The following is a 104,602-nucleotide window of genomic DNA, read 5'->3' as shown; positions in this document are numbered from 1 at the left end:
GAGGGGGCGTCCGTTCCGATCTCACGACGCCATCGCCCTTGCCAGGATCGCTTCCTCGCTGACGCCGGCGCCGCTGAGCTCGCCGGTGATGCGCCCCGCCCGCAGCACCAGCACGCGCTCGGCATTCATGATCAGCTCGGGGATCTCCGACGAGATCATGACCACGGCGACGCCCTCCTCGGCAATGCCGCGCAGGATCGAATAGATCTCGGCCTTGGCGCCGACGTCGATGCCGCGCGTCGGCTCGTGCAGGACGAGCACGCGCGGGTTGGTGACCAGGCTGCGGCCGAGGATGATCTTCTGCTGGTTGCCGCCGGATAGTGTGCCCAGCCGCTGGCCGAGATGCGAGATGCGGGCGTCGAGCCGCGCCACCTGGGCGCGCGCCTCGCGGCGGATGGCGCCGCGGCGCAGGAAGCCGGCCATGGAGAAGCGCGGCAGCGAGGCGGAGACGACATTGTCGGCGACGCTCATGGACAGCAGCCCGCCGGCGCCGCGCCGGTCGGCCGGCACGAGCGACATGCCGTCGCGGATTGCCGCCAGCGGATCGCCCGGCCGCAGCTCCCGGCCGTCGATCGTCACCCGGCCGCTGCGTTCGACCAGGCCGAACAGCGCCTCGCCGAGCCCGTCCTTGCCGGAATCGGGCAGGCCGCCGATGCCGAGAATCTCGCCGGCGCGCACGCTGAAGCTGACGTCGCTAAGGCCGGGCGCCGTCAGGTTTTCGACCGACAGCGCGACGGCGGCGCCGGCGGAGCGGCCTTCGGCCTGCAGCGACCATTGCGTGGCGGCATCGAGGTCGCGCCCGACCATGGCGCGGATCAGCCGGTCCTCGGACACGCCGTCATTGGCGATCGTCTCGATGGTGCGGCCATCGCGCATCACCGTGATGCGGTCGGCGAGCGCCAGCACCTCGGCCAGATGGTGCGAGACGTAGATGACGGTGACGCCCTCGGCGCGCAGCTGCCGCACCACCTCGAACAGGCGTTCGCTCTCGCGCTTGGACAGCGCCGAATTGGGCTCGTCGAGCACCAGCAGGCGGGCGTTCTGGCGGATGGCGCGGGCGATCTCGACGAGCTGCATCTCGGCGACCGACAGGCGGCCCACCCTGGTGTCGGGATCGAGCCGCGCCATGCCGAGCCGGGCCAGCGCGGCGCGCGCTTCCGCGCGCATGGTGTCGCGCGGCACGATCGACACCGCGGAGCGCGCCGCCATGTCGGACATCATGATGTTTTCGGCCACGCTCATCGTCGGGCAGAGCGCCAGCTCCTGGTAGACGACGGTGATGCCCGCAGCACGGCTGACCAGCGGCGTCGCGATGGCGGTTGGCTTGCCGTCGACGAAAATCTCGCCGCCGTCCGGCTGCAGGTCGCCGGCCAGGATGTTCATCAGCGTCGATTTGCCGGCGCCGTTCTCGCCGATGACGGCATGCACCTCGCCGGGACGGAAGTCGATGGAGATGCGGTCGAGCGCAAGCACTCCGGGGAACCGCTTGGTCACCCCGGAGATTTTGACGATCGCGTCCTGGGAGGATGGATGGGTCATGGCGTGATCACATGTTTCGGCGCCCCCTCCACCACGCTTCGCGTGGTCCCCCTCCCCCGCTCCGCAGGGGAGGATCCAGCATCGCGGCCGGCCGCGACATTGATCCTCCCCCGTTTACGGGGGAGGGGGACCGCCGGAGGCGGTGGAGGGGGCGCAAGGCCGGCGCTACTTCTTCGCCACCTCCGCGATGTTCTCCTTGGTGTAGATGCCGACGCCAGTGTCGACGTCGGCGATCGGCTCGCCCTTGACGAATTTTGCCAGCAGGTCGACGGCGGCGAAACCCTGCTTTTCCGGCGCCTGGTCGATGGTCGCCTGGATGTCGCCGCTCTCGACGAGGCCGACGGTCTGGTCGAGCAGGTCGAAGCCGACCACCTTGACCTTGTCGGCGGCCTTGTTGCGCTCGACCCAGGTGCCGGCGGCCGGCGTCGAGCAGCATTCCAGCGACAGCACGCCGGTCAGGTCGGGATTGGCGAGCATGGCGTTCTCGATCGCCGAATAGATCTTCTGCGGGTCGGTGCCGGTGTTGAGCGTCTGGATCACCTCGATGCCGGGCTCGGCCTTGAGCGCCTCGCGCGCGCCGGTCTCGCGGTCGATCGACCACTGCGCGGCGGCGTCGATGGTGGTGATCATCACCTTGCCCTTGCCGCCCAGCACCTTGGCCATCAGCTTGCCGGCCTCGCGGCCCGACTGCACCAGGTCCTGGCCGGCGAAGGCGAGGCGCTTGGAATCCGGATTGTCGGTGTTGAAGGTGACGACCGGGATGCCGGCGGCGAGCACGCGGTCGATCAGCGGCGCCAGCGCGTCGGTGGAGACCGAGGAGATGGCGAGCCCGTCCATCTTGCCCATCAGCGTCTCGATCTCGCTGATCTGGCCGTCGGCATCGGCGCCGACCGGGCCGATGAAGCTGGCGTTGACCTTCTCCTCCGCGGCGGCGCGCGCCACGCCGGCCTTCATGAAGGGCGCGAACTCGTTGGAGACGTCGTGGTAGGAGACGTAGATGTCGAGCGGCTGGCCGGCATCGACCTTGGCCTTGATGCGCTCGGCGAGCGGGAAGTCGGCGAGTTTCGATTCGGCGCTCGCCTGCAGGGGCAGCAGGCCGAGCGCCGCTGCCAGGATGACGTGTCTGAGTTTCATGGATAGTCCTCCCTTTTTTGATTGCGCCCTGGCTTCATGCCCTTCGGCGCATCGTCCACTTGTCGATTCCGACTGCGATGATGATGACCAGGCCGATCATCAGTTCCTGCACGAAGGGCGACACCCCCATCAGCACCAGGCCGTTGCGCATGACGCCGATAATGAGCACGCCGAGGATGGTGCCGAGGATGGTGCCCTCGCCGCCCGACAGCGAGGCGCCGCCGACGATGGTGGCGGCGATCACGTCGAGCTCCAGCCCGAGGCCGGTGCGTCCGGCCTGGCCGCTCGGCAGGAAGGCGAGGCTGAGGATGCCGGCGAAGGCGGCGAGCAGGCCCATCAGCACGAAGGCGCAGATCTTGACCGTGTTGACGGAAATGCCCGACACTCGCGCCGCCTTGGCGCTGCCGCCGACGGCGAACACCTTGAAGCCGAAATTGGTGTAGGACAGCACAACCCAGGCGAGCGCGGCCACGATGATGAAGAAAACGAGCTGCATCGGGATCACCCCGAACAGGTAGCCCTGGCCCATGAAGGCGAAGGTCTCGAGCACGCCCGCGTCGGCGCCGTTGCGCACGTTGACGGTGACCGGCTGGCCGTTGGTCAGGATGAGCGCGGCGCCGCGCACCATCGACAGCATGCCGAGCGTGGCGATGAGCGAGGGCAGCCGGCCATAGGTCGACAGCACGCCGTTGATCAGGCCGATCGCCATGCCGGTGAGCAGGCCGACGATCAGCGCCGGCGCCAGCGGCCAGCCGGCGATGATCAGCATGCCGGCGGCCAGGCCGGAAAAGGCGTAGGTGGACCCGACGGACAGGTCCACCTCGCCGGAGATGAGCACGAAGGTCATGCCGACGGCCATGATGCCGAGCAGCGAGATCTGGCGGCCGATGTTGAGCAGGTTCACCGAGGTCAGGAAGCCGTCCGTGGCGAAGGCCAGGAACAGGCACAGCGCGACCAGCGCGACGAACACGCCCGTCTCGCGTGCGCGCAGAAGCCTCGACATCGAAAAGCGGTCCATGGCGGGCGCACGCGCGCCGGTCCCGACCGTATCGGCCATTCCGTCCTCCCGTTGGGTCCGGCGGACACCTGCCGGCGCCGCCGTGCCTTGCGGCGGCGGCTCCAGGATGCCGTCGCCAAATCCTTCCCTGGCGATCCGGCCGAAACACCGCCGGACCGGTTACGCGCGTGTCTTCAGGCGGCCTTGTCGGCGGCCATGAGGAACGTGCCCGCCGGCACCTTCTTCATCTCGTCGTAGTTGCCGTAGTCGCGCACCTTCTTGAACGGCGCGTTCTCGACGGCGTTGTAGGAGCAGATATAGCCCCAGCGATATGTGTCGGAGCGGTTGGCGTCGGAGCGGTGCAGCAAATTGCCGTCGAACACCAGCACGTCGCCCGCCTCCATCTCCACATAGACATGCTCGAAGCGCTTCAGCGCGGCCTCCAGATGCTCCTGCTCGACATTGGTCTGGTCGTTCTCGCGGATGTGGTTAAGGCGGCCGAGCTTGTGCGTACCCTTCAGCACCTGCAGGCAGCCGTTCTCCTTCGTCGCCTTGTCGAGCGCCACGTAGATGCTCATCATCTCGGGGGCCAGGCAGCCGTAATTGTACCAGTAGCCGAAGTCCTGGTGCCATTCCCAGGCGCCGCCCTCGTTGGGCTGCTTCATGGTCATCTTGTGGCTGTAGAGATAGATCGGCTTGCCGATGGCGTCCTCGGCGAGGTCGACCATGCGCTCGTCGCGGGCGAGAAAGCCGTACTGGTCGTCTTCCGCCGTGTTCCACATCTTCAGGAGGGTGGTCTTGCCCTCCTTGTCGCCCTTCGCCATCACGGCGCCGGCCTTGCTCTCGGCCTCGAGCTGGGCGCGGGCCCGGTCGCGGAAGATCTGCACCTCCTCGGCGGACAGCAGCCCCTTGCGAATGATGTATCCGTCGCGAGCGTATAGCTCGGCTTCCTGCTTGCTCATCGCGAGCATCGGTCTCTCCCTGGCATGCACGTCCGGCTGGGTCCGAAAGACACCCGCCAGCCATGGCCGCGGGCGCCGGAATTCCCGGATTTCGACGCCGAACCGTCGAGGTCCTCAAACTCTCGAAGATGACATTAGACGCGGCCCGCGCATGGGGAAATGGACAAACGGGACAGCGTCTTTGTATAAAACGCGCATGCTGGAAAAGACCACTTTCCTGGAAAGCCTGCACTATGTTCCGGAGCCCGGCTGGACGCGCACCGCCTTCAGCGTGCTGCGCGCCGGCAAGGTCGCGGCCGCGCCCGACTACCGGGTCGCGCGCGCCGTCCATCCCGGCCAGGACGTCATCTACTGCCTGTCCGGCGGCGGCACGGTGGAGACGCTCGGGCAGCGCCTGGAGGTGCGCCCGGGTCAGCTCGCCTGGATCGCCAACGAGGCGCCGCATGCGCATATGGCCGATCCGGCGGACCCGTGGACCGTGCTGTGGTTCCGGCTCGACGGCCCCGACCCGGCTGCGCTGCGTGCAAAGCTGTTCGGCGACGGACCGCCCCGCGTCGCCTTTGCAGAAAGCGCCAATCCGGCAGCGTGGTTCGACCGGCTGTTCGTGGCGATGCGCGGCCGCGATGCCCGCCTCGACCTGCGGCTGAACCAGTTCGTCGCAGAGTTCCTGACCATGGTCGACCATGCGCTCGCCGGCACCGCCGCGCAGAACGTTCCGGCGCCGCTGGCGGCCGCGCTCGGCGCCATGCGCGCCGATCTCGGCCTACCCTGGAGCGCGTCCGACCTGTCGGCGGTGACCGGCCTCGGCCATTCGCAGACGCGGCGGCTGTTCAGGAAGCACCTGCGCACCGGCCCGCGCCAGTGGCTCATCCGGGAACGGCTCATGCACGCGCAGGCGCTGCTGGTCGAAAGCGACGCCCCCCTGGCCGAGATCGCCGAGCAATGCGGCTTCTGCGACGTCTATCACTTCGGCCGCGAGTTCAAGCGCTCGGTCGGCATCGCGCCGGCCGCCTGGCGGCGCAGCGAACTGGGGGCGCGGCCTAAAGCATAGCCGGCGCAGAACGGCTACGGCAGGTCGTCGCCCTTGATGTCGGGGAACACGTAGGGCGTGTCGGTGTTCGAGTTGCACCGCCGGCGGTCCGCCTCGCCGTCGCTGGCACCCTTGTAGGCCCAGGCCCTGATGGCGAAATCGGGTGGAAAAGGGCGGTTCTGGGTGAGCGCCATCGACTTCAGGTCCTTGTCGCCCCGCATGATCGCCAGGCGCTTCTTCGAATCGTAGCCGTCGATGAAGGTGCGCATCTGCGAAACGGTCGCCTTGCCGGCGCAGACGTGGAAGCGCGACAGCATATAGTGCGCCGCGGCGGCGAGGTTGGAGTTCAGCGACGCGCCGGGAACGCGCCGCTGGTCCACCAGGATCGGCTTCCAGGCGACGAAATAGGCGCCGCAGCAGGAATTGGCCTCGCCCGCCAGCGCCGCCCATTCGGTGCCCTTTTCACCGCCGCGTATCGCGGCCGGCGCCTTGTTGATCGCGTCGTTTATGGCGTTCTGCACCCCGGTATCGTCCAGCCGGGTGCAGCCGAGAAACTCGCGGCCGTCATTGACCTGATCCGGCAGCAGGCCGAGATCGTAGATCTCCCGGTTGTCGATGACGCCGGCGGCAAACTCGATGCGCTGGAAGGACATGGTGTTGCCGAAGATCGCCAGCGCGTTGCGCAGCAGCAGCTCGCGATCGCTCTCGCTGAGCGCCGCCAGCGCCTTCAGCATGTCCGGCATGGCCAGCCGGCTGACGGCATGGACGACCGGCTTCCAGTCCTCGAAGACCAGCGCGGACTTGGCCTTGGCGACCGCGTCCCTGACGGCCTGCAGATCCTGCTCGCCCATGGTAGCCTCGATCGTTTCCAGGCTTCGACCGGCATGCGCGGGATGAACTATGAACCTGTCGCCGCCTGCCGGCAAGGGCGGAACGCCGTCGCCCGGCAGGGGTTATGCTTTCGACATGAAACTGTCATCCAACTGTTACATAGGCTCGTTATGGCCTCTCCACGACGCTGCTGAACAAGGCGTCTTAGCGAATTTTCGACAGGAGCAGGCCCAATGAAGAAAGCTATCCTCACAGCGTCGGCTGCGGTCCTGGCGCTTGCCGCCTCGGCCGGTTACGCCGCCGCCCGCGACCAGGTCCAGATCGCCGGTTCGTCGACCGTTCTGCCCTACGCCAAGATCGTCGCCGAGTCCTTCGGCGAGACCTTCACCGAGTTCAAGACCCCCGTCGTCGAGTCCGGCGGCTCGGGCGCCGGCATCAAGGAATTCTGCAAGGGCGTCGGCGAGAACACCATCGATATCGCCAACTCCTCGCGCAAGATGAAGGAGGACGAGCTGAAGTCCTGCGTCGACGCCGGCGTCAAGGAAGTCCAGGAAGTCAAGATCGGCTATGACGGCATCGTCTTCGCCACCGACATCAAGGGTCCGGACTGGGCGCTGACCCCGGCCGACCTCTACAAGGCGCTCGCCGCCCAGCTGGTCGTCGACGGCAAGCTCGTCGCCAACCCGAACACCAAGTGGAACCAGGTCAATCCGGCGCTGCCGGACTGGGACATCGCCGCCTACATCCCCGGCGAGAAGCACGGCACCCGCGAAGTCTTCGAGGAGAAGCTGATGGCGGCCGGCTGCGACAAGGAGGCCGTCAAGGCCGCCGGCGTCGGCGAGAAGGAAGTGACCAAGGCCTGCGTCGCGGTCCGCAAGGACGGCAAGGCGGTCGATATCGACGGCGACTACACCGAGACGCTCGCCCGCATCGACTCGAACAAGACCGGCGTCGGCGTGTTCGGCCTGTCCTTCTACGAGAACAACGCCGACAAGCTGAAGGTCGCGACGGTCTCCGGCGTGACGCCTTCGACCGAAACCATCGCCTCGGGCGAGTATCCGGTGTCGCGTCCGCTGTTCTTCTATGTGAAGAAGGCGCATCTCGGCGTCGTGCCGGGCCTGAAGGAATATGTCGAGTTCTTCCTCGACGACCAGATGGTCGGCCCGGAAGGCCCTCTCGCCGAATACGGCCTCGTCGCCGCTCCGGACGGCGAGCGCCAGGAACAGCGCGACGCCTTCACCGCCGGCAAGTCCATGTAATATCCGATGTCGCCGCGCGGCCCGACCGCGCGGCGACACTCTTTTTCAGGTTCGAGATCGTAAGCGCCCGGGGTTTCCGCTGATGCCGATGATCTATTTTCTCGCCATCGTCCTTGCGATCGGCGTGGCCGCCTACATCATCGGCCGAGGGCGCGCCGCCGCGCAGACCGGCGGGGCCCAGAAGCAGCATTCCCGGCCGCACTATCACGGCTGGTGGGCATTCATGCTCGCCGCCCTGCCGGCGCTGCTGCTGATCATCGTGTGGAGCGTCGGCTCCTCGCTCTATATGGAGCGCCACGTCGAAGCGCAGCTGCCCGAACAGACCGCCGACAGCCCGATCGCCAGCCGCTCGCTGGCGCTGGGCATGGTCAAGAGCCTCGCCAACGCATTGCGTCGACTCGACGCCCAGGCGCTCGACAACCTGCCTGCGACCTTTGCCGAACTGCAGCCGGCGCTCGCCGCCAAGGGCGCGGCGCTCGCACCCGACACGCAGGACTACATGATCCCGATCGCCACCGAGGCGAACAGCACCAGCGACACGCTGCGGCTGACCGGCGGCGTCCTGGCGTTGGCGCTGGCGCTCGGCGGCGCCGCCCTCGGCATCCGCTCGATCCAGCCGCGGGCCAGGGCGCGCAACAATGTCGAGCGCGTCGTGCTGTGGGGCCTGCTCGGCTCGTCGATGATCGCCATCCTGACCACCGTCGGCATCGTGCTGTCGATGTTGTTCGAGACCTTCCATTTCTTCTCCGTCGTGCCGCCCGCAGGCTTCTTCTTCGGCACGGTGTGGGACCCGCGCTTCGCTGCCGCCGGCGCCACCGACTCGGCCGGCCAGTTCGGCCTGATCCCGCTGCTCGCCGGCACGCTCTACATCGCGCTCGTGGCGCTGCTGGTCGCCGTTCCGGTCGGCCTGATGTCGGCCGTCTACATGGCCGAATACGCCTCGCGCAGCGTGCGTTCCGTGGTCAAGCCGGCGCTCGAACTGCTCGCCGGCATCCCGACCATCGTCTACGGCATCTTCGCGCTGGTGACGCTCGGGCCATTCCTGCGCGACCTCAGCGCGGCACTCGCCGGCGGCTCGCCCTTCATCCAGGCGCAGTCGATCTTCACCGCCGGCTTCGTTATGGGCATCATGTTGATCCCGGTCGTGTCGTCGCTCTCCGACGACATCATCACCGCGGTGCCGCGCGCCATGCGCGACGGCTCGCTCGGGCTCGGCGCGACGCGCTCCGAGACGATCAAGCGGGTCATCCTGCCGGCGGCGCTGCCCGGCATCGTCGGCGCCATCCTGCTCACCGCCTCGCGCGCCATCGGCGAGACGATGATCGTGGTGCTGGCGGCGGGCGTTGCCGCCAACCTGACCCTCAATCCGTTCGAGGCGATGACGACGATCACGGTCAAGATCGTCAACCAGCTCACCGGCGACCTCGAATTCAACTCGCCGCAGACGCTGGTCGCCTTCGCGCTCGGCATCACGCTGTTCGCCGTCACGCTCGTCATGAACATCGTCGCGCTCTACATCGTGCGCAAATACCGGGAGCAGTACGAATGACCGACGCAGCGATCGGCAGCCTCCCCATCGCCTCGGCGCCGCCGCGCCGCGACATCGGGCTCAGGCGGCGCTATGCCGCCGAGCGGCGCTTCCGCTGGTACGGCCTGGCGGCGATCTCGGTCGGCCTGATCTTCCTGGTGGTGATGCTCGCCTCGATCATCGGCAAGGGCTACACCTCCTTCCTCCAGACCTCGATCCTGCTGCCGATCACCTTCGACGCGCAGGTCATCGACCCGCAGGACAGGCGCGACACCGACCCGAGCGTGCTGGTGAAGGCCAACTATCCGCAGCTTGCCCGCGACGCGCTGGCCCAGAAGCTGGGAATCGCACTCGACGACAAGCCGCAGATCGCGGCCTTGCGGGGGTTCGTTTCCGACGGCGTGCGCACGCAGCTTCGCGACATGGTCGTCGCCGATCCGTCCCTCATCGGCACGACGCGCGACGTCTGGGTGCTCGCCGGCGCCAATCTCGACTCCGCCTTCAAGGGCCAGATCGACCTCGAAGTCGCCGAGGGCAACCGCAAGGTCTCCGACCGGCAGATCGGCTGGATGGACCAGCTGCGCGCCGAAGGGGCGATGGCCGGCAAGTTCAACACCGGCCTGTTCACCTACGGCGCCTCGAGCCGGCCCGAGACCTCCGGCATGGGCGTCGCGATCATCGGCTCGCTCTACATGATGGCGATCGTGCTGCTGCTGGCGCTGCCGATCGGCGTCGCCGCCTCGATCTACCTCGAGGAATTCGCCAAGAAGACGCGGCTCACCGACATCATCGAGGTCAACATCAACAACCTGGCCGCCGTCCCGTCGATCGTGTTCGGCCTGCTCGGCCTCGCCGTCTTCATCAACTTCCTCGGCCTGCCGCGCTCGGCGGCCCTGGTCGGCGGCCTGGTGCTGACGCTGATGACGCTGCCCACCATCATCATCGCGACGCGCGCCGCGCTGGCCGCGGTGCCGCCGTCGATCCGCTCGGCCGCGCTCGGGCTCGGCGCCTCCAAGACGCAGACCGTGTTCCAGCACGTGCTGCCGCTGGCCACGCCCGGCATCCTGACGGGCACGATCATCGGGCTCGCCCGCGCGCTCGGCGAGACCGCGCCGCTGCTGCTGATCGGCATGGTGGCCTTCGTAGCCGACTATCCGAAGACGCCGCTCGATCCGGCGACGGCGCTGCCGGTGCAGATCTACATGTGGGCGAACGAGGCCGAGCGCGCCTTCGTCGAGCGCATGTCCGGCGCCATCATCATCCTGCTGGTGTTCCTCATGGCGATGAACATCACCGCAATCGTGCTGCGCCGGCGATTCGAAAGACGCTGGTAGACGGGGGCAGATATCATGAACATCATGAGCCAAGAGAAACTCGAAGAGGCGGTGAGCGGCGGTATGACTGCGAAGCCCAACGAAGTGATCAAGATGCAGGGCCGCAAGGTCGGCGTCTTCTACGGCGACAAGCAGGCGCTGTTCGACGTCGACCTCGACGTCCGGCAGAACCAGGTGACGGCGCTGATCGGCCCGTCGGGCTGCGGCAAGTCGACCTTCCTGCGCTGCCTCAACCGCATGAACGACACCATCGACTCGGCCCGCGTGACCGGCAAGATCACGCTTGACGGCGAGGACGTCTACGACCCGAAGATCGACGTGGTCGAGCTGCGCGCCCGCGTCGGCATGGTGTTCCAGAAGCCCAACCCGTTCCCCAAGTCGATCTACGAGAACGTCGCCTACGGACCGAAGATCCACGGGCTCGCCAAGAACAAGGCCGAACTGGACCAGATCGTCGAGTCGAGCCTCAAGAAGGCGGCGCTGTGGAACGAGGCCAAGGACCGGTTGAACGAGCCCGGCACCGGGCTTTCCGGCGGCCAGCAGCAGCGCCTGTGCATCGCCCGCGCCATCGCCGTGTCGCCGGAAGTGATCCTGATGGACGAGCCGTGCTCGGCGCTCGACCCGATCGCCACGGCCAAGGTCGAGGAGCTCATCGACGAGCTCAAGCAGAACTACACCATCGTCATCGTGACCCATTCCATGCAGCAGGCGGCGCGCGTGTCGCAGCGCACCGCCATGTTCCATCTGGGCTACCTCGTCGAGGAGGGTGCCACCGACAAGATGTTCACCAATCCCGACGACAAGCGCACGCAGGACTACATCACCGGCCGCTTCGGCTGAGTGGGTATTGAGGAAAGCCGCAATGGGCGAACATACCGTCTCCTCCTTCGACCAGGATCTCGAGCACATCGACAAGCTGATCCGCGAGATGTCGGACCTGGCGGCCTCGATGGTCCGCGATGCGATCCGCGCGCTGCTCCATACCGACGCGGCGGCGGCGCAGCGCATCATCTCGGAAGACGCCGTGATGGACGCCAAGCAGCGCGAGATCGACGACAGCGCCATCACGCTGATCGCCAAGCGCCAGCCGATGGCGCAGGACCTGCGCGCCGTGCTCGGCGCCATCCGCATGGCCGGCGACCTGGAGCGCATCGGCGACCTCGCCAAGAACGTCGCCAAGCGCGTCGGCGCGGTCGGCGAGGGCTCGACGCCGCGCGGCCTGTCGCACGGCATCGACGACATGGCGACGCTGGTGCTGGCGCAGATCAAGGGCGTGATCGCCGCCTATGCGGCGCGCAAGCCCGAGGACCTGCGGACGCTTCGCGTCGACGACGAGAAGATCGACCTCAAATACACCTCGGTGTTCCGCGAGCTCCTCACTTACATGATGGAGGATCCGCGCAACATCACCGCCTGCACGCATCTCCTGTTCTGCGCCAAGAATCTCGAGCGCATCGGCGACCATATGACCAACATCGCCGAGAACGCCTATTATGTGCTGACCGGCTCGCAGCTTCCGGCCAACCGGCCGAAGCAGGACGAGACGGCGACGACCGTGCTGGCCGAGTAGAAGCGAGGCGCGATGATCGCTCCAAAAATCATGGTGGTTGAGGACGAGGAGCCGCTGGGCGTGCTCCTGCGCTACAACCTGGAGACCGAAGGCTACCAGGTCGAGGTCGTCGCGCGCGGGGACGAGGCCGAGATCCGGCTGCAGGAGAACGTGCCGGACCTGCTGGTGCTCGACTGGATGCTGCCGGCGCTCTCCGGCATCGAGCTGTGCCGGCGGCTGAGGATGCGGCCGGAGACCGAGCGGCTGCCGATCATCATGCTGACGGCGCGCGGCGAGGAGAGCGACCGGGTCCGCGGCCTGGCCACCGGCGCCGACGATTACCTGGTAAAACCGTTCTCGACGCCGGAATTCGTGGCGCGGGTGAAGGCGCTGCTGCGGCGCGCCAAGCCGGAGGTGCTGTCCTCCGTGCTCAAGGTCGGCGACATCGTGCTCGACCGCGAATCGCATCGCGTCTACCGCAAGAAAAGCGAGATCAGGCTCGGCCCGACCGAGTTCCGCCTGCTCGAATTCATGATGCGGCATCCCGGCCGGGTGTTTTCGCGCGGACAGCTCCTCGACAACGTCTGGGGCGAGACGATCTATATCGACGAGCGCACGGTCGACGTGCATGTCGGACGGCTGCGCAAGGCGGTGAACAACGGACGGATGCCGGACGTCATCCGCACCGTGCGCGGCGCCGGCTACGCCATCAGCGACGAATAGCCCCCCAACGAACCGCTCGCGCAATCGTTAGTATTTTGTTATCCACGATTCGCTAAACTTGTGCGTGTGATGTGGGGGCACACATGCAGACACTTTCAAAGCACCGGAACATTGCCGAGATGGACGCCTTCATCGAGGCGCAGGGCGGCATCAAGACCAAGCTCGTCGACCGGCGGGCGATCTACGAATCGGTCTCCTATCTGAGGAGCCACGGCTTCGACGCCGAAGAGGTCCAGCTCTGCCTGGTGCGCTATTTCTACGTCGATCTCGACCTGCTCAACGAGGCGCTTACCGAGCATTGAGGCTCGCGGTCAGCCGACCTCCGGTTTTCCGAACACCGTTTCGAGAAATTCCGCCAGCCAGCGCTTGAGGTGCATGTCCCAGACCATGCGGCCGCCGAGATGGTCGCGGCCGGGCTGCGCGCCCGGCAGCTCGAAGCGGTGCGCGCCGCGCACCACCCAGCGGTGCATCATCACCCGCGTCAGCTCGGCATGGAACTGGATGCCCCAGGCGTTGTCGCCGTAGCGGAAGGCCTGGTTGGGATAGTGCTCGGCGGTGGCCAGCAGCGAGGCGCCGGAAGGCAGCGAAAAGCCCTCGCGGTGGAACTGGTAGACCATCTCCGGCCAGTGCATCAGTTTCCTGCCGTCGTCGGTGGCCTTGAGCGGATACCAGCCGATCTCGACCAGCCCGTCGCGGTGGCCTTCGACCTTGCCGCCGAGATGGTTGACCAGCATCTGCGCGCCGAGGCAGATGCCGAGAAAGGGACGGTTCTCCTTCAGCGGCACGGCCAGCCAGTCGGTCTCGCGCCTGACGAAATCCTCGGGATCGTTGGCACTCATCGGCCCGCCGAAGACAACGGCGCCGGCATGGTGGACAAGCGTCTCCGGCAGCGCGTCGCCGAGCGGCGGCCGCCGGACGTCGAGTTCGAACCCCGCCTCGATCAGCATGTGGCCGACCCGCCCGGGGCTGGATGTTTCCTGATGCAGCACGACGAGGACGCGCGGTCGACCGGCGTCCGCCCCCAGCCTACTCATTCGATGGCGTGCCCTTGGCTCCTGGAACCTTGCGTGCCGCGTCCTGCCGCGCCAGGACGCGGTCGCGGCCGTCGACGCCGAGCAGTTCCGCCACCCGCCACAGCGTGTTGTCCTCGAGCTCGTGCAGCACGCCGTCGGCATAAACGACGTCCCACATCAGCCGAATGAAGGTGATGCGGCCCTCGTCGTCGAGATGCCGGTTAAGCACGCTGGTGAAGGCGTAGAGGTCGATCGCCTCGTGCTCGGCGCTCTCGCCGGCATTGACGAGATCGTCGAGCTCGCGCCCGCCGATGTGGTAGGTTTCGCCGAGCAGCTGCTTGATGCGGTCCCATTCGGCGTCCTGGCGCACGCCGTCGGCATCCATCACGTGATACATCAGCGCCGCCGCGGCGACGCGCGGATCGTCGCCGCGCGCGGCGGTGCCGCCGTTGCGCGGCAGCTCCTTGAGGAAGGAGATCATGCGTTCGAGCATCGAGGGGTCACTCATCAGAACAGGCTGAAGCGCCGCCGGGGCTTGGCGGCCTCGTCGGGGTCGACGCCGGGATCGTCCGGCAAGGGCGGCTGCGTCGGTTCGCTTTCATCATCGACAAATGTGGTGTCTGCAAACGCCGGTGCAACCACGCCGGCGACGGCAGCCGGCTTCGCAGGCTGCGGCTCGGCCGGCTTGCGGTCGTTGGCCGGTTCCGGGGCGGGCGGCGGCACCGATTTCGGCGGCGCCGGCTCGGCCTGGACCTCGACCACCGGCCCGGGCGCGGGAACCGGACTGGGCGCCTCCAGCACCGGCGGCTCGACCGGAGCGACCGGCGCCTTCTCTTCCTCGATCAGCGTGCCCAGCCGCTCGACCGGCACCCGCCACTCGAAGGCGTCGAGCCGTCCGCTGACCGGCGAGAACGGCGCCCATTTATCGGTCTCGAAGCCGTCGGCCACCCAGGCAGGATCGCGCGGCGCGCGCACCGCCCTGGCGAGCAGCTGGCGCACCTTGCCGACGTCGCCGGTCTCGGCTTCCTCGATATCGGCGAGCAGCAGCCACGCACCCTCGCGCGGCTGCATGCGGATCGCCGCCTCGGCTTCCTTGCGCGCCAGCCGGTAGTCGGCCGCGTCGAGGGCGGCGCGGGCGACGGCGAGCGAGGATTCGGGATGGTTCTGCCTGAGCGACTGCAGCCGCCTGGCGCGCGTCAGACGGTCGGCGACGGCGTCGCCGTGGCGGGCATGCACGTAGAGATCGGCGACGTCCGGATGCGGCTCGGCCTTCCAGGCAGCCTCGAGGATCTTCGCACCTTTGCGCGTGTCGTCACCGCGAAACAGCGCCCGCGCCGCGACGAGCGCCGCCGGCACGAAATCCGGCCGCAGCCGGTTGGCCTCCAGCGCCGCCGTCTTGGCATGCGGGAATTCGACGTCGAACAGCGCCGTCGCCTTGGCGGTGAGCAGCACGGAGCGGCGGCGGTTGGCGGCGTCGCGCTCGATCTGGTGCGTCGCCTTCTGCGCGTCGACGATCTTCAGCGCGCCGTCCCAGTCGCCGCTGACGATCTTCTCCTCGATCGTCGAATCCGCCGCCCAGCCGAGCTGCGGCGCGATATCGGCGGCGCGGCCGGCATAGTGGCGCGCCGCGGCGCGGTCGCCCAGCCGTTCAGCCTCCAGATAGAGCCCGCGCAGGCCGAGCAACCGCATCTCCGGATCGTCCAGCATCGCCTCGAACTTGTCGCGGGCGCCGTCATGGTCGCCCTCCAGCAGCGCCGCCTGCGCGTCGAGAAGCCGGATCAGCGGCTCCTGGTCGGAGCGGATCAGCTTGGCGGCTTCCTTGTTCTTCTTGCGGGCGAGCGCGGCGTCGCCCGCGCCGGCGGCGATCATGCCGGTCGACAATGCCTGATAACCGCGGTCGCGGCGGCGCACGCGAAAATAGCGGGCGACGGTGTAAGGGCTGTTCCAGATCGACTTCACCAGCCACCAGGCGATCATCACGGCGGCGACGATCGCCACCACGCCGACCGCGGCCGCCATCAGGCTGACCGTGTAGCGGTAGCCTTGGAAGGTGACGACCATGTCGCCCGGCCGGTCGGCCAGCCAGGCGAAGCCGAGGCCGAGCAGGAAGACGACGAGGAGGAAGAACAGGATGCGGATCATGCCGTCCTCACGCCTTCATCGCGCCGGCGATGGCCTGATCGACGAGCTTCTCGACGTCGCGCCGCGCCTTGAGCTTGTCGCCGAACCCGCCGGCCGCCGCCTTGGCGGCGTCGGGCAGCGAATCGTATTCGGCGATCGCCTTGTCGAGATCGCCCGCCGTCAGCGCCGCTTCCATGCGCGCCACGATCTCCGGCACGCCCGCGCCCTCGACCGCGCCGACCGGCCGCACGGTGACCAGCGATTCGGCGCTCTGCATCAGGCGGTCGACGATGCCGGCGTCGGGATCGACGGGTTTCGCGGCGGCGATCATGGCTGTGGCGGCCGGCTCGAGCTCGGCCAGCAGCGCCTCGCGGGTCGACACGCCTTTCTCGGCATGCGCGCGCAGCGCCGCCAGCTCCGGCGCGGTCGGAAAGATCGCCGCGAACGTCTCCAGTTCGGCCGCGAAGGGCGCACCACGGTCCACCGCCGCCTTCAGGGCGGCAGTGGCGATGGCGAGCGCGATCTTCGGCTGCTGCGCCTGCGCATCCACCCGTCCGGCCAGGCTGCCGACCGTCTGCTCGAGCGCGGCAAGCCGGTCGCCGGCCTCCGCGGCCGAGTCGTTCTCGGTTCTCGCCAGCGCCTCGACGGCGGCAACCCGCTCGCCGAGCGCGGTCAGGTCGGCCGCATCCGGCGCCTGGCCGAGCGCAGCGATGGTGCTCTCGACCTGCTTGATGCGGTCGTCCAGCGCCTGGAGCGCCGCGGCATCGCCGGAACCGCCGCCGGGCGGCGCCTCGCGCAACGCCGCGACATCCGCCTTGAGCGCGTCGAGCGCCGAAGACAGGCCGTCGACGCGGGCACCGAGATCATCGGTTCCGGCATCGCTGCGGACGGCCGCGACCTCCTGCCGCAGGCTTTCGATCTCGGCAGCCGCCTGCGGATTGCCGCCCGAGGTGTGCGGTGCGCCGAGCAGTCCCGCATATTGCAGACCTCCGGCGGCGGCGAGCGCCACGACCGCGCCGATCACGCCCGCGGCAATGCGCGAAAAGCCGTCGCCACGCGGCGGCGCCGGCGACGGCGTTGCCGTGTCGTCCCGCGATGCAGACGATTCGGTCCGGCCCGATTCCGGCTGCCGCGCTTCCGTTTCGTCGAACCGGTAGCCCGCCGGCTCCCGCGCCGGTTCGGCAGGCTGGTATTCCTGGTCCGGCTGCGCCGCCGTGCCGGTTTCGGTCGCCGGTTCCGGTTCGGTCGACAAGCGATCGTTCGGCACGTCGTGCGGCCCGGCTTCGGTCTCGGCGGCTGAAATCTCTTCGGTACCCGGAGCGGTCGCGCCGGCGGAACCTTCGGCGTCCGCCCCCGCCTGCGAGGGTGACTCCGGGTCGCCGGAAACCGAATCGGCCGCGGCCGGCGACACGGTCTCCGTCTCGGACACACGCGAGACATCGGCCGGATCGAGCTCGATGGTCAGCGGCTCGCGCTGCGTCTTCGAGTGCCGGGTCCTCGGCGTCTTGACCATGCCTGGCCTCCGTTTCGTTCGTCCTGGCACCGGCGCGCCGGCCACCTTCTGGATACCTACCACACCAGCCTGCCCTGAAAAGAGGCGCGGGCAAGACGGGGCGATCGGCCTCAGACGGCAGGCGGCCCGAGCAGCCGCAACAGCGCCGCCTCGCTGGGTTCCGCCGCGATACGGATGCGGATGGCGGAGACGTCCGCGAGCCGTTCTGCGACCCGCTGCGACAGGCATAAAAATTCCGCCGCCGCGAGCATCCGCACCGCTTCCGGCGGCCAGGAGAGTTCGAGAAAGCGGCCGGCAGCCTTGGCGGAATAAAGCAGCACGACGTCGATCGGTTCCGCGCCGACGGCCGGGGCGAGCTGGTCGCGCTCGTAGCCGATCGTGCGCGTGTCGTAGGTTTCCAGCGGATGAACGGCGATGCCGGCCTCCGCAAGCCGCGCCTCGAAACCTCTCATGCGCACCCGCCCGCACAGATAGACCAGGCGGGCGCCGTGCCGGACGCGGCGCGTCACCAGCCCCGCCAGCGCGTCGGCATCGCCGTCCCCCGTCTCCACGGCGGCGAAGCCGAGCGCCCGCGCCTGCTCCGCCGTCCGCTCGCCGACGGCGAAGCACTTTTTTTCTTTGAGGGCTTCGATCAACCCCGCGGGCGCATGCCGCAGCGCGTTGGCGCTGGTGACGGCGACGGCGTCGATATCCCCCGGCGGGGATTGCAGCTCGACTGGAAGCGCGACGGTTTCGGTCAGCGGCAGCCGCACCGGGACGAATCCGCGTTCGGCCAGCCGCGCGGCAGTGCGCGTAGCGCCCGGCTCGGGCCGCGTCACCAGGACGCGCGCGGCCATTCAGCTCCAGCCTTCGAAGAAGCGGGGGCCGGCCTTGGCGCGCACCGTTTCGCCGGCGCTGCGGCCGAGCGATGCCGCGTCGCCGGCGCGTCCCTCGATCGTCACGTCATGGGCGTTCTGCCCGTCCGGCGACAGAATCAGGCCGCCGAACCGCAGGCGGCTGCCGTCCACGACCGCATGGCCGGCGATCGGTGTGCGGCAGGAGCCGTCGAGCGCCGCCAGGAAGGCGCGCTCGCAGGCCAGCGCCAGTGCCGTGTCGCGGTGGTCGAGCGGTTCCAGCAGCCTTGCGATTCGCTCGTCGCCGATGCGGCTCTCGATGCAGATCGCTCCCTGGCCGGGCGCCGGCGGGAAGATGTCGAGCGGCATCAGGTCGGTGACGACGTCGGCCATGCCCAGCCGTTTGAGCCCGGCGCAAGCGAGCATCGTGCCGGCGACCTGGCCCTCCTCCAGCTTGCGCAGCCTGGTCTGCACATTGCCGCGGAAGGTGACCACGGAAATGTCCGGCCGCATGCGCCGGATCAGCGCCTGACGCCGCAGCGAGGACGACCCCACCGTCGCGCCGTGCGGCAATCCTCGGATCGTCGGGGCCGCCCTGCCGATGAAGGCGTCGCGGACGTCCTCGCGCGGCAGGAAGGCCGAGAGCTCAAGCCCGTCGGGCAGTTGCGTCGGCATGTCCTTGGAGGAATGCACGGCGATATCGATGCGGCGGTCGAGCAGCGCTTCCTCGATCTCCTTGGTGAACAGGCCCTTGCCGCCGGCCTCCGACAGCGGCCGGTCCTGGATGCGGTCGCCGCTGGTGGAGATCACCTCGATGGCGAAGGCTTCCTCCGGCAGGCCATGGGCGGCCATCAGCCGGGCGCGCGCCTCGTGCGCCTGGGCGAGCGCCAGCGGGCTTCCGCGGGTTCCGATGGTGAGGGTCGCTGTTTGCATCCTGCCCGGTCCGTGATAGGCAGCCCGGCGGAGATGCCCGGCCGGGCCCCTCCTAACGGGGAAATCCCCGATGGACAATCTTGGACCATCTTAAGGCATGATCCGCGTCCTGGGCATAGAGACCAGTTGCGACGAAACAGCCGCGAGCGTCGTAGCGCTCGCCGATGACGGCCGGCCGCAGATCCTGTCGAATGCCGTGCTCAGCCAGATCGAGGAGCATGCCGCGTTCGGCGGGGTGGTGCCGGAGATCGCAGCGCGAGCGCACGTGGAAGCCCTCGACGGGCTGATCGAGGCCGCGCTCACTGACGCCGGAACGACGCTTGCCGATGTCGACGCGGTGGCGGCGACCGCCGGGCCGGGGCTGGTCGGCGGGCTGATCGTCGGGCTGATGACGGCCAAGGCGATCGCCGCCGCGGCGGGCAAGCCGCTGCTCGCCGTCAACCATCTCGAGGGCCATGCGCTGACGCCGCGGCTGACCGACGGCCTGTCCTTCCCCTACCTGCTGCTGCTCGTCTCCGGCGGCCATACGCAGATCGTGCTGGTGCGCGGCGTCGGCGACTACCAGCGCTGGGCGACCACCATCGACGACGCGCTCGGAGAAGCCTTCGACAAGACGGCGAAGATGCTCGGCCTACCCTATCCCGGCGGCCCGAACGTCGAGAAGGCGGCGAGGGCCGGGGATGCCGCCCGCTTCGCCTTCCCGCGTCCGATGAAGGGCGAGGCGCGGCCGGATTTTTCCTTCTCCGGTCTCAAGACCGCCGTCCGGCAGGCGGCGACCGCCATCGCGCCGCTCAGCGAGCAGGACGTTGCCGACATATGCGCGTCGTTCCAGGCGGCCGTCACCGACGCGCTCGCCGACCGGGTGTCGCGGGCGCTGGAGCGGTTCCGCGCCGAATACCCGGACGCGGCGGGGCCGGCGCTGGTGGTGGCGGGCGGCGTGGCGGCCAACCGGCTGGTGCGCTCGACCCTGGAAAAGCTCTGCGCCGACAACGGCTTCGGTTTCGTCGCGCCGCCCTTGGCGCTGTGCACCGACAATGCGGCGATGATCGCCTGGGCGGGCATCGAGCGGCTGCGCGCCGGGCTCACGCAAGCCGACGGCATAGATTTTTCGCCGCGCTCGCGCTGGCCGCTCGACAGCGTGTCGGCACCGGTCGTCGGCTCCGGCCGCCGGGGCGCCAAGGCATGAGCCGCGTTTGCGTGCTCGGCGGCGGTGCCTGGGGCACGGCGCTTGCTCTTACGGCACTACGTGCCGGCCGTCAGGTTTCGCTGTGGGCGCGCGAACCGCAGGCTGCCGAGGCGATCGCCATGGGCAGCAATCCGCGCTACCTGCCGGACGTTGCCTTCGAGACCGGGATAAAGGCCACGACCGACATCGCATCCGCCCTCGCCGAGGCAGAAGCAGTGCTCGTCGTCGTGCCGGCGCAGGCATTGCGCGACACCCTGGCGTCGGCCGGGCCGCATCTTCCCGCCGGCGCGCCGCTGGTGCTTTGCGCCAAAGGCATAGAGAGCGGAACCGGCAGGCTGCTGTCCGAGATCGCCGCGGAAGCCTGCCCGGGCAGCAGCACCGCGACCCTGTCCGGCCCGAGCTTCGCGACCGACGTGGCGCGCGCCATGCCGACCGCCGTCGTCGTCGCGGCGAAGGACGAGGCGCTGGCTGCCGACCTCGCCGCGCTGCTGTCGACGCCTACCTTCCGCTGCTATTCGACCGGCGACCAGACCGGTGTCGAGATCGGCGGCGCGCTGAAGAACGTGCTGGCGATCGCAGCCGGCGCGGCGCAGGGCGCCGGGCTCGGCGCCAGCGCGCAGGCCGCTCTGGTGACGCGGGGCTTCGTCGAGCTGCGGCGCATCGGCGTCGCCTTCGGTGCGCAGCCCGAGACGCTGATGGGCCTGTCGGGACTGGGTGACCTGGTGCTGACCTGCGCGTCGGCGCAATCGCGCAACTTCGCTTACGGGTTGGCACTGGGACGCGGCGAGCCGCTGGCTGGCCGGCCGCTCGCCGAAGGCGTGGCGACGGCGGGCATCGCGGTGCGCATCGCCGCCGAGAAGGGCGTCGACGCGCCGATCATCGCCGCGACGGCAAGAATCCTGGCGGGAAAACTGACGATTTCGCAGGCGGTCGAAAGCCTGATGTCGCGGCCGCTGAAGGCGGAGGCCGACTGAAATGAACTCCGTGGCCTTTCCCGCCGACCGCGCCTTGCATTAGAAAGCATCGAACGAGGAGCAATCCATGATTTTCGTCTTCACCTGCAAGGACAAGCCCGGCCACCTCCAGACGCGGATGGACAACCGCCCGCCCCATGTCGAATACCTCAACAAGCTCAATGCCGAGGGCACGCTGAAGTTCGCCGGCCCTTTCCTCGACGGCGACGGCAAGCCATGCGGCAGCCTGGTCGCCGTCGAGGCGGCGGACCTTGCCGCGGCGGAGGCGATCGCCGCGGGCGATCCCTACGCCAAAGCCGGCCTGTTCGAATCCGTCGACATCCGGCCGTGGAACTGGGTGTTCAACAATCCGGCCGCCTGAGCGCCGCGGATCTGAGACGAGGGGAAGCACCGTGCAGTACTGGCTCTTCAAATCCGAACCGAGCGCCTTTTCGTGGGACATGCTCAAGTCCAAGGGCAAGGCCGGCCAGGAATGGGACGGCGTGCGCAATTACCAGGCGCGCAACAACATGCGCGCCATGCAGATCGGCGACCTCGGCTTCTTCTATCACTCGAACGAGGGCCTCGCGGTGGTCGGCATCGCCGAGGTGTGCAAGCTGGCGCATCCTGACTCGACCACCGACGACCCGCGCTGGGAATGCGTCGACATCCGCGCCGTCAGGGACGTGCCGAAGCCGGTGACGCTGGACGACTGCAAGGCCAATCCGAAGCTCGCCAAGATGGTGCTGGTCAACAATTCGCGGCTGTCGGTGCAGCCGGTGCAGCCCGACGAATGGCGCGAGATCTGCCGCGTCGGCGAGGTCGACCCGGCGCCGTGACCGGGTCGCCGGCGGCACGTCCGCGCGTCGGCGACAGGACGCCGTTCATCCGCGCCAACACGGCGCTGATGGCGCCGCCGCATGTGCCGGAGATCCGGCTCCATCTCGCCGACGAGGCGCACGACCTCTGGCACCGCACCGAGGACGAGCTGCAGCAGATCGGCCTGCAGCCGCCCTTCTGGGCGTTCGCCTGGGCCGGCGGGCAGGGCCTCGCCCGCCATGTGCTCGATCATCCGGAAATCGTGCGCAGCCTCTCCGTCCTCGATTTCGCCACGGGCTCCGGCCTGGTCGCCATAGCTGCGGCCAAGGCCGGCGCGGGACGGGTGCTCGCCGCCGATATCGATCCCTTCTGCGAGGCCGCGATCGCGCTGAACGCCGAGGCCAACGGCGTCCGGATCGTGTTCTCGGCGGAGGACCTGGTCGGGCGCGACGAGGGCTGGGACGTCGTGCTCGCCGGCGACGTCTTCTACGACCGCGCCTTCGCCGACCGGCTGAAACCGTGGTTCTCGGCACTCGCCGCGCGCGGGGCGACGGTCCTGGTCGGCGATCCCGGCCGCGCCTACCTGCCGAAGCAGCGGCTGGAAAAACTCGCCGTCTACGAGGTGCCGGTCACCCGGGCGCTGGAGGATGCGGAGGTGAAGCGCACCACGGTGTGGCGCTTCGGCTGACGCTGCTCAGATCACGTTCAGCTCGCGGAACGGCCTGCCCGCCGCGATCCGCTCGTAGCCGAAGGCGGAGCAGTCGACCGTGCGGTAGCCGCCATGCACGACCAGCTCAGCCAGCGCCCTGCCGACGGCCGGCGCCTGCTGCAGGCCGTGGCCGGAGAAGCCGTTGGCGAACAGGAAATTGCCGATCTCCGGATGCCGCCCGACCACGCCGTTCTGGTCGAGCGTGTTGTAGTCGTAGTGGCCGGCCCAGGCGCGCGTCGGCTTGATCGCCTCGAAAGCAGGGATGCGGGTGGCGAGCACCGGCCAGATCACTTCTTCGAACAGCGGCCAGTCCGGATCGAAGTCGGCCGGATCGGCCGGTCCCTCGTTCTCCTCGGATTCGGCGCCGCCGGTGATGTAGACCGATCCTTCCGGCCGCACGTAGATGCCCGAAGGATCGACCAGCAGCGGCATGTCCTCGAATCGTTCGCGCGCCTCGAACACGAAGACGCTGCGCTTGCGCGGCTCGACCGGCAGCGCGATGCCGGCCATTTCGGCCACCCTGCCGGCGTTGGGACCGGCGGCGTTGACGACGATGCCGGCCTCCAGCTTTTCGCCACCCTCGAGCGTGACGGCCGTCACCCGCGCCCCCTCACGCTCGATCCCGGCGACCGAGGCGGTGACAAGGTCGACATTCTTCGTCCGCAGCGCCTTGCGGAACAGCATCAGCAGCGCGTGCGCGTCGAACCAGCCCTCGCCGCTGCGGCCATAGGCACCGGCGGCGACACCCTCCGTCGACAGCCAGGCGAAGCGGCGGGACAGCGCGGCGGCGTCCTCCAGCAGGATGTCGGCGCCCTCCGCGGCCTGTACCGCGTGGTTGGCCCGCAGCACCGGCAGGCCTTCCTCGCTGGCGAGGATGAGATAGCCTTTCTCGCGAAAGCCGATGTCGGCCTCCGCGCCGAATTCCTCGGTCAGGCGGCGGAACAGCGAAAGCGTGAACTGCGACAGCCGGATGTTCTCGGCGATGGAGAACTGCTGGCGGATCGAAGCGGCCGACAGCGTGGTGGCGGACCGGGCGAATTGCGGATCGCGCTCGATCACCGCGATCGTGCCGGAAAAGCCCTCCTCGCGCAGATACCAGGCGACCGAACTGCCGACGATCGCTCCGCCGATGATGACGATGTCGTAGCGCGCCATGCTGCTTCCGTTCCGTTGCCGTCCGTCGCTACCAAGCAGCAACCGCGGCACAAGGCAAGCTCTTGCAAGGGCCGGCGACGCCGGGCAAGAAGGACGGATGGCCGCAGCCGAAAAGCCCTTCCGTTCCGTGCTCTACGTGCCCGCCTCCAATCCCAAGGCGCTGGCCAAGGCGGGCTCGCTCGCCTGCGACGCCGTCATCCTCGACCTCGAGGATGCCGTGGCGCCCGGCGACAAGCAGGCGGCGCGCGCCAATCTGAAGGACTGGTTCGGCCGCAGGCCGGTTGGCTCGCCGACCGCGATCGTGCGCGTCAACGCGCTCGCGACCGAATGGGGCGCCGACGACCTCGCGCTCGCCCGGACGCTCGAGCCGGACGGCATCCTGCTGCCCAAGGTCGACACGCCGCGCGACCTGCTGGAGGCCGGCGACCTGCTCGACGAGGAGGCGGTGCCGGAACGGGTGAAGCTGTGGGCGATGGTGGAGACGCCGCGCGGCCTGCTCAACCTCGGCGCGATCGCCGAGCTCGGCCGCGACCCGGCGGCACGGCTGGCCGGGTTGGTCGCGGGCACCAACGACCTCGTCAAGGAAACCGGCGTGCTCGCCACGCCCGACCGCCGCTACCTGGTGCCGTGGCTGATGCAGATCGTGCTCTCCGCGCGCGCCGGCGGGCTGGTGGCGCTCGACGGCGTCATGAATGATTTCCGCGCTGCGGCACTCTTCGAGCTGGAATGCGCCGAGGCGGCGGCGATGGGTTTCGACGGCAAGACGCTGATCCACCCGGCGCAGATCGGCCCGGCCAATGCCGCCTTCTCGCCGTCCGAGACGGCCGTTGCGGAAGCCAGGCGGATCGTCGAGGCCTTCGCGCTGGCTGAAAACGCCGGCAAGGGCGTGATTGTGCTTGACGACCGCATGGTGGAGCGGCTTCACCTTGCCCAGGCGCAGCGGTTGCTTGCCCGCGCTGCCGCCGCACCGGCGACGGACCGATCGGAGAAGGACCCATGAAACTCTACCGTTTCCTCAGCGGACCGGACGATTCCGCCTTCTGCCACAAGGTGACCGCGGCCCTGAACAAGGGCTGGCACCTGTTCGGCTCGCCGACCTACTCCTTCAATGCCGAGACCAAGACCATGATGTGCGGTCAGGCGGTGGTGAAGGACGTCGACGGCAAGGACTACGAGCCCGGCATCAAGCTCAGCGACTACTGACCGTCCCCGGCCTGGAGCCGATTCATCGCCGCTACCGGTCAGGACCGGGCGGCGATCCGGGTGAAGTGGCCCATCTTGCGGCCCGGCCGCGCCTCCGCCTTGCCATAGAGGTGGAGTACCAGGTTGGGCTCGGCGAGCAGCGCGGGCGTGCGCTCGATGTCGTCGCCGATTAGGTTTTCCATCACGCAATTGCTGTGGCGGTTGGCGTCGCCCAGCGGCAGCCCGGCGACGGCGCGGATGTGCTGCTCGAATTGCGAGAGGGCGCAGGCGGCCTCGGTCCAGTGGCCGGAATTGTGGACGCGCGGCGCCATCTCGTTGGCGAGCAGGCGGCCGTCGGCAAGCACGAAGAACTCGACGCCGATGACGCCGACATAATCGAGGGCCCGCAGGATGGAGAAAGCCGCCTCGCGTGCCGCCTCGGCCGTGTTCGGCGAGATGGCCGCCGGCACGGTGGAGCTGTGCAGGATGCCGTCGCGGTGGACGTTCTCGGCCGGCTCGTAGGCGGCCATGGCGCCGTCGGTGCCGCGCGCGGCGATGATCGAGATCTCGCGCGCGAACGGCACCAGGCTTTCCAGGATCAGCGGCACGCCGCCCATGGCGGCAAAGCTGCCGGCGACGTCTCCCACATGGTCGCGGAAGAGGCGCTGGCCCTTGCCGTCATAGCCGAGGCGCCGCGTCTTCAGGACGCCGCTGCCGCCGAACGCCGCGAGGCCGGCGCGCAGGTCGTCATCGCCGTCGACGGCGCGGAAATCGGCGGTGGCGACGCCGACGCGGTTGAGGAAGGATTTTTCGACGAGCCGGTCCTGCGCGGCCTCCAGCGCCTTGGCCGGCGGGAAGACCGGGACGTTTCCGGCAAGCCGCGCCGCGGCGGCCACTGGCACGTTCTCGAACTCGTAGGTGACGACGGCCGACAGGGCGGCGAGCTCGTCGAGGGCGGCGGGGTCGTCATAGGCCGCGACGATCTGGGCACTGGCCACCTGCGCCGCCGGGCAATCGGGCTGCGGCTCGAGCACGACGGTGCGGTAGCCGAGCCGGGCGGCGGCAATCGCCAGCATGCGGCCGAGCTGGCCGCCGCCGAGAATGCCGATGGTCGAGCCGATGGGGAGCGGAGCGCTCATGCGTCGGTCGGCGCCTCTGCGACCGCATCGGCCTGCCGCGCCCGCCAATCGTCGAGGCGGGTCGCCAGATCCGGATCGCCGAGCGCCAGCACGGCGGCGGCGAGCAGCGCAGCGTTGACGGCGCCGGCGCGGCCGATGGCCAGCGTGCCGACGGGAATGCCGGCCGGCATCTGCACGATCGACAGCAGCGAATCCTGGCCGGACAGCGCCTTGGATTCAACGGGAACGCCGAACACCGGCAAGGGCGTCAGCGCCGCCGTCATGCCGGGCAGGTGCGCCGCGCCGCCGGCGCCGGCGACGATCACCTTGTAGCCGGCGGCCTTGGCACCGGTGGCGAAGTCGTAGAGCCGCTTGGGCGTGCGATGCGCCGAGACGATCCTGTCGTCATGGGAAACGCCGAGCGCATCCAGCGTCTCGGCGGCGTGGCGCATCGTCGCCCAGTCGGACTGGCTGCCCATGATGATCGCGACGTCGGCCACGCTTCGTCTCCCGGTCGGCGGCATGCGGCGCGCTTAGCGGAAATCCGCCCTGGTCGCAAGGACGGCAGGCGTAGAAGGTTTCCTCCGCAGGCGCCGGTGATGCAAGCGCGGCCGCGACCCGGCGCGGGCGCCGCCTCAGCCGCTCGTCCGGCCGGAAGCCGCATTGGGCGTCGACCTGATCATGTTGGCGATCAGAAGCCCGCAGACGATGATGGCCGCGCCGGCCACATGATATCCATGCAGGCTCTCGCCCAGCAGCAGGAAGGCCAGCAGCGCGACGAAGGCGGCCTGAAGATACAGCAGCATGCCTGCGCGGCTGGCACCCAGCGTGTCGACGCTACGGTTGTAAAGATAATACATGAAGGCCCCGCCCGGGCCGGCAACATAGGCAAGGGCGAGAAGACCCTTGCCGTCGAGCGCCGACCGTTCGTCCCAGATGAGCTCCAGCCCATAGAGCGGAGCTGCCACGATCGCGCCGGCGCCCAGCAGCAGAACCAGCAATGGCAGGCGCTCGACGTCGAATTTGAGACGCCGCAGCAGGACGGTGTAGAGGGCCCAGCTGAGCGCGCTGACGAAGATCAGGAGCTCCCCCGGGTTCACCTGCAGCCGGACGAGGGCGGCGAGGTCGCCATGCGCGACGATCACGATCATGCCGAGGAGGGACAGGACGGCGCCCACCCCTTGCCACCCGCTCAATGTCTCACCGAGGATCAGCCGGGCCAGGATCATCGTCATCACCGGCGAAAGCGCCATGATGATGCCGGCCGTCGTCGCATCGGTGAAGTGCAGCGCCGTGTAGAGCAGCCCCTGGCAGAGGGTCAGGCCGATGCCGGCGACCACCAGCAGTTCGATCGGCCTCGACCGCAGGAGGTGAAGCATGACCGGAAAGTGATGGCGTACGAAGGGGAGCAGCAGCGCGCAGGCAAGCGTCAGCCTCCAGAAGCACAGCGTCCATGGCGGCATTTCGGCGTTCGCCCATCGCGCGGCTATGTAGACGCCCGCCGAGAGAAACCAGCCCAGCACCGCGCCGGAATAGGCCACGCGCTGCGAGGTCCCGGCAGGGCTCGTCTCGTTGCTGTGCAGGGCAGCCAGGACGTGGATCGCCGCACCCTCCCATGACACGCCGGTCGGCCGCCGATCAGGCTATGCCGATCGCAGCCACGCCAGCGATCTTTGCCATTGCCGCGGCGGAAAGCAATCGCAAATGCCGGGGATGACTCTCGTTGCGGGGCAGGCAGATCGCCTGCGTCCGGCCCGCCGGCCGGTCACGCAATTATGTCCGGGATCATCCGGTCTTCGAGCTTCGCCAGCCGGTCCTTGATCACCAGTTTCTTCTTCTTCATGCGCTGGATCTGCAGCGGGTCGCAGGCCATGGCGATCATCGCGTTGATGGCTGCGTCGAAATCGGCGTGCTCCTGCTTAAGCTTTGCAAACTCAAGACGAATCTCGGTCTGATCCTGGTCGGACATGGCTTCCGTCAGCAGAAGTTCCGGCGCTGCGTGCACCTATGGGGGCGGGTCCGGGCGCGCGAGCCCACCCGGCGCGGATTGAATACCACATTTCGCCGGTTCAGGAAATGCTACCACGCGGCATTCGACATTGCCACAATCTGGTGGCAGACTGTCACCGTACCGTCACGAGGCGGCATGGGCGGGCGCCGCTTTAGTGCGGACGATCGAGGAAACCATGAAGGGAGCAGCAATCATGTCTCTTGCCAACCACCTTGACGAGCTGCAGCGGAAGCACGGCGACATCGAGCGCCAGATCGACGAAGCTTTGACGCATCCGTCGGTGGACGATCTCGAAATCGTCAGTCTCAAGCGGCGCAAGTTGGCGATCAAGGACGAGATTGAGAAGTTGCGGCATACCACGCACTGAAGAGAACCATAGACCGACCTTGAAGGCAGCCGGCGGCATGTCTGCCGCTGGCCCTCAGGGTGGTTTTCGTAGTTTCCTGGCTGCCGCTGCCGAACCTCAGCGGCCTGATGTCCCTGTTGTTCGCGCGATACGCCCGACCCGTTCGTAGTGGATTTGCAGCGGGCATCGCAACGGTCCGGCCGCTCCTTGCAGCGCACTGACGCCGGCGTGGGTCTTCGGCGATTATACGGCGGCGCCCGCCGCCGCTAAGCTAAGCCTGCCAGAATTGATCCAGCCAGATGTTGAGCTTGAGGAATCCCGGCGCGCTCACCGCATAGACGCGCCGTGTGCCGTCGGCCCGCGCACTCACCAGGCCGGCATCGAGCAGGACCTTGAGATGCTGCGAGACCGCCGGGCGCGACACCGGCAGGCCCGAGGCGAGCTGGCCGACCGTCTTGGGGCCGCGGCGCAGCTCCTCCAGGAGATGCCGGCGGTTCGGATCGGAAATGGCGACGAAGGCGTCGTTGAGCATGCCCCTACCCTCCGCGACGAGGTTTGGCCGGATGCCGGCATTGCGTTCCGGGCGCGCCAGCTTCATGCAAGCGTGGCGGATTCTCAACCCTCTTGTTCGGCCGGCGTGCGCGGATCGAGCCGCGCCGCCTCGGGGGTGGCGCCGCGCTCGGAGGGCAGCGTGGTGAATGCCTCGCGTGCCTCGACGGGCACCGGGGCGCGCCGCGAGATGCGCAGCAGCGTGTAGGCGGCGAGCCCGAGATGAGCGAGGGCGGTGGCCAGGAACAGGCTCTCCGGCCGCATCCAGCTCATCAGCGAGGCGCCGATGACCGGACCGATCATCGTGCCGAAGCCGTAGAGCAGCAGCAGCCCGCCCGACACTTTCACGAAGTCCTCGGGCGCCGCGTGGTCGTTGGCATGGGCGACGGCCAGCGAATAAAGCGTGTAGGCGAGCGCGCCGTAGCAGGCCGTCATGGCGATCACCACGGCGCCGGCGCGCGGCGCCACGAAGAAGACCAGCAGGCCGAACACCGCCGCGCCGGCTCCCGCCGCCGCCAGCACGTAGCGGCGGTCGGTGCGGTCGGAGATGCGTCCGATCGGCAGCTGCAGGGAGGCGCCGGCGACGACGACAAGGCTCATCATCAGCGCGATCTCGGCCGTGGTGACGCCGATGCGCGCGCCGTAGACGGCGCCGAGCGTGCCCCAGGCGCCGTTGGCGACCCCGATCAGCAGGCAGCCGACCGAGGCGACCGGCGAATTGACGTAGAGCCCCTTCACGTCGAGCGACACGTCCTGCAGCGGCTTCGGCGTGTCGGCGGTCGACATGGCGGTCGGCAGCAGCGCCAGGCAGAAGAAGATGCCGGCGACCATGAACAGCGAATCGGAACGGATGTCGCCCGCCGCCACGATCATCTGCCCGGCCATGATCGAGGCATAGGTGACCATCATATAGAGGCCGAAGACGGTGCCGCGGTTCTCGTTGGTAGCCTTCTCGTTCAGCCAGCTCTCGATCACCATGAAGGCGCCGGCCATGGTGAAGCCGGTGGCGGCGCGCAGCACGATCCAGGAGACCTCGTGGATCCACAGCCCGGTCAGCAGGGCGATGATGGCGCCGGACGCGGCGAAGGCACCGAAGGCGCGCACATGACCGGCGCGCCGCACCAGGCGCGGCGCGAAAAAGCAGCCGGCGACGAAGCCGCCGGCCCAGGCGGTGCCGAGCAGGCCGAGCACCGCGGTTGAAAATCCCTCGGCCTGGCCGCGAAGCGGCAGAAGCAGGCCGTGCAGGCCCGATGCGGCGAGCAGGAAGGCGGTGCCGCGCAGCAGCGAGAGGATCGGCCGGTAGGTCGCGAACATGATTCAATCCGAGTCAGAGGTACGAAGCGCCTCCGATACAATAGCCGATTCCGTCGATAGCGTGACCACGCTCGACCGACGCTCGGCGTAGGCTGGTTCGGGGAGTTCTCTCCGGGTGGATGACTATGTCTCATCCCCGCCAAAATAGTCTTCAATGTCCCGATGCCCCGCCATCACGTCGACGACCTCGAACACGTCATCCCGATAGCGGAAGAAAATCACATAGTTCTTGAAGGCGACGCTGCGCAGATCCGCCCGCAACTCCGGTCGTGGCCGGCCCATGCTGCCGGGCAACGTCGCAAGATGCCGACATTTTTGATGAATCTGTTCGCGGAAGTTTTCGGCCACTCTGCGGCTTCCGGTCTCCCGCGCGATGTAAAGCGTGATGTCGGCGATATCAGCCCGCGCAGCGTCGGTATATCGCAGCCTTGCCACTATTTGCCCTGGGCCTGGGCAGCTTCCCATTGATCGAGGCGCTCGTCGATGTAGGCATCGACCTCACCGGCACTGTGACTGCCGCCCTGCGCAATCGACGCATCGATGGTTTCGCGCAAGGCCTTCAACTTCGCCTCGCGCTCCTCCACCAGACGCAGCCCCTCCCGCACGATCTCGCTCTGCGAGCCATAGCGGCCCTCCTTCACCAGGTCGTTGACGAAATTTTCCCAGCGTTTTCCGATCGACACGTTCACGGCGCAGCCTCCTCTTGGTGCTACCGTCGCAACCCATAACATAAACAGCGCAATTATTGTTAGCGACATTGTCGCCGATAACCGTCCGTTCTCACCTTCGGAACAGCGCCTCGGCCGCCGACTTGGTGGCGCCGCGCCGGCCGCGCTCCTCCTCCAGGCGGGCGATCTCGGCGGTGAGCTGGGCGATCCGCTCGCTCAGCTCGTCCGCCGACATCAACGAAATATCCTGCCCCACCACATGCGCGCTCGCCGGCTTGCGCGGCTCCTCGTCGAACACGGCCATCGGGTCGTCCTCCGGTTTGCCAGATCGGCGGCGAGATTACATAAGGGGGAGGCCCGGAGGCAAATCTCGGACGAATCGGTTTGGAGCGACGATGGCAGGTGACGTGAAAATTCCGGCGCGGATGACCGCCGTGGCGATCTCCCAGCCCGGCGGGCCGCTGGTGCTGAAGCCGGAGAAGCGGATGGTGCCCGAGCCGGGCAAGGGCGAGATCCTGATCAGGGTGCGCGCCGCCGGCGTCAGCAGGCCGGACGTCATGCAGCGCAAGGGTGCCTATCCGCCGCCGCCCGGCGCCTCCGACCTGCCGGGGCTGGAGGTTGCCGGCGAGGTGGCGGCGCTCGGCGCGGGAGCGCGGCGCTGGCGCGTCGGCGATGCCGTGTGCGCGCTTGCCCCCGGCGGTGGCTATGCCGAATTCTGCAAGGTTCCCGAGGCGCAGGCGCTGCCGGTGCCGGCCGGCTTCACCATGACCGAGGCGGCGGCGCTGCCCGAAACCTTCTTCACCGTCTGGCACAACGTGTTCGAGCGGGGCGCGCTGAAGCCCGGCGAAACGCTGCTGGTGCATGGCGGCACCTCCGGCATCGGCACGACCGCCATCCAACTCGCGAAGGCGTTCGGCGCCACCGTCATCGTCACCGCCGGCGGCGAGGAGAAATGCGAGGCCTGCCGCAAGCTCGGCGCCGACCTCGCCATCAACTATCGCGAGTTAGATTTCGTCGAACAGGTGAAGAGCTTCACCGATGGCAAGGGTGCCGACGTCATCCTCGACATGGTGGGCGGCGACTATGTCGGCCGCAACTATTCCGCCGCCGCGGTCGAGGGCCGCATCGTGCAGATCGCCACGCAGGCCGGCGCGGTGGCGAGCGCCGACTTCTCGAAGCTGATGGTGAAGCGGCTCGTCCACACCGGCTCGACGCTGCGGCCGCGCTCGCTCGAGTTCAAGGGCGCGGTCGCCGCCGCGCTGGAGGCGCAGGTCTGGCCGCTGCTCGCCACCCGGCGGATCGAGCCGCTGCTCGACATGATCTTCCCGCTCAAGGAAGCCTGGCGGGCGCACGAGCGGATGGAGGAAGGCCAGCACATCGGCAAGATCGTGCTAGACGTGGCCTGAGCCGGCGAAAAACGATGGCAGGGCCGAGCCGGCGGGGAGCCGGTACGGCGCTTTGCCTCAGGCCATGCCGAGGGCGGCCATGTAGAGGTCGAGGATCGCCTCCTCCTCCTGGCGCTCGTTGGCGTCCTTCTTGCGCAGGCGGATGATGGTGCGCACCGCCTTGGTGTCGAAGCCGGTGCCCTTCATCTCGGCATAGACGTCCTTGATGTCATCAGCGATGGTCTGCTTCTCCTCCTCCAGCCGCTCGATGCGCTCGATGAAGGCCTTGAGCTGGCCGGCCGCCACGGTCTGGCTGGATTCGGTGATGTCTTCGGCCATGTCTGTCTCCGGATCGGCGAATTCGTTCATGCCGCGACTCGAAAGGGCCGCGGCGGACGCGGTTCGATGCCCGAAGCGGCTGGCAGGGTCAAGAGCGACGCGCGCTGCCGAAGGCAGTTCCCGGGATTCAGTGATCCTTCGGCCGGCTGGCCTCGAAGGCCGCCTTCTTGGTGTCGGAGGCCTCTGTCTGGTGGAGCGCCTGCCAGTCGGCATAAGGCATGCCGTAGACGATCTCGCGGGACTCGTCCTTGGACAGCGACGCGCCGGCGGCCTCGGCGGCCTCGCGGTACCAGTTGGACAGGCAGTTGCGGCAGAAGCCCGCGAGGTTCATCAGGTCGATGTTCTGCACGTCGGTGCGTTCGCGCAGATGCGCGACCAGCCTGCGGAACGCCGCCGCCTCGAAATCGCGTTTCTGCTCTTCGGTGAGTTCCGGCATCGATGCCTCCTTCACAGCGGCCCGGTGCGCGAGCCGTAGCGCCTGACTTCATGTATATCGGACCGGCGGTTGATCGCGTCAACGATGGGCGCGAGCCTGTCGGCCCAGGCTGCGGCGCCGGCCTCTTCGGCGATCAGGTCCTGGCGTATCTCGATCAGGGCGTGGGCGAAGCCGTTGACGATGGCGTGCCGGTACATGGTGTCGCCCTTGAGGGCGCCGTCATAGGGCTCGTTGTCGCCGACGGTCAGCAGCGGATCGGCCGCCAGCATGTCGATAAGCGGCCGCGCGACTCGATCGTCGTTGTCCCACAGGACGCCGGCGTGCCACGGCCGCGGACGGCCCTGCATGACCGGGGTGAAGGAGTGCACGGAAAAGATCAGCGGCGGCGCGCCGCTCTCATGCGCCACCGACGCGACCATCGCCGACACCGCATCGTGGTAGGGGCGATAGTAGCGCGCCAGCCGCCGCTCGCGCTCCTCGGCGTCCATCGGATAGTTGGCCGGCACGACGGTGCCGTCATAAAGCTGGCGGATCAGGGTCGGGTCGTCCTCGCCGCGATTGGGGTCGATCAGCAGCCGCGAGAAGGCGGCGAAGACGGCCGGCGCACCGAGCCGCGCGGCAAGCCGTCGCAGCACCATCTCGACACCGATGTCGTAGGCGATGTGCCGTTCGAATTCGCCGGCGGGCAGCCCGAGGTCGCCATATTCCTCCGGAAGATCGCGGCGGGCATGATCGGCAACCAGCACGATGCCCCTGCGGCGGTCGCCCTCGATCAGTTCGAACGGGGCGAAAACTGCCATGCGTGTCATCTGGAATCTCAATTCATGCGGCAGGATGGCGCGTCTTTCCATGAAGCGGGGACTGGCGCAATGCCGTTGTTTCGACAATCTTGCGGCCGACATCGGTAGTGCGGGCAAGGCGGACGGTGCGCCGGTCATTAAATCGATTGGATCGGGCGGCCGGGCGCGTTGACATGCACGCGCAGTTTGCCGAAAAGGGGTCTCCGAGATGATTTCGTCGATTTCGAGAGGTATGGGAATGGTCCTTGCCGCCGGCCAGCGCAGGCACTGCGCCGTCGCCGCGGCCGCCGTTTTCGCGGCGGGACTAGCTCTGGGCACGAGCCAGGCGCGAGCCGATTTCCGCGTCTGCAACGCCACGCAGAATCTCGTCGGCGTCGGCATCGGCTACCGCGCCAAGGCGGGCTGGGTGACCGAGGGCTGGTGGCATATCGACGGCTCGAGCTGCAAGACGCTGATCGAGGGGCCGCTGTCGTCGCGCTTCTACTATCTCTATGCCGAGGACGCCGAGCGCGGCGGCCGCTGGGACGGCCCGATCACGATGTGCGTGGCGGAGAAGGAATTCAAGATCGCCGGTGTCACGGACTGCGTCGCGCGCGGTTTCCAGCGCGTCGGCTTCCAGGAATACGACACGGCCGAGCAGGCGAGCTGGATGGTTCAGCTGACTGATCAGCCCGCAGACGGCGCGAACGCCGCAGCAAACGGAGCTTCGCCGCCATGAGACGCAGCCGCAAGGTCAAGATCCTCGCAACCATCGGTCCGGCGTCGTCGTCGGTCGAGATGATCCGCAAGCTGTTCGAGGCGGGTGCGGATGTCTTCCGTATCAACATGAGCCACAGCGACCATGCGCTGATGCGCACGCTGGTCGAACGCATCCGGTCGGTCGAGCAGGAGCTGGGACGGCCGATCGGCATCCTCGCCGACCTGCAGGGTCCGAAGCTCCGGGTCGGCAAGTTCGCCGACGGCAAGGTGGCGCTCGAGGTCGGCCAGGCCTTCACCCTCGACGACGATCCGACGCCCGGCGACGCCCGGCGCGTGCACCTGCCGCATCCGGAGATCCTGCAGTCTGTTGCCGTCGGCGACCGCCTGCTGATCGACGACGGCAAGCTGCAGCTGAAGGCGGTGCGCTGCGACGGCAGGTCGATCGAGACGACCGTGGTGGCGGGCGACCGGATCTCCGACAAGAAGGGCGTCAGCCTGCCCGACACGGAGCTGCCGGTGGGCGCGCTGACCGAGAAGGACCGCGCCGATCTCGACGCGGTCTTGGCGACCGGCGTCGACTGGGTGGCGCTGTCCTTCATCCAGCGGCCGGACGACCTTGCCGAGGCGCGCAAGATCGCGCGTGGCCGGGCGTTGCTGATGTCCAAGATCGAGAAGCCGCAGGCGGTCACCCGGCTGGCCGAGATCATCGAACTCTCCGATGCACTGATGGTGGCGCGCGGCGACCTCGGCGTCGAGATGCCGCTGGAGATGGTGCCGGGCATACAGAAGCAGATCACCCGCGCCGCGCGGCGCGCCGGCAAGCCGGTGGTGGTGGCCACCCAGATGCTGGAATCGATGATCACCGCGCCGGTGCCGACGCGCGCCGAGGTGTCGGACGTCTCCATCGCCGTCTTCGAGGGGGCGGACGCGATCATGCTCTCGGCCGAATCGGCTGCAGGCTCCTATCCCGTCGAAGCGGTGGCGATGATGAACCGCATCGCCGAGCAGGTCGAGCGCGACCCGCTCTATTCGAGCATCATCAACGCGCAGCGCTCCGAGCCGGAAGCGACCGGCGCCGACGCCATCTCGCTGGCCGCGCGGCAGATCGCCGAGACGCTCAACCTGTCGGCCATCGTCAGCTACACCGCCTCCGGCACCACCGGCCTGCGGGCGGCGCGCGAACGGCCGCGCGTGCCGATCATCGCGCTGTCGCCGGTGGTGGAGACGGCGCGGCGGCTGTCGCTGCTGTGGGGCACGCATTGCGTGGTCACGCCCGATGCTTCCGATCTCGACGACATGGTCAAGCGCGCCTGCACGATCGCCCAGGCCGAAGGCTTCGGCGGCGAGGGCGACCGCGTGATCATCACCGCCGGCGTGCCGTTGCGCACCCCCGGCTCGACCAACATGCTCAGGATCGCCTATCTCGGCACCGACGGACGCCGCTGAGAGCTACGAAGGCGCGAGTTCCGGCCCGCCTGGCTTCTCATCGACGCAGACCGCCCTGCCCGACCGATCGCCGGCGATCCGCGCCTCGACGGTCCGCGCCGCGGCGGCGAGGTCGATCGGCTTGCCGGACAGCTTCTCCACTGCCGCGACGATCAGGTCCGGGGCGATCCAGTCCGGCTTGTGGCCGAGATTTCTCACCCAGACCAGTTCGGCCCCGGGGATGTCGCGCGCCAGGCCGAGCGAATGGACCTCCTCGTAGACGACGCTGTCGCAGTCGCCGGACATGACCACGGTCGGCGCGGCGATTTCGCCATAGCGCGGCGCGTGGGCGAGCGTGGCGGGATAGAGGCTCTGCACGTCGACGGCGTTCGCCCGGAAGGCCGCCGGGCGAAGCACCAGCGCGATCGAGGCGCGGGCGAGATAATCCTTCGGCGTGGGGTTCGGAGCGAAGACCTCATCCGTCACCGCCGCGATCCTGAGCGCACCGGCGGGATAGGCGACGAGCTCGGAAAACAGCCGCCCGGCGATGGGCAGGGCCGTCACCGAATAGTACCAGGAGGTGCGGCCGCCCGGCCACGGATGGGTGGCGGCGGAGACGAACAGCAGCCCGGCGACTTTCTCCGGATGGTGAAGCGCGAAGGCGGCCGCGATCGCTCCGCCGAAGGAATGGCCGACGACGATCGCCCTGGCGATGCCGCGGCGCCGCATCAGCTCCGCCAGGAGTGCGGCCTGCGCCTCCGGCGTGTCGTGGCCGCTGCCGCGCGACGACCAGCCATGGCCCGGCCGGTCGAAGAACAGCGTCTCGGCGCGGCTCTCCAGCAACGGGCGCAGCGGCACCATCTGGTCGTTCAGGTTGGCGCTGGCGCCATGGATGAAGACCACCGGCGGCAGGTCCGCGCCGGTGGGCGCGGGATGGTGGACGTAGTGGATGCGCGCGCCGCCGATCTCTTCAAAGGCGCCGGCCGGCGGATGGGCGCGGGCGATCGACCAGGCGCCGAGCCGCGTGACGGCGGCGAGCAGGACAAGAACAGCAAGCAGGAGAATGGCGGTCGAAGGAAGGCTCATGCTGGACGGAAACTGCCGGCGGACGACGTCCTGCCTTATATGCCGGCCGGCGTGCCGCGATCAAATGCCTTCGCCGGTCAGCTCTTCCGACAGCGTCGCCACTTCGCCCTGGGCGCTGCGCAGCATGGGGTAGATGTCGAGCACGCGCTGGTAGGCGTCGAGCGCGCGCTGCTTGCGGTCGGTTTCCTTCATGATCTGGGCAAGCCCGGAGATCGCACCGAAATGCCGCGGCTCGAGCTCCAGCGTCCTTTCGATGTCGGCCATCGACTTGCCGAAGCTGCGCATCATGAAATGCACGGTGGCGCGGCGGTTCCAGCCCTCGGCATAGTCGGGCGACAGGGTCACGACCTGATCGAGGAAGTCGAGCGCGACATCGAACTTCTTCTTCTCGATCGCCTGCTGCGACCATTGCATCATCAGGTCGGTGGTGGCGCTGCCGGAATCGTTCCATTCCTGCCAGATGCGGCCGGCGATGCGCTCCGCCGCCTTGGCGTTGCGCTCGCGCTTCAGCGACACGAACAACGCGTCTATGCGTTCGGCCTGCGTCTTGGGCGCGGCGGCTTCGGGGTTCTCGGCGGAAGGTTGCTGCGGCGGGGCGGCCGCCGTCTCGACGGCAAGGGCGGGCGCGGCGGCCCAAGCCAGCGCAAGTCCCGTCAGCAAAACAAAACGATTCCGCATTCCCTGGACTCTAGGCCCCGGAAGCGGAACGTCAAACTGAAAATCGCGTGATGCGCGGCCGGCGAGCCGGCCGCGGCGGCAAGGGCTCAGCCCTGGCGCGCCTTGTAGCGGGGCGCGCTCTTGTTGATGATGTAGATGCGGCCCTTGCGGCGAACCATGCGGTTGTCGCGATGGCGGCCCTTGAGGGCCTTGAGCGAGTTCTTGATCTTCATCGGTCTGGCCTGTCGAACTGGGGCCCCGGCAGGGCCAACGGAAAGGCGCGCCCGAGAGCGCGCCCGTAAGAGTTGCCCGGCTCATAAGGGCAAACCCGCTCGCCTGTCAAGCTGCTGTCCGGATGACACGCGCGACGGTGGCTTCCCGGCCGCCCCTGCTTCACCGCTCCGATCGGCATTTGACTTTTGTCAATCTCGGTGACTATTGTCAAAAGTAGGAGGCGTTGATGACGATCCGTCCGGCGGACCAGATCATACACAAGGCGGCGTGGCTCTACTATGCGCATGGGTTGACGCAGGACGAGGTCGCGCGTGCGCTCGACATCTCGCGCGCCTCGGTGGCCATGTACCTGCGCCGGGCGCGCGACACCGGCATCGTCACCATATCGACCTCCACGCAGCTCTTCGCCGAGGACGTGCTCGCCCGCCGGCTGGAGGACGCGCTGCGGCTCGACGCGGTGTGGGTGGTGCCCGACAGCGCCCATTCCTCCGATCCGACCGCCGACGTCCCGATCGTCGCCGCGAATGTCTTCATGGGCCTGGTCGAGCGCGGCTCCCGCATCGGCGTCGCCTGGGGCCGCACCGTCTACACCATCGCCGACCAGATGGCGCATGCCGACCTGCAGGGCGTCACGGTGGTGCAGCTCTGCGGCAATCTCGGCGCGCCCTATTCCTACCGGCCCGATGAATGCACCATGGAGATCGCGCGGCGCCTCAACGCCAAGGGTCTCAATCTCTACGCGCCGCTGGTGCTGAGCACGGAGAACCTGGCCGCCGCCTTGCGGGCCGAACCGGTGATCCGCGAGCAGCTCGACGGCATCGCCGGCTGCGACCTCGCGCTGTTCTCGATCGGCACCGTCGACGCCGACAGCCATGTGGTGAACTGCGGCGCCGTCGATGCGCGGGGGCTGGCCGAGCTACGCGCCGCCGGCGCGGCGGGGGTCGTCGCCGGCCGCATCATCGACGCGCGGGGCGAGGCGCTCGACTGCGGCTACAACCGCCGCCTGATTGCCGCCGACATCGACACCTTGCGGGCGATTCCCAGGCGGCTGGTCGTGGTGCGGGAGGACAACAAGCTGGAGCCGCTCGAGGCCGCCCTGGCCGGCGGGCTCTGCACGCATCTCGTGCTCGGCACCCGCATGGCGCGGCGTCTGCTGGAGCACGCGGAGAAAGCGCGGGCACCCGCGCACTGAACGCCGGCCCCGCGGCCTGCCCCTCTCACAGCCGCATGGCTCCGAAACGAACCCGAAACACCCGGACACACTGGAAGACGACGATGAAGAACCTCTGGAACGACACGCAAGCCGAAGCCCTCGTCGAGGCGTATGGAAAGAAGGGCGTCGGGCGCGATCTGGCGCTGCGCGTCTACACCACCCGGCTGCTCGGCGGCGAGCCGCGGCTGGTGCTGCATGGCGGCGGCAACACCTCCGTCAAGCTCACCATGACCGACCTGGTTGGCGACGAATGGGACGTGCTGTGCGTCAAGGGCAGCGGCTGGGACATGGGCGTGATCGAGCCGCAAGGCCTGCCGGCGGTGAAGCTCGACCCGTTGCTCAAGGCGCGCAAGCTGGACAAACTGTCGGACGAGGACATGGTGGCGCTGCAGCGCGCCAACCTGATCGACCCGAGCGGCCCGAATCCGTCGGTGGAGACGCTGCTGCATGCCTTCCTGCCGCACAAATTCGTCGACCACACGCACTCCACCGCCATCCTGTCGCTGATCGACCAGGAAGACAGCAAGCCGATCTGCGAAAAAGTGTTCGGCAGGACTTTCGGCTTCGTGCCCTACATCAAGCCCGGCTTCGACCTCGCCAAGGCGGCGGCGGAAGTGTTCGAGCAGGACAGGTCGGTCATCGGCCTGATCCTCGACAAGCACGGCATCTTCACCTTCGGCGATACGGCGAAGGAAGCCTATGACCGCATGATCGACGCCGTGACGCTGGCCGAGGACTTCGTCGCGAGCACGGGCAAGACCGCGCCGGCGCCGGTGGCCCTGCCCGCCGATCTCGCCAAGCCGGCCGACATCGCCGCGAAGCTGCGCGGCGCCGTCGCGGTCGCCAAGGGCGAAGGCCGCTTCGACCGCATGGTCAGCGACTTCCGCACCTCGCCGGCGATCCTCGACTTCCTGCGCGGGCCGCGGCTGGAGGCGCTGGCGAGGACCGGCGTTTCGACGCCCGACCTGTCGATCCGCATCAAGACCGGTCCGATGGTGTTGCCGGCGCCCGACGCCTCCGACCTCAAGGATTTCGGCGAGATCATCGACAAGCGCGTGGCGGAGTTCGCCGAAACCTACGAACACTACTTCACCAGCAACGACGCCCGCGACGACGTCAAGCGCACCATGCTCGACCCGATGCCGCGCCTCACCCTGGTGCCCGGGCTCGGCATGTTCGGCCATGGCCGCACGCTGAAGGACGCGAAGATCGCGTCGGATGTCGGCGAGATGTGGATCGAGGCGGTGAAAGGCGCCGAGGCGGTCGGCACCTTCCATCCGCTCGCCCATTCCGACCTGTTCGAGCTCGAATACTGGTCGCTGGAGCAGGCGAAGCTCGCCGCCAACAAGCCTAAGCCGCTGACCGGCCAGGTGGTGCTGATCACCGGCGGTGCCGGCGCCATCGGCGCGGCGACGGCGAAACTCTTCGCCGACTACGGCGCGCATGCCGTGGTGGTCGATCTCGACGCCGAGCGCGCCGCGGAAGCCGCCAAGAAGGCCGGCAACCAGTCGATCGGCGTCGGCTGCGACATCACCGATCCGGCCGCGCTGCGCACCGCCTTCGACAAGGCGGTCGAAGTCTATGGCGGCCTCGACATTCTCGTCTCCAACGCGGGTGCTGCCTGGGAGGGCAAGATCGGCGAACTCGACGACGCGCTGCTGCGCAAGAGTTTCGAGCTCAACTTCTTCGCCCACCAGAACGCCGCGCAGAACGCCGTGCGCATCTTCAAGCAGCAGGGCACCGGCGGCGTGCTCCTGTTCAACACCTCCAAGCAGGCGATCAATCCGGGCGCCAATTTCGGCGCCTACGGCCTGCCCAAGGCGGCGACGCTGTTCCTGTCGCGCCAGTACGCGCTGGAATACGGCGCGATCGGCGTGCGCTCCAACGCCGTCAACGCCGACCGCATCCGCTCCGGCCTGCTCACCGCCGACATGATCGCCAGCCGCTCCAAGGCGCGCGGCCTGTCGGAGAAGGATTATATGTCCGGCAATCTGCTCGGCCAGGAGGTGACGGCCGAGCATGTGGCGCAGGCCTTCCTGCACCACGCGCTGGCCGAGCGCACCACCGCCGACGTCACCACCGTCGACGGCGGCAACATCGCGGCGACGCTCCGGTAGACACCGCGAAGGCGGTTTCGTCAGGCCGATGGAAGTGCTATATTTGTAGCACTTCCATCGGAGATAAATGATGACCGTGACTTCGAAAATTCGCCGGCAGGGCGGGGCGGCCGTGATCACCATCCCGCCTGCGCTGCTCAAGCTGATGGATCTCGATGTCGGCGCTCAGGTCTCCCTCACCGTATCGGACGGGGACCTGATCGCACGGCCGGTAAAACCTTCGCGCAAGCGGTATTCCCTCGCTGAACTGCTCCAGGGCTCCGAGGCATTGACGGAGTTGAACGCCGAAACCGAATGGGCGCGGGAAGGCGGCCCGGTCGGCCGCGAAATATCCTGATGGTGAGAAGCAGCGTACCGCGACGCGGGGATATTTACTGGATCGATCCGAACCCGGTGGCCGGCCGTGAGATGAAGGACCGGCATCGGTTTGTTGTCATCACACCTCGAGAGATAAATGCGCTTGGTGTTTGCATGACCGTTCCGGTGACGACAGGCGGGGCTTTCGCACGCAACGTCGGTCTTGCTGTGCCGATCACCGGGCATCAAACCAGCGGCGTTGCCGTCTGTAACCAGGTGAGGAGCTTCGACATCGAGGCGCGCGTGCGTGCTGGAACGGCTCGCTTTGTGGAATCCTTGGACCCGGCGACAACCAGCGAGATCGTTGCGCGGGTCGTGAGCGCGATCGATCCTGAGGGGTAATCATAACCTGACGGCAGGGGTGAGCGGCTGGCTCCAGCATTTGTCAGATCGATTGACAATTGCCAGGTCGATTCTTACCGTAGCTCCTATGTTATCCTGCGGTAGGCCTGACGGCAGGGAGGAGACGCATGACGACCGACGCCTTCAAGGCATTGACGGTAGAGACCTTGCCCGTGCGATTGGGCAAGCTGGAGGCGATGCGGTCACGCGTCGGCGACGACATCGCCGCCTGGACCGTGCGCGAGGTCGGCGACGGCAACCTCAACCTCGTCTTCATCGTCGAAGGCCCGGCCGGCGGCGTCGTGGTCAAGCAGGCGCTGCCCTACGTCCGCCTTGTCGGCGATTCCTGGCCGCTACCGCTGAAACGCTCCTTCTTCGAATACCACGCGCTGACCCGGCAGGAAGCGCGCGACCCCGGCTCGACCCCAAAAATCTTCCATTTCGACGAGGCGCAGGCACTGATCGTCATGGAATTTCTGTCGCCGCACATCATCCTGCGGCGCGGGCTGATCGCCGGCAACATCTATCCGAAGATCGGCCGAGACCTCGGCCTGTTCATGGCCCGCACGCTGTTCCGCGGCTCCGACTTCCATATGGAAACGAAGCATCGCAAGGCCGATCTCGCGCTGTTCGCCGACAATGTCGAGCTGTGCGACATCACCGAAAGCCTCGTCTTCTCCGATCCCTATTTCGAGGCGAAACTCAACCGGCACACCTCGCCGCAGCTCGACTCTCTTGTCGCCGAGCTGCGCGCCGACCGCGACCTGAAGGTGGAGGCGCAGCGGCTGAAGCATCTCTTCGCCGCCAATGCCGAGACGCTGGTGCATGGCGACCTGCACACCGGCTCGATCATGGTGACCGAGGCCGACACGCGGATGATCGATCCGGAATTCGCCTTCTACGGGCCGATGGCCTTCGACGTCGGCATGGCGCTCGCCAATTTCTGGATGGCCTTCTTCTCGCAGCGCGGCCATGAGAAGGCCCCGGGCGATCGGGAGCGGATGCGCGACTACCTGCTCGGCGTCATCGTCGAGGCGTGGTCGGTGTTCCGCGCCGAATTCTCGCATCTTTGGCGCACCGAGCGCACCGGCATTCTTTACGAGAAGAGCCTGTTCGAGCATCAGGGCGACCGGCTGGCCTCCGAGCAGGCGCTGGACCACGTGCTGCATCAGCTGTTCGACGACATGCTGGGTTTTGCCGGCGTCGAGTGCCACCGCCGCATCCTCGGCCTCGCCCACAATGCCGATTTCGAGACGATCGAGGACGCCGACCTGCGCGCCACCTGCGAGGCCAAGGCGCTGCGCTTCGGCCGGCATCTCGTGGTGAACCGCAAGGCCATCCACGGCATTGAGGAGGTGAACAACCTGGCCGGTCTGATCGAGAAGGAGCAAACGCTATGAAGGTCGGCGAAAAACATTTCCGCACCATCTGGCTGAATGCCGACGGCCGCTCCGTCGACATCATCGACCAGCGCTGGCTGCCGCATGCCTTCCGCATCGAGACCGTCGACACCATCGACGGCATCGCCACGGCGATCCGCGACATGTGGGTGCGCGGCGCGCCGCTGATCGGCGTGACGGCGGCCTACGGCGTCGCCATGCAGATGGCCGACGATCCGTCGGACGCCGCGCTTGAAGCGGTCTGGCACAAGCTGCACGAGACGCGCCCGACGGCGATCAACCTGCGCTGGGCGCTCGACGAGATGACCCGCATGCTGAAGCCGCTGGCGCCCTCCGAGCGCGCCGCCGCCGCATATAGGCGCGCCGCCGAGATCGCCGACGAGGATGTCGGCCTCAACCGCTCGATCGGCGAGAACGGGCTGAAGATCATCCGCGACATCGCCGCCCGCAAGAAGCCGGGCGAGCCGGTCAACATCCTCACCCACTGCAATGCCGGCTGGCTCGCCACCGTCGACTACGGCACCGCCACCGCGCCGATCTATCTGGCCGTCGAGGCCGGCATCCCGGTCCACGTCTATGTCGACGAGACCCGTCCGCGCAACCAGGGCGCCCAGCTCACCGCCTGGGAGATGGCCGGCCACGGCGTGCCGCACACGCTGATCGTCGACAACGCCGGCGGCCACCTGATGCAGCATGGCGACGTCGACATGGTGATCGTCGGCACCGACCGCACCACCGCCAACGGCGATGTCTGCAACAAGATCGGCACCTATCTGAAGGCGCTTGCCGCCGCCGACAACGGCGTGCCCTTCTACGTCGCCCTGCCCTCGCCGACGATCGACTGGACCGTGGCCGACGGGCTGAAGGAAATCCCGATCGAGGAGCGTGCGAGCGACGAGGTGTCGCTGGTGTGGGGCAAGACCGGCGACGGCGAGATCGCCCAGGTGCGCGTGTCGCCCGACGCCACCCCGGCCCGCAACCCCGCCTTCGACGTGACTCCGGCCCGGCTGGTGACGGGGCTGATCACCGAGCGCGGCGTGGCGAAAGCCTCGCGCGCCGGGCTGGCGGAACTGTTCCCGGAGCGCAGGGCCGCCGCGGAGTAGCGCGGCAGGGTTTTGATGCGCGGTTCGAACGACCAGTGGCAGTAGCGGCGGCTGTTCCATCAATTCGGCGCAGCCGGTACCTGCCCAATTACTGATCAGCATTGTGCGGGTGCCAGTGTTTTGATCACCTGCTACCCCGCCGCTGCGCAAAGAAATTGCACTCCCATCGTCAGCCGCCCAACGAACCAGCCCGCCGATTCCGCTCGTCCTCCTTAAACCTCTGGAATCCATCCCCGAATCATCCTCGACCAGGCCGGCCCGGCAACTGGCACGGCGGTTGCATCGCATTGCTGCGGTGCAACAACCCGTTCGGAGGTTTGTATGAGGGGACTGACAACAACGATAAGAAGCCTGCTGGCCGCCGGGGCGCTCTCGGCTGGCCTGATGGCCGCGCCCGCCTGGTCGCAGGAGGAGACGATCAAGGTCGGCGTGCTGCATTCGCTGTCGGGCACGATGGCGATCTCGGAAACCACGCTGAAGGACACCATGCTGTTCCTCATCGAGGAGCAGAACAAGAAGGGCGGCGTGCTCGGCAAGAAGCTGGAAGCCGTCGTCGTCGATCCCGCCTCCGACTGGCCGCTGTTCGCCGAGAAGGCGCGCGAGCTGATCTCGGTCAACAAGGCCTCGGCGGTGTTCGGCTGCTGGACCTCGGTGTCGCGCAAATCGGTGCTGCCGGTGTTCGAGGAGCTCAACAACCTGCTGTTCTACCCCGTCCAGTATGAGGGCGAGGAAAGCCAGCGCAACGTCTTCTACACGGGCGCGGCGCCGAACCAGCAGGCCATTCCCGCCGTCGACTACCTGATGAACGAGGAAGGCGTCGAGCGCTGGGTGCTTGCGGGCACCGACTACGTCTATCCTCAGACCACCAACAAGATCCTTCAGGCCTACCTCGAATCCAAGGGCGTGGCCAAGGAAGACATTCTGGTCAACTACACGCCCTTCGGCCATTCCGACTGGCAGACCATCGTCACCGACATCAAGAACTTCGGCTCGGCCGGCAAGAAGACCGCCGTGGTCTCCACCATCAACGGCGACGCCAACGTGCCCTTCTACAAGGAGCTTGCCAACCAGGGCATCAAGGCCGAGGACATCCCGGTCGTCGCCTTCTCGGTCGGCGAGGAGGAACTCGCCGGCCTCGACACCGCCCCGCTGGTCGGCCATCTCACCGCCTGGAACTATTTCCAGTCGGTCGACACGCCGGAGAACGCCGAGTTCATCGCCGCGTGGAAGGGCTACACCAAGAACGACAAGCGCGTCACCAACGATCCGATGGAAGCCCATGTCATCGGCTTCAACATGTGGGTGAAGGCAGTCGAGAAGGCCGGCACCACCGATCCCGACGCCGTCATCGACGCCATCATCGGCGTGTCGGTGCCCAACCTGTCGGGCGGCTACTCCACCATGATGCCGAACCACCACATCACCAAGCCGGTGCTGATCGGCGAGATCCAGGCCGACGGACAGATGGAGACGGTGTGGCAGACCTCCGGCCTGGTGGTCGGCGACGAATGGTCCGACTACCTGCCGGATTCCAAGGACCTGATCGCCGATTGGCGGGCGCCGCTCTCCTGCGGCAATTTCAACGTCGCCACCGGCAAATGCGGCGGCAAGGGCATCAACTGACGCGCATCCTCCCAAGCGACGCGCGCACCCGGGCGGGGTTTTCCTCGATCGCCCCGCCCGGGGAAATTGATCCCAAAGGCACAGTCCTTATGACCTGTAGCGCTCCTTCCCACCCCCCTCTGGCCTGCCGGCCATCTCCCCCGCAAGGGGGGAGATCAGCCTTCGTCTCCCTTCCCGCCTGTTATGCAACGCTGGCGATTGGCGAAAGCGGCGATGACAGCCAATCTCCCCCCTTGCGGGGGAGATGGCCGGCAGGCCAGAGGGGGGTGGGAAGGAGCGCGGCTCTTACAGTACTGGCATTTCTCCTTACCTTCCTTGCGGCCTTCATCTCCCCCGCCTCCGCCGACGAAGCCGCCCTGCGCGCGACCATCGCCAAATTCGCCCAAGCGAAAAACTTCCAGGCGACCGAATCGGTCGTGAAGGAGCTCGCCGCGGCCGGCGATCCCGCCGTCGAAAAGCCGCTGGCGGCGCTGGCCGAGGGCGATCTTTATGTCCGCAAATCCGATGCCGCCGTCTTCATCGGCAGGGAGAGCGGCCAGGCGGTGAAGCTCGCCGATCCGCTGACCGGCGCCGAGGCCGGCGAGGCCGCCAAGTCGGAGGTGACCAAGGTCAGGGTCAACAACAGCCTGCGCCGCGCCATCCGCGAGGCGCTGGGGTCGCTGACGCTCGGCGCCGAGGATCCGGCCGCCCGGCTTGCCGCCGCGCAGACCATGTTCAGGACCCCGGATCCCGATGCGATCGAGGCCCTCGACGCGGCAATCGCCAAGGAAGGCGTCGCCAGCGTCAAGACAGCGCTTGAACAGGCACGTGCTGCGGCGGCGCTCGCCTCCGATCTGCCGGAAGCCGACAAGCTGGCGGCGATCCAGGTGGTGGCGGCGCGCGGCGACCGCGACGCGCTGTCGCTGCTCACCGGCTTCCAGGCCAGGGCGGAAGGTCCGCAGAAAGAGGCGGCTGCGGCCGCGATCAGCACGATCAACTCCTCGCTGGCGATCTGGGCGGCCGGCCAGAACGTCTGGTACGGCATCTCGCTCGGCTCGGTGCTGCTGCTCGCCGCCATCGGCCTCGCCATCACCTTCGGCGTCATGGGCGTCATCAACATGGCGCATGGCGAGATGGTGATGCTCGGCGCCTACACCACCTATGTCGTGCAGAACGTCATCCGCACCTCGGCGCCAAACCTGTTCGACTGGTCGCTGGCGATCGCCCTGCCGCTCGCCTTCCTGGTCGCGGCCGCCGTCGGCTTCGCCATCGAGCGCGGCATCATCCGCTTCCTCTACGGCCGGCCGCTGGAGACGCTGCTCGCCACCTGGGGCGTGTCGCTGATCCTGCAGCAGGCGGTGCGCACCGTGTTCGGCCCGACCAACCGCGAGGTCGGCAACCCGTCCTGGATGTCCGGCGCCTTCGAGCTCGGCCAGCTCTCCATCACCTGGAACCGGCTGTGGATCCTGTGCTTCGCGCTCGCCGTCTTCTTCGTGCTGCTGTTCGTCATGAAGAAGACGCCCTGGGGCCTGCAGATGCGCGCCGTCACCGCCAACCGGCGCATGGCCTCCTCCATGGGCATCCGCACGCCGTGGGTCGACGCGCTCACCTTCGCGCTCGGCTCCGGCATCGCCGGCATTGCCGGCGTCGCGCTTTCCCAGATCGACAACGTCTCGCCCAATCTCGGCCAGGGTTACATCATCGACAGCTTCATGGTGGTCGTGTTCGGCGGCGTCGGCAATCTGTGGGGCACGCTGGTCGGCGCGTTCTCACTCGGCGTGCTCAACAAGTTTCTCGAACCCTATGCCGGCGCGGTGCTCGGCAAGATTCTCGTTCTCGTCCTGATCATCCTGTTCATCCAGAAGCGCCCGCGCGGCCTGTTCGCGCTCAAGGGCCGGGCGGTGGAGGCATGATCGCGAAGAATACCCCCACCCCTAACCCCTCCCCACAAGGGGGAGGGGAACTTGGCGGAGACGCCTCCGTGTTCCCCTCCCCCTTGTGGGGAGGGGTTAGGGGTGGGGGTTCTCTCGCAAAGACTCTTTCACTTGGCATTCGACGCCGGAGATCCCAACCATGATCTCCGGAAAGTTCTTCGCAGCCGGCGCCGACAGGCGCATCGCCATCACCATCGCGATCCTGGTGGCGGTGGCGATCGTCGTGCCCATCCTGAACCTCGCCCTGCCGCCGGATTCGGCACTGCATGTGCCCTCCTACATGGTGGCGCTCACCGGCAAATATCTCTGCTACGCGCTGCTGGCGCTGTCGCTCGACCTCGTCTGGGGCTATTGCGGCATCCTCTCGCTCGGCCACGGCGCCTTCTTCGCGCTCGGCGGCTACGCCATGGGCATGTACCTGATGCGCCAGATCGGCGATCGCGGCGTCTACGGCAACCCGCTGCTGCCCGATTTCATGGTGTTCCTGAACTACAAGGAACTGCCGTGGTTCTGGCATGGCTTCGACCAGTTCTGGTTCGCCGCCCTGATGGTGATGCTGGTGCCCGGCCTGCTCGCCTTCGTGTTCGGCTGGTTCGCTTTCCGCTCCAGAGTCACCGGCGTCTATCTCTCCATCATCACCCAGGCGATGACCTATGCGCTGCTGCTCGCCTTCTTCCGCAACGACATGGGTTTAGGCGGCAACAACGGCCTGACCGACTTCAAGGACATTTTCGGCTTCAGCGTGCAGGCCAATACGACGCGCTCCGCCCTGTTCGCGGCGAGCGCGCTGGCGCTGGCACTCGGCGTGTTCGTCACCTGGAGGATCGTCGGCTCGAAATACGGCAAGCTCCTGATGGCGGTGCGCGACGCCGAGAGCCGCACCCGCTTCCTCGGCTGGCGGGCCGAGAACGTGAAGCTGTTTGCCTTCACCCTGTCGGCGGTGATGGCCGGCATCGCCGGCGCGCTCTACGTGCCGCAGGTCGGCATCATCAATCCGGGCGAATTCGACCCCGCCAATTCGATCGAGGTGGTAGTGTGGACGGCGGTCGGCGGCCGCGCCACCATCGTCGGGCCGATCGTCGGCGCTCTGCTCGTCAATGCGGGAAAAAGCTGGTTCACCGGCGCCTTGCCGGAACTGTGGCTGTTCGCGCTCGGCGGGCTGTTCGTCGCCGTCACCCTGTTCCTGCCGAAGGGCATCGTCGGCACCTGGGATCAGTGGCGCGCGCGCTCGCGGCACCGGGCTGCGCCGGACGAGGCGGACGGCGACGCCGGTTCCGAGGAAGAGGTGGTCGTGCGCGTCGAGCCGCGCCCGGCGGCGCAGTTGAAGCCCCCGCATGGCGGCCTCGCGCCGCAGCCGGCGGAGTAGGCCATGTCGAAGAGCGGCACCATCCTCTATCTCGACGGCGTCTCCGTCTCCTTCGACGGTTTCCGCGCCATCAACAATTTGTCGCTCGTCCTCGACAAGGGCGAGATGCGGGCGATCATCGGCCCCAACGGCGCCGGCAAGACGACGATGATGGACATCGTCACCGGCAAGACCAGGCCGGATACCGGCGAAGTCTTCTTCGACGGCCAGACCGATCTCACCAGGCACGACGAGGCCGAGATCGCCATGATGGGCATCGGCCGCAAATTCCAGAAACCGACGGTATTCGAGAACCATAGCGTCGAGGACAACATCCTGCTGTCGCTGAAGGGGCCGCGCTCGATCTTTCCGGCGCTCTTCCACAAGCACTCGGCCGAGGAAAAGCGTCGCATCGACGAGATCTTTTCGGTCATCCGCCTCGGAGACAAGCGGCACGATCTCGCCGCCAACCTGTCGCACGGGCAGAAGCAGTGGCTCGAGATCGGCATGCTCCTAGCGCAGGACCCGAAGCTGCTGCTGGTCGACGAGCCGGTCGCCGGCATGACCGACGCCGAGACGGAGGAGACGGCACGGCTTCTCAAGGACATCGCCAAGACCCATTCGGTGATCGTGGTCGAGCACGACATGCATTTCGTGCGCGAGCTCGGCGTCAAGGTCACCTGCCTGCACGAAGGCTCGGTGCTCTCGGAAGGCACGCTCGATTTCGTCTCCTCCGACGAGCGTGTCGTCGAAGTCTATCTGGGGCGGTGACGGCGATGTGGCGGGTTTGTCTGGATCGATTTGATGGGATCCGTTCGCGCGGTACCCCCACCCCTAACCCCTCCCCACAAGGGGGAGGGGGACTGGCCCGCACTTCCGCCGGGCTCAGATTGTCGACGGTTTTGCTCCGCAAAGCGGCCGCAAGGTCCCCCTCCCCCTTGTGGGGCGGGGTCAGGGGTGGGGGTAACCTGCCCAGCCATTTTACCAACCTCCCCTGGCGCGCCGGAAGGCTCGTCACCCCCATCGTTGCGGCGGTGGGGGCGCGGGGGGACCAGGTGCAGGGGACGGTTCACTTTCTTCCCGCCGACATGCTGCGGCGGTTCCGGCGCTGGCGCGGGCGGGAGAAGGCGGACTGTCCCCGGGCGTTCGACCCGCAGCGCGCGGAGACGTACCATGCTTGAGGTCGAGAACGCCGTCCTCCACTACGGCGCCGCCGAGGCGCTGCGCGGCGTCTCGCTGAAGGCAGACGCGGGAAAAATCACCTGCGTGCTCGGCCGCAACGGCGTGGGAAAAACCAGTTTGATGAGATCGATCGTCGGCCACCACCGGCTGACGAGCGGCAAGGTAGCCTTCGAGGGGAAGGCGCTCGACCGGAGCGCGGCGTATGATCGCGCCCGGTCGGGCATCGCATTCGTGCCGCAGGGGCGGGAGGTGTTCCCGCTGCTGACGGTCAAGGAGAATCTCGAGACCGGCTTCGCGCCACTGAAGCGGTCGGAACGCAACATCCCGCCGCATGTGTTCGAGCTGTTCCCGGTGCTCAGGCAGATGCTGGCGCGCCGCGGCGGCGATCTCTCCGGCGGCCAGCAGCAGCAGCTCGCCATCGGTCGCGCCCTGGTCATGCGGCCGAAGCTGCTCGTCCTCGATGAGCCGACCGAGGGCATCCAGCCCTCGATCATCAAGGACATCGGCCGCGCCATCCGCTATCTGCGCGACAGCGCCGGCATCGCCATCCTGCTGGTCGAGCAGTATCTCGACTTCTGCCGCGAGCTCGCCGACGAGGTCAACATCATGGACCGCGGCCGGATCGTGCATACCGGCCCGGCTGCCGACCTCGACAGGCCGGACGTGCGGAAGTTCCTGACCGTGTGACACGAAGGCCCCGCCGGATTTCCGTGGAGGCGGCGTGGCCGTTGCTCCGGCTGAGGCCGACGGTGAGCCCTCCGTGACTCGCGCCGCCGATCCCCGGCGAATGAGGCTGGACGGATTCCGTCCGTGATCGAGACCACCGGATCACCATTGCGAACAGCCGCCGTATCTATTCAGATGTCGAAAATCAATGACCGCACCTGCGACGCGGGCAAGAGACAATCAGTGGTAGACCCTCAAGAAAGAAACAAGCAGTCGGCAGGTGGGGCTCAAACAAAGCCTGCGATCAACCAGAATTTACATCGCACATCGGCTGGTTTTCAGGAGCCCGTGGCGGTGGCCGTGTGATTCTGCTATAGCGCAGTTTACCTTGAGGAAGGTGGCCGATCGCTTCGGAGAAGAGGGAGGGCATTGCATGACCGCGCTTGATACCGTCAAGGCGATATACGAGCTTTATGGCGCCGGGGATATGGACGGTGCCCTGAAGTACTGCGACGAGGATGTGTGCTTCGACTGGCCGGTCGACCAGACACTGGTCCGGTTCGGCGGACACTGCAAAGGGCGGGATGCTTTCCGTGCCCGGCTGGCCGAGTTGCACCGGACTTATGACTATCACGCCTTCCGTCCGGCCGCCTTCCTGGCGGACGGCGACCGGGTGGCCGCGCAGATCGAGGTGGAGCTGACGCATCGCGGGTCGGGCCGGCGCTTCCAGATGCGCTCGGCGCATTTCTGGACCGTCCTGGACGGCCGCGCGACCGAGTTGCTCGAGTATTACGATACAGCGCTGATCGCCGCCGTCGAGCAAGGATCGTTGCCGTCGGCGGCATAGCCGACCGCGATCTCCCGCGCATCCCGCAAGTCGTGAGGGATCGCGTCGGCGGCGCGTTGTCGGGGCGAGCTATTCCCGGAAGCCCGTGACGAAAGCCGCGGATACCCAGCCGCTCCGGCAGGGACCCTTGTAGGAGGATCTGACGGCGGCGGGCGTTCCCGTGCCGCAGTCCTGGCCCGCCTTGCCGTAGACGATGCCGAACCAGCGGCCGTCGGGCCCCTCGGCCTTTTCCTCGCAGATGGTTATCCCGCTGCCAGCCGCCAGCTTGTCGACGACCGGATGGCGAGGCCCTGGCCCGCTGCGGACATTGAGCCGCGTGGCGATGGCGGCGACAGCCGCGCTGGCGCCGCATGCGTCGGACTCCGCGTCGCCGCCGACCATGACGGCGACGGGAGCATTCTGGCCCGAGGCATGCGTGGCCGCCAGGACCGCGCCCAGCAGGATCGCGGCCGGAAACGAGACGCCCGGCCATCGACGCCGGCTGCGTCCGCCACGTCCTTCGAGCACTTGCCGCGGAAGACCGCGGATCGGGTTTGCCATCGCGCTGCGCAAGTGCCTCAGTTCCGGTTCTTCAGGATCGCAAAGACCTTGCGCTCGGAGAGGAGATTCCCGGCGGCGGTGAGGTTGTAGCGCTTGTAGTTCACCGTGTCGCTGTTGTTGCCGCCGAGCGCCCTGACGAAGCCGTCGCCGACCTCGACGATGATGTCGCAATGGCTGAAGAAGCCGTCGGCCGCGGCCGCCTGGTCGTAGGTGCGCGGCGTGTTGCGCCACTGGCAGACCATGTCGCCCAATTCCGCCTTCTGCTCGCCGATGCGCCAGCCCCAGAACGGCGACTCCTCGCCGGCCAGCTTCTTCTTGATGGAATCGTGGATGTAGCGGGCGTGCGCGGCAGCGAACTTGAACCCGTTGTATCCCGCGGTGCGCACGCACCAGGAGATGAAGGCCGCCGACCACGGCTGGTCGCGGTCCCTGCCGTCGAGATTGAGGCCGATCGCGTCCCACATCTTGCCGACGAAGCGGAAGTAGGGTTCCTCGTTCTCCTTGCCCGATCCCCGGTCGAACTGCAGCCATTCGGCCACGGCCGCCGACATCAGGCTTTCCTTGGCTGCGCTGACCAGCGCGCGCAGGCGCCGTTCGGCGACGACGCCTTCCACCTCGTGCCCATTGACCTTCGTTCCGACCTTCACCCATCCGTCGGTCCCCGACGGACCGGCCGTGGTCACTGCATGGCCGCGCGGCAGCGCGGCCAGGATGGTGCCGTTGACGGGCGCAGCCCGCAGATTCAGCATATCAAGATTCACGCGCATTTCCAGCATGATGAACCTCTCAAAGGTTACCATTCAATTTTCGGGTAAATCTCTGGCATGCGCCGCATGTTTTGAGCATCGGCGCGTACACAAGAAGCAATATACAAGAAATACTTTTATACTTCAATATCGAATGAAAAACAATTTAGAGAATGTCCTTCCAATTTATATTTATCTCCTGATCCTGTGAAGACTATGCCTTAGTTTCTCAGTTTTTCATCTTCTGATTTGTAAAAGGATATATTTAAACCAGCCAGATCGCACGGAAGTTGCATGCCGTGCCCTGGATAGGCCTCATTTGCCCGACGGCCGCTGCAGGCCGTTCTTCACAGAAAGCTCTGCGGATCGATGTCGACCTGCACGCGGATAGAACCGCGCGGCTTCGGCCCGTTGGCGAGAAGCGTGCGCAGAAATCCCTGCATGTCGGATCGCCGCTCGCCATGGACGAGCAGGCGGAAGCGGTGGCGGCCGGCGATCAGCGCCAGCGGCGCTTCCGCCGGGCCGAGCACGCTGATGTCGTGGGCGGGCGGCGCGGCGCGGCGCAGGCCGCGCGCATGGCCGTCCGCCTCGGCCCGCGTCTCGGCGCTGACGACGATGCCGGCCAGCCGGCCGAAGGGCGGCAGGCCGGAGCGCTCGCGCTCGGCGATCTCGCGCTCGTAGAAGGCCGCGGCGTCGCCCGACACCAGCGCCCGCATCACCGGATGGTCGGGCTGGAAGGTCTGCAGCAGGCCGAGGCTCTTCTTGCCGGTGCGCCCGGCCCGCCCTGTGACCTGGCTGAGCAATTGGAAGGTACGCTCGGCGGCGCGCGGGTCGCCATTGGCAAGGCCGAGGTCGGCATCGACCACGCCGACCAGCGTCATGTTCGGGAAATTGTGACCCTTGGCCACGAGCTGCGTGCCGATGACGATGTCGGCCTCGCCCTTGGCGATGGCGTCGAGCTCGAGCCGCAGCCGCTTCACCCCGCCCAGCATGTCGGAGGACAGCACGATGGTGCGCGCCTCCGGAAAATGCCCGACCACCTCCTCGGCGATGCGCTCGATGCCGGGCCCGCAGGCGGCGAGATGATCGAAGGTGCCGCATTCCGGACAGGCCTCCGGCCGCGGCTCGTGATGGCCGCAATGATGGCAGAGCAGTTGGCCGCGGAAACGGTGCTCCACCAGCCAGGCCGAGCAGGACGGGCACTGGAATCGGTGCCCGCAGACGCGGCAGAGCGTCAGCGGCGCATAGCCGCGCCGGTTGAGGAAGAGCAGCGCCTGCTCGCCGCGCTCCACCGTCCGCCGCACCTGCTCGACCAGCACCGGCGAGAGGAAGCCGCCCCGCGCCGGCGGCGCACGGCGCAGGTCGACGGCGCGGATGTCGGGAAGCGCCGCATCGGCGAACCGCGACGGCAGGGCGATGCGCCGGTAGCGGCCCTGGTCGGCGTTGACGCGGCTTTCCACCGATGGCGTCGCCGAGGCGAGGATCGCCGGGAAGCCGCCTATATGCGCGCGCACCACGGCCATGTCGCGGGCGCTGTAGAAGACGCGGTCCTCCTGCTTGAAGGCCGGGTCGTGCTCCTCGTCGACGACGATCAGGCCGAGCTTCGGGAAAGGCAGGTAGAGCGCCGAGCGCGCGCCGGCCACGACGCGGGTCTGGCCTTCCGCCACCTGCCGCCAGACGCGCTCTCGCATGCGCGGCGGCAGGTCCGAGTGCCACTCGGCCGGCTTGGCGCCGAAGCGGTCCTGGAAACGCTCGAGGAATGCCTGGGTCAGCGCGATCTCCGGCAGCAGGATGAGCACCTGCCGGCCCTGTGCGAGCGCGGCCGCCACCGCCTCGAAATACACCTCGGTCTTGCCGGAGCCGGTGACGCCATCGATCAGCGTGACGCTGAAGCGATCCTCGGCGACGGTCCGGCACAGCTCGGCCGCGCCGTCCGCCTGCTCGGGGCTCAGCCTGCCGCCGCCATAGGTCGGGTCTGGAGGTGCCACGACCGGCCGCGGCGGGATCATCTCGGCGGCGAGCACGCCCTGCGCCTTCAGCCCGTCGATCACCGAGGAGGAGACGCCGGCGGCATGCGCCAGGCCCGAGCGGGTCCAGGCAAGGCCGTCGCCGGCAAGCTCCAGGACGCGCGCCCGCGCTTCGGTGAGGCGGCCCGGCTCGGCATCCGTGCGCTTCAGCCCTTCGATCCAGGGCTCCGGATCGAAGGCTTCCGGCGCGCGCAGGATCATGCGCGCCACCATGCCGGGCGCCGACAGCGTGTAGGTCGCGACCCAGTCGATGAACCGGCGCATCGGCTCGGGCACCGGCGGGCAGTCGAACACGTGATCGATCGGCCGCAGCTTCTTCGCGTCGACCGCGCCACCGTCGCCGTCCCAGACGATGCCGGCGACCAGGCGCGGGCCGAGCGGCACCCGCACGATCGAGCCGGGCTCGACCGTCATGCCGGCCGGCACCGCATAGGTGTAAGGCGCTTCCGCCGGCACCGGCACCATCACGGGCACCGCGCCGGTCTGCGAATCTCGTTTCATGATGAGCGACCTTGCCCCGACTTGCGGGGAAGGAAAAGAGACAGCGTTTGCGTGCGCCAGTAGATCGTCAGAGCTTCGCCAGTTTCTGGGCGATGTCGAGCCTGAGCAGCTCGGCCAGCTCGCGGGCGGCGCGGTCCTCGGCGTCGCGCCGGGCGCGCAGGTTCGCGAATTCCTGTGTCGGCTGGTCGTAGGAGGCGGGAATGGTGCGCGAGCCGTTGGCGACGGGCTTGCCCGTGGTGAGATCGGTCAGCACATAGCTGCCGGTCATGTGCAGCGAGGCGGCCGACGGCCGGTTCTCGTCGCCGACCGAGATCACCGCCTCGTTGAGCACCAGCACGGTGGCGTTCAGTGTCATCTTGTATTTCGGCTGTTCCGGCTGGCCGGCGCCGCCGTTGAGCAGGAAGATCAGGTCGTTGCGAAGCCGCTGGCCGTAGCGCGTATTGACCGGGTCGATGGCGATCTGCCTCAGCCCCTCCTGGGCTCCCGGGACCGCGCCCGTCTCCAGGCTCGCGTCCGAATAGAGCGGCCGCACCGTGCAGGCGGACGCCAGCGCCAGCGCCGCGAACAGTGCGACGGTGCCGGTGCGGCGGAACGAGGGGCGGGCAGTCCGGCGATCAGGCAACGACATTGACGATCCTTTGCGGCACCACGATCACCTTGCGCGGCACCTTGCCCTCGAGTGCCTTCTGCACGACCTCGAGCGCAAGTGCTGCCTTCTCCACCGCAGCTTGATCTGCGTCGCGTGCGATCGTCAAGTCGCCGCGCTTCTTGCCGTTGATCTGCACGGGGTAGACGATCTCGTTGTCCACCGTCAGGGCCGGGTCGAAGGCCGGCCACGGCCGCTCGGCGATCAGCCCCTCGCCGCCCAGCGCCGCCCAGCACTCCTCGGCCAGGTGCGGCATCATCGGCGCGATCATCGACAGCAGGAACTCCATCGCCTGGCGCAGCGCCGCGGCATCGGCGGAAGCCAGCTTCGCCGCTCCGTCCGTCCCGTCCGACGACGAACCCAGAAAGGCACTGATCTTGTTGGTCAGGTCGTAGATGCGCGCCACCGCCTTGTTGAAGCCGAGCCGGTCGATGTCCTCGCCGACCGCCTTCAGCGTCTTGTGCGCGACCTTGGACAAGGCGCCGGCCTCGCCTTCCGAGGCGTCGGCAGGGGTCACCCCGGCAACGACCGGCGCGGCCTCCGACACCAGCCGCCAGACGCGCTGGACGAAGCGATACGCGCCCTCGACCCCAGCTTCCGTCCAGATCACGTCGCGCTCGGGCGGCGAATCCGACAGCATGAACCAGCGCGCCGTGTCGGCGCCGTAGCTGGCGATGATGTCGTCCGGGTCGACCACGTTCTTGCGCGACTTCGACATCTTCTCGATCGCGCCGATCTCGACGGGCGCGCCGTCCTTGATCAGCGTGGCGCGGCGAACGCCGTCGACCTCCTCGACCTTCACCTCGGCCGGCGTGATCCAGCCTTCCGGCAGGCGATACGTTTCGTGCACGACCATGCCTTGCGTGAACAGGCCCTCGAACGGCTCCTCGACGTCGCTGACATGGCCGGTCGCCTTCATGGCGCGCATATAGAAGCGCGAATAGAGCAGGTGCAGGATCGCGTGCTCGATGCCGCCGATATACTGGTTGACCGGCAGCCAGCCTTTTTTGCCGTCGACCGCCGGCAGAGTGGTCGGCGCCGCCTCGTTCCACGGATCGGTGAAGCGCGCGAAATACCAGGACGAATCGACGAACGTGTCCATCGTGTCGGTGTCGCGCCGCGCCGGCTTGCCGCAATTCGGGCAGTCGGCATGCTTCCAGCTCGGATGATGGTCGAGCGGGTTGCCGGGCTTGTCGAAGGAGACGTCGGCCGGCAGTTCAATCGGCAGCGCGCTGTCGGGCACCGGCAGCGAGCCGCAATCGTCGCAATGGATGACCGGGATCGGGCAGCCCCAGTAGCGCTGGCGCGAAATCAGCCAGTCGCGCAGCCGGAACTGCACTTTTCGCTCGCCCATCGGCCGGTTGCCGATCGACACGGCTGCCAGCCGGTCCGCCACTTCATCGAACGCCGCTTTCGGCTTCATGCCGTCGAGGAAGCGCGAATTGATCATCAAGCCGTCGTCGACATAGGCCTCCTCGGTGATCGAAAAAGTCTTCTCATCGGCATCCTCCGGCATCACCACCGGCACCACCGGCAGGCCGTATTTGTTGGCGAAGTCGAGGTCGCGCTGGTCGCCCGACGGGCAGCCGAAGATCGCCCCCGTGCCGTAGTCCATCAGCACGAAATTGGCGACGTAGACGGGAAGCCTCCAGCTCGGATCGAACGGATGCACGACGCGGATGCCTGTGTCGAAACCCTTCTTCTCGGCAGTCTCCAGCTCGGCGGCCGAGGTGCCGCGATGCCGGATCTCGTCGATGAAGGCGGCGAGCTGCGGATTGCCCTCCGCCGCCTTCCTGGCCAGCGGATGGTCCGCGGCGATCGCCATGAAGGAGGCGCCGAAGATGGTGTCCGGGCGGGTGGTGTAGACCTCCAGCTCGCTCTCGCCGGCCGGCGCGGTGTCCGCGGCCAGCGGCCAGCGGATCAGCAGGCCCTCGGAACGGCCAATCCAGTTGGCCTGCATCAGCTTGACCTTCTCCGGCCAGCGCTCCAGCGTGTCGAGGCTGTCCAGCAGTTCCTGGCTCATCGCCGTGATCTTGAAGAACCACTGCGTCAGGTCGCGCTGCTCGACCGGCGCGCCCGAGCGCCAACCCCTGCCGTCGATCACCTGCTCGTTGGCGAGCACGGTCATGTCGACCGGATCCCAGTTGACCTTGGCCGATCGGCGCTCGACCAGCCCGGCCTTCCAGAAATCCAGGAACAGTTTCTGCTGGTGCCTGTAGTAGGAAGGATCGCAGGTGGCGATCTCGCGCGCCCAGTCCAGCGACAGGCCCATGGTCTTCAGCTGGCCCTTCATCGTCTCGATGTTGGCGTAGGTCCAGTCGCGCGGGTTGACCTTGTTGTCGCGCGCCGCGTTCTCCGCCGGCAGGCCGAAGGCGTCCCAGCCCATCGGGTGCAGCACGTTCTTGCCGCGGGCCCGCTGGAAGCGGGCAACCACGTCGCCCATCGTATAATTGCGCACATGGCCCATATGGATGCGCCCCGACGGATAGGGGAACATCTCCAGCACGTAGTATTTCTCGCGCGGGTCGTCGTTCTTCGTCTCGAAGAGCTTTGCCGCGTCCCAGGCCTTCTGCCATTTGGGCTCGGATGCGCGCGGATTGTAGCGTTCGGTTGCCATTGTCGGGATTTCGCTGGATAAGACGGGCAAAATGGTTCGGCGGACCTTCACCATGGTTTGCCGGGGGCGTCAAATTTTTTCCCCTTCAAACGCGGAAGTCACGTTTAACTTGAGGCCATTTCTCCTTTGGGTGAGGCATGAGCGACGCAGTTTCCCGGCTGGCGGAAGTGAAAGCGAAAATCGCCGCGGCGGAGCGCGAGGCAAGGCGCGCGGCCGGCAGCGTCACGCTGGTTGCCGTTTCCAAAACCTTCGACGCCGCGGATATTCGCCCGGTCATCGAAGCCGGGCAGCGCGTGTTCGGCGAGAACCGCGTGCAGGAAGCGCAGGGCAAATGGCCGGCATTGAAGGCTGAGTTCCCGGACATCGAGCTGCATCTGATCGGCCCGTTGCAGTCCAACAAGGCCAAAGAGGCCGTGGCTTTGTTCGACGTCATCGAGACGATCGACCGGGAAAAAATCGCTGCCGAACTCGCCAAGGAAATTCAGAAGCAAGGCAAGGCGCCAAAACTGTACGTCCAGGTGAACACCGGCTCGGAGCCGCAAAAGGCAGGCATCGAGCCGCGCGAGGCGGTTGCCTTCGTCGCGCGCTGCCGCGAGGTCCATGGCCTGGCGGTCGAAGGCCTGATGTGCATCCCGCCGATCGACGAGAATCCCGGCCCGCATTTCGCCCTGCTGGAAAAGCTGGCGCGGCAGGCCGGTGTCGAAAAACTGTCGATGGGCATGTCCGGCGACTACGAACTGGCGATCGCCTTCGGCGCCACCAGCGTGCGTGTCGGCTCGGCGATTTTCGGGGCGCGGTGAGCCGTCATTGAAGCTGACCGCAGGAAGTGCTATCTAGCTAGCCAGGTTGGCTAGGTATCTTTCGATGAACTGGCATCTGCAGGACGCCAAGAACAATTTCTCCAAAGTGGTCCAGAAGGCACGCACGGAAGGACCTCAGACGGTCACGCTGCGTGGAGAGCCGGCGGTCGTGGTGATTGCTGTCGACCAGTACAAGCAGTTGCTCGAGCATCGGCCTTCCCTGGCCGAATTCCTGCTGACCGGACCCGAATGGGACGACGAGTTTGTCGCGGACGTCAACCGCCGCAACAAGTCCGGCCCTCGCGACGTCGATCTCGACTAGATGTTTCTGCTCGACACCAACGTCGTGTCGGCGGCGCGAAAGAGCGATCCGGCCGTAGTCCGGTGGCTCGTCGCGCATGAGCACGATGGCCTTTGGCTGAGCGTCGTCACGCTCGGCGAGATCGCGAGCGGCGTCCATCAGAAACGGCGACGAGACCCTGCCGCAGCCCGCTATCTCGAGCGATGGCTTGAGGGCCTGCGGCTGCAATACCGTGACCGAGTACTCGACATCGACGATCAGGTTGCCGTGGAATGGGGTCGGATCGACGCGATCAGGACGCGTGGCACGGCGGACGGGCTTATTGCCGCGACTGCCATCGTCCATGGCGTGGCGGTCGTCACCCGCAACGTCGCCGATTTTCGTGACACGGGTGTTGCGCTGTTCAACCCCTGGAGCGCCTAAACCTCCATCACTTCCGCCGCAGTCCTCTTCAGCTTCTGCTCGCGGAAGAAGATGAACAGCCCCGCCGCGACGATGATCGCCGCGCCGACGAGCATGTTGAGGCGCGGCACGTCGCCGAACACCAGCCAGCCGAACAGGATTGCCCAGAACAGCAGCGTGTACTGGAAGGGCACCACGGTCGCCGCGTCGGCGAGCTTCAGCGCCCGGTTGATGCAGACATGCGCCACCATGGCCACCGCGCCGAGGAAGGCGAGAAGGAACAGGTCGAAGCCGCTGGGCGTCACCCAGCCGAAGGAGGCGGTTGCCAGGCCGAGCAGGCCGGCTCCGGCCATCTGCCAGAATACCAGCGTGAGGTCCGGCGTGCCGCGCAGCGCCCTGCCCGACAGCATCATGAAGGCGAAGGAGAAGCTGCCGAGGATGGCGATCAGCGCCGGCGGGGTCAGCGTCGCGGCCGAGGGCTCCAGCGCCACCACCACGCCGCAGAAGCCGAGGAAGATCGCCGTCCAGCGCCGCCAGCCGACCTTCTCGCCAAGCAGGAAGGGCGACAGCGCCGCGACGTAGATGGGCGCCGCCAGCCAGTAGGTCATGGCGTCGGCGAGTGGCATGTAGGCGACCGCGAAATAGAAGGCGTAGACCTCGGCGGAGGAGAGGATGACGCGCGCCGCCTGCATACCCGGCCGCTCGACCCGCACCAGCGGCCGCCAGCCGGCCTGCCACAGGAAGGGCAGCAGCACCGCAAGCGCGGCGGCGCTGCGGATGAGCAGCACCTGGCCGACCGAATAGGTGGCGACCAGCCATTTACCGAGCACGTCGTTGAGCGAGAACAGCAGGACTCCGGCGAGCATCATGGCGATGCCCAGCCGTGCCGTGTTGCCGGTGTTTCCCGTGGTCAATCCCGCCCGCCGTCTTAGTCCGCCGTGAGCACGACCTTTACGCTGCGGCTGCGATCGAGCGCCAGCCGGAAAGCGTCTGGCGCATCACGTAGCGGCCTGTGGGCCGTAATCAGCCGCCCGACGTCGACGGCGCCCGAGACGATGAGGTCGACGGCCTGCGAGAACTCCTCGCCGAAGCGGAAGGTGCCCCTGACGTCGAGCTCCTTGGCCATGATGGCGTTGGCCGGTACCGGCATGTCGCCGCCCGGAAGATTGCCCACCTGCACCACCGTGCCGCCCCGCCGCACCGTGCGGATGGCCGAAGCCAGCCCGGCCGCGGTGCCCGAGGTTTCCAGGGCGACGTCGATCGGCGAGTCGGCCGCGATCTCGGCGAGCATGGCGCCATTGGCAGCGACATCGACGGCGCGGTCGGCGCCGAGCGCCCTGGCGAAGGCGAGCGGTGCCGCCGCGATGTCGATCATCGTCACCTGATCCGCGCCGGCCAGCCGCGCCGCCAGCATGCACAGCAGGCCGATCGGCCCGGCGCCGAACGGGGCGACGTGCCTGCCCTCGACCGAGCCGGCGCGCGCCACTGCGTGCAGCCCGACGGCGAAGGGCTCGGCCAGCGCCGCCGACGCCAGCGGCAGCTCCTTCGGCACCTTCACGCATTGCGCCGGGATGGCGTCGAACAGGCTGGCGAAGCCGCCCTGCATGTGCGGCGTCTTCGACGCCGAACCCATGAAATAGATGTTGTCGCAGAGATTCGGGCGGCCGTCGCGGCAGTGCCGGCAGGTGCCGCACCAGCGCGACGGGTTGACGGCGACGTGGTCGCCGACCGCCAGTCCCTTCGCCTCGCCGGCGATCTCGACGATCTCGCCGGCGACCTCGTGGCCGAGGATGAGCGGCGAGGTCACGACGAAGTCGCCGGTGCGGGCATGGCGGAAATAGTGAAGGTCGGAGCCGCAGATGCCGCCGGCCCCGAACCGGATGCGCACCATGCCCGGCGCCAGCGGGCCGAGGTCGCGCTCGACCAGGCGGAGGTCTTCCGGCGCAAACAGCGTCGCGGCGGTGGAGAGGGTGGCGGTCATCTGATGAGTCCGAGCTGGGTGGGCAGCCACAGCGTGACGGCCGGAATGAAGGTGATGATCATCAGCGCGATGAACAGCGGCGTCAGCCAGGGCAGGATCGCCATCGTCGTGCGCTCGACCGATAGCTTCGAGATGCGCGACAGCACGAACAGGATCATGCCGACCGGCGGCGTCAGCAGCCCGATCATCAGGTTGAGCGTGATGATCAGCCCGAGATGCACCGGATCGACGCCGTAGCGCGCGGCGATCGGCATGAGGATCGGCACGAGGATGGAGATCGCGGCAATGGTGTCGAGGAAGGCGCCGACGATCAGCAGCAGCACGTTCACCAGGATCAGGAACGTCCACCAGTTGTCGGTGAGCGAGAACATGAAGTCGGAGAACAGCGCCGCCGCCTGGCTCACCGTCAGCAGCCAGGCGAAGATCGATGCGGCAGTGACGATGAACAGCACCGAGGCGGTCGTCTCGATCGTGTCGAAGCTCGCCTTGGCCAGCGTCCTCAGCGTCATGGTGCGGTAGCGCACCAGGCCGAGGAACAGCGACCAGATGACGGCGGCGACGGCGGCTTCGGTCGGCGTGAACCAGCCCATCGTCATGCCGCCGATCAACAGCACCGGCGTCATCAGCGCCATGACAGCCGAGAAGTCGAAATACCAGTCCAGCGCCACCAGCGCCGCCAGCCCGACGAGGACGGCGAGGTTGATCGACAGACCCGCCAGCACGAGGATGTAGACCGCCAGCGGGAAGCACAGCACGACGACGATTTCGAGGGACGCGCCGGCCAGCCGGCGCAGCTCGAACGGCGTGTCCGAGCCCCAGCCCTTGCGGTAGGCGAAGACCGCGACCGTGATCATCATCAGCACGGTCATCACGATGCCCGGCAGGATGCCGGCCATGAACAGGGCGCCGATCGAGACATTGGCCATCATGCCGTAGATGACGAAAGGCAGCGACGGCGGGAAGATCGGCCCGACCGTCGCCGAGGCGGCGGTCACGCCGACGGCGGCCTCGACCGGATAGCCGTGGTCCTTCATTGCCTTGATCTCGATGGTGCCGATGCCGGCGGCATCGGCCAGCGCCGTGCCGGACATGCCGGAGAACACCACCGAGCCGATGATGTTGACCTGCGCCAGCCCGCCCTTCATCCAGCCCACCAGCGACAGCGCGAAGTGGTAGATGCGGCCGGTGACGCCGGCGATGTTCATCAGGTTGCCGGCCATGATGAAGAAGGGCACGGCAAGCAGCGGGAAGCTCTCCACGCCGGCGATCATGCGCTGCGCGGTGATGATGTCGGGCGCAACGCCGTAGAAGACGAGGTAGAGCAGCGAAGCGGTCGCCATCGACACCGCGACCGGGGCGCCGATGAGCATGAGCAGCAGGAAGGAGCCGATCAGCAGCAACATGGGGTCAGACTCCGCTCGGGCCGGCAGCGGCCTCTCTCTCGAGGATGGATCTTTTGTGCCGGATGTCGCCGACGAAGACCTGGACGGCGCGCGCCAGCATGAGCACGAAGGCCGCGAGCACGGCGTAGAAGACGATGCCGCGCGGCAGGTCGACCGTGACCATCCGCTCGCGCCCGACGATGGAGACGTAGCGCCACATCAGCCAGGTCATGTAGCCGTAGAAACCGATGGACAGCAGATCGACGGCGAGCGCCAGCCAGCGCGCCGGCTTCGAAGGAAGGAGGCGGTAGATGAAGTCGACCCGGATGTGCCGGGACAGCCGCGTGCACATCGCCGCGCCGAGGAACACCACGACGATCAGGCAGTTGATCGCGATCTCCTCGGTCCAGGCATAGCTGTTGTTGAGCACGTAACGCGTGAAGAACTGCAGGAACACGCAGAACGCCATGCACCAGTAGATGGCGAGGTTCAGCCAGTCCTCCGCCGCGTAGGGGGACAGGTCGACGGGGCCGGCCTCCTCCTCGAACGCATGCGCGAGTTCCTCGACCGACAGCTGCGTGTTGTGGACTTCGCCCGACATGGCGCGGCTCCGCGGATCTTCCTGGACAGGGGTGAGGGGAACTGGCCCGGCCGCAATGGGCCGGGCCGGAACCGGGTGCGAGCTTACTGGATGGCGCGGATGGCTTCCCAGTCGGCCTTGTTGTAGCCGAACTCCTCGAACGTCACCTTTTCCATGACGTTCTTCTCGAAGTCGGCGCGGTCGATCTCGGTGACGGTGAGGCCGCGGTCCTTGAACACCTGCACCAGTTCCTTCTCGCGTTCGACGATCTTGGCGGTGGCGCGCGCCGCCGCCTCCTGCGTCACCTCGGTGAAGATCTGCTTGTCCTCGTCCGACAGCGAGGCCCAGCGCGTCTGCGAGACGATGGTGTTGAGGTGGTCGACGATGTGGCCGGTCAGAACGATATGCTTCTGCACCTCGAAGAATTTTTTCGCCTCGATGGTGGTCAGCGGGTTCTCCTGCGCCTCCACCGTGCCGTTCTGCAGCGCCAGGTAGACCTCGGCGAAGGCGATCGGCGCGGTGTTGGCGCCGCAGGCGCGCGGCATGGCGAGATAGGCCGGCACGTCGGGGACGCGCATCTTCAGGCCCTGCATGTCGGCGCACTTCTCGATCGGCCGGTTCGAGGTGGTGTGGCGCGTGCCGTAATAGGTGGTGGCGGTGATGTGGTGGCCCGACTTTTCCTCGTAGCCGCCGGTCAGCGCCTTGTAGGTGTCGCTCTTGGTGTATTTCAGCAGGTGGTCGGCGTCGCGGAAAATGAAGGGGAAATAGGTGACGCCGATCGGCGCATATTCGCGCGCCGCGAAGCTCGAGCCGGAAATGATGATGTCGACCGTGCCGAGCGTCAGGCCCTGGTTGATGTCGGCCTCCTTGCCGAGCTGCGAGGCCGGGAAGACGTCGATCTTGTAGCGGCCGTCGGTGCGCTTGGCGATCTCCTCGGCCGCCCACACCGATTCGGTATGGAACGGCTCGGACGTCTCATACACATGCGCCCATTTCAGCGTCTCCTGCGCCATCGCCGTCGATGCCGTCAGTGCCAGCGCGGCGACCGCGCCGAGGGTTGCTGCCAGATGGAACTTCATTCTCTTTCCTCCCGAAGGTTGCGTGAACTGCCGGCCGGTCAAATGGCGTGGCCGGGTGCCGCCTGCTTGCGTTCCGCCACGGCTCTCGCCTTGGCGGGCTCCCTGAAGCTGATCGAGAAGCGCTCCTGCGATTTGCGCAGATGCTCCTGCATGGCGGCCCTGGCGCCTGCCGCGTCGCCGGCCGCGATGGCGTCGCGGACGAGGCGGTGCTCCTGCAGCGCCGCGTCCCAGGTGCTCGGATCCTCGAAATAGCTGGAGAGCCGTTCAAAGAACGGATTCATGCGCTGGTCGAACAGTTCGCCGACGACGCGCGCCAGCACGGCATTGCCGAGAATGCCGGCGATGGTTGTGTGGAAGGCGCGGTCGAGGCCGATGGTCGTGTGGTTCGGATGCTGCTTGCCTTCCATCCGCGCCAGGATGTCGTCGAGCGCTTCGACATCGGCCGGCTTCGCCAGCCGCGCGGCCTCCTCGGCGACGGCGCGCTCGATGAACTCGCGGGCCCTGAGAAGCTCGAACGGCCCTTCGTCCGTGGTCGGATTGGGCGGCATGCGCGGCGGTTCGGTGACGTAGATGCCGGAGCCGACGCGGATGCGCACGCGACCCTCGACCTCGAGCGCGATCAGCGCTTCGCGGATGGTCGGCCGCGAGATGCCCATGCGCTCGGCCAGCTCGCGCTCGGGTGGCAGGCGGTCGCCGACGGCGAACTCGCCGCCGTCGAACAGCTGGCGCAGCTGCTCGGCGACTTGCCTGTAGAGACGGCGCGGCACGATGGTTTCGATCGGCATGGCTGCCGGCTCCTCCTCTGGCCAGACCCGGCTCCTCTCCGGTAAATTGGTCTGACCGCTTGGCCAGTTAACTGCATGACGAAGTGGCTTCCGTCAAGCGGAAAGATCGCTGTCCTGCTCCCGGGCCGTGTCCCGCTGCCCTACAGACGGCCCGGATCGGGTTCGGCAGCACGCTTGCCGGCGGTCCTCGCCACCGGCCTTGGATTCCCTCGGAGTCACGCATCTGTTGCCACCAAGGTGCCGACACGTCGGCGCCTGATACGCGCGAGGGCGCAGCTCGCGTTGAAGAACGAATTGGCGCTCCGTCATGAGTATGATAATTTCATACCGGTTCTGGAGAAGATCATGTCCGCCACTGAAAAACGCACCTTCAGCCTGCCGGCCGAGCAGTCCGCCTTCATCGACAAGCTCGTCGAGTCCGGAGCTTATGCCACCAGCAGTGAAGTCATCCGTGCCGGTCTTCGCGCGCTGCAGGAGCGCGACGCGGCGGTGGAGCGCTGGCTGCGCGAGCAGGTCGTGCCGACCTATGACCGCTGGAAGGCCGACCCGAGCAGGGGCATTTCGATCGATGAAATGGCTGAGCACGCCCGCAAGCGCCACGAAGCCCGCTTGCAGAGGAAAGCGTGAACCGCAAGGCCGTCATTTATGCGCCCGAGGCCGGCGACGACCTCGATTGGATCTACGACACCATAGCTGACGCCAGCAGCGCAGTGGTAGCCGATCGCTATGACCAGCGCATCCGAACGTTCTGCGAAAAGCTTGAATACGCATCCGAGCGCGGCACCCGCCGCGACGAGTTGAGACCGGGGCTTCGCACCGTCGGTTTCGAGCGCCGCGTTACCGTGGCCTTCACCGTGGAAGACGACCGCGTGGTGATCCTGCGCGTCTTCTACGGTGGGGCCAATTGGCAGGATGAGTTCGCCGAGGCGAGGAACTGACGCCCTTTCTGCTGTACCCCGGCGGATGGCGGAATCACTCAGCCGCCGCGAACCTCGGTCGCGTCCCCCGCCGCCACCAGCTCCGGATCGAGCGTGAACAGCTCCTGCGCCCGGCCGACGCCGCGCAGCGCGAAGCGGCCGACCGACACCAGCTTCGCCTGCTCCTCCGCCGGCAGCAGTTCGTAAAAGCTCGGCGAGAACAGCACGTGCCGGTCGACCGAGCGGCACATGGAGGCGATGCGGCTGGCCTCGTTGACGGCCTGGCCGACCACGGTGAAGTCGAGCCGGTCGGGGCTGCCGATATTGCCGTAGAACACGTCGCCGACATGCAGCCCGAGATAGATGGTGCTGACCGGCTGGCCGGCGTCGCTGCGGCGCTGGTTGAGCGCAGCGAGCCGCAGGCGCAGGTCGGCCTCGGCGCGCATCGCCGCCACGCAGGCCTTGGCCGGATCGGAGTCGGTGAAGATCGCCAGCGTGCCGTCGCCCATCAGCTTCAGCACGTCGCCGCCGGCGCCGTGCACGGCCGTGATGACGGCCTCGGCATAGTCGTTGAGCAGCGGGATGAGCTGGTCGGAGGCGATCGTCTCCGACAGCGTGGTGTAGCCGCGCATGTCGGAGAACCACAGCACGGCGTGCAGCGTCTCGGCGATGCCGCGGCTCATGCGTCCCGCCAGCACGCGGCGGCCGGCGTCGCGGCCGAGATAGGTCTCGACCACCGCCGCCGGCACGCGCGCCAGCGACGCCGACTTGATCGCCAGGCCGAGCAGCGGTGTGAGGTACCGCAGCGCCGCGACCTCGTCGTCGCTGAAGCCACCCGGCTGGGCCGTCGTCCAGCGGCTCGCCAGATTGTCCATCTCGCCGAGAATGGCGTCCGGCGCGAACAGGTGCACGCTGGCGAAATAGTCGGTCTGCCCTTCCGCGCCCAGTTCCTCGATGGCCGAGAAGCCCGCCGTCTCGCCGGCATGCAGCCGGCAGCGCAGCTCCCCGCCGCCCTTCTGGATCAGATGATAGAAGGGGCTGCTCTGCCAACCTTCGGTCGAGCCGCCGATGTCGCGTGTGAACTCCAGAAGCGGCTGCTCGTCGCTGTCGTCCTCGCGCCAGCGGAAGCCGCGGCCTTCATAGATCGGATGCAGCGTGTCGATGATGACGATGGCGCGGCCGAGCGCCAGGCCGGCCGCCTGGCAGCGCTCGCAGAAGCCATGCAGCAGCGCGATCTCGCCCTCGCCCTCCAGACCCTTTTCGGAGAGCCAGGCCGCTATGGCGTCGACGTCGCGCTTGTCCATGCCCACAGAGTGCACAGCCGGGCGGTACCGCGCAAGCGGGACGACTGCAGGGCCTACCCTTCGACGTGGCCGCCCTTCAGTGCAGCACGAGCAGGTCGTTGGAGGAGAAGCTGATCTCCGTCTTGTCGCCTACCGTCGGCGGCGGCGTGGCCGAGTTGTTGAAGGTGTCGAGCGAGACGATCCCGCTGCCCAGCCCGACCCGCACGCGGATGACCGAGCCGAGGAAATGCACGTCGGCGATCTGCCCTTGCAGGCTGGCGTCGTGGCCGGGTTTCGGCCCCAGCGCGATCGCCTCCGGCCTCAGCGCCAGCGACAGCTGGTCTCCGGTCTTCGAGCCGTTCAGCTTGCCCTTCAACGACAGCTCCTGGCTGCTGATGCGCACCTTGCCGGCGGCGGCGTCGCTGACCACCCCTTCCAGCACGTTGAGCGTGCCGACAAAATTGGCCACGAATTTCGTCGCCGGCCGGTTGTAGATCTCGAACGGCGTGCCGACCTGCTCGGCCTTGCCGCCATACATCACCACGATGCGGTCGGAGATCGACAGCGCCTCTTCCTGGTCGTGGGTGACGAAGATGGTGGTGATGCCCAGTTCCTTCTGGATCATCCGGATCTCGTCGCGCAGCGACACGCGCACCTTGGCGTCGAGCGCCGACAGCGGCTCGTCGAGCAGCAGCAGCTTCGGCTTCGGCGCCAGCGCGCGCGCCAGCGCAACGCGCTGCTGCTGGCCGCCCGAAAGCTGGTAGGGATAGCGGTCGCCGAATTCCGGCAGCTTGATCAGGTTGAGCATCTCGGCGACGCGTCTGTCGGCATCGGGCTTCGGCATGCCGGCAACCTTGAGGCCAAACCCGACGTTCTGCGCGACCGTCAGGTTGGGGAACAGCGCATAGGCCTGGAACACCATGCCGACATTGCGCTGGTTGGGTTTCAGACGCGTCACGTCCTTGCCCGCGACTACGATGCGGCCCGAACTCGGCTCCTCGAAACCCGCGACCATCCGCAGCACCGTGGTCTTGCCGCAGCCGGAGGGGCCGAGGAAGGACACGAACTCGCCGCGTCCGACATCGAGGTTGAAGTCCTGGACGACGGTCGTCGGCCCGAAGCTCTTGCGGATGTGTTCGATCTGGAGAAAGGGATCTGCCATTGTCGGTCCCTGTAAATCAGTGCAGTTGCGTCGGAGGCTTGGGCGCCAGCCGTGCAACGATCTGGATGAGGCCCATGCAGAGCCAGGTGATGCCGAAGGAGATCACCGCCAGCGCCGAGGGCTCGTAGGCCTTGTTGGCGCCGACAAGCTGGAGATAGGGACCGAAAGCGGGTCGGTTCAGCAGTGCGGCGAGCGTGAATTCCCCGATGACGATCGCGAAGGTAAGGAAGGCGCCGGACAGCACCGCCACGAAGACGTTTGGCAGGATCACGCGGCCGAAGATCGTCGGCCACCCTGCGCCGAGCGACTGCGCAGCCTCCGTCAGCGTGGCGACATCGATGCTCCGCAGGCCGGTATCGACTGCGCGGTACATGTAGGGCAGGGCGAGTGCCGTGTAGCCGAACATGAGGAGGATATCGGTCCCCATGGAACTGCCCGTGAGCGGCAGCCAGCTCGATGTGTTGTAGAGCCGGATATAGCCGAACACGATGACGATGGCCGGGATCACCAGCGGCATCAGGGTGATGAACTCCACCACCGGCCGCAGGCCCGGCATCTTGAGCCGGACCCAGTAGGCCGTCGGCACGACGAGCAGCACGCCGAACACGATCGTGAACAGGGCCATGACCACCGAATAGGTGAAGGTCTGGCGGAACTGCGGATCCGCAAGCACCGACGCATAGGCGTCGAAGGAGTATTCTCCCCGCCGCATGGACAGCGAAAATTCGGTCATGCCGACCAGCGGCAGGATGAAGATGAGCGATCCCAGCAGGAACGCGATCCATGCGATCGCGCGCTTCATTTCTGCCACCTCTCGGTGCGGGCGCGCAGCCACAGATACAGTGCGTTGGCAAGCCCGGTGATCACGATCATGCCGAATGCCAGCGCATATCCGAGCCCCGGGCTGCCGAGCACGTCGCCGCGTATCTGCGAGAACAGCAGGATCGGCGCGATGTTGAGCTGCGGCCCGGCCAGCGCAAAGGCGGTCGCGACGGCACCGAAGGAATTTGCGAACAGCAGCGCGAACGTTCCGAGCAGAGACGGCAACAGGATCGGAAATGCCACCATGCGCCAGTACTGCGCACCCGTCGCGCCGAGGATCTCCGCCGCCTCGCGCCATTCACGCCGCAGGGCGTCGAGCGCCGGCGTGATGATCAGGATCATCAGCGGCACTTGGAAGAACATGTAGGTGGCGATGAGCCCGGTGGTGCTGAACAGGTTGAAGCCGGTCGCCGCCCGCAGGTTGACGCCGAACTCCGTCCGCAGCCACACGGTGATGAGGCCGGCCGGCCCGATGGTCGCGATGAACGCGAAAGCGAGCGGCAGGCCGGCAAAATTGGAGGCGACGCCGGAGAAGGTGAGCAGCGGGGAGCGTATGAAGCGTGGAAGCCCGCCCAGCACGGTGGCGGCGGCCATGGCGAAACCGATCAGGCAGCCGAGCAGCGCCGACCAGAAGCTGACATAAATGGACACCCAGTAGGCGGCGCGGATCGTGGGCGTGTTGAGACCGACGATGTTGGCCAGGGTGAAGCCGCCATCCGGTCCGCGAAATGCGCCCAGCACGATCGAAAGCGCCGGCAGGATGAGAAACAGCAGCGCGAACAGAAAGAACGGCACCACCCCCAGCCACTGCGTTGGCAGGCGGCGCGACAGAGATAAGGTTTGCGACATGCGTTCCGTGGCCCCGCCGGAGGGCGGATGCGGGCTCACTTGGCCCGCATCCGCATGTCAGTGATCACTGCACCACGTTGGCGCCGACAACCTTGTCCCAGCCAGCCTTCACGGCTTCGGAGTTGGCATTCACCGCGTCGAGGCTGGGGAACACGGCCTTCTCGTAGGCTTCCGCCGGCGGCAGCTTGTCGAGCAGTTCCTTGGGAACAGCGCCCTTGGAAACCAGGTCGTTGAACCGGATCGGGTGGCAGTAGCCCTTGAGCCAGCCGAGCTGTCCTTCGTCGCTGTAGAGATATTCCATCCAGAGCTTCGCCGCGTTCGGCTGCGGCGCGTAGGCGCTGATCGCCTGGACATAGACACCGGCGAGAACCGAGTCCGACGGTACGATCACGTCGACCGGCGGATTGCCGTTGAGCGAGTCCCGCCACGAAAGTGCATTGTAGTCCCACGCGATAATGATGGGCGTGGTTCCCTGGGCGAGCGTGCCCGCCTTGCCGATGACCGGGACGAAGTTGCCGGCGTCGTTCAGCTTCTTGAAGAACTCGAGGCCCGCCTGTGCGGCCGCGGCGCCCGGCTCGGCGCCCTGCGCCATGCCGGCGGCGAGCACGCCAAGGATGGCCTGGTTCGACGCCCGCGGATCGCCGGCGAGTGCGATCTGGCCGGCATATTCCGGCTTCAGCAGATCGGCGAAGGATTTTGGCGGATTCGGAACCAGGTCCTTGTTCACCAGGAACGCCATCACGCCGTAATAATCGCCGTACCAATTGCCGTCGGCGTCCTTGGCGTCGGCAGGAATGGAATCCCACGTGGCGACCTTGTGCGGCTGAAGCAGGCCCTCGGCCTGCGCGGCGGGACCGAACGACAAGCCGACGTCGATGACGTCCGGAGCTTGCGGGCCCTTGTTGTCCTTGTTGGCACGAATTGCTTCCACTTCGTCGGCGGAGCCGGCGTCGGGATTAAGTTCGTTGATGGCGATCTCCGGATATTTCGTCTTGAAGCCTGCGATCACATCGCCATATCCGCACCAGCTGTGCGGCAGCGCGATCGTGGTCAGCTTGCCTTCCGCCTTGGCCGCGGCGATCAGCTCGTCGCTCTGGGCGGCGGCGATCGCCGTGGTGACCATCAGCGACGCGGCGGCAAGGGAAAGGACCTTTCCCGTAAATCTGAACATGGTTGTCTCCGTTGGGTTAACGCCGATCGGCGCCCCTGTTGCGGTTATTCTTGTCGTGTGACAGTCGAATGAAACCGGCTGTCAGCCCCTCTGAGGCCGTAAAAATCTATCTATTTTACAGTGCCGTAGCAATCGCCGCCGCAATATTTCTCCGGCTAACCAATCACCCTTCCTTTCCCCTCGCTTTTCTTTCCCCGCCGCCGACGCGTCGCCTTGCGACGCGCCGTCAGAGCCGGCCCTCTATCGCGCTGTCTAGGATGGCCCGCGCCGCCTCCTTGGTCAGCTCCACCGGATTGCCGCCGGTCGACGGATCGGCCACAGCCGACACCGCGATGAAGTCCTTGCGCGCGGCATCCATGTCGAGGCCCTTGATCAGTTCCGGCAGCGTGTGCGGCACCTTCAGCTGCTCACGCAGGTTCAGGATCGCCTTGGCGAAACCGTCGAAGCCGCCCGCAATGCCGAGATAGGCGGCAAGCCGGGCGATGCGCTCCTCCACCGCCGGCCGGTTGAAGGCCAGCACGTAAGGCATGAACACGCCGTTGGTCATGCCGTGATGGGTGTCGTAGAGCGCGCCGATCGGATGCGACAGCGAATGGATGGCGCCCAGGCCCTTCTGGAAGGCGGTGGCGCCCATCGCCGCCGCGGCCATCATGTGCGCCCGCGCGGTGATATCCGTCCCGTCGGCATACGCCTTGGGCAGGTTTTCGAGCACCAGCCGCATGCCCTCCAGCGCGATGCCGTCGGCCATCGGATGGTAGCCCGGTGCGCAATAGGCTTCCAGGCAGTGCGCCAGCGCGTCCATGCCGGTGCCGACCGTGATGAAGGGTGGCATTCCGGTGGTCAGCTCCGGGTCGGCGATGACGATCGCCGGCAAAAGCTTGGGATGGAAGATGATCTTCTTGGTATGGGTCGCCTCGTCCGTCAGCACGCCGGCGCGGCCGACTTCCGAGCCGGTGCCGGCGGTGGTCGGCACGGCCACGATCGGGGCGATCGCATCCGAGTTGGCGCGCGTCCACCAGTCACCGATATCCTCGAAATCCCAGACCGGCCGTGTCTGCCCGGCCTGGAAGGCGATCAGTTTTCCGAGATCGAGCGCCGAGCCGCCGCCGAAGGCGATGACGCCGTCATGCCCGCCCGCCTTGAACACCGCGATGCCGGCCTTGAGATTGGCTTCGACAGGATTGGGTTTGATGTCCGAAAATGTGCCGTACGGCACCTTCGCGTCGTCGAGCAGCTTCAAGGTCGAAGCCACCACAGGCAGCTTCGCCAGGCCGGGATCGGTGACGAACAGCGGCTTCTTGATGCCGGCGGCTTCCAGCACCTCCGGCAATTCCTTGATACGCCCGGCGCCGAAGCGCACGGTGGTCGGGTAGTTCCATTTGGAGACGAGGTTGGTCATGAGGTCTCTCAGAAGCAGATTTGAAAAATAGGCGAAGCCAACGAAGTTGCGCCCCTCCACCGCCTTCGGCGGTCCCCCTCCCCCGTAAACGGGGGAGGATCAGCGTTGGCGAAGGCCGCAGCCTTGGTTCCTCCCCTGCGAAGCGGGGGAGGGGGACCATGCGCAGCATGGTGGAGGGGGCGCCCTCACTCACACAACCTCCCGCAGGTGAAAACTCTTCGGCCGGGTCAGATTGTCATAGCCGAGGGCCGACAGCGCCGCGCCCTTGCCGGTGTCCTTGACACCCGTCCACACCAGCGCCGGGTCGAGATAGTCGCAGCGGTTCATGAACACCGTGCCGGTCTCGACGCGGTCGCCGATGGCCGCGGCATGGTCGATGTCACCAGTCCAGATGGAAGCGGTCAGGCCGTAAGGAGAATCGTTCATCAGCGCGATCGCCTCCTCGTCGTTGCGCACCTTCATGATGCCGACGATCGGCCCAAAACTCTCCTCGCGCATGACCGACATCTGGTGGTCGACATCGGTCAGCACCTCCGGCGCCAGATAGGGCGAGCCGGCGACGTCCTTGTCGACCTTCATGTTGATATGCGCGGTCGCGCCCTTGCGCAGCGCCTCCGCCTTCTGCTCGCGAATGAAGTCGGCAAACCGCGCCTGCGCCATCGGCCCAAGCGTCGTGCCGGCGTCGAGCGGGTTGCCGACGACATAGTTCTTCGTCTCGGCGATATAGCCTTCGACGAACTCGTCATAGACCTTCTCGTGCACGTAGACGCGCTCGATGCCGCAGCAGCACTGGCCGGAATTGTAGAAGGCGCCGTCGACGAGGTTCGCCACCGCATGGTCGAGTTTTGCGTCGGGCAGCACGTAGGCCGGATCCTTGCCGCCGAGCTCCAGTCCGAGTGTCATGAAGGTGCCGGCCGCCGCCTTCTCGATCGCCCGCCCGCCGGCCACCGAGCCGGTGAAGTTGACGTGGTCGATCTTTCCGCTTGCGAGCAGCCTTTCCGTCTGCCCGTGGTTCAGAACGAGGTTCTGGAAGACGTGTTTAGGCAGCCCCGCCGCCTCGAACGCTTTTGCAAAACGCTCGCCGACCAGCAGCGTCTGTGCTGCATGCTTCAGGATCACGCTCGAGCCGGCGATCAGCGCCGGCACGATGGTGTTGACCGCTGTCAGATACGGATAGTTCCACGGCGCGATCACCATGACAACGCCGAGCGGGTCTTTCTTCACGTAACGGCGGAACCCGTCCTTGGGGTTGGACGCCATCACCGGCGCGAGCGCCTTCTCGGCGATCTCGACCATATAGGCGACGCGTTCCCTGACGCCGCCGAACTCGCCGCCGTAGCGGGTCGGCCGGCCCATCTGCCAGGCGAGCTCGGGCACGATCTCGTCGCTCATGGCGACAAGCGCCTCCAGCATCTTCAGCATGTAGTTGCTGCGCTCGGCGACCGAGATCTGTGCCCAGCCGACCTGCGCCGCCTTCGCCCGCTCGACCGCCGCGTTCACCGCCTGGTCACTCGCGACCGGCCGCTCCGCATAGATCGAGCCGTCGATGGGGGATTTGAGTTTGATGGTTTCCAAGGTCGGCGTCTCCGATTGTTTTTCTAGCAGGCTATGGCCTGCACATGGCCTTGCCTGGCGTAATCCAGGATTTTGTGATCCCGCGTCATGATGCGATAGCCGTGTTCGCGTGCGGTCGCGATGATGATCCGGTCGGCCGGGTCGTTCGGTGGCATTCCCGGCATGAATGACGAATCGATGAGAACGTTGGATGTCAGTTCGACGACCGCAGAGTAAGGCGGCACGACGAGGCTGTCGAACCAGCCTTTCACCGTCATGGTGGCTGGATAGCGTCCTCGCGAGACAAGGCGCCCAACCTCTAGGGCGGTGATTGGCGAGATCATGACGGACACTCGTTGCGCAGCGCTCTCGTTCAACGCTTGGACCGCTTCCGGTTCCAGCCAGGCGCCATCCGCGATCCACATCGCCGCGCAGGTGTCGAGAAGGATATTTCTATTCATCCTGACTGGCATCCTTCCCGTATTTTCGGTCCAGATATCCACCCCAATCAGGAAACGCCGGCTCCGTCAGATCGACTCCAGGCGGAACCCTAATCACACCCTTGAGACGCCCCCACAGCGGGTGCTTGACCGCGGCCTCGGAATATTCCGCTTGTGGGTTCTCGGCAAAGCCGTCAACGCCAATCGCGCGCTCCGCGCGGCGGAACGTGACCGTCTCGCCCGCCACGTCAACGTCTCCGGTCTCGAAACCCGCCGCCAGCCATTCCTTTGTCATTGGATTGTTGCTGGGGTTGTTGCTCCACCACGCCGGATACTTCTTCGAGGCTGGCAACGTTTCGCCGAGCAGCCGTTCGATCTCATCGAACGACATCGCGATCCGGTCCTCGCCTTGCGTTTCCAGAAATGTGCGCAATGGAGAATACTTGCCCATCTTTCGCCTCCGTAAAGCAGCCAACATTACAGCTTTACCCAGCTGGCAACAATACAGATTGCAGCTTTAGTACCGCTCAAATCCCCTATGCAGCTCCCAGTCCGTGATCCGCCGGTCGTATTCGAGCTGCTCCCAGCGGGCGGTGTGCACGTAATGCTCCACCACCTCCTCGCCGAGCGCCGTCTTCAGCATGGCCGAGCCGGCGAGCGTCTCGGTCGCCTCGCGCAGGGTCTTCGGAATCTCGGGCAGCTGCGCGGCCTGGTAGGCGTCGCCGACGAACGGCGCCTCTAGCTCAAGCTTCTCGTCGATGCCGGCCAGACCCGCGGCGATCAGCGCCGCGAAGGCGAGGTAGGGATTGAGGTCGGCGCCGCCGATGCGGCACTCCATGCGCACGCCCTTGGTGCCCTCTCCGCACAGGCGGAAGCCGGCGGTGCGGTTGTCCTCGCTCCACATGATCTTGGTCGGCGCGAAGGTGCCGGACTGGAAGCGCTTGTAGGAGTTGACGTAGGGCGCCAGGAACCAGGTGAACTCCTTGGCGTATTTGAGCTGCCCGGCCGACCATTGGCGGCCGAGCTCGGTCAGCCCGTAGGGCCCTTCCCGGTCGAAGAACAGCGGCGTCTTGCCGTCGGCGCTCCACAGCGAATTGTGGATGTGGCTGGAATTGCCGGCCAGCCCGTAATTGTACTTGGCCATGAAGGAGATCGCCTTGCCCTCGCTGGTCGCGATCTCCTTGGCGCCGTTCTTCAGGATGACGTGGCGGTCCGCCATCTCCAGCACCTCGGCGTAGCGGACGTTGATCTCCTCCTGGCCCGGGCCCCATTCGCCCTTGGAGTTCTCGATCGGGATGCCCGCCGCCTCCATCTCGTTGCGCAGGCGGCGCATCACCCCTTCCTCCTTGGTGGTGATGCCGATCAGATAGTCGCCGATATAGGGCGAAGCGGTATCGAGGTTCTGCCAGTGTTTCGCCCGCGCCGAATCGTAGCTCTCGGAGAACAGGTAGAATTCGAGCTCCGAGGCGAAATAGGCGAGCCAGCCGCGCTCCTGCAGCCGCTTGACCTGCTTGCGCAGGATGGCGCGCGGCGAGTGCGCCAGATCCTCATGCGTATGGTGGTCCTTGAGATCGTTCAGCACCAGCGCCGTCTTCTCCAGCCACGGTATCTTCCGCAGCGTGGAAAGGTCGGGCTTCATGATGAAGTCGCCATAGCCCTTCGACCAGCTCGCCGCCTTGTAGCCGGGCACCGGCTCCATATCGATGTCGTTGGCGAGCAGGTAGTTGCAGCCATGCGTCTCGTCATAGGCGGATTCGACGAAATACTTCGCCAGGAACCGCTTGCCGACCAGCCGGCCCTGCATGTCGACGGCGGCGGCGAGCACCGTGTCGATCTCGCCCGCGGCGACCGCTTGCTTCAATTCGTCGAAAGTCAGGTTTCCAGCCATATGTCCCTCGTGCGGCGCGATCGCGCCATGCTTCACGTCGCCGTCATGCATCGATGCCGATGATCGCACCAGGCCCGGCCAGGATAGGCCGGCCCCATGTGCACCCCTGAAGGGTCAGCCCTGCGTGTAGACGCCGCCGGCCTTCTTCAGGATCTCGTTGTACTGCTTGAAGATGCCGACCACCTTCGCCTTCAGCTCGCCCTCGGCGGCGACCTCGTCCCAGAACTTGAAGGCGGCATTCTCCACCTCGGCCCATTCGGCGGCGGGGATGGTGGTCAGCTTCAGCTTTTCGCCGGTGGCGCGCAGCTTGGCCTCGCCGCCCCAGTACCACTGGTTGCGGTAGGTGTGTCCGGCGTCGACGCATGCCATCCATAGCTGCTTCAGGTGGTCCGGAATGTCGGCCCAGCTCTTCTCGTTGACGAACCACGAGCCGATCCAGGCGCCCGAGATGTTGTTGGTGGTGAAGTGGTCGGTCACGTCGGCCCAGCCGACCGTGTAGTCCTCGGTGATGCCCGACCAGCTCATGCCGTCGAGCTCGCCGGTCTGCACGGCAACCTGGACGTCCTCGTAGGGGATCGATACCGGCACCACGCCGAACTGCGCCAGGAAACGGCCGGCCGTCGGGAACGTGTAAAGGCGCAGGCCCTGCAGGTCGGCGAGCGAATTCAGCGCCTTCTTGGTGTTGAAGTGGCAGGGGTCCTGACCCGCGGCCGAGAGCCAGACCACGCCGCCCGCATTGGCGTAGGCGTCGCGCCAGATGTCGGCCAGGCCATACTGGCTGAACAGCACCGGCACGTCGAGAATGTGCTTCGTGGCGAAGGGAAAGTAGCCGCCGAACAGCGAGATCTCGACGGGCGCCGCCATCGAATCGTCGTCCGAATGCACTGCGTTGATGGTGCCGGCCTGCATGGCGCGGAACAGTTCGCCGGTCGGGACGATCTGGTCGGCGTAGTAGAGTTCGATTTCCATCTCGCCCTTGGCGGCCTTGTTGAACATGTCGACCGCCGGCTTGGTGACATGAGGGCCGAGCGCCGCGCCGGCATAGGTCTGGAGCCGCCACTTGATCGGTGTCTGGGCGATCACGGCGGGGGCGGCGAGCGTCGTCGCGCCTGCCGCTCCGGCGGTCATCAGGCCGGCCTTTTTCAGGAAATTGCGTCTGCTGTGGATCGTCGTCATCGCTTCTTTTCCCTCTGGTTTGGACTTCATGCAGGTCACTTCGAGTAGACGTAGTTCGGCAGCCACGTCGCGATCCCGGGGAACATACCGATGATCAGCAATGTCAGCAGCATGATTCCGACGAACGGAAGCACGGACCGATAGATGTCGGGAAGCGTGACCTCCGGCGGCGCCATGGCGCGCATCAGGAACAGATTGTAGCCGAAGGGCGGCGTCAGATAGGCGATCTGGCAGGTGATCGTGTAGAGAACGCCGTACCATACGAGATCGAAACCGAGCGCGCCCGCCAGCGGGATGAACAGCGGCGCGACGATCACCAGCATCGCCGTGTCGTCGAGGAACATGCCGAGCCCGAGGAAGGTAAGCTGCATCAGCACCAGCACCTGCCAGGGTTCCAGCCCCAGTTCGCCGAGGAAAAGTCCTTCGATCGACTTCACTGCCCCGAGCCCGTCGAAAACCGCGCCGAAGCATAGCGCCGCCGTGATGATCCAGAAGAACATGCAGGAGATGCCGAGCGTCTTCTTGACCGTATCGTGCATGATCTTCCAGTTGAGGCCGCCCCGCCACCATGCCGCGAGGATCGAGGACACGGCGCCGACCGCCGAACTCTCCACCAGGCTGGTCACGCCGGTCAGGAAGAGCCCGGTCATGGTGATGAAGATCACCAGCGGCACCACGCCCGCGCGTGCCAGGGCGAGTTTCTGGGCGAATGTGTACTCGTCCCGCTCCGCCTTCGTCAGCGGCGGTCCGAGGTTCGGCTGCAGCCAGCACCGGACCACCACGTAGAGGATGAACAGCGACGCCATGAGCAGGCCGGGGAACACCCCCGCCATCCAGAGGTTGCCCACCGGCTGGCGCGCGATCATGCCGTAGAGCACGAGCACCACGCTGGGCGGAATCAGGATGCCGAGCGTCGACCCGGCCTGGATCACGCCGGTCACCATCACCTTGTCGTAGCCGCGGCTGAGCAGCGCCGGCAGCGCGATCGTGCAGCCCACCGCCATGCCCGCCACCGACAGGCCGTTGATGGCCGAGATGATGACCATCATGAAGATGGTCCCGACCGCGAGACCGCCGTGCAGGCCGCCCATCCAGACGTGGAACATCTTGTAGAGGTCGTCGGCGATCTTCGATTCCGCCAGCATGTAGCCCATGAAGACGAACAGCGGCAGCGTCAGCAGCGGGTACCACTTCATCACCTTGATGATGGCCGTGAAGGGTATCTCGATGCCGCCGGTGCCCCACAGCAGCGCCGCCGCCGCCGCGCCGACGAAACCGATGACCGCGAAGATGCGCTGCCCCGTGAGCAGCAGGAGCATCATCGACGAGAAAAGGAGGGTCGCGATCAGGCCGTAGCTCATACCCGGGGCCCCTCTCTCAGCGACTCGGTTCCAAGCGACTCGCCCCGGAGAAACGCCCAGTCCTTGAAGAAGATCGCGATCGCCTGCAGCAGCGTCAGGAAGATCCCTATGTTAAGCACGACCTTGATCGGCCACATCAGAGGCGCCCAGGCCGAGAAGCTCTTCTCGCCATACTGTACGGCGTAGATCAGCGAGGAGATTCCCCCGATCAGCAGCATGACCAGAAAGCCGATCAGCACGAAGGAGGTGACCAGATCGATCTTCGCTTTCCCGCGCATGGTGAAGCCGCTGTAGAGCAGGTCCATGCGCACATGCTCGCCTTCCTTCAGCGTATAGGCGCCGCCGAGCGTGAAATACGCGACCATGACGAACTGGGCCATCTCGACGGTCCAGATGGATGGCAGGAAGAACACCTTCATGATCGAGGCGTAGGACAGGATGCCGATCATCAGGAAAACGAGATACATGGCAAAAAGGCCGGAGTACCGGCTCAGCGCGTCGATGACGCGGACATAGGTTTTTACCGCATTCGGCATTCATCTGCCTCCGGGGAACTTGAGGCCGGACATCTCGGCCGTACAGGCCGGACGGAGGCCGATGGTGACATTCCATCCGGTCATCCGGCAACCTGCAAGGCATCGATCGTCGGCTCTACCTGCGCAAGAATGCCCGCGAGCAGATCCCCCCACTTCCTTTGTCCGGCTTCGTCCCGGATCTCGTCGTTGCGGATTTCGATCATGGCGCACGGCAGCCCGCGCGACCGCGCATGGCGCTCCAGCGTGAAGTAGACGCGGTCCGCCGGTGAGTAGGGCTGGTTGTCGCCGACCACGATGTCGCCTCGCCGTTGAAGAGCATCGGCCATCGCTGCGGAGAGCCGGACGTCGTCGTCGTGCAATATGCCGATCTGCCAGGGTCGGCCTACCCCCTTGTAGACCGGCGTGAACGAATGCAGCGAAACCAGCCAGGTCTCCCGGCCGGCCTTGAGCCGTTCATCGACGAGGCCGCCCACCGCCTGGTGAAATGGTTGCCAGGATAACGCGATGCGCGCCTCCCGCTGCGCAGGGGAAAGGTTTTCGTTTCCCGGAATGGCTGTGGTCTCGCTGATCGTCGGGACTAGGTCGGGTGCGTCCAGCGCACGATTGCAGTCGATGGCGAGCCGCGACACCCGCGATTCGACCAGCGCCGCGTCCAGTTTCCGCGAAAGCAGGCGTGCGACGGGCAGGGCCCCGGGATCCCAGGCGATATGGGAATCGAGCGCGGCGGCCGGAAGCCCGAGCGACGCCAATTCCGGCGGCAGGAAATTCGAGGCGTGATCGCAAAGCAGCACGAAGCGGCTGGCACCGCTTTCGTTGCTGATACTTACGGGTTCGAAGCGGCCCGCGAAGGCCGCCGGACGATCGTGCATTGCTTCCCCGTTCCCCGCGGCGCTGTAACGAATGATACGTTCCAGCTTGTCATTGCGCCATCGCGGATGATTTCATACACTTCGCCGGAGTTTGTCAAACGGCTTTTGGCATTGTGCGGAAAGTCGAGGCGAGCCTTGGGAGGTAAGCAGTTGGAAGCCAGCGTCGCCGAGCGGATCGCCGAGCGGATGGACGGCATGCCGGCGGGCGAGCGCCGCGCCGCGCAGACGCTGGTCGCCAACTACCCGCTGATCGGCCTGAAGACCGTCGCCGACTTCTCGGTAGCCGCGGGCGTCAGCTCGCCGACGATCCTGCGCTTCGTTTCGCGCCTCGGCTTCCAGAATTATCCGGAGTTCCAGGCCGCCCTCCAGGACGAGCTCGCCGAGCAGCTGCAGTCGCCGGCATCGCGCGCCGCGGCACCAAGGCGGACCGACGCCGGCGGCGCTTCGCCGGCTGTGGAGGCGACGCTCGACAACATCCGCGAGACCTTCCGCCACGTCTCGGCCCGCCAGCTCGACGACATCGTGGCGCTGCTCGCCGGCAGGCGGTCGAGCATCTATCTGATCGGCGGGCGCTTCACCGACCCGCTCGCCCGCTACATGGCGGCGCATCTGGCGATCGTCCGGCCCGGCGTCTTCCATCTCGCCGGCCAGGAAAGCAACTGGCGCGACCGTCTCATCGACATGGGCAGGCGCGACGTGTTGCTGGTCTTCGACATCCGCCGCTACCAGGACAGCCTGCTGCGTTTCGCCGAGACGGCGAACCGGCGCGGCGTGCAGATCGTGCTGTTCACCGACCAGTGGCTGTCGCCGATCGCCCGCTTCGCCCGCCACGTGGTCGCCGGCCGCACCGGCATGCCGTCGCCCTGGGATTCCTCGGCGGCGCTGTTGGTGGTGGCCGAGACGCTGATCGGCGGCCTCACCCAGGCGCTGGAGCCGGAAGCGGGCCGCCGCATCCGCGACATGGAAAGCCTGCGCTGATCGGGCAAGGCGCGCCGACCCCAGGCGTCGGCGCTTACCTTACGGATAATTTAGGTGCCAAGGCGCCCGGAAAACGACATAAGCGTCGCTGACAAAATCGGCTATGATGCGTGCGGTGCTTTCTGCACGCCGGCACAATGTCTGCCGTTCTGCCGACCGGGTAGCATCTAACCTGCGGAGCGCCGATGGCGGCCTGGAAACAACTGGTGATCGCGATCGTGCTGCTCGCCGCAGCGGCCTTCGCCTGGGTCCGCTACTATCCGGGCGCGCCGGATATCCTTGCCGGCTGGGGCATCGAGGCCGACTGGGCCCGCGCCGCCACGTCCGGATCGGACGAGGCAGGCGGTCAGGCGGCCGGCCAGGCCGCGCGCCGGCCGGCCACCGTCGTCACCGCGCCGGTGACGGCCGCGACCATCAACGACAAGCTGTCGGCGATCGGCACGGGCCGCGCCAACGCCTCCGTTTCCATAAAACCCTATTCCTCGGGCCGGCTGACCGAGCTCCTGGTCGAGCCCGGCGCCCGGGTGGCGCGCGGCGACGTACTGGCACGGCTCGACTCGGATGGCGAGGAGATCGCCGTCGACCGCGCCAGGATCGCCCTCGAGGACGCGCAGGCACGGGTTACGCGCGTCACCGCGCTGCGCTCGTCCAACGCCGCCTCCACCGTCCAGGTCACCGAGGCGCAGCTCGCCGTGGACAACGCGCGCCTTGCCCTGCGCGACGCCGAGCTCGCGCTCGACAGGCGCGCCATCGTCGCGCCGATCGCCGGCATCGTCGGCATCCTGCCGGTCGAGGTCGGCAACTACGTCACCGCCGAGACGCAGATCGCCATGGTCGACGACCGCTCGTCGATCATCGTCGATTTCTGGGTGCCGGAGCGCTATGCCGGCCTCATCGCGGTCGGCGAGCCGCTCACCGCGACCTCGATCGCCCGCCCGAGCGACCTGCTCGAGGGCGTCGTCAGCGCCGTCGACAACCGGCTGGACGAGCAGAGCCGCACCTTGCTGGTGCGCGCCCGCATCGCCAACGAGGACGACACGCTGCGCGCCGGCATGTCGTTCCAGGTGTCCATGCGTTTTCCCGGCGACAGCTACCCGTCCGTCAACCCGCTGGCGATCCAATGGGGTTCCGACGGCGCCTTCGTGTGGACCGTGCGCGCCGGCCTCGGCACGCGCGTGCCCGTGCGCATCGTCCAGCGCAACACCGAGAACGTGCTGGTCGCCGGCAGTCTCGCCGTCGGCGACCAGGTCGTGACCGAAGGCATCCACCTCGTCCGCGAGGGCGCCGAGCTGCTGATCGCCGGCGCCGAGCCGGCCGGAGACGGCGGCCCCGCCGCGCCGGCGACGCGGCGCAGCGGGTCGTAGGAGCGGCGGCCGATGAGCGAGACCACGGGCGAAGCCGGCGGCAAGGGCATCACCGCCCTGTTCGTGCGCCGTCCGGTGCTCGCCTTCGTGCTCAACACGCTGATCGTCGTCGCCGGCCTGGCCGCCTTCTACGGCGTCGAGATCCGCGAGCTGCCGGACGTCGACCGGCCGGTGATCACCATCAACGCCGATTTCGAGGGCGCCGCCGGCGAGACCATCGACCGCGAGGTGACCGCCGTCATCGAGGGCGCCGTGGCGCGCGTCTCCGGCGTCAAGGCGATCTCGTCGACCTCCTCCTACGGCCGCAGCCGCGTCACCATGGAGTTCAACGACGGCGTCGACCTCGACGTCGCCGCCTCGGACGCGCGCGACGCGGTGAGCCGCATCCAGAACCAGCTCCCCACCGACATGGACCCGCCGCGCATCGTCAAGGCCGACGCCAATGCCGACGCGGTGATGCGGCTCGCCATCACCTCCGACACCATGTCGGTCGAGGACATGACGATCCTGGTCGAGGACGAGATTTCCGACGTGCTCGCCGCCGTCCCCGGCGTCGCCGACGTCCAGGTCTACGGCGACCGCGAGAAGATCTTCCGCGTCGACATCAACCAGGCCAAGATCGCCAGCTACGGGCTGACCGTCGTCGACATCCGCGACGCGCTGGCCTCCGTCGCCTTCGACACGCCGGCCGGCTCGCTGACAACCACCAACCAGGACCTCATCGTCCGGGCCACCGCCAACGTCACCACGCCCGAGGCTTTCGAGAACATCGTCATCGCCGGCCGCACCAAGCTGCGCGACGTCGCCACCGTGACGCTCGGCGGCGATCCCAACACGACGTCGCTGCGCTCCGACGGCAAGACCGGCATCGGGCTCGGCATCATCCGCCAGGCGCAGTCGAACACGCTGGACATCTCGGACGGCGTGCGCGCCGCCGCGCAGCGCATCCAGCAGACGCTGCCCGAAGGGATGAACATCCGCGTCAACAGCGACGACGCCATCTTCGTCAACGGCGCCATCCACGAGGTGGAGATCGCGCTCGGCCTGTCGGTCACCATCGTGCTGCTGGTCATCTACCTGTTCCTGCTCGACTGGCGCGCGACGCTCATCCCGGGCCTCGCCATGCCGGTGGCGCTGATCGGCACGATCGCGGCGATCTATCTCGCCGGCTTCTCGATCAACATCCTCACCCTGCTGGCGCTGGTGCTCGCCACCGGCCTGGTGGTCGACGACGCCATCGTCGTGCTGGAGAACATCGTGCGCCGCCGCAACGAGGGCATGGGTCCGCGCGCAGCCGCCGTGCTCGGCACCCAGGAAGTGTTCTTCGCGGTGATCGCCACCACCGCCACGCTCGCCGCCGTCTTCGTCCCGCTCTCCTTCCTGCCCGGCCAGACCGGCGGCCTGTTCCGCGAGTTCGGCTTCGTGCTGGCGATGGCGGTGCTGCTGTCGTCGGTGGTGGCGCTGTCGCTCTGCCCCATGCTCGCCTCGCGCATGCTGAGAGCCCACAGCGGCGAGGCGCATCACCACGGCCCGATCGGCCGGCTGGGCAGCGGGCTCGCCGCCCTCTACAAGCGCTGCCTGATCTCCTGCCTCAACGCGCCGCTCATCGTCATCCTCGTCTCGGTGCTGTTCGCCGCGGGCGCCTGGGGCGTCTTCGGCATGATCCGCCAGGAACTGACGCCGCCCGAGGACCGCTCGATGGCGATGCTGCGCATCACCACCCCGCAGGGCGTCAGCCTCGACTACACCACCCAGCAGATACGCCGCATCGAGGAGCTCGTGCAGCCGCTGCGCGACCGCGGCGAGATCGTCAGCATCTTCGCCAATGCCGGCATGAACAACACGACCAACAGCGGCTTCATGGTCATGGCGCTGGCGCCGTGGGACGAGCGCGAGCGCGGTGCCCAGCAGATCGTCGCCGACATCGACCGTCTGGCCAAGCAGGTGCCGGGCGTGCGCGCCTTCCCGTTCTCGCCCAACAGCCTCGGCATTCGCGGCGCCGGCAGCGGCCTGCAATTCGCCGTCGTCGGCAACAGCTATGCCGAGCTCGGCGAGGTGGCGAACCGGATCATCGCCGAGCTGGAGAAGGATCCGCGCTTCGACCAGCCGCGGCTGTCGACCGACGCCACGCAGCCGCAGCTCCAGGTGGAGATCGACCGCGAGCGCGCCTCCGACCTCGGCATCAACATCACCGGCCTGTCCGACACCATCCAGGCCATGCTCGACGGCCGCGAGGTGGCTGAGGTCTTCATCGAGGACCGCAGCTATCCGGTGAAGCTGATCTCCACCAGCAATCCGGTCAATGATCCGACCGACCTGGAAAACGTCTTCGCCAAGGCGACCGACGGCCGCTACGTGCCGGTGTCGACCTTCGCGACGCTGACCGAACGCGCCGTGCCGCCCTCGCTGCAGCGCGAGCAGCAGTTGCGCGCCGTCGCCATAACCGCCGGCCTTACCCCCGGCTTCGCCCTCGGCGACGCGCTGCGGGCGGCCGAGCAGGTGGCGGAGCCGCTGCTGCCGGCCGGCAGCCGCATCATCCCGCTGGCCGAGGCGGCGACGCTCACCGAGACGTCGAGCGGCATGCTCACCATCTTCGGCTTCGCGCTGGTGATCATCCTGCTGGTGCTCGCCGCGCAGTTCGAGAGCTTCATCAGCGCCATCATCATCATGGCGACCGTGCCGCTCGGGCTCGCCTGCGCCGTCTATGCGCTGCTGATCACCGGCACCTCGCTCAACGCCTACAGCCAGATCGGCCTGGTGCTGCTGGTCGGCGTGATGGCCAAGAACGGCATCCTCATCGTCGAGTTCGCCAACCAGTTGCGCGACCGCGGCCTCGGCGTGCGCGAGGCGATCGAGCAGGCCTCGCTCATCCGCCTGCGGCCGGTGATGATGACCATGATCTGCACCGTGCTCGGCGGCCTGCCGCTGATCCTCGCCACCGGCGCCGGCGCCGAGGCCCGCATCGCGCTCGGCTGGGTCATCGTCGGCGGGCTGGGGCTGGCGACCCTGTCGACGCTCTTCCTGACCCCCGTCGCCTATCTGCTGCTCGGCCGCTTCGTCACCCCGCATGCCGACGAGCAGGCGCGGCTGAAGCGCGAGCTGCAGGAAGCCGCCTATACCGGCGTCGAGCCGGCGGAGTAGGCGGCCGCTCTCCCCTATTGAGGCAGGGCTATCGCATATGGGTTCACCCCCACCCCTAACCCCTCCCCACAAGGGGGAGGGGGACGGGCTGGCCTCTCCGCCAGGCGCCAATCGTCGACGGTTTCGTGCGACATGGCGGCCACAAAGTCCCCCTCCCCCTTGTGGGGAGGGGTTGGGGGTGGGGTACGAAGCAGCGAAATTCATCGCTGTTTGCCATATGCGATTCCCCTCCCCCTATTGAGGGGAGGGTGCCGGGCGAAGCGAGGCGGGCGGGGTCCAGGCGGACGAGCGCGACCTTTCGCGCAGATCTTGAGCGTCGGCTCTCCCGGTGACATCCACCTTCCTATTCAGTATCACTGCCCGGCCGAAACTGCCGGCTTCGACATCTTGCCGACGGCATCCGGAAGGAAGCGCCATTGAACACCATCACCCTCGAACAGGCCCTCGCCGGCGTCGGCCAGGAAGCCGGCGTCTCGCCCTGGCGCGTCGTGACGCAGCATATGATCGACCAGTTCGCCGACGCCACCGACGACCACCAGTTCATCCACTGCGACCCCGAGCGAGCGGCCAGGGAGACGGCGTTCGGCGGCACCATCGCCCACGGCTTCCTCACCGTGTCGCTGCTGTCGGCGATGGCATTCGAGACGATCCCGCGCATCGCGGGCGCCGACATCGGCATCAACCACGGCTTCGACACGCTGCGCTTCGTCGCCCCCGTCAAGACCGGATCGCGCATCCGCACCCGCTTCGTGCTGGCCAAGCTCAAGGCGCGCCCGTCCGGCTGGATCGAGATCGCCCATGACGTGACCATCGAGATCGAGGGATCGCAGAAACCGGCGCTCACCGCACGCTGGCTGACGCTGGCGTTCATTCAGCCGGAGGAGGGATAAGTGCTGGGGACAGTTTACTTTTTTCCGCGGAAAGGCAGATGCGCTTCAAGGGTGGCGCGGGCGGAAACAAAGTAAACTGTCTCCTGCGGTTCCCGCGCTCAGCGCTTCTTGCCCGGCCCGCCGGGAATGGCTGTCGAGGTCACCGAGACCGGATCGCTCGCCGGGAACGAATCCTCCAGGCCCTCGTCGAGTTCCTGTTCAAGAGTCTCGTCATCATCCGGCCGGTCTTTCGGCGGCAGTTCGTCCTTGGGTGGTCTGGGCGCACTCATCCCGGCACTATGACATGCCCAACGGCAACATCAAGATTTTGCCGCCCGCGGCTTTGCCTGCGGTTGCCGCCGGCTCCGCGGCGGCATCGCCAGCCGATAGCCCTTGAGCAACGCGACCGGCCCCAGCACGGCGAACAACAGCTTCTGGACCCAGATCGGGATGCCGTGTCCGTAGGCATGTCCACGGAAGGCATGCAGCGCCAGGGCCTGCAGAAGCAATGGCGGTTCGCCCTTGGCGTCGTACCAGGACGGGTTGTTGGCGATGTTCATCGACATGTTTAGGAACAGGCGCAGGAAATCGTGGGCGGGCCGGAATTTGGCGGTGAACAGCGTCTTGCCGTCATGGCCGTTGCGGAACAGATGCGGCGTGCCGCGCGTCACCACCAGGCCCTCCCCCGGCCCGAGCGTGTGCCAGGAGCCATCGACCATGATCCGCAGCATGCCGGTCTGCACGATGAATTCCTCGTCGGCATTTGGATGGAGATGCTGCCGCCCGGTGCCCGTCAGCATGCCGCCGCGCTCGAGGAAAACCTCGGACCGGACCTCGTCCGCCTCGTCGTCCATATGGGTGAAGATGAAGGTTTCACCGTTGAAATCGTTGCGGATACGCGTACCGGCGGGCGGGAGCGATTGCATTGCGAAATCCATGCGGCACATGGGCGAACGCATTCGGCGGCACCGCTTGGCGCCGTCGCCATATCTTAGCAAAGAATGTGGCGCGGTCGAATGGCTGGCAGGTCAGCCCTCGCGAGCTGCCGCAACTCGCTGAGCCGTTCGGTTCTTGACGGTGCTAGCCAGCCGCATCCCCCGCCGCTTCCGTCAGGAAATCGAGCACATAGTCCGAAAACGACCGCCAGCACTCGACTCGGAACGCATCCTCGGCGGTCCTGAGAATCACGATCTCGACCTTGCCCAGAATGGTGCGCGAGCAGGCGCCGACCGGGAAGGTTTGCAGCGACAGATCCTGCGGGCAGCCGGCGGCGAGCGTCGCCTCCGCACCCGGCCCAGACGCCGAGATGGCGACGTTGCGGTGCGAGATGCCGACGGCCGAATGCAGCGCCTTGACCTTGGCGCAGTCGGCGAGCGGATCGCCGGTCTGGTCGATCACCAGCCATTCGTCCGGCCCGAGCCACAGCGCCGTGCGCGCGCCCGACGACGCCGACGTCTTCGGCTTCACCGGCAGGTCGAGCCCGAGCGCCCTGGACAGCGCCGCCACCGAGGCGGCCGGCGCGCGCAGCGACATGCGCTCGGCCGGCGGCAGCACCGATAGGCGTGCGCCGCCCGCCAGCACCTCGCGCCCGGCCAATGCCGGCCGGCGGAGGGTTCCCGTGGTTGCGGTCTTCGCGGCGGCCTTAGCCATTGAGGCGCTCTCCCTTCGGATCGTAGAACACCATGCCCGTCACCTCGACCTCGACCGTGCCGTCCGGCATCGGCACATGGAGCGTGTCGCCCAAACGCGACTTGCCGTCGACGACCAGCGCCAGCGCGATCGAATGGCCGCAATTCTCCGACCAGTAGCTCGAGGTGACGTGACCGATCATCTTCATTGGGATCGGCTGCTTGGGATCGCCGACGATCTGCGCGCCTTCCTCCAGCACGATCTTCGGGTCGCGCGTCTTCAGCCCGACAAGCTGTTTTCTGCCCGCTGCCACGAGGTCGGGCCGCGACAGCCCGCGTATGCCGACGAAATCCTTCTTCTTCTTGCCGATCGCCCAGTCGACGCTGGCATCGGCCGGCGTCACCGTGCCGTCGGTGTCCTGGCCGACGATGATGTAGCCCTTTTCGGCGCGCAGCACATGCATCGCCTCCGTGCCGTAGGCGCAGGCGCCATGTTTCTGGCCCTCCGCCCACAGCGCCTCCCAGACGGCTTCGCCGTAGTCGGCCGGCACGTTCACCTCGAAACCGCGATCGCCGGTGAAGGACATGCGGAACAATCTCGTGGGTACCCCGCAAATCTTTCCCTCGCGCACCGACATGTGCGGGAATGCCGCGTCGGAAAGGTCGATCCCTTCCACCAGCGGCGCGATGGTCTCCCGGCTTTTCGGCCCCTGCACCGCGATCACCGCCCACTGCTCGGAGATCGAGGTGAGCCAGACGTTCAGATGCGGGAACTCGGTCTGGAGATAATCCTCCATCATGTTCATGACGCGCGCCGCGCCCCCGGTCGTCGTCGTCACGTGGAACCGGTCCGGCGCCAGCCTGCCGACCACGCCGTCGTCGTAGATGAAACCGTCCTCGCGCAGCATGATGCCGTAGCGGCAGCGGCCGGCGTCGAGCTTCTCCCACGGGTTGGTGTAGAGCAGCTCCATGAATTTCGCCGCGTCCGGCCCGACCACCTCGATCTTGCCGAGCGTCGAGGCGTCGAACAGGCCGGCGGCCTGCCGCACCGTCACGCATTCGCGGTTGACGGCGGCGTGCATGTCCTCGCCGGCGCGTGGAAAATACCAGGCGCGCTTCCACTGGCCGACATCCTCGAACACCGCGCCTTGGCGCTCGGCCCAGGGGTGGATCGGCGTGCGCCGCGTCGGGTCGAACAGCTTGCCCTTGGCGTGGCCGACGATCGAGCCGAAGGTCACCGGCGTATAGGGCGCGCGGAACGTGGTGAGCCCGACCGCGGGGATCGGCTTGCCCAGCGTCTCGGCGGCAATGGCAAGGCCATGCATGTTCGACGTCTTGCCCTGGTCGGTCGCCATGCCATTGGTGGTGAAGCGCTTCACATGCTCGATCGAGCGCATGCCCTCATGCACCGCCTGGCGGATGTCCTTGGCCGTCACGTCGTTCTGGAAGTCGATGAACGCCTTCACGGTCGTGCCGGCGCCGGCACCGGGTCCGCTGCCCAGCATGCCGCCGGCCCAGGATTCAGAGGCATCGACCACAGGATGGCCACTACCCCCACCCCTTACCCCTCCCCTCAAGGGGGAGGGGGGCGTAAACGCCTCAGAATCCCCCTCCCCCTTGAGGGGAGGGGTAAGGGGTGGGGGTGCCTTTGCACGAGTTCCACCGGCCTCCCTGGCCGCCTTCTCCCCGGCATCAAACGCTTCGGCGACCGTCGCCTCCAGCCCGTCCGTGCCGTTGCAGGCGCCCACCGACACGCAGTCCTGCGCGTAGGTACCCGGCAGGAAACGCTTCGTCGCCTCGTCGAACGCCACTTTTCCGCACGACTGCGAGAACAGGTGAACCGAAGGCGTCCAGCCCGACGAAGTCAGCAGCGCGTCAATGGCCACCGTGCGCCCACCACCGCCGCCCTTCGGCTCGATCGTCATCGACGACACCCGCAGCTTGCCGCCGACCTTCGTCACCGCACGGCCGTGATTGACCTCGATGCCAAGCGCCCGCGCCTCCTCGACCGCCGGGCCCGACGGGTTGTCGCGCAGGTCGACGATCGCCGCGACATTGACGCCGGCCTTCTTCAGGTCGAGCGCCGCGTAATAGGCGGAATCGTTCGCCGTATAGACGCCTACCGTCCTGCCGACGGCGACGCCGTAATGGTTGAGATAGGCACGCGCCGCCGACGCCAGCATGACGCCCGGCCGGTCGTTGTCGGCGAACACCATATGCCGTTCGATCGCGCCTGTGGCGAGCACGACGCGCTTGGCGCGTACCTGCCACAGCCGCTCGCGCGCCGCATGCCTGTCCGGCCTCGCGACATGGTCGGTGACGCGCTCGACCAGCCCGACGAAGTTCTGCGCATAATAGCCGAAGGCAGTGGTGCGCGGCAGCAGCCGGACGTTGTCCATTGCCGCCAGCTTGGCGACGCTCTGCTGCGCCCAGGCCCAGCCGTCCGTGCCGTCGATCTTCGCGCCCGCCTCGTAGCGCAGCGCGCCGCCGAACTCCGCCTGCTCGTCCGCGAGGATCACCCGCACCCCGCTCTCGGCCGCCGCGAGTGCCGCCGCGATGCCCGCCGCGCCGCCGCCGACGACCAGCACGTCGCAATGGGCGAAGCGCGAGGCATAGTGGTCCGGGTCCGGCTGGTCCGGCGCCACGCCCAGCCCTGCCGCCGCGCGGATCTTCGGCTCGTAAACCTTCTTCCAGGCCGCCTTCGGCCACATGAATGTCTTGTAGTAGAAGCCGGCCGAGAACATCGGCGACGCCAGGTCGTTCATCGCACCGACATCGAAGGACAGCGACGGCCAGCGGTTCTGCGAGACCGCCGTCAGCCCGTCATAGAGCTCCTGCACGGTGGCCCGCACGTTGGGCGTCCTGCGCGCCGAATCGCGCTCGACGCCGACCAGCGCGTTCGGCTCCTCCGCACCCGCGGACAGGATGCCGCGCGGCCGGTGGTACTTGAACGAGCGGCCGGTAAGGTGCACGCCGTTGGCGAGCAGCGCCGAGGCCAGCGTGTCGCCGGAAACGCCGGAAAGATGCTTGCCGTCGAAGGTGAAGCGCAGGCTGCGCGCCGGCGTCAGGCGCCCGGCGCCGGAAATGCGGAAGGGCTGGGTCATGCGGCACCCGTGAAAATCGTGCTTGGACGGCGCCCTGTCGCACCCCCCTCTGTCCTGCCGGACATCTCCCCCGCAAGGGGGGAGATTGGCAGCTTCATCGAAGCCGCCCTCCTTGCAACGTTGGCGATTGGCGAAATGCGAGCGGTCAGGGCAATCTCCCCCCTTGCGGGGGAGATGTCCGGCAGGACAGAGGGGGGTGCGAAGGAGCGCCGCATCATTCCGTCACCTGCTCCTTGAGCCTGGAAGACGATGTCTCGTTCAGCTCCGCCGGCTCGCGATTCGCCCACGCCGCCGGCCCCGCGTCCTCGGCGGAAATCTCCGGCTTCGGCTCGCCGGCCTTGTAGGTCACCAGAAACCTGTCGGTGACCGTGTTGCGCGCCGCGTTGAAGAAGCGGGCGCAGCCATGCACGTGCCGCCAGCGCTCGAACACCACCCCCTTCGGGTTGGAGCGGATGAAGAAGAACTTTTCGAAATCCTCGTCGGAGATCGCGGCGATGTCGCCGGAGCGGGCGACATGCGCCTCGCCGGCATGCCGGAATTCCAGCTCCGGACGCTCTTCCTCGCAATAGGGGCAGCGGATGAGAAGCATTGAACCGACGTCCTCGACTAGCTTGATATCTGAAGTGCGTTCAGCAGACGGGCACCGATCCGGTCCGGCGCTTCGAGCTGCGGCAGATGGCCGACGCCGGCCAGCGCTTCGAAGCTCGAATGCGGTATCTTCTCGTGCAGCAGGCGTCCGCGCGCGATCGGTATCCAGGGATCGTTCTCGCCCCACAGAATCGCAACGGGACAGCGGATCGCATCCAGCCCGTCCTCGAATTCCCGCGTGTACCGTTCGTCCGCCTGAGCGAACTGGGCGTAGAAGCTTGCCCGCCCTTCCTCGCTCAGCCACGGCGCCCGAAGCCGCTCGAAATCGTCGCCGGAGAGATCATTGACCAGTGCGCCCTTGATATACGCGCCGGCGACGGCCTCATGGATATGCGGCGGCAGACCGGTGAACGCTTCGATGTGACGGCCGACATGGTCGAAGAAGGCCGACCCCCACGGGCTGAGCGCCACGACATTCATCAGCACCAGCCTCTCGTAGCCGACGCCGCCGAGCAGGTGGGCGCGCAGCGTGACGGCGCCGCCCATGTCGTGGGCGACGACGTTCGGATTGGACAAGCGCCAGAAGCCCAGCATTTCGGCGAACACCTCTCCCTGCACGTCCAGCGCCGTCGACCGGTCGCCGTCCATGTCGGACCGGCCATAACCCGGCATGTCGTACCAGTGGACCGTGAAGTGCCGGGTTAGCGCCGGGATCACGCGGTGCCAGCTGAACGACGACCAGGGCCAGCCATGCGCGAGCACGAGATCCGGCCCGCTGCCGGCCTTCCCCCAGGCGACCTCGCCTGCCCGGGTATTCGCCCTTCGATCGACGGTCCACATCGGCTGCGGACCCTAGTGCGCCACCGCGGCGGCGGCGGCCTCGTCGATCAGCCGGCCGGTGCGAAAACGTTCCAGCGTGAACGGCGCGTTGATCGGATGCGGCTCGTCGCGGGCGATGGTGTGGGCAAAGACATGGCCGGAGCCGGGCGTCGCCTTGAAGCCGCCCGTGCCCCAGCCGCAATTGACGTAGAGCCCCTTGACCGGCGTCTTGGCGAGGATCGGCGAGCGGTCCGGCGTCACGTCGACGATGCCGCCCCAGGAGCGCAGCATCTTCATGCGGCCGAACATCGGGAACATCTCGCAGATGGCGTCGAGCGTATGGTTGAGGATGTGCAGCCCACCCGTCTGTGAGTAGGAAGTATACTGGTCGGTGCCGGCGCCGATCACCAGCTCGCCCTTGTCGGACTGCGAGATATAGGCATGCACGGTGTTCGACATCACCACGCAGGGGAACACCGGTTTGACCGGCTCCGACACCAGCGCCTGCAAGGGATAGCTCTCCAGCGGCATGCGCACGCCGGCCATGTCCATCAGCACCGAGGTGTGCCCGGCCGCCACCACGCCGACCTTCTCGGCGCCGATGAACCCCTTCGAAGTGTCGACGCCGGTGACGCGGCCGTCGGAAGCGCGGCGGATGCCGGTCACCTCGCAGTTCTGGATGATGTGCACGCCGCGTGCATTCGCCCCGCGCGCATAACCCCAGGCGACCGCGTCGTGCCGCGCCGTGCCGCCGCGCCGCTGCAGCGTCGCACCCACGACCGGATAGCGCGCTTCCCGGCTGATATTCAGCGGCGGGCAGAAATCCTTGGCCTGCTCCGGCGTCAGCCATTCATTGTCGATGCCGTTCAGCCGGTTGGCGTGCACGTGGCGCTTCAGCACCTGCACGTCGTGCACATTGTGCGCCAGCATCATGACGCCGCGCGCCGAATACATCACGTTGTAGTTGAGGTCCTGGCTGAGCCCGTCCCACAGCTTTACCGCGTGGTCGTAGATGCCGGCGGACTCGTCGTAGAGATAGTTGGAGCGGATGATGGTGGTGTTGCGGCCGGTGTTGCCGCCGCCCAGCCAGCCCTTTTCCAGCACCGCGACATTGGTGATGCCGTGCTCCTTGGCGAGGTAATAGGCGGTCGCCAGCCCGTGCCCGCCGGCGCCGACGATGATGACGTCGTATTCGGAGCGCGGCTCGGGCGAGCTCCACTGCTCCGGCCAGCCCTTGTGGCCGCGCATGGCCTCGCGGGCGATGGCAAAGACCGAATATTTTTTCACGTTTCCAGGGCCTCGCGCTTTGCGCCGGGTTGCTACCACCGCCCGGCGCGCGAGGTGTACCACTAGCGAAAACGGGCTGTCACCCTTGCGCTAATTGCGACGGCCCTTGCCGCTTTGCGCCGGGGCTTCTGCCTGCCCTCCCCTCCCCTGCCATTTCAAAATGGGAGATGGCCCGTCAATTGCGAAATCCGTCAACACGATTGCCGTTGAGGGACTTAGACAATCCGGCACGTTTCGGGTGGTTGCCCCGCTCCCGATCTGCGACGACCGCGCCATCGCCGGCTCTGGTCGGCACAGCACAGGGAGCAAAAGCATGTTCGATCTCACCGACAAGGTCGCCATCGTCACCGGCGCGTCGTCCGGCATCGGCCGGGCGGCGGCAAAACTCTTCGCCGAGCACGGCGCTGCCGTCGTGGCGGCGGCCCGCCGCGCGGATGAGCTGGAAAGGCTCGTCGCCGAAATCGAAGCGAGGGGCGGAACGGCCGCCGCGCTGGCCGGCGACGTGCGCGACGAGGTCCACCAGAAGGCGCTGGTCGCGCTGGCAGCGGAAAAATTCGGCGGCCTCGACATCGCCTTCAACAATGCCGGCTCGACCGGCGAGATGGGCGAGATGCCGGATGTCTCGGTCGAAGGCTGGCGCGACACGATCGACACCAACCTGACCAGTGCCTTCCTCGCCGCGAAGCACCAGATCCCGGCCATGCTGAAGCGCGGCGGCGGCTCGCTGATCTTCACCGGCAGTTTCGTCGGCGTCACCGCCGGCATGCCGGGCATGGCCGCCTATGCGGCGGCGAAGGCCGGGCTGATCGGGCTGACGCAGGTGCTGGCGGCCGAATACGGAAAGCACTGCATCCGCGTCAACGCGCTGCTGCCGGGCGGCACCGACACGCCGGCCGCGACCTTCAAGACGCCCGACGAGCGCGCCTTCGTCGAAGGACTGCATGCGCTGAAGCGCATCGCCCGGCCGGATGAGATCGCCGCCTCGGCGCTCTACCTCGCCTCCAACGCCTCCAGCTTCACCACCGGCACGGCGCTGCTGGCCGACGGCGGGGTTTCGATCAACCGGACGTGACCGGGCGGCGACGAATGGCGATGCAAAGTTCGAGTGCGTCCTTCAAGCACGCCTGTGGGAATCGCACTCCGAACCCTTCGCGCGCGCCGAAGCGAGATGCTAAGGACGGTGCCTTGAACAAGGGCGCCGGATGAAGGTTGGCATCGACATGGGCGTCGCGGCGGGCGGCGTCGCGGCCGAGCTCGATCTGGAGGAGCTGCTGGCGACCCGCCTGCTGGTGCAGGGCAATTCCGGGTCCGGCAAGTCGCATCTTCTGCGTCGGCTGATCGAGCAGAGCGCCCCCTGGGTGCAGCAATGCATCGTCGATCCCGAAGGCGATTTCGTCACGCTGGCCGACCGATTCGGCCACCAGGTGGTCGACGCCGCCCGCACCGAGGCCGAGCTGACGCGAATCGCCGGCCGCGTGCGCCAGCACCGCGTCTCCGTGGTGCTCAACCTCGAAGGGCTCGACGTCGAGCAGCAGATGCGCGCCGCCGCCGCCTTCCTCGGCGGCATGTTCGACGCCGAGCGCGACCACTGGTATCCGGTGCTGGTGGTGGTCGACGAAGCGCAGCTTTTCGCGCCCGCCGTTGCCGGCGAGGTCTCCGACGAAGCGCGAAAGTTGTCGCTCGGCGCCATGACCAATCTGATGTGCCGCGGCCGCAAGCGCGGGCTGGCCGGCGTCATCGCCACGCAGCGGCTGGCGAAGCTGGCGAAGAATGTCGCGGCGGAAGCCTCCAACTTCCTGATGGGCCGCACCTTCCTCGACATCGACATGGCGCGCGCTGCCGACCTGCTCGGCATGGACCGCCGCCAGGCGGAAATGTTCCGCGACCTGGCGCGCGGCCATTTCGTGGCGCTGGGTCCGGCCTTGTCGCGGCGGCCGCTGCCGATCACCATTGGCGCGGTCGAGACCTCGGCGCGTTCGACCAGCCCGAAGCTGACGCCGCTACCCGAGGCACCGGAGGACGCGCGCGACCTAATCTTCACCCCCGGCCCCGAAGAGGCGCGTGCGGTTGTACGCAAGGCTCCGCCTCCCGCGCCGATACCCACCGCCGACCTTCTGGCGCAGCTGTCGCGGCCGAAGCCGGCGCCGATGCCCGCCGAGCAGCCGGTCTTCGCGGTGATCGACGAGGCCGAGCGCGAGGCCGGCATCGAGGCCGTGCTGCGCGAGATACTCGAGGACGCGGATGCCGCCTTCCGCTCCGACGCCGTGCTCTACCAGGATTTCCTCGTGCGCTGCCGCATCCGCCGCGTGCCGGGCGAGCCGCTGCCGCTCTCCGGCTTCCGCCGGCGGCTGGCGGTGGCCCGGGCCGGCGTCGACGAGCGCTCCGCCGACGGCGAGGCCTGGGCGACTGCGCTGGCGCTGTCGGAAGCGCTGCCGGACGACCTGCAGGGCGTCTTCCTGATGGTGGCGCGCGCCGCCACCAATGGCGATCCCTGTCCTTCGGATGCGACGCTGGCGCGCGCCTATGGCAGCCACTCGCCGCGTCGGGCGCGGCGCCTGCTCGCCTATTTCGAGGAGCGCGGCCTGCTGGTGGCGCGCACCGACTTCCACGGCAAGCGGGTGCTCGCCTTTCCCGACCTCGGCTGCGAGACCGCGCCCGGCGATCCCGACGCGCCCGGCGAGGCCGCCGGCCAGCGCGACGCGGCCGAATAGACCGCGCCGCCTCGCGCGCATCCAGGAAGACTCCCCCAGACCATCACGAAGACGTGCGGAGACCGGACAGGAACGATCCGGCCGCCTTTGCGTTTCCGCCGGGTGCGGAGCGTTGTTCTCCGGCCTGTGGTCGGGCGAAGCGCTTCCTCAGGCGGCTCCGATGGCCGGACCGCCTATTCGCGTTTGCTCAGGATGGTTCCCATGCAGGACAGCGCCGGACGGTCGATGATCAACGCGGCGATGGCGGCTCCCTACCTCGATCGGGAGGAGGAGCACGACCTCGCCGTGAGGTGGAAGGACGACCACGACCAGGACGCGCTTCACCGCATCACCGTCGCGCATATGCGCCTGGTGATTTCCGTCGCGGCCCGCTTCCGGCATTTCGGCCTGTCGATGGGCGATCTCATCCAGGAGGGTTATGTCGGCCTGCTCGAGGCGGCGGCGCGCTTCGAGCCGGAGCGCGAGGTGCGTTTCTCCACCTATGCGACCTGGTGGATTCGCGCCTCCATGCAGGACTACATCCTGCGCAACTGGTCGATCGTGCGCGGCGGCACCAGTTCGGCCCAGAAGGCGCTGTTCTTCAACCTGCGTCGGCTGCGCGCCAAGCTGGCGCAGGGCGGCGAGATGAAGGCGGGCGCAGCGCTCTATCGCAAGATCTCGTCCGAGCTCGGCGTATCGGAAGCGGACGTCGCCCTGATGGATTCCCGGCTCTCCAATCCCGATTCCTCGCTCAACGCGCCGGTCGGCGACGACGGCGCCGGCTCGGCCGACCGCATGGACTTCCTCGTCTCCGACGCGCCGCTGCCCGACGAGGTGGTGGGCGAGGCGATCGACGTCGAGCGCCGCTCCAACTGGCTGCACAAGGCATTGGACGTGCTCAACGACCGCGAGCGCCAGATCATCGCCAGGCGGCGGCTGCAGGACGACGGCGCGACGCTGGAGGCGCTCGGCGAGTCGCTCGGCATCTCCAAGGAACGCGTCCGCCAGATCGAGAGCCGCGCCATGGAGAAGCTGCGCCTGGCGCTGGTCCGTGAAAACACGGCATTTCTCGCCTGAGACCACCCTTCTTGCGCCGATTTCCTCTGATCTTCGACTGGAATTCGGCCGTTTAGAACTCATCCGATCGAAAAACAGCGGTGATTGTCGCGAGGGCCGGCGCCGATCTCGTCGCCGGATGCGCATCCGGCACGTCGACTGACCCAACGAAACACCCTATCAGCCCCTTGACCTCAATCTGACTCGAGGTCCTATCAGCCCGGCCACTGCGTCGCACGACGTGTTGGATCGGAGAAGGTTCGTGGCCGAAAATACCGCTGAAAGGATCGACTGGCGCCAACTCTGGGCGAGCGGCGATCTCGCCCGCTTCTGCTTCATCTGCCTCGGCATCCTGCTGCACGCCACCAACGAGACCATGGTTGCGACCGTCATGCCGGCCATGGTCGGCGATCTGTCCGGTGTCGAGCTGGTCGGCTGGTCGCTCGCCGTCTACGAGATCGGCGCGATCGTCGCCGGCGCGGCGGCCGGGCGCATGACCAGCTACGTCGCCTTGCGCACCAACATGATGGGCGCGGCGCTGGTCTATTCGGCCGGCGCGCTGCTCTGCGCCACCGCGCCCTCCATGCCGGCCTTCCTCGCCGGGCGCCTGGTCGAGGGTTTCGGCGGCGGCGCGCTGGTGTCGCTCGCCTTCGTCTCGGTCGAGCGATTGTTCCCGCAGCGCATCTGGCCGCAGCTCTTCGGCGTCATCTCGGCCGTGTGGGGCGTCGCCGCCTTCAGCGGCCCGCTGATCGGCGCGCTGATGTCGGAGTTCCTGTCCTGGCGCTGGGCCTTCGGCGTCTTCGCGGCGGGCGGCGTCGCCGCCGCCCTCGCCTGCCTTGCCGTCCTGCGCGGCCCGGCCGCCACCAGGCAGCGCAACGACGGCGCGCCGCTGCCTCCCTTTCCCTTCGCCACGCTTGCCTGCCTTGCCGTCAGCGTCGTGCTGATCGCCTCGGCCGGCGTCGACGTCACGCCGCTGCGCTCATCGCTGCTGCTGGCGGCGGGCCTGTTCGGCATCGCGCTGTTCTTCGGGCTCGACCGGCGCCTGCCCGCCGGGCGCCTCTTCCCGGCGAAGCCGCTCAGCCTCGCCACGCCACTCGGCAACGGCATGATCATGGTCGCCGCCTTCTCGGTCGCCACCGTCACCTTCACCGTCTACGGCCCGCTGCTTCTGACCAGCCTGCACGGCACCTCGGTGCTGACCACCGGCTACATCATCGCCGCCGAATCCATTGCCTGGTCGGTGCTGTCGATCCTCGTCGCCAACACCCCGCCTGAGCGTGAGCGCGGCATCGTGCTGGCGGGCGCATTGATGATCGCCGGCGGCGTCGCCGGCTTCGCCTATGCCGTGCCGGCCGGCAACATCCCGCTGATCCTCGGCTGCGCGATCCTGCAGGGCGGCGGCTTCGGCATCGCCTGGCCCTTCGTCACCCGCATCATCGTCACCGCGGCGCCGGCGGCCGAGCGCACCGTCGCTTCCTCGGCCGTGCCGACGATGCAGCGGATCGGCTATGCCGTCGGCGCCGCTTCCTGCGGCATCGTCGCCAATGCCAGCGGCTTTGCCGGCGGGCTGAGCAGCCAAACGGCCGCCGGCGTCGCCGCCTGGCTCTTCCTTGCCTTCCTGCCGCTCGGCGTGCTTGGCTGCCTCGCCGCCTGGCGGCTGCCTGCGAATTCAGCCTCCCCCGCTCCTGCCTGAGAGATCGACCATGCCGGAAACGACGACCCTCATCGCCTTCGCCCTGATCGCGCTCGGCATGGTGCTGACGCCCGGCCCGAACATGATCTATCTGGTGTCGCGCTCGATCAGCCAGGGGCCGAAGGCCGGGCTGATCTCACTGGGCGGCGTCGCGATGGGCTTCGTCTTCTACATGCTCGCCGCCGCCTTCGGCATCACCGCCCTGCTGATCGCCGTGCCCTTCGCCTACGATGCGCTGCGCTTCGCCGGCGCGGCCTATCTTCTGTGGCTCGCCTGGCAGGCGGTGCGGCCCGGCGGCCGCTCCCCGTTCCAGGTGCGCAGCCTGCCGAAGGACGGCCCGCGAAAACTGTTCCTGATGGGCTTTCTCACCAATCTGCTCAATCCGAAGATCGCCATGGTCTACTTGTCGCTGCTGCCGCAGTTCATCGACCCGGCGCTGGGCAACGTGTTCGCGCAGTCGCTGATCCTCGGCGCCACCCAGATCGTCGTCAGCGTGACGATGAATGCGATGATCGCGCTGGCGGCCGGCTCGATCTCGCTGTTCCTGGCCAGGAACCCGCTGTGGATCACGCTGCAGCGCTGGCTGATGGGCACCGTGCTCGCCGGGCTGGCCTACAAGATGGCGACGGAAGCGCAGCGATAGGCCTGGCTCCCGGCAATGTCGCGCCGGCGACGGACCCGTTCATCGCGAAGCTGCTTCCTCCTCCCGAAAAACCTTCGGCGGCTCACCAGCGGATCGAAGGGTCCGGAACAGGAATCGCGTCGAGCAGCTCGCGCGTATAGGGGTGCGACGGCGCCTCGAAGAGCTGCCTTGTCGGTGCGTCCTCGACGATGCGGCCGCCCTGCAGGACGATGACCCGGCCGCACAGCCGGCTGATGACCGAGAGATCGTGGCTGATGAAGGCGAGCGTCAGGCCGAGCTCCTTCACCAATTGTTCCAGCAGGTTCAGCACCTGTGCCTGCGAGGACACGTCGAGGCCGGAGACGATCTCGTCGGCGAGGATGAAGTCGGGACGCATGGCGATGGCCCGCGCGATGCCGACACGCTGGCGCTGGCCGCCGGACAGCTCGTGCGGATAGCGCGCCGCGAACGCTTTTGGCAGGCCGACCTGGTCGAGCGCCTCTGCCACGCGCGCATCGCCCGTCCGCGCGCAGAGCGGCGCGGCGATGATGCGGCCGACGGTGAGGCGCGGGTTGAGCGACGACATCGGGTCCTGGAAGATCATCTGGATGCGCCGCCGCAATCCGCGCAGCCGCCCGTCCGGGAGATGGGTGATGTCCTGCCCGTCGAACAGGATTTCTCCGCCGGTCGGCTCGATCAGGCGTACCAGGGCGCGCCCCAGCGTCGTCTTGCCCGAGCCCGAGCCGCCGACGATGCCGAGCACCGCGCCGCGCGGGATGTCGAAGGAGATGCCCTTCAGGATCTCCAGCCGCGGGGCCGGGCCGAACAGCGGCTTGCGCGCCATGTCGGGCACGTCGAGCCGCAGGCCGGATATCTGGAACAGCGCCTCAGCCATGACGACTCCATGCCGCGTCGGCCGCCGCGATCTCGGCGGCGACGGCGTCGAGCACGTCGCGCGGGACCGGACGCAGCGAGGAGGCGGGATCGTTGTGGCGCGGCGTGGCGGCCAGCAGCGCGGCGCTGTAGGGATGGCGGGGCGCGGCGAAGAAGGCGTCGACGGTGGTGTCCTCCACCACCTTGCCGGCATAGAGCACCGACAGGCTGTCGCAGATCTTGGAGACCACGCCGAGGTCGTGGGTGACGAACAGCAGCGCCGTGCCGTGGCGCGCCTGCAGCTCCGAGATCAGCCGCAGGATCTGCTTCTGCACGGTCACGTCCAGCGCCGTCGTCGGCTCGTCCGCCACGATCAGCTTCGGCTCGGCGGCGAAGGCCGAGGCGATCAGCACGCGCTGGCGCATGCCGCCGGACAGCTCGTGCGGGTAGAGGCGCACCACCCGCTCCGGCTCGGGGATGCGCACCTCGCCGAGCAGTTCCAGCGCCCTCGCCCTCGCCCGTTCCTTCGTCCAGCCGAGGATGTCGACCAGCCGGTCGGTGATCTGCGGGCCGATGCGCCGCGACGGGTTGAGCGCCGTCAGCGGGTCCTGCGGGATCAGCGCGGTGCTGGCGCCGATCAGCCGCCGCCGCTCTGCCGGCTTCATGCGCAGGAGATCGTGGCCGTCCAGAAAAATCTCGCCTTCGACGATCTCCACCGACGCCGGCAGCACGCCGAGCACGGCCTTGCCGATCATGCTCTTGCCGGCGCCGCTCTCGCCGACCAGGCCGCGCACGACGCCCGCCGGCAGGTCGATGTCGACCGAGCGCAGCAGCCGGTGGCCCGTGTTCCTGAGGCGCGCCGACAGGTTGCGGATCTGCAGGAACGCCGTCATCTGAGCACCGGGTCGAAGCGCTCGCGCAGGCCGTCGCCGAGCTGGGCGAAGGACAGCACAGTGAGGAACAGTGCGACCAGCGGGAACACCAGCACCCACCATGCCTGGTGGATGGCCAGGCGGCCTTCGGCGATCATGCCGCCCCAGGTCGGCGCGTCGGTGGAGATCGACAGGTTGACGAAGGACAGGATCGCCTCGACGATGACCGCGATGCCCATTTCCAGGGTCAGCAGCGCCACCATCGTGGGCAGCACGTTGGGCAGGATTTCCGACAGCAGCGTGCGCAGGCGGGTGAAGCCGGCGATGCGGGCGCTCTGCACATAGTCCATCTGCGACTGGTTCAGCGTCTCGGCGCGCACCACCCGGCAGAAGCGCGTCCAGTCGATCACGACGATGGCGATGATCACCGAGGTGAGCCCGGTGCCGAGCACGGCGATCAGCAGGATGGCGAACAGCACCGGCGGGAAGGCCATCCAGATGTCGACCAGCCGGCCGACGATGCGGTCGGCCCAGCCGCGGTAGAAGCCGGCGACGAGCCCGAGCGCCGAGCCGACCAGGCAGGTGACGACGCCGGCGAGCAGAGCCACCGTCAGCGCGACTCGGGCGCCGAAAATCATGCGCGACAGCACGTCGCGGCCGAGGCTGTCGGTGCCCAGCCAGAAACCGGGCTCGGACCCGGCCATCCAGGCAGGCGGCAGGCGGCCG

General features: G+C 67.3%; 109 protein-coding genes (1 of these 109 only partly in view). 47 read left to right on the top strand and 62 right to left on the bottom strand.

Annotated features, from left to right (window positions below):
- Positions 1–21: 21 nt before the first annotated feature.
- The 4 genes from C7I84_RS16020 to C7I84_RS16005 form a co-directional block, all read right to left on the bottom strand.
- Entirely contained in the window at positions 22–1,539 is a 1,518-nt protein-coding gene (locus tag C7I84_RS16020) for a sugar ABC transporter ATP-binding protein (RefSeq protein WP_106773204.1), read from the bottom strand.
- A 165-nt stretch (positions 1,540–1,704) separates the two neighbouring features.
- On the bottom strand, positions 1,705–2,673 hold the full coding sequence (locus tag C7I84_RS16015; RefSeq protein ID WP_106773203.1) for a sugar ABC transporter substrate-binding protein: 969 nt from the start codon (positions 2,671–2,673) through the stop codon (positions 1,705–1,707).
- A 34-nt stretch (positions 2,674–2,707) separates the two neighbouring features.
- Entirely contained in the window at positions 2,708–3,730 is a 1,023-nt protein-coding gene (locus C7I84_RS16010) for an ABC transporter permease (RefSeq protein ID WP_106773202.1), read from the bottom strand.
- Between the two features lie 134 nt (positions 3,731–3,864).
- The gene (locus C7I84_RS16005) at positions 3,865–4,641 is read right to left on the bottom strand and encodes a phytanoyl-CoA dioxygenase family protein (RefSeq protein ID WP_106773201.1); all 777 of its coding nucleotides are present in this window, start codon (positions 4,639–4,641) and stop codon (positions 3,865–3,867) included.
- 187 nt (positions 4,642–4,828) lie between these two features.
- Between C7I84_RS16005 and C7I84_RS16000 the strand changes: the two genes are divergently transcribed.
- Positions 4,829–5,683: an AraC family transcriptional regulator gene (locus tag C7I84_RS16000; protein ID WP_245428458.1), complete on the top strand. Its 855-nt coding sequence runs from the start codon at positions 4,829–4,831 to the stop codon at positions 5,681–5,683.
- A gap of 14 nt (positions 5,684–5,697) precedes the next feature.
- Here the strand turns inward: C7I84_RS16000 and C7I84_RS15995 are convergent, their stop codons facing one another.
- Positions 5,698–6,513, bottom strand: a complete 816-nt coding sequence (locus tag C7I84_RS15995; protein ID WP_106773199.1) for a hypothetical protein — start codon at positions 6,511–6,513, stop codon at positions 5,698–5,700.
- Between the two features lie 213 nt (positions 6,514–6,726).
- On the opposite strand from C7I84_RS15995, the gene C7I84_RS15990 reads away from it, so the two are divergent.
- The 7 genes from C7I84_RS15990 to C7I84_RS15960 all read left to right on the top strand — a co-directional run bounded on the left by C7I84_RS15990 (position 6,727) and on the right by C7I84_RS15960 (position 13,188).
- On the top strand, positions 6,727–7,752 hold the full coding sequence (locus tag C7I84_RS15990; RefSeq protein WP_106773198.1) for a PstS family phosphate ABC transporter substrate-binding protein: 1,026 nt from the start codon (positions 6,727–6,729) through the stop codon (positions 7,750–7,752).
- Positions 7,753–7,840: 88 nt separating this feature from the next.
- Positions 7,841–9,301: a phosphate ABC transporter permease subunit PstC gene (pstC, locus tag C7I84_RS15985; protein WP_165816098.1), complete on the top strand. Its 1,461-nt coding sequence runs from the start codon at positions 7,841–7,843 to the stop codon at positions 9,299–9,301.
- Positions 9,298–10,614, top strand: a complete 1,317-nt coding sequence (gene pstA, locus C7I84_RS15980) for a phosphate ABC transporter permease PstA (protein ID WP_106773196.1) — start codon at positions 9,298–9,300, stop codon at positions 10,612–10,614. Before pstC ends, pstA begins: the two co-directional genes overlap by 4 nt.
- A gap of 15 nt (positions 10,615–10,629) precedes the next feature.
- Positions 10,630–11,454 (top strand): phosphate ABC transporter ATP-binding protein PstB, encoded by an 825-nt coding sequence (gene pstB / locus C7I84_RS15975; RefSeq protein WP_106773195.1) that lies wholly within the window; start codon positions 10,630–10,632, stop codon positions 11,452–11,454.
- 22 nt (positions 11,455–11,476) lie between these two features.
- Entirely contained in the window at positions 11,477–12,184 is a 708-nt protein-coding gene (gene phoU, locus C7I84_RS15970; protein ID WP_106773194.1) for a phosphate signaling complex protein PhoU, read from the top strand.
- Between the two features lie 12 nt (positions 12,185–12,196).
- Positions 12,197–12,886: a phosphate regulon transcriptional regulator PhoB gene (phoB, locus tag C7I84_RS15965; protein WP_106773193.1), complete on the top strand. Its 690-nt coding sequence runs from the start codon at positions 12,197–12,199 to the stop codon at positions 12,884–12,886.
- Positions 12,887–12,969: 83 nt separating this feature from the next.
- Positions 12,970–13,188, top strand: coding sequence for a hypothetical protein (locus tag C7I84_RS15960; RefSeq protein WP_133170106.1), 219 nt, complete (start codon positions 12,970–12,972; stop codon positions 13,186–13,188).
- Positions 13,189–13,197: 9 nt separating this feature from the next.
- Here the strand turns inward: C7I84_RS15960 and C7I84_RS15955 are convergent, their stop codons facing one another.
- The 6 genes from C7I84_RS15955 to hemC all read right to left on the bottom strand — a co-directional run bounded on the left by C7I84_RS15955 (position 13,198) and on the right by hemC (position 19,299).
- Positions 13,198–13,920: a glutamine amidotransferase gene (locus C7I84_RS15955; protein WP_106773191.1), complete on the bottom strand. Its 723-nt coding sequence runs from the start codon at positions 13,918–13,920 to the stop codon at positions 13,198–13,200.
- The gene (locus C7I84_RS15950; RefSeq protein ID WP_106773190.1) at positions 13,913–14,392 is read right to left on the bottom strand and encodes a tellurite resistance TerB family protein; all 480 of its coding nucleotides are present in this window, start codon (positions 14,390–14,392) and stop codon (positions 13,913–13,915) included. Before C7I84_RS15950 ends, C7I84_RS15955 begins: the two co-directional genes overlap by 8 nt.
- Positions 14,393–14,406: 14 nt before the next feature.
- A complete protein-coding gene (locus C7I84_RS15945; protein WP_106773189.1) occupies positions 14,407–16,041 on the bottom strand; it encodes a heme biosynthesis protein HemY in 1,635 nt (544 codons plus the stop codon).
- A 7-nt stretch (positions 16,042–16,048) separates the two neighbouring features.
- Positions 16,049–17,533, bottom strand: coding sequence for a COG4223 family protein (locus tag C7I84_RS15940; RefSeq protein ID WP_106773188.1), 1,485 nt, complete (start codon positions 17,531–17,533; stop codon positions 16,049–16,051).
- 110 nt (positions 17,534–17,643) lie between these two features.
- Entirely contained in the window at positions 17,644–18,369 is a 726-nt protein-coding gene (locus tag C7I84_RS15935) for a uroporphyrinogen-III synthase (protein WP_106773187.1), read from the bottom strand.
- The gene (gene hemC, locus C7I84_RS15930; RefSeq protein ID WP_106773186.1) at positions 18,370–19,299 is read right to left on the bottom strand and encodes a hydroxymethylbilane synthase; all 930 of its coding nucleotides are present in this window, start codon (positions 19,297–19,299) and stop codon (positions 18,370–18,372) included.
- A 97-nt stretch (positions 19,300–19,396) separates the two neighbouring features.
- On the opposite strand from hemC, the gene tsaD reads away from it, so the two are divergent.
- The 5 genes from tsaD (at position 19,397) to C7I84_RS15905 (ending at position 22,945) form a co-directional block, all read left to right on the top strand.
- Positions 19,397–20,485, top strand: coding sequence for a tRNA (adenosine(37)-N6)-threonylcarbamoyltransferase complex transferase subunit TsaD (tsaD, locus tag C7I84_RS15925; protein WP_106773185.1), 1,089 nt, complete (start codon positions 19,397–19,399; stop codon positions 20,483–20,485).
- Positions 20,482–21,459, top strand: a complete 978-nt coding sequence (locus tag C7I84_RS15920) for an NAD(P)H-dependent glycerol-3-phosphate dehydrogenase (protein WP_106773184.1) — start codon at positions 20,482–20,484, stop codon at positions 21,457–21,459. Before tsaD ends, C7I84_RS15920 begins: the two co-directional genes overlap by 4 nt.
- 67 nt (positions 21,460–21,526) lie before the next feature.
- Complete coding sequence (locus tag C7I84_RS15915) at positions 21,527–21,820, top strand: YciI-like protein (protein WP_106773183.1); 294 nt, start codon at positions 21,527–21,529, stop codon at positions 21,818–21,820.
- A 31-nt stretch (positions 21,821–21,851) separates the two neighbouring features.
- Positions 21,852–22,277 (top strand): EVE domain-containing protein, encoded by a 426-nt coding sequence (locus C7I84_RS15910; RefSeq protein WP_106773182.1) that lies wholly within the window; start codon positions 21,852–21,854, stop codon positions 22,275–22,277.
- Positions 22,232–22,945, top strand: coding sequence for a class I SAM-dependent methyltransferase (locus C7I84_RS15905; protein WP_106773181.1), 714 nt, complete (start codon positions 22,232–22,234; stop codon positions 22,943–22,945). Before C7I84_RS15910 ends, C7I84_RS15905 begins: the two co-directional genes overlap by 46 nt.
- Before the next feature lie 6 nt (positions 22,946–22,951).
- Here C7I84_RS15905 and C7I84_RS15900 read toward each other — a convergent pair whose 3' ends face one another.
- Complete coding sequence (locus tag C7I84_RS15900; RefSeq protein ID WP_106773180.1) at positions 22,952–24,121, bottom strand: NAD(P)/FAD-dependent oxidoreductase; 1,170 nt, start codon at positions 24,119–24,121, stop codon at positions 22,952–22,954.
- A 97-nt stretch (positions 24,122–24,218) separates the two neighbouring features.
- On the opposite strand from C7I84_RS15900, the gene C7I84_RS15895 reads away from it, so the two are divergent.
- The gene (locus tag C7I84_RS15895; protein WP_106773179.1) at positions 24,219–25,121 is read left to right on the top strand and encodes an HpcH/HpaI aldolase/citrate lyase family protein; all 903 of its coding nucleotides are present in this window, start codon (positions 24,219–24,221) and stop codon (positions 25,119–25,121) included.
- On the top strand, positions 25,118–25,324 hold the full coding sequence (locus tag C7I84_RS15890; RefSeq protein WP_106773178.1) for a DUF1737 domain-containing protein: 207 nt from the start codon (positions 25,118–25,120) through the stop codon (positions 25,322–25,324). Before C7I84_RS15895 ends, C7I84_RS15890 begins: the two co-directional genes overlap by 4 nt.
- Positions 25,325–25,362: 38 nt before the next feature.
- Here the strand turns inward: C7I84_RS15890 and C7I84_RS15885 are convergent, their stop codons facing one another.
- From C7I84_RS15885 to C7I84_RS15870, 4 genes are all read right to left on the bottom strand, one after another.
- Entirely contained in the window at positions 25,363–26,442 is a 1,080-nt protein-coding gene (locus C7I84_RS15885; protein WP_106773177.1) for a 5-(carboxyamino)imidazole ribonucleotide synthase, read from the bottom strand.
- Positions 26,439–26,900 carry a 5-(carboxyamino)imidazole ribonucleotide mutase gene (gene purE / locus C7I84_RS15880; protein WP_425351352.1) on the bottom strand — a complete coding sequence of 154 codons (462 nt, stop codon included), beginning with the start codon at positions 26,898–26,900 and terminating at the stop codon, positions 26,439–26,441. Before purE ends, C7I84_RS15885 begins: the two co-directional genes overlap by 4 nt.
- Positions 26,901–27,056: 156 nt before the next feature.
- Positions 27,057–28,022 (bottom strand): DMT family transporter, encoded by a 966-nt coding sequence (locus tag C7I84_RS15875; RefSeq protein WP_425351351.1) that lies wholly within the window; start codon positions 28,020–28,022, stop codon positions 27,057–27,059.
- Positions 28,023–28,186: 164 nt separating this feature from the next.
- Entirely contained in the window at positions 28,187–28,390 is a 204-nt protein-coding gene (locus C7I84_RS15870; protein WP_106773175.1) for a YdcH family protein, read from the bottom strand.
- Positions 28,391–28,625: 235 nt separating this feature from the next.
- Here C7I84_RS15870 and C7I84_RS15865 point away from each other — a divergent pair, with 235 nt between their 5' ends.
- Positions 28,626–28,799 (top strand): YdcH family protein, encoded by a 174-nt coding sequence (locus C7I84_RS15865; RefSeq protein WP_106773174.1) that lies wholly within the window; start codon positions 28,626–28,628, stop codon positions 28,797–28,799.
- 250 nt (positions 28,800–29,049) lie between these two features.
- Here C7I84_RS15865 and C7I84_RS15860 read toward each other — a convergent pair whose 3' ends face one another.
- The 5 genes from C7I84_RS15860 to C7I84_RS15840 all read right to left on the bottom strand — a co-directional run bounded on the left by C7I84_RS15860 (position 29,050) and on the right by C7I84_RS15840 (position 31,613).
- Positions 29,050–29,310, bottom strand: a complete 261-nt coding sequence (locus C7I84_RS15860) for an ArsR/SmtB family transcription factor (protein WP_106773213.1) — start codon at positions 29,308–29,310, stop codon at positions 29,050–29,052.
- Between the two features lie 83 nt (positions 29,311–29,393).
- The gene (locus C7I84_RS15855; protein ID WP_106773173.1) at positions 29,394–30,641 is read right to left on the bottom strand and encodes an MFS transporter; all 1,248 of its coding nucleotides are present in this window, start codon (positions 30,639–30,641) and stop codon (positions 29,394–29,396) included.
- A gap of 123 nt (positions 30,642–30,764) precedes the next feature.
- Positions 30,765–31,106, bottom strand: a complete 342-nt coding sequence (locus C7I84_RS15850) for a type II toxin-antitoxin system RelE/ParE family toxin (RefSeq protein ID WP_245428456.1) — start codon at positions 31,104–31,106, stop codon at positions 30,765–30,767.
- A complete protein-coding gene (locus tag C7I84_RS15845; RefSeq protein WP_106773171.1) occupies positions 31,076–31,330 on the bottom strand; it encodes a type II toxin-antitoxin system ParD family antitoxin in 255 nt (84 codons plus the stop codon). Before C7I84_RS15845 ends, C7I84_RS15850 begins: the two co-directional genes overlap by 31 nt.
- A gap of 91 nt (positions 31,331–31,421) precedes the next feature.
- A complete protein-coding gene (locus C7I84_RS15840) occupies positions 31,422–31,613 on the bottom strand; it encodes a DUF1192 domain-containing protein (protein ID WP_106773170.1) in 192 nt (63 codons plus the stop codon).
- Positions 31,614–31,704: 91 nt separating this feature from the next.
- On the opposite strand from C7I84_RS15840, the gene C7I84_RS15835 reads away from it, so the two are divergent.
- The gene (locus C7I84_RS15835) at positions 31,705–32,715 is read left to right on the top strand and encodes an NAD(P)H-quinone oxidoreductase (RefSeq protein WP_106773169.1); all 1,011 of its coding nucleotides are present in this window, start codon (positions 31,705–31,707) and stop codon (positions 32,713–32,715) included.
- A 57-nt stretch (positions 32,716–32,772) separates the two neighbouring features.
- Here C7I84_RS15835 and C7I84_RS15830 read toward each other — a convergent pair whose 3' ends face one another.
- From C7I84_RS15830 to C7I84_RS15820, 3 genes are all read right to left on the bottom strand, one after another.
- A complete protein-coding gene (locus C7I84_RS15830; RefSeq protein WP_106773212.1) occupies positions 32,773–33,033 on the bottom strand; it encodes a DUF2312 domain-containing protein in 261 nt (86 codons plus the stop codon).
- 127 nt (positions 33,034–33,160) lie between these two features.
- Positions 33,161–33,469: a DUF1244 domain-containing protein gene (locus C7I84_RS15825; RefSeq protein WP_106773168.1), complete on the bottom strand. Its 309-nt coding sequence runs from the start codon at positions 33,467–33,469 to the stop codon at positions 33,161–33,163.
- An 11-nt stretch (positions 33,470–33,480) separates the two neighbouring features.
- A complete protein-coding gene (locus tag C7I84_RS15820) occupies positions 33,481–34,278 on the bottom strand; it encodes an N-formylglutamate amidohydrolase (RefSeq protein ID WP_106773167.1) in 798 nt (265 codons plus the stop codon).
- Between C7I84_RS15820 and C7I84_RS30040 the strand changes: the two genes are divergently transcribed.
- The 3 genes from C7I84_RS30040 to pyk all read left to right on the top strand — a co-directional run bounded on the left by C7I84_RS30040 (position 34,268) and on the right by pyk (position 36,414).
- On the top strand, positions 34,268–34,441 hold the full coding sequence (locus C7I84_RS30040) for a hypothetical protein (protein WP_165816097.1): 174 nt from the start codon (positions 34,268–34,270) through the stop codon (positions 34,439–34,441). The two genes, C7I84_RS15820 and C7I84_RS30040, sit on opposite strands and share 11 nt — an antisense overlap.
- A gap of 138 nt (positions 34,442–34,579) precedes the next feature.
- On the top strand, positions 34,580–34,987 hold the full coding sequence (locus C7I84_RS15815; RefSeq protein ID WP_106773211.1) for a DUF1036 domain-containing protein: 408 nt from the start codon (positions 34,580–34,582) through the stop codon (positions 34,985–34,987).
- On the top strand, positions 34,984–36,414 hold the full coding sequence (gene pyk / locus C7I84_RS15810; protein ID WP_106773166.1) for a pyruvate kinase: 1,431 nt from the start codon (positions 34,984–34,986) through the stop codon (positions 36,412–36,414). The genes C7I84_RS15815 and pyk overlap by 4 nt, the downstream gene beginning before the upstream one ends.
- Before the next feature lie 3 nt (positions 36,415–36,417).
- Here pyk and C7I84_RS15805 read toward each other — a convergent pair whose 3' ends face one another.
- From C7I84_RS15805 to ykgO, 3 genes are all read right to left on the bottom strand, one after another.
- Positions 36,418–37,479 (bottom strand): alpha/beta fold hydrolase, encoded by a 1,062-nt coding sequence (locus C7I84_RS15805; protein WP_106773165.1) that lies wholly within the window; start codon positions 37,477–37,479, stop codon positions 36,418–36,420.
- Positions 37,480–37,539: 60 nt separating this feature from the next.
- A complete protein-coding gene (locus C7I84_RS15800; RefSeq protein WP_106773164.1) occupies positions 37,540–38,157 on the bottom strand; it encodes a tetratricopeptide repeat protein in 618 nt (205 codons plus the stop codon).
- Between the two features lie 86 nt (positions 38,158–38,243).
- On the bottom strand, positions 38,244–38,369 hold the full coding sequence (ykgO, locus tag C7I84_RS15795; RefSeq protein ID WP_106773163.1) for a type B 50S ribosomal protein L36: 126 nt from the start codon (positions 38,367–38,369) through the stop codon (positions 38,244–38,246).
- 227 nt (positions 38,370–38,596) lie between these two features.
- Between ykgO and C7I84_RS15790 the strand changes: the two genes are divergently transcribed.
- The 13 genes from C7I84_RS15790 to C7I84_RS15730 all read left to right on the top strand — a co-directional run bounded on the left by C7I84_RS15790 (position 38,597) and on the right by C7I84_RS15730 (position 52,478).
- The gene (locus tag C7I84_RS15790; RefSeq protein WP_106773162.1) at positions 38,597–39,562 is read left to right on the top strand and encodes a sugar-binding transcriptional regulator; all 966 of its coding nucleotides are present in this window, start codon (positions 38,597–38,599) and stop codon (positions 39,560–39,562) included.
- Positions 39,563–39,645: 83 nt separating this feature from the next.
- Entirely contained in the window at positions 39,646–41,700 is a 2,055-nt protein-coding gene (locus C7I84_RS15785) for a bifunctional aldolase/short-chain dehydrogenase (protein ID WP_106773161.1), read from the top strand.
- Between the two features lie 70 nt (positions 41,701–41,770).
- Positions 41,771–42,037 (top strand): type II toxin-antitoxin system antitoxin MazE, encoded by a 267-nt coding sequence (gene mazE / locus C7I84_RS15780; RefSeq protein ID WP_106773210.1) that lies wholly within the window; start codon positions 41,771–41,773, stop codon positions 42,035–42,037.
- On the top strand, positions 42,037–42,399 hold the full coding sequence (gene mazF, locus C7I84_RS15775; protein WP_106773160.1) for a type II toxin-antitoxin system toxin MazF: 363 nt from the start codon (positions 42,037–42,039) through the stop codon (positions 42,397–42,399). The genes mazE and mazF overlap by 1 nt, the downstream gene beginning before the upstream one ends.
- 128 nt (positions 42,400–42,527) lie before the next feature.
- Positions 42,528–43,799 (top strand): S-methyl-5-thioribose kinase, encoded by a 1,272-nt coding sequence (mtnK, locus tag C7I84_RS15770; protein WP_106773159.1) that lies wholly within the window; start codon positions 42,528–42,530, stop codon positions 43,797–43,799.
- On the top strand, positions 43,796–44,902 hold the full coding sequence (gene mtnA, locus C7I84_RS15765; RefSeq protein ID WP_106773158.1) for an S-methyl-5-thioribose-1-phosphate isomerase: 1,107 nt from the start codon (positions 43,796–43,798) through the stop codon (positions 44,900–44,902). The genes mtnK and mtnA overlap by 4 nt, the downstream gene beginning before the upstream one ends.
- 321 nt (positions 44,903–45,223) lie before the next feature.
- Positions 45,224–46,525 (top strand): urea ABC transporter substrate-binding protein, encoded by a 1,302-nt coding sequence (urtA, locus tag C7I84_RS15760; RefSeq protein WP_106773157.1) that lies wholly within the window; start codon positions 45,224–45,226, stop codon positions 46,523–46,525.
- 266 nt (positions 46,526–46,791) lie between these two features.
- Complete coding sequence (gene urtB / locus C7I84_RS15755) at positions 46,792–48,417, top strand: urea ABC transporter permease subunit UrtB (protein ID WP_245428454.1); 1,626 nt, start codon at positions 46,792–46,794, stop codon at positions 48,415–48,417.
- A gap of 160 nt (positions 48,418–48,577) precedes the next feature.
- Positions 48,578–49,804 carry an urea ABC transporter permease subunit UrtC gene (gene urtC / locus C7I84_RS15750; RefSeq protein WP_106773155.1) on the top strand — a complete coding sequence of 409 codons (1,227 nt, stop codon included), beginning with the start codon at positions 48,578–48,580 and terminating at the stop codon, positions 49,802–49,804.
- 3 nt (positions 49,805–49,807) lie between these two features.
- On the top strand, positions 49,808–50,554 hold the full coding sequence (urtD, locus tag C7I84_RS15745; RefSeq protein ID WP_106773154.1) for an urea ABC transporter ATP-binding protein UrtD: 747 nt from the start codon (positions 49,808–49,810) through the stop codon (positions 50,552–50,554).
- 402 nt (positions 50,555–50,956) lie between these two features.
- Positions 50,957–51,652, top strand: a complete 696-nt coding sequence (urtE, locus tag C7I84_RS15735) for an urea ABC transporter ATP-binding subunit UrtE (protein WP_106773152.1) — start codon at positions 50,957–50,959, stop codon at positions 51,650–51,652.
- Between the two features lie 123 nt (positions 51,653–51,775).
- Positions 51,776–51,997, top strand: coding sequence for a hypothetical protein (locus C7I84_RS29715; RefSeq protein ID WP_133170105.1), 222 nt, complete (start codon positions 51,776–51,778; stop codon positions 51,995–51,997).
- A 67-nt stretch (positions 51,998–52,064) separates the two neighbouring features.
- Positions 52,065–52,478 (top strand): nuclear transport factor 2 family protein, encoded by a 414-nt coding sequence (locus C7I84_RS15730; RefSeq protein WP_106773151.1) that lies wholly within the window; start codon positions 52,065–52,067, stop codon positions 52,476–52,478.
- 69 nt (positions 52,479–52,547) lie between these two features.
- Here C7I84_RS15730 and C7I84_RS15725 read toward each other — a convergent pair whose 3' ends face one another.
- The 5 genes from C7I84_RS15725 to leuS form a co-directional block, all read right to left on the bottom strand.
- Positions 52,548–53,018: an SH3 domain-containing protein gene (locus C7I84_RS15725; protein WP_106773150.1), complete on the bottom strand. Its 471-nt coding sequence runs from the start codon at positions 53,016–53,018 to the stop codon at positions 52,548–52,550.
- Between the two features lie 17 nt (positions 53,019–53,035).
- Positions 53,036–53,779 (bottom strand): DUF2272 domain-containing protein, encoded by a 744-nt coding sequence (locus C7I84_RS15720; RefSeq protein WP_165816096.1) that lies wholly within the window; start codon positions 53,777–53,779, stop codon positions 53,036–53,038.
- Between the two features lie 332 nt (positions 53,780–54,111).
- Positions 54,112–56,292 (bottom strand): primosomal protein N', encoded by a 2,181-nt coding sequence (locus C7I84_RS15715; protein ID WP_106773148.1) that lies wholly within the window; start codon positions 56,290–56,292, stop codon positions 54,112–54,114.
- Between the two features lie 67 nt (positions 56,293–56,359).
- A complete protein-coding gene (gene lptE / locus C7I84_RS15710) occupies positions 56,360–56,920 on the bottom strand; it encodes an LPS assembly lipoprotein LptE (RefSeq protein WP_106773147.1) in 561 nt (186 codons plus the stop codon).
- Positions 56,907–59,555 (bottom strand): leucine--tRNA ligase, encoded by a 2,649-nt coding sequence (gene leuS, locus C7I84_RS15705; RefSeq protein WP_106773146.1) that lies wholly within the window; start codon positions 59,553–59,555, stop codon positions 56,907–56,909. The genes lptE and leuS overlap by 14 nt, the downstream gene beginning before the upstream one ends.
- A gap of 137 nt (positions 59,556–59,692) precedes the next feature.
- Here leuS and C7I84_RS15700 point away from each other — a divergent pair, with 137 nt between their 5' ends.
- From C7I84_RS15700 to C7I84_RS15690, 3 genes are all read left to right on the top strand, one after another.
- A complete protein-coding gene (locus tag C7I84_RS15700; protein ID WP_106773145.1) occupies positions 59,693–60,355 on the top strand; it encodes a YggS family pyridoxal phosphate-dependent enzyme in 663 nt (220 codons plus the stop codon).
- A gap of 64 nt (positions 60,356–60,419) precedes the next feature.
- Positions 60,420–60,677 carry a type II toxin-antitoxin system Phd/YefM family antitoxin gene (locus C7I84_RS15695; protein ID WP_106773144.1) on the top strand — a complete coding sequence of 86 codons (258 nt, stop codon included), beginning with the start codon at positions 60,420–60,422 and terminating at the stop codon, positions 60,675–60,677.
- Complete coding sequence (locus C7I84_RS15690) at positions 60,678–61,079, top strand: type II toxin-antitoxin system VapC family toxin (protein WP_106773143.1); 402 nt, start codon at positions 60,678–60,680, stop codon at positions 61,077–61,079. It begins immediately after the preceding gene.
- Here C7I84_RS15690 and C7I84_RS15685 read toward each other — a convergent pair.
- From C7I84_RS15685 to C7I84_RS15660, 6 genes are all read right to left on the bottom strand, one after another.
- Entirely contained in the window at positions 61,076–61,927 is an 852-nt protein-coding gene (locus tag C7I84_RS15685; RefSeq protein ID WP_106773209.1) for a DMT family transporter, read from the bottom strand. The genes C7I84_RS15690 and C7I84_RS15685 overlap by 4 nt on opposite strands.
- A 59-nt stretch (positions 61,928–61,986) precedes the next feature.
- Positions 61,987–63,039 (bottom strand): L-idonate 5-dehydrogenase, encoded by a 1,053-nt coding sequence (locus C7I84_RS15680; RefSeq protein WP_106773142.1) that lies wholly within the window; start codon positions 63,037–63,039, stop codon positions 61,987–61,989.
- A complete protein-coding gene (locus C7I84_RS15675) occupies positions 63,036–64,442 on the bottom strand; it encodes a TRAP transporter large permease (RefSeq protein ID WP_106773141.1) in 1,407 nt (468 codons plus the stop codon). Before C7I84_RS15675 ends, C7I84_RS15680 begins: the two co-directional genes overlap by 4 nt.
- A 4-nt stretch (positions 64,443–64,446) precedes the next feature.
- On the bottom strand, positions 64,447–65,022 hold the full coding sequence (locus C7I84_RS15670) for a TRAP transporter small permease (protein WP_106773140.1): 576 nt from the start codon (positions 65,020–65,022) through the stop codon (positions 64,447–64,449).
- A gap of 83 nt (positions 65,023–65,105) precedes the next feature.
- Entirely contained in the window at positions 65,106–66,080 is a 975-nt protein-coding gene (locus C7I84_RS15665; protein ID WP_106773139.1) for a sialic acid TRAP transporter substrate-binding protein SiaP, read from the bottom strand.
- Between the two features lie 38 nt (positions 66,081–66,118).
- On the bottom strand, positions 66,119–66,865 hold the full coding sequence (locus tag C7I84_RS15660) for a FadR/GntR family transcriptional regulator (RefSeq protein ID WP_106773138.1): 747 nt from the start codon (positions 66,863–66,865) through the stop codon (positions 66,119–66,121).
- A 345-nt stretch (positions 66,866–67,210) separates the two neighbouring features.
- On the opposite strand from C7I84_RS15660, the gene C7I84_RS15655 reads away from it, so the two are divergent.
- Both C7I84_RS15655 and C7I84_RS15650 read left to right on the top strand, forming a co-directional pair.
- Positions 67,211–67,492, top strand: coding sequence for a type II toxin-antitoxin system ParD family antitoxin (locus C7I84_RS15655; RefSeq protein ID WP_106773137.1), 282 nt, complete (start codon positions 67,211–67,213; stop codon positions 67,490–67,492).
- The gene (locus C7I84_RS15650; RefSeq protein WP_106773136.1) at positions 67,489–67,803 is read left to right on the top strand and encodes a type II toxin-antitoxin system RelE/ParE family toxin; all 315 of its coding nucleotides are present in this window, start codon (positions 67,489–67,491) and stop codon (positions 67,801–67,803) included. The genes C7I84_RS15655 and C7I84_RS15650 overlap by 4 nt, the downstream gene beginning before the upstream one ends.
- Positions 67,804–67,841: 38 nt before the next feature.
- Here C7I84_RS15650 and C7I84_RS15645 read toward each other — a convergent pair whose 3' ends face one another.
- From C7I84_RS15645 to C7I84_RS15580, 14 genes are all read right to left on the bottom strand, one after another.
- On the bottom strand, positions 67,842–69,086 hold the full coding sequence (locus C7I84_RS15645) for an adenylate/guanylate cyclase domain-containing protein (protein WP_106773135.1): 1,245 nt from the start codon (positions 69,084–69,086) through the stop codon (positions 67,842–67,844).
- 76 nt (positions 69,087–69,162) lie between these two features.
- Positions 69,163–70,227: an ABC transporter ATP-binding protein gene (locus tag C7I84_RS15640; RefSeq protein ID WP_106773134.1), complete on the bottom strand. Its 1,065-nt coding sequence runs from the start codon at positions 70,225–70,227 to the stop codon at positions 69,163–69,165.
- A gap of 16 nt (positions 70,228–70,243) precedes the next feature.
- The gene (locus C7I84_RS15635; RefSeq protein ID WP_106773133.1) at positions 70,244–71,029 is read right to left on the bottom strand and encodes an ABC transporter permease; all 786 of its coding nucleotides are present in this window, start codon (positions 71,027–71,029) and stop codon (positions 70,244–70,246) included.
- Entirely contained in the window at positions 71,026–71,898 is an 873-nt protein-coding gene (locus C7I84_RS15630; protein ID WP_106773132.1) for an ABC transporter permease, read from the bottom strand. Before C7I84_RS15630 ends, C7I84_RS15635 begins: the two co-directional genes overlap by 4 nt.
- 64 nt (positions 71,899–71,962) lie before the next feature.
- A complete protein-coding gene (locus tag C7I84_RS15625) occupies positions 71,963–73,069 on the bottom strand; it encodes an ABC transporter substrate-binding protein (RefSeq protein ID WP_106773131.1) in 1,107 nt (368 codons plus the stop codon).
- Between the two features lie 226 nt (positions 73,070–73,295).
- Positions 73,296–74,468, bottom strand: a complete 1,173-nt coding sequence (locus tag C7I84_RS15620; RefSeq protein ID WP_106773208.1) for an iron-containing alcohol dehydrogenase — start codon at positions 74,466–74,468, stop codon at positions 73,296–73,298.
- A 189-nt stretch (positions 74,469–74,657) separates the two neighbouring features.
- Entirely contained in the window at positions 74,658–76,043 is a 1,386-nt protein-coding gene (locus tag C7I84_RS15615) for an aldehyde dehydrogenase family protein (RefSeq protein ID WP_106773130.1), read from the bottom strand.
- 23 nt (positions 76,044–76,066) lie between these two features.
- Entirely contained in the window at positions 76,067–76,483 is a 417-nt protein-coding gene (locus C7I84_RS15610; RefSeq protein WP_165816095.1) for a type II toxin-antitoxin system VapC family toxin, read from the bottom strand.
- A complete protein-coding gene (locus C7I84_RS15605; RefSeq protein ID WP_106773128.1) occupies positions 76,476–76,913 on the bottom strand; it encodes a DUF7662 domain-containing protein in 438 nt (145 codons plus the stop codon). The genes C7I84_RS15610 and C7I84_RS15605 overlap by 8 nt, the downstream gene beginning before the upstream one ends.
- A 66-nt stretch (positions 76,914–76,979) precedes the next feature.
- Entirely contained in the window at positions 76,980–78,350 is a 1,371-nt protein-coding gene (locus tag C7I84_RS15600; RefSeq protein ID WP_106773207.1) for a glutamine synthetase family protein, read from the bottom strand.
- 114 nt (positions 78,351–78,464) lie between these two features.
- Positions 78,465–79,526, bottom strand: a complete 1,062-nt coding sequence (locus C7I84_RS15595) for a TRAP transporter substrate-binding protein (protein WP_106773127.1) — start codon at positions 79,524–79,526, stop codon at positions 78,465–78,467.
- Positions 79,527–79,561: 35 nt separating this feature from the next.
- Entirely contained in the window at positions 79,562–80,887 is a 1,326-nt protein-coding gene (locus C7I84_RS15590; RefSeq protein WP_106773126.1) for a TRAP transporter large permease, read from the bottom strand.
- Positions 80,884–81,423 carry a TRAP transporter small permease subunit gene (locus C7I84_RS15585; RefSeq protein ID WP_106773125.1) on the bottom strand — a complete coding sequence of 180 codons (540 nt, stop codon included), beginning with the start codon at positions 81,421–81,423 and terminating at the stop codon, positions 80,884–80,886. Before C7I84_RS15585 ends, C7I84_RS15590 begins: the two co-directional genes overlap by 4 nt.
- Before the next feature lie 80 nt (positions 81,424–81,503).
- The gene (locus C7I84_RS15580) at positions 81,504–82,292 is read right to left on the bottom strand and encodes an N-formylglutamate amidohydrolase (protein WP_106773124.1); all 789 of its coding nucleotides are present in this window, start codon (positions 82,290–82,292) and stop codon (positions 81,504–81,506) included.
- Positions 82,293–82,442: 150 nt separating this feature from the next.
- Here C7I84_RS15580 and C7I84_RS15575 point away from each other — a divergent pair, with 150 nt between their 5' ends.
- From C7I84_RS15575 to C7I84_RS15560, 4 genes are all read left to right on the top strand, one after another.
- On the top strand, positions 82,443–83,270 hold the full coding sequence (locus tag C7I84_RS15575; RefSeq protein WP_106773123.1) for a MurR/RpiR family transcriptional regulator: 828 nt from the start codon (positions 82,443–82,445) through the stop codon (positions 83,268–83,270).
- A 185-nt stretch (positions 83,271–83,455) separates the two neighbouring features.
- Entirely contained in the window at positions 83,456–84,634 is a 1,179-nt protein-coding gene (locus C7I84_RS15570; protein ID WP_106773122.1) for an efflux RND transporter periplasmic adaptor subunit, read from the top strand.
- A 12-nt stretch (positions 84,635–84,646) separates the two neighbouring features.
- A complete protein-coding gene (locus C7I84_RS15565; RefSeq protein ID WP_106773121.1) occupies positions 84,647–87,775 on the top strand; it encodes an efflux RND transporter permease subunit in 3,129 nt (1,042 codons plus the stop codon).
- A gap of 416 nt (positions 87,776–88,191) precedes the next feature.
- On the top strand, positions 88,192–88,665 hold the full coding sequence (locus C7I84_RS15560; protein WP_106773120.1) for a MaoC family dehydratase: 474 nt from the start codon (positions 88,192–88,194) through the stop codon (positions 88,663–88,665).
- 98 nt (positions 88,666–88,763) lie between these two features.
- Here the strand turns inward: C7I84_RS15560 and C7I84_RS30035 are convergent, their stop codons facing one another.
- From C7I84_RS30035 to C7I84_RS15525, 7 genes are all read right to left on the bottom strand, one after another.
- Positions 88,764–88,934 carry a hypothetical protein gene (locus C7I84_RS30035; protein WP_165816094.1) on the bottom strand — a complete coding sequence of 57 codons (171 nt, stop codon included), beginning with the start codon at positions 88,932–88,934 and terminating at the stop codon, positions 88,764–88,766.
- Between the two features lie 30 nt (positions 88,935–88,964).
- Entirely contained in the window at positions 88,965–89,570 is a 606-nt protein-coding gene (locus tag C7I84_RS15555; RefSeq protein ID WP_165816093.1) for a cupin domain-containing protein, read from the bottom strand.
- A 154-nt stretch (positions 89,571–89,724) separates the two neighbouring features.
- Positions 89,725–90,294, bottom strand: a complete 570-nt coding sequence (locus C7I84_RS15550) for a sarcosine oxidase subunit gamma (protein ID WP_106773118.1) — start codon at positions 90,292–90,294, stop codon at positions 89,725–89,727.
- Entirely contained in the window at positions 90,287–93,376 is a 3,090-nt protein-coding gene (locus tag C7I84_RS15545) for a sarcosine oxidase subunit alpha (protein WP_106773117.1), read from the bottom strand. Before C7I84_RS15545 ends, C7I84_RS15550 begins: the two co-directional genes overlap by 8 nt.
- 214 nt (positions 93,377–93,590) lie before the next feature.
- Positions 93,591–93,965: a sarcosine oxidase subunit delta gene (locus tag C7I84_RS15535; RefSeq protein WP_106773116.1), complete on the bottom strand. Its 375-nt coding sequence runs from the start codon at positions 93,963–93,965 to the stop codon at positions 93,591–93,593.
- A gap of 17 nt (positions 93,966–93,982) precedes the next feature.
- Positions 93,983–94,804 (bottom strand): alpha/beta fold hydrolase, encoded by an 822-nt coding sequence (locus C7I84_RS15530; protein WP_106773115.1) that lies wholly within the window; start codon positions 94,802–94,804, stop codon positions 93,983–93,985.
- A gap of 12 nt (positions 94,805–94,816) precedes the next feature.
- A complete protein-coding gene (locus tag C7I84_RS15525) occupies positions 94,817–96,070 on the bottom strand; it encodes a sarcosine oxidase subunit beta (RefSeq protein ID WP_106773114.1) in 1,254 nt (417 codons plus the stop codon).
- A 313-nt stretch (positions 96,071–96,383) separates the two neighbouring features.
- Between C7I84_RS15525 and C7I84_RS15520 the strand changes: the two genes are divergently transcribed.
- The 5 genes from C7I84_RS15520 (at position 96,384) to C7I84_RS15500 (ending at position 102,152) form a co-directional block, all read left to right on the top strand.
- Entirely contained in the window at positions 96,384–97,142 is a 759-nt protein-coding gene (locus C7I84_RS15520) for an SDR family oxidoreductase (protein WP_106773113.1), read from the top strand.
- Between the two features lie 130 nt (positions 97,143–97,272).
- The gene (locus C7I84_RS15515) at positions 97,273–98,781 is read left to right on the top strand and encodes a helicase HerA domain-containing protein (protein ID WP_106773112.1); all 1,509 of its coding nucleotides are present in this window, start codon (positions 97,273–97,275) and stop codon (positions 98,779–98,781) included.
- Between the two features lie 192 nt (positions 98,782–98,973).
- Positions 98,974–99,837, top strand: a complete 864-nt coding sequence (locus C7I84_RS15510) for an RNA polymerase factor sigma-32 (RefSeq protein WP_425351350.1) — start codon at positions 98,974–98,976, stop codon at positions 99,835–99,837.
- 241 nt (positions 99,838–100,078) lie between these two features.
- Positions 100,079–101,509 (top strand): MFS transporter, encoded by a 1,431-nt coding sequence (locus C7I84_RS15505; protein ID WP_106773110.1) that lies wholly within the window; start codon positions 100,079–100,081, stop codon positions 101,507–101,509.
- Between the two features lie 10 nt (positions 101,510–101,519).
- A complete protein-coding gene (locus tag C7I84_RS15500; RefSeq protein WP_106773109.1) occupies positions 101,520–102,152 on the top strand; it encodes a LysE family translocator in 633 nt (210 codons plus the stop codon).
- Between the two features lie 82 nt (positions 102,153–102,234).
- Here the strand turns inward: C7I84_RS15500 and C7I84_RS15495 are convergent, their stop codons facing one another.
- The 3 genes in view from C7I84_RS15495 to C7I84_RS15485 are tightly spaced (each overlapping or abutting the next) and all read right to left on the bottom strand, a layout consistent with a single transcriptional unit that may run on beyond the window.
- Positions 102,235–103,026: an ATP-binding cassette domain-containing protein gene (locus tag C7I84_RS15495; RefSeq protein ID WP_106773108.1), complete on the bottom strand. Its 792-nt coding sequence runs from the start codon at positions 103,024–103,026 to the stop codon at positions 102,235–102,237.
- On the bottom strand, positions 103,019–103,897 hold the full coding sequence (locus C7I84_RS15490) for an ABC transporter ATP-binding protein (RefSeq protein ID WP_106773107.1): 879 nt from the start codon (positions 103,895–103,897) through the stop codon (positions 103,019–103,021). Before C7I84_RS15490 ends, C7I84_RS15495 begins: the two co-directional genes overlap by 8 nt.
- Positions 103,894–104,602, bottom strand: the 3' portion of a protein-coding gene (locus C7I84_RS15485) for an ABC transporter permease (protein ID WP_106773106.1). 143 nt of this gene lie beyond the right edge of the window; 709 of the gene's 852 nt are visible here — the last part of the coding sequence; its start codon lies beyond the right edge, outside the window; its stop codon occupies positions 103,894–103,896. Before C7I84_RS15485 ends, C7I84_RS15490 begins: the two co-directional genes overlap by 4 nt.

The organism is Kumtagia ephedrae, from assembly GCF_003012745.1.
In the GTDB taxonomy this organism is placed as follows: Bacteria; Pseudomonadota; Alphaproteobacteria; order Rhizobiales; family Rhizobiaceae; genus Kumtagia; species Kumtagia ephedrae.
The sequence above is the reverse complement of the archived record's forward strand: the minus strand, read 5'-3'. Positions and strand labels throughout refer to the sequence as shown.

What these genes read in the sequence shown, in the direction of transcription:
- C7I84_RS16020 (WP_106773204.1), bottom strand. Translation starts at nt 1,539, where the DNA reads ATGACCCATCCATCCTCCCAGGACGCGATCGTCAAAATCTCCGGGGTG.
- C7I84_RS16015 (WP_106773203.1), bottom strand. Translation starts at nt 2,673, where the DNA reads ATGAAACTCAGACACGTCATCCTGGCAGCGGCGCTCGGCCTGCTGCCC.
- C7I84_RS16010 (WP_106773202.1), bottom strand. Translation starts at nt 3,730, where the DNA reads ATGGCCGATACGGTCGGGACCGGCGCGCGTGCGCCCGCCATGGACCGC.
- C7I84_RS16005 (WP_106773201.1), bottom strand. Translation starts at nt 4,641, where the DNA reads ATGCTCGCGATGAGCAAGCAGGAAGCCGAGCTATACGCTCGCGACGGA.
- C7I84_RS16000 (WP_245428458.1), top strand. Translation starts at nt 4,829, where the DNA reads ATGCTGGAAAAGACCACTTTCCTGGAAAGCCTGCACTATGTTCCGGAG.
- C7I84_RS15995 (WP_106773199.1), bottom strand. Translation starts at nt 6,513, where the DNA reads ATGGGCGAGCAGGATCTGCAGGCCGTCAGGGACGCGGTCGCCAAGGCC.
- C7I84_RS15990 (WP_106773198.1), top strand. Translation starts at nt 6,727, where the DNA reads ATGAAGAAAGCTATCCTCACAGCGTCGGCTGCGGTCCTGGCGCTTGCC.
- pstC (WP_165816098.1), top strand. Translation starts at nt 7,841, where the DNA reads ATGATCTATTTTCTCGCCATCGTCCTTGCGATCGGCGTGGCCGCCTAC.
- pstA (WP_106773196.1), top strand. Translation starts at nt 9,298, where the DNA reads ATGACCGACGCAGCGATCGGCAGCCTCCCCATCGCCTCGGCGCCGCCG.
- pstB (WP_106773195.1), top strand. Translation starts at nt 10,630, where the DNA reads ATGAACATCATGAGCCAAGAGAAACTCGAAGAGGCGGTGAGCGGCGGT.
- phoU (WP_106773194.1), top strand. Translation starts at nt 11,477, where the DNA reads ATGGGCGAACATACCGTCTCCTCCTTCGACCAGGATCTCGAGCACATC.
- phoB (WP_106773193.1), top strand. Translation starts at nt 12,197, where the DNA reads ATGATCGCTCCAAAAATCATGGTGGTTGAGGACGAGGAGCCGCTGGGC.
- C7I84_RS15960 (WP_133170106.1), top strand. Translation starts at nt 12,970, where the DNA reads ATGCAGACACTTTCAAAGCACCGGAACATTGCCGAGATGGACGCCTTC.
- C7I84_RS15955 (WP_106773191.1), bottom strand. Translation starts at nt 13,920, where the DNA reads ATGAGTAGGCTGGGGGCGGACGCCGGTCGACCGCGCGTCCTCGTCGTG.
- C7I84_RS15950 (WP_106773190.1), bottom strand. Translation starts at nt 14,392, where the DNA reads ATGCTCGAACGCATGATCTCCTTCCTCAAGGAGCTGCCGCGCAACGGC.
- C7I84_RS15945 (WP_106773189.1), bottom strand. Translation starts at nt 16,041, where the DNA reads ATGATCCGCATCCTGTTCTTCCTCCTCGTCGTCTTCCTGCTCGGCCTC.
- C7I84_RS15940 (WP_106773188.1), bottom strand. Translation starts at nt 17,533, where the DNA reads ATGGTCAAGACGCCGAGGACCCGGCACTCGAAGACGCAGCGCGAGCCG.
- C7I84_RS15935 (WP_106773187.1), bottom strand. Translation starts at nt 18,369, where the DNA reads ATGGCCGCGCGCGTCCTGGTGACGCGGCCCGAGCCGGGCGCTACGCGC.
- hemC (WP_106773186.1), bottom strand. Translation starts at nt 19,299, where the DNA reads ATGCAAACAGCGACCCTCACCATCGGAACCCGCGGAAGCCCGCTGGCG.
- tsaD (WP_106773185.1), top strand. Translation starts at nt 19,397, where the DNA reads ATGATCCGCGTCCTGGGCATAGAGACCAGTTGCGACGAAACAGCCGCG.
- C7I84_RS15920 (WP_106773184.1), top strand. Translation starts at nt 20,482, where the DNA reads ATGAGCCGCGTTTGCGTGCTCGGCGGCGGTGCCTGGGGCACGGCGCTT.
- C7I84_RS15915 (WP_106773183.1), top strand. Translation starts at nt 21,527, where the DNA reads ATGATTTTCGTCTTCACCTGCAAGGACAAGCCCGGCCACCTCCAGACG.
- C7I84_RS15905 (WP_106773181.1), top strand. Translation starts at nt 22,232, where the DNA reads ATGGCGCGAGATCTGCCGCGTCGGCGAGGTCGACCCGGCGCCGTGACC.
- C7I84_RS15900 (WP_106773180.1), bottom strand. Translation starts at nt 24,121, where the DNA reads ATGGCGCGCTACGACATCGTCATCATCGGCGGAGCGATCGTCGGCAGT.
- C7I84_RS15895 (WP_106773179.1), top strand. Translation starts at nt 24,219, where the DNA reads ATGGCCGCAGCCGAAAAGCCCTTCCGTTCCGTGCTCTACGTGCCCGCC.
- C7I84_RS15890 (WP_106773178.1), top strand. Translation starts at nt 25,118, where the DNA reads ATGAAACTCTACCGTTTCCTCAGCGGACCGGACGATTCCGCCTTCTGC.
- C7I84_RS15885 (WP_106773177.1), bottom strand. Translation starts at nt 26,442, where the DNA reads ATGAGCGCTCCGCTCCCCATCGGCTCGACCATCGGCATTCTCGGCGGC.
- purE (WP_425351352.1), bottom strand. Translation starts at nt 26,900, where the DNA reads ATGGGCAGCCAGTCCGACTGGGCGACGATGCGCCACGCCGCCGAGACG.
- C7I84_RS15870 (WP_106773175.1), bottom strand. Translation starts at nt 28,390, where the DNA reads ATGTCCGACCAGGATCAGACCGAGATTCGTCTTGAGTTTGCAAAGCTT.
- C7I84_RS15865 (WP_106773174.1), top strand. Translation starts at nt 28,626, where the DNA reads ATGTCTCTTGCCAACCACCTTGACGAGCTGCAGCGGAAGCACGGCGAC.
- C7I84_RS15860 (WP_106773213.1), bottom strand. Translation starts at nt 29,310, where the DNA reads ATGCTCAACGACGCCTTCGTCGCCATTTCCGATCCGAACCGCCGGCAT.
- C7I84_RS15855 (WP_106773173.1), bottom strand. Translation starts at nt 30,641, where the DNA reads ATGTTCGCGACCTACCGGCCGATCCTCTCGCTGCTGCGCGGCACCGCC.
- C7I84_RS15850 (WP_245428456.1), bottom strand. Translation starts at nt 31,106, where the DNA reads ATGGGAAGCTGCCCAGGCCCAGGGCAAATAGTGGCAAGGCTGCGATAT.
- C7I84_RS15840 (WP_106773170.1), bottom strand. Translation starts at nt 31,613, where the DNA reads ATGGCCGTGTTCGACGAGGAGCCGCGCAAGCCGGCGAGCGCGCATGTG.
- C7I84_RS15835 (WP_106773169.1), top strand. Translation starts at nt 31,705, where the DNA reads ATGGCAGGTGACGTGAAAATTCCGGCGCGGATGACCGCCGTGGCGATC.
- C7I84_RS15830 (WP_106773212.1), bottom strand. Translation starts at nt 33,033, where the DNA reads ATGGCCGAAGACATCACCGAATCCAGCCAGACCGTGGCGGCCGGCCAG.
- C7I84_RS15825 (WP_106773168.1), bottom strand. Translation starts at nt 33,469, where the DNA reads ATGCCGGAACTCACCGAAGAGCAGAAACGCGATTTCGAGGCGGCGGCG.
- C7I84_RS30040 (WP_165816097.1), top strand. Translation starts at nt 34,268, where the DNA reads ATGCGTGTCATCTGGAATCTCAATTCATGCGGCAGGATGGCGCGTCTT.
- C7I84_RS15820 (WP_106773167.1), bottom strand. Translation starts at nt 34,278, where the DNA reads ATGACACGCATGGCAGTTTTCGCCCCGTTCGAACTGATCGAGGGCGAC.
- pyk (WP_106773166.1), top strand. Translation starts at nt 34,984, where the DNA reads ATGAGACGCAGCCGCAAGGTCAAGATCCTCGCAACCATCGGTCCGGCG.
- C7I84_RS15805 (WP_106773165.1), bottom strand. Translation starts at nt 37,479, where the DNA reads ATGAGCCTTCCTTCGACCGCCATTCTCCTGCTTGCTGTTCTTGTCCTG.
- C7I84_RS15800 (WP_106773164.1), bottom strand. Translation starts at nt 38,157, where the DNA reads ATGCGGAATCGTTTTGTTTTGCTGACGGGACTTGCGCTGGCTTGGGCC.
- ykgO (WP_106773163.1), bottom strand. Translation starts at nt 38,369, where the DNA reads ATGAAGATCAAGAACTCGCTCAAGGCCCTCAAGGGCCGCCATCGCGAC.
- C7I84_RS15790 (WP_106773162.1), top strand. Translation starts at nt 38,597, where the DNA reads ATGACGATCCGTCCGGCGGACCAGATCATACACAAGGCGGCGTGGCTC.
- C7I84_RS15785 (WP_106773161.1), top strand. Translation starts at nt 39,646, where the DNA reads ATGAAGAACCTCTGGAACGACACGCAAGCCGAAGCCCTCGTCGAGGCG.
- mazE (WP_106773210.1), top strand. Translation starts at nt 41,771, where the DNA reads ATGACCGTGACTTCGAAAATTCGCCGGCAGGGCGGGGCGGCCGTGATC.
- mazF (WP_106773160.1), top strand. Translation starts at nt 42,037, where the DNA reads ATGGTGAGAAGCAGCGTACCGCGACGCGGGGATATTTACTGGATCGAT.
- mtnK (WP_106773159.1), top strand. Translation starts at nt 42,528, where the DNA reads ATGACGACCGACGCCTTCAAGGCATTGACGGTAGAGACCTTGCCCGTG.
- mtnA (WP_106773158.1), top strand. Translation starts at nt 43,796, where the DNA reads ATGAAGGTCGGCGAAAAACATTTCCGCACCATCTGGCTGAATGCCGAC.
- urtA (WP_106773157.1), top strand. Translation starts at nt 45,224, where the DNA reads ATGAGGGGACTGACAACAACGATAAGAAGCCTGCTGGCCGCCGGGGCG.
- urtC (WP_106773155.1), top strand. Translation starts at nt 48,578, where the DNA reads ATGATCTCCGGAAAGTTCTTCGCAGCCGGCGCCGACAGGCGCATCGCC.
- urtD (WP_106773154.1), top strand. Translation starts at nt 49,808, where the DNA reads ATGTCGAAGAGCGGCACCATCCTCTATCTCGACGGCGTCTCCGTCTCC.
- urtE (WP_106773152.1), top strand. Translation starts at nt 50,957, where the DNA reads ATGCTTGAGGTCGAGAACGCCGTCCTCCACTACGGCGCCGCCGAGGCG.
- C7I84_RS15730 (WP_106773151.1), top strand. Translation starts at nt 52,065, where the DNA reads ATGACCGCGCTTGATACCGTCAAGGCGATATACGAGCTTTATGGCGCC.
- C7I84_RS15725 (WP_106773150.1), bottom strand. Translation starts at nt 53,018, where the DNA reads ATGGCAAACCCGATCCGCGGTCTTCCGCGGCAAGTGCTCGAAGGACGT.
- C7I84_RS15715 (WP_106773148.1), bottom strand. Translation starts at nt 56,292, where the DNA reads ATGAAACGAGATTCGCAGACCGGCGCGGTGCCCGTGATGGTGCCGGTG.
- lptE (WP_106773147.1), bottom strand. Translation starts at nt 56,920, where the DNA reads ATGTCGTTGCCTGATCGCCGGACTGCCCGCCCCTCGTTCCGCCGCACC.
- leuS (WP_106773146.1), bottom strand. Translation starts at nt 59,555, where the DNA reads ATGGCAACCGAACGCTACAATCCGCGCGCATCCGAGCCCAAATGGCAG.
- C7I84_RS15700 (WP_106773145.1), top strand. Translation starts at nt 59,693, where the DNA reads ATGAGCGACGCAGTTTCCCGGCTGGCGGAAGTGAAAGCGAAAATCGCC.
- C7I84_RS15695 (WP_106773144.1), top strand. Translation starts at nt 60,420, where the DNA reads ATGAACTGGCATCTGCAGGACGCCAAGAACAATTTCTCCAAAGTGGTC.
- C7I84_RS15690 (WP_106773143.1), top strand. Translation starts at nt 60,678, where the DNA reads ATGTTTCTGCTCGACACCAACGTCGTGTCGGCGGCGCGAAAGAGCGAT.
- C7I84_RS15685 (WP_106773209.1), bottom strand. Translation starts at nt 61,927, where the DNA reads ATGATGCTCGCCGGAGTCCTGCTGTTCTCGCTCAACGACGTGCTCGGT.
- C7I84_RS15680 (WP_106773142.1), bottom strand. Translation starts at nt 63,039, where the DNA reads ATGACCGCCACCCTCTCCACCGCCGCGACGCTGTTTGCGCCGGAAGAC.
- C7I84_RS15675 (WP_106773141.1), bottom strand. Translation starts at nt 64,442, where the DNA reads ATGTTGCTGCTGATCGGCTCCTTCCTGCTGCTCATGCTCATCGGCGCC.
- C7I84_RS15670 (WP_106773140.1), bottom strand. Translation starts at nt 65,022, where the DNA reads ATGTCGGGCGAAGTCCACAACACGCAGCTGTCGGTCGAGGAACTCGCG.
- C7I84_RS15665 (WP_106773139.1), bottom strand. Translation starts at nt 66,080, where the DNA reads ATGAAGTTCCATCTGGCAGCAACCCTCGGCGCGGTCGCCGCGCTGGCA.
- C7I84_RS15660 (WP_106773138.1), bottom strand. Translation starts at nt 66,865, where the DNA reads ATGCCGATCGAAACCATCGTGCCGCGCCGTCTCTACAGGCAAGTCGCC.
- C7I84_RS15655 (WP_106773137.1), top strand. Translation starts at nt 67,211, where the DNA reads ATGTCCGCCACTGAAAAACGCACCTTCAGCCTGCCGGCCGAGCAGTCC.
- C7I84_RS15645 (WP_106773135.1), bottom strand. Translation starts at nt 69,086, where the DNA reads ATGGACAAGCGCGACGTCGACGCCATAGCGGCCTGGCTCTCCGAAAAG.
- C7I84_RS15640 (WP_106773134.1), bottom strand. Translation starts at nt 70,227, where the DNA reads ATGGCAGATCCCTTTCTCCAGATCGAACACATCCGCAAGAGCTTCGGG.
- C7I84_RS15635 (WP_106773133.1), bottom strand. Translation starts at nt 71,029, where the DNA reads ATGAAGCGCGCGATCGCATGGATCGCGTTCCTGCTGGGATCGCTCATC.
- C7I84_RS15630 (WP_106773132.1), bottom strand. Translation starts at nt 71,898, where the DNA reads ATGTCGCAAACCTTATCTCTGTCGCGCCGCCTGCCAACGCAGTGGCTG.
- C7I84_RS15625 (WP_106773131.1), bottom strand. Translation starts at nt 73,069, where the DNA reads ATGTTCAGATTTACGGGAAAGGTCCTTTCCCTTGCCGCCGCGTCGCTG.
- C7I84_RS15620 (WP_106773208.1), bottom strand. Translation starts at nt 74,468, where the DNA reads ATGACCAACCTCGTCTCCAAATGGAACTACCCGACCACCGTGCGCTTC.
- C7I84_RS15610 (WP_165816095.1), bottom strand. Translation starts at nt 76,483, where the DNA reads ATGAATAGAAATATCCTTCTCGACACCTGCGCGGCGATGTGGATCGCG.
- C7I84_RS15605 (WP_106773128.1), bottom strand. Translation starts at nt 76,913, where the DNA reads ATGGGCAAGTATTCTCCATTGCGCACATTTCTGGAAACGCAAGGCGAG.
- C7I84_RS15600 (WP_106773207.1), bottom strand. Translation starts at nt 78,350, where the DNA reads ATGGCTGGAAACCTGACTTTCGACGAATTGAAGCAAGCGGTCGCCGCG.
- C7I84_RS15595 (WP_106773127.1), bottom strand. Translation starts at nt 79,526, where the DNA reads ATGACGACGATCCACAGCAGACGCAATTTCCTGAAAAAGGCCGGCCTG.
- C7I84_RS15590 (WP_106773126.1), bottom strand. Translation starts at nt 80,887, where the DNA reads ATGAGCTACGGCCTGATCGCGACCCTCCTTTTCTCGTCGATGATGCTC.
- C7I84_RS15585 (WP_106773125.1), bottom strand. Translation starts at nt 81,423, where the DNA reads ATGCCGAATGCGGTAAAAACCTATGTCCGCGTCATCGACGCGCTGAGC.
- C7I84_RS15580 (WP_106773124.1), bottom strand. Translation starts at nt 82,292, where the DNA reads ATGCACGATCGTCCGGCGGCCTTCGCGGGCCGCTTCGAACCCGTAAGT.
- C7I84_RS15570 (WP_106773122.1), top strand. Translation starts at nt 83,456, where the DNA reads ATGGCGGCCTGGAAACAACTGGTGATCGCGATCGTGCTGCTCGCCGCA.
- C7I84_RS15565 (WP_106773121.1), top strand. Translation starts at nt 84,647, where the DNA reads ATGAGCGAGACCACGGGCGAAGCCGGCGGCAAGGGCATCACCGCCCTG.
- C7I84_RS30035 (WP_165816094.1), bottom strand. Translation starts at nt 88,934, where the DNA reads ATGAGTGCGCCCAGACCACCCAAGGACGAACTGCCGCCGAAAGACCGG.
- C7I84_RS15555 (WP_165816093.1), bottom strand. Translation starts at nt 89,570, where the DNA reads ATGCAATCGCTCCCGCCCGCCGGTACGCGTATCCGCAACGATTTCAAC.
- C7I84_RS15550 (WP_106773118.1), bottom strand. Translation starts at nt 90,294, where the DNA reads ATGGCTAAGGCCGCCGCGAAGACCGCAACCACGGGAACCCTCCGCCGG.
- C7I84_RS15545 (WP_106773117.1), bottom strand. Translation starts at nt 93,376, where the DNA reads ATGACCCAGCCCTTCCGCATTTCCGGCGCCGGGCGCCTGACGCCGGCG.
- C7I84_RS15535 (WP_106773116.1), bottom strand. Translation starts at nt 93,965, where the DNA reads ATGCTTCTCATCCGCTGCCCCTATTGCGAGGAAGAGCGTCCGGAGCTG.
- C7I84_RS15530 (WP_106773115.1), bottom strand. Translation starts at nt 94,804, where the DNA reads ATGTGGACCGTCGATCGAAGGGCGAATACCCGGGCAGGCGAGGTCGCC.
- C7I84_RS15520 (WP_106773113.1), top strand. Translation starts at nt 96,384, where the DNA reads ATGTTCGATCTCACCGACAAGGTCGCCATCGTCACCGGCGCGTCGTCC.
- C7I84_RS15515 (WP_106773112.1), top strand. Translation starts at nt 97,273, where the DNA reads ATGAAGGTTGGCATCGACATGGGCGTCGCGGCGGGCGGCGTCGCGGCC.
- C7I84_RS15510 (WP_425351350.1), top strand. Translation starts at nt 98,974, where the DNA reads ATGGTTCCCATGCAGGACAGCGCCGGACGGTCGATGATCAACGCGGCG.
- C7I84_RS15500 (WP_106773109.1), top strand. Translation starts at nt 101,520, where the DNA reads ATGCCGGAAACGACGACCCTCATCGCCTTCGCCCTGATCGCGCTCGGC.
- C7I84_RS15495 (WP_106773108.1), bottom strand. Translation starts at nt 103,026, where the DNA reads ATGGCTGAGGCGCTGTTCCAGATATCCGGCCTGCGGCTCGACGTGCCC.
- C7I84_RS15490 (WP_106773107.1), bottom strand. Translation starts at nt 103,897, where the DNA reads ATGACGGCGTTCCTGCAGATCCGCAACCTGTCGGCGCGCCTCAGGAAC.